Here is a 108,116-nt window from a genome sequence, read left to right on the forward strand (position 1 = left end):
AGCCTGCGGCAGCTCCTACAGCTTGGGATTCAGGCTTGTGGGGTTTTGCGGAAGCCGACGGCCAGGCGGTTCCAGCTGTTGATGGTGCTGATGGCCACGGTCAGGTCGACCATTTCCTTGGGCGTGAATTGCGCGGCGACGACGTCGTAATCTTCGTCCGGGGCGTGAGTCAGGCTCAACTGGGTCAGCGACTCAGTCCACAACAGCGCGGCACGTTCGCGGTCGCTGAAGAACGGCGCTTCACGCCAGGCCGTCACGGCGAACAGGCGGCGCGGGGTTTCGCCGCCCTTGATCGCGTCAGCGGTGTGCATGTCGATGCAGAACGCGCAGCCGTTGATTTGCGAAGCGCGCAGTTTGACCAGTTCGATCAGGGTCTTTTCCAGCGGCAGTTTGGAGACTGCGGTTTCCAGCGCGATCATGGCTTTCAAGGCGTCAGGCGAAGCGGTGTAGAAATCGGTACGAGGTTTCATGCTGGCTTTCCGGGGCGAGTGAATGTGTGCCTACGGTAGTCCTGGGGGGCGGTTCGGCAAATAGCCAATATTCCAGAAGATCAGGAGGCCACTTGCTCACACCGTTGACCGCTCGTCAGCCAACCGGCACCAAGCCTTCGGCGTGCCAGACCAATATCAGGTAAATCCCCTTTTTGGAGACGTACCATGATGACGCGCAAACTCACCTCGTTACTGCTTGCCGGCCTGCTGGCTACGGCCTCGGCTGCCAGCTTCGCCGCCAATGACGGCGCTGATGCGACCGGCACTAAATCCGGCGCCACCAGCGGCTCGACCATGCCACCGGACAACACCCCGGGCGCGCCATCAGGCGGTAACAGCTCCGGCGGTGCAGGTTCCGGCACCGGCACCAATGGCGGCGCCAGTGGTTCAGGTTCAGGGGCTGGCGGCGGCACTGGTTCGGCCGGCGGCGGAACGGGCGGTGCAGGCGGTGGCACTGGCGGCTGAACGAACAAGAGCCACCCGTGGTAAACGCAAGATCCCCTGTAGGAGTGAGCCTGCTCGCGATGGCGTCAGCACATTCAACGTTTCATTGAATGACACTGCGCTATCGCGAGCAGGCTTGCTCCTACAGGAGTTGTGTTGGATGGGGGGTTAGCGGTCGGAGCGCATCAGCTCGGCGATGCCGCCATCCAGCGACAGCACCGCCGCGCGGTTACGCCCGGCATTCTTCGCCTGATACAACGCCGCATCCGCACGTTGGATAAACACTTCCAGACTGTCGTTGCCATTCGGAATAAACGAATAACAGCCAAGGCTCACCGTTAGATAGCCGGTCGGCGAACCGCTATGAGTGATGTGTTTGTCGATCACGCTGCGACGAATCTGCCCGGCAATCGCCAGCGCGCCGTTGATGTCGGTGTCCGGCAAGAGCACCGCAAATTCTTCACCACCATAACGCACCGCCAGATCAGCCTTGCGCTGGCAGCACGTCTTGACCACCTGCGCCACCTGCGTCAGGCAGTGATCGCCGGCGACATGCCCGTAGGCATCGTTGTAGCGCTTGAAGAAATCAATATCGAGCATGATCAGGCTGACCGGGCTGACCTGCCGCGCGCCACGGGCAAATTCGATCTCCAGCGAGCGTTCAAACAAACGCCGATTGGCCAGCCCGGTGAGGCTGTCATGCGTCGCAATCTGCTCCAGCGTCAATTGCGCCTTGCGCAGGTTCTTCTCGATCCGCTCACCGTCACGCACCTGATGAATGAACACCCAGCCAAACAGGCCGACACCGAGAATCAGCAGCGCAACGATCACGCTCGATTGAACCGCCCGCTCGTACCACCCCTTGAGAATCGTGTCTCGCGAGGTCGCGGCGGCCACCACCAGCGGATACGCAGCCAGCTGTCGATAGCCATACAAGCGCGTGACGCCATCGACCACCGAATTGATCATCGCGGTGCCGGCGGGCGCGTCGGGCAGCAACTTGCGATAAATCCTGCCTTGGGCCAACGAGCTGCCGACCAGGCCTTCATCGAACGGCCGACGCGCCAGCAGCGTGCCGTCGGTCAAGCCGAGGAACATGATGCCGTTGTTATCGAGGCTGAAACTTTCGAAGAAGCGGTCGAAATACGACATCTTGATCCCGGCCATCAGTACGCCCTGAAAGTTGCCCGCGCGGTCGTTGATGCGTTTGGAGATCGGGATGATCCACTCGCCGTTTTCGCGGCTGCGAATCGCCGGGCCGATGTGCGCCACGGTCGATACGTTCTGCTGATGGAATTTGAAGTACTCGCGATCGGCCACGCCGTTGCCATGGGGCAAGTCCGGGTAGGAGGTGATCACCCACTGGCCCTTGTTGTCGAACAGGAACATGCCGTGCAATTGCTCAAGTTGCTGCACACGCCGGGCGAAGGTTTTCTGCAATCGGGTCTTCTGTGCCGCGCCGTAACCATCGTCCTCGACCCAATCGACCAGGCTGGTCAACACCAGATCCGCCGCCAGGAACGTGTCCTCGGCCTGCTGCGCCATGGCCCGGGTCAGGTTGGCCGAGGCCATTTGCGCCACCGCCAAGTCCTGGCGCCGTGACTGCTCCAGTTGCAGATACAACAACCCGAACAGGCACAGACACACCGCCACGGTAAACAACACAGCCGCTTTGCGCAGCGGCAGCCGTTTAAGGGAGCCTCCGGGGGCCTGGTGCGGATCGTGAATGGGGATTGGCAAACGCATGTCCTGAGCAGGTACGACAAGGGCAAAGGCCCGAAACCCTTATGTTTTGTGAGCGTAGCCCACCAAGATGCACCGGGCAAACGCCAGCCGCCCGCGCCGTTGTATCGGCGCGCAGTGAATTAGGATGATTGTTTGACGAAAATATTTTCCAGCGCCGTATCAGCAGTCATAAACCGTATGAACGCAGACGCGAAGAAAAGCAGGCTTGTGGAGGAACATCTGCCCCGGCAACATTCTTGAAGAACGCAGGAAACCCTCCGAATCAAAAAGGCCGTCCTCTGCATGAAGTCACTGCTGTTGTTTGCCGCCATCGCGCTGTCGGGGGCGATGTTCGTGGGTTACTACGAAAAGATGGAAGACGCTGATCCCGAGAAGGTGTTCTTCATCAAAAAGCACCCGACCTTGCAGATAAAGTTCGTCAATATCTTCGCCAACGAAGCGGACGATAAAAAGCTCACCCGGCTCAGTGACGTGGAAAGACAGTACGTTATTGATTACTGCAACTATCGGCTGGGCATTTCGACCGAACTCAAGACTCAGCAAGATCTGGAACAATGCAAGCAACGCTAGCGTCATCAGGGCTGAAAACCCTGTGGCGAGGGAGCTTGCTCCCTCGCCACAGGTTCAATCCTCAGTCTTCAGCCGATCGACTATGGATCATCAGCGCGACGGCGGCACACGGATGTCACCTGCCCGGCACTGGGTTTTCACGCCCTTGCCGCACGCGCCCAATTGCAGGTCCTTGCCCATGCACACGCGCACTTCCGACAACTCGGGGCCGCTGCAGATCACCGCGATGCCATCTGCAGGAATCCCCGGGTTGGCTTTGCGGAACAGGTCGGCGATCTCCTGCGCTTCGAAGTAATACGAGCTGTTCAACGGTTGTAGCTCATCAGGGATTTTCACCGCTGCGACCGCTTTGTCCGCCTCATCCAGATAGCCCATCACGCCGAGGCCGCTGCACGTGCCGTGCTTGGACCATTCGTGATCGAGCAGTTTTTTGGTCGGGAACAGCGTCAGGCCCTTCGCGGTTTCCGCCGCCGACAGCGTGGTCAGCGGTGGGCATGATTCCGGCCAGCCGCCCTTGGCGTATTGCGGCCACAAGCCATGCAGCACGAAGCCGTAACCCTTGCCGGTGCACTGCGAATCGTCCTTGTGGGTCAAACAGAAGGTCGGCGACCAGGACAGCGCCAGCAGGTAGTAATCGAACACCCCCGCCACCGCTTCCGCCTGCACCTGGCTGGATTGCGACTGACGCGCCGAACTCAAGCCGATGCTACCGGCCGTCAGCGCAATCACTGCCAAAATTGTAAACAGCTTTTTCATCTACCCGCTCCTTGGGACGCCTGCGTCCGTGGTTTTCCATCCTGGCCGGACTGGCCAGCGTTGATTTCGACACGCTTGTGTTGCAAGCGCATGACGCAAGGCAACGCCGTACGTCGTTGAAGGGTCTACGATTAACAGGCAGACATCAAACCAAGGGATCCGAAATGAGTAAAGCAGACGAACTCGCCGCCAAACTCAAACAAACCCGGCACATCCACGCGGATGCGGCGCTGGAGATCGATTGCTGGCCGGCGCAGGTCTACGACCTGTATCACCGCATCGAGGCGTGGCTGCAACCGGTGACTGAAGTCGGCCTGAAGATTCGGCGCAATCCGACCCACGTTTGCGAAACCTCGCCCGATGGCGAAAGCCATGATTACGCCATCGACCAACTGGTGATTGAAGCCAATCACCAAAGCCTGACATTTGATCCCATTGCCCGGTTTACCGAGGACGGCGCTGGACGTGTGCAAATCAGCCCGTCAGCCACAGACACCTACTTGCTGCGCACCGTGGATGAACACGGCGAAAGCCACTGGTGGATGCAGTCGATTGAAACCGGGCAACAACTGGATGCGATCGCACTGACCGAGAACAACCTGTTGCTCGCTGTGCAGGAAGGTCTCGGGCTGTAAGCGCAATTACTGCCGTCGTGAGGAGCAAAAATCAACGATCACCGGCGATAGCAGTTCGATCAACTGCGGATCGGCATGCTGGGCGGTAAACAGGCGAAATTGCGCATCCGGCAGCGTCGGTAAACCGTGTTCTGCACCGAGTGCTGTCAAGCCTTGGCCAAGCTGACTCAACGGCATCGGTGCCACGGCAAAGCCGGACAATGCCGCCGCGCGCAATCCGCCAGTGCTTGAGCACAGCATGGCGGTACGCTGGGCGATACCGGCCTGGGCCAACCGGGTCAGCGCGGCTTCGCGATACGGACACGGCTCTGGAAACAGCGCCAACGGCAACGGTGTCGGCAGTTGCGTGAGCGGTTGTGCTGCCCACGCCCACACCAACGGCTCTTGCCAGAGCAAGCGTCCCGACTCGCCGGTTTCACATTGCGAGCCAATGACCATTTCCAGATCGCCCAGGCTCATCTGGTTGAGCAGTGTCCCAGGAATGTTCACCTGCACATCGATCTCCATGCCGGGGTGCTGCGCCACGCAATCCTGCAACGCCCGCAACAATCGCGCTTCGATAAAATCCTCGGAAACGCCAATCCGCACCTTGGCCTGCAACGGCACGCGCGTGAGTTGCGCCCAGGCATCGCGGTTCAGCGCCAGAATCGTCCGCGCGTAGGCCATCAGACGCTCGCCATCCGGTGTCAGCTGTTGCGATCGCGTGGTGCGCTTGAGCAGCGGCTTGCCCACCTGATCCTCCAGCCGACGCAAATGCCCGCTGACTGCCGATTGCGTCAGATGCAATTTTTCGGCGGCACGGCTGAAACCGTCTTCGTCGACGACGGTGACAAAAGTCTTGAGTAGCACAGCGTCAAACATAGTGAGATACGTGATCAATGGCTGATTTATTTATGATTTATAGTTAGAAGCGCTCTATGTTGCAATGCCTCGCATTCATCCCGCACATGCCGAGGCTCACGTGACCACCCTCCTTCACATCGAATGCTCACCGCGCAAACAACGTTCCGCTTCGCTGGAAGTGGCCCACAGCTTTATCGAGCGCCATCAGCAACATCACCCGCAAACGCACATCGAAACGCTGGATCTGTGGAGCGTGCCACTACCGGAGTTTGGCGAAGAAGCCATGAGCGCCAAATACGCCGGCCTCGCCGGCATACCCCGCACGCCGACCCAGCAATCAGCCTGGGAGGAACTCGAAGCGCTCGCCGCCTGCCTGCACCGCGCCGACATTCTGGTGTTGTCGGTGCCGCTGTGGAATTACAGCATTCCGTACAAGCTCAAGCACTTCATCGACCTGGTGTCGCAGAAAGACATCCTCTTCAGCTTCGATCCCGAGCGGGGTCCGCAAGGTTTGCTGCAAGGCAAAACAGCCGTGGTCGCCTATGCGCGCGGCCTGGATTTTTCCGCGCAATCGACGACGCCGGCCGAACGTTTCGACTTTCAGAAACCTTACGTGGAAGCCTGGCTGGACTTTATCGGCATCACCGACATCCACGAAGTGATCGTCGAGAAGACCATTCTCGGCGACGACATGGACCGCGACTCGCGGCTTGTCGCCTCACAACAGGCGCGGGATCTGGCAGATCGCCTTGTGCGGGCTGGATGACACTGACGAAAGCCTTTCACTACACTGGGCGACCGTCCTTCCCGGAAGCCCGATCTCAATGACAACTCTAAAAAACACGATGATCTTCTGCGCGGCGCTGACATTGGCCACTGGCGCACACGCCGAGACAATCGCTTCGCACCTCGACAGCATCCAGCAACAAGGCCAACTGCGCGTCTGCACCACCGGCGACTACAAGCCCTACACCTTCAAACGCGACGACGGCGATTTCGAAGGCATCGACATCGCCATGGCGCGTTCACTGGCCGACAGCCTCGGCGTCAAGGTGCAATGGGTGCAAACCACCTGGAAAACCCTGATGCCGGACATGCAGGCGGGCAAATGCGACATCGGCATGGGTGGCATATCGGTGACCCTGGAACGGCAGAAAAAAGCCTACTTCAGCAACACCCTCGACACCGACGGCAAGATCCCGCTGGTGCGTTGCGCCGATCAGTCCAGGTACCAAACGGTCGAGCAGATCAACCAGCCAAACGTGCGCCTGGTCGAACCCGCCGGCGGCACCAACGAAGCCTTCGTCCACGCCTTCCTGCCCAAGGCGCAACTGGCCCTGCACGACAACGTGACGATCTTCCAGCAACTGCTCGACAACAAGGCCGACGTGATGATCACCGACGCCTCGGAAGCGCTGTATCAGCAGAAATTGAAACCGGGGTTGTGCGCGGTGAATCCGCATCAGTACATGCAGTATGGGGAGAAGGCTTACCTGCTGCCGCGCGATGACATTAGCTGGAAACTATACGTCGACCAGTGGCTGCACTTGAGCAAAGTCACTGGCAAGTATCAGCAAACCCTGGGCGAATGGATTGCCGTACCTGCCGCCCAATAACCCTGTGGCTCCCCACGAAACCTGTAGTGAGGGGATTCATCCCCGATGGACTGCGCAGCAGTCCCGACTTTTTGACATTAGAAGCGGGGGCCGCTGCGCGACCCATCGGGGATAAATCCCCTCACCACAAGTTACGCGTCGCTAATCAATCGTCATGCAACATCCCGGAACTGTACTGATTGAGGCTACTGCCAATACTGTTCCCGCCAAACTTCAACGTCGTCGCATTACTGCGCCCCTCTGGCGACTGACAATCCGCCGAAAAACAACTCGTGGTCGTCAACCCGCCCGTCCCCGAACATGCACTCAATACCAACACAGCAGCAGCAATCAACAGCACTTTGACGACATTGGCGCTCATGGCACGGCTCCCCTCGGGATGAAAAAGCAAGACAACACGACCTGATGCCAGCATCCTAGGCCCCCGCCACAAACGGCAACATGAAACTTCACCGATCGACAGCGCGGGTTCAGCTTCAAACGCTCGCGAGACAAGGACAGCCCCATGCAATACCTACCCCTCACCGACGCCAGCCCCACTGTCCAGGCCCACGTCCGTACCCTGCGCAATCAGCCGGACGTGCGCAAATACATGTACACCTCCCACGAAATCAGCGAACAGGAACATGCCCATTGGCTGCACTCTTTGCAGGGCAACCCACGTCAGCAAGTGTTTGTGGTGATCAAGGATGAGCAAGCGGTTGGTGTGGTTTCTTTGAACGCGATCAACGCTTTGCAGAAGACGGCGGACTGGGCGTTTTATCTGGATGTTGCGTTGCAGGGTAAGGGGCTGGGCAGTCTGGTCGAGTTCTGGATGCTCGATTACGCGTTCAATGTCGCCGGGCTGGAGAAGCTGAACTGCGAAGTGCTGGCGATGAACGCGGCGGTGGTGAAGATGCACCAGAAGTTCGGGTTCGAGATTGAGGGCGTTCGGCGGCAGAACGTTGTGAAGGATCGGGTGCGGGTTGATGTGGTTTTGTTGGGCATCACTAAAGAAGAATGGCAGAACAAGCGCCCTGCCCTGGCGCCTGTAATCGAAAGGTTAAATGCCGTTTGAAGCCGGGAGGCCTGCACTATTGAAACGTGAACTGAGTCCTGCCGAACTTTACGAACTCAGAGCAACCTTGTCCTGGATCTTTGTCCACACCGGCGTGGACTTCCCCTACATCGCCAGCAAAGTCGAGGGCTACGACCCGGAGCAGATCAAAGACATTTTGTACGCGGAAGTCGCCGTCATCTGCGCCGGGAATCTGGAATGCGTACTGCCACCAAACTGGACAGGTTTCGACCCTGACGCGTTGAACCAAGACATCGAGCAAATGTTGCTCGCAATCCAGAACAGCTGGATTCGGCGACAACTTCACAAGATGCACGCCGCCTGGCTGCGGTATAGCTATCGGGAAGTCTGGGACGACATTACCGCGCACTGCGAAGGCTGGCGTTAATACAGCCCTCCGTGGCAACGGGGCATCAGCGCAGCGACATACAACGCTTTGAAACGAGAGAGATGATTGCCTCCCTGCCCGCTCATTCCTTTCCCGGTTTGGGTATCGCAAAACGGCTACCGGTCTTGACCTCGCGCAACGCCAGGCTGGACTGAATGGAGGCAATCCCCACCTGACGCCTGAGCACCTGCTCGATAAAGTCGCTGTAGCTATCAAGATCCTCCGCCAACACCTGCAACACATAATCGGCATCGCCGGTGATCTTGTGACAGGCCACCACCTGCGGCAATTGCGCAATCACCGCCTCGAAAGCGTCCGGCGCGTGGTCGGCATGGGTGGAAAAACGAATGTGCACGAACGCCATGATATCCAGCCCGAGCATTCGCCGATCAAGGTTGGCCTGATAGCCCTTGATCACCCCCGCCTCCTCCATGCGCTTGCGCCGCCGCCAGCACGGCGTAAGGCTCAGCGACAGCCGCTCACTGAGTTCAGCGTTGGAAATACTGGCGTCCTCCTGCAACAACTCGAGAATCGCCAGGTCGGTCTCATCGAGGCTGATGCGTTTGGATATTTTTTTCTGCATGACGCCATTCCTGAGTAAAAACGCCCGATTAATCCACCAAACCACGAACACAAAGCAAAGAAAGCGCAGCCCAGCCGGAACAGAATATTTGCACTGGCTAACAATAACGGATGCGCAGAATGTTTACAGTTTTCAGTGATTCCCACCGTTTGCACCACGGCACCGAATTGAAAGACGGCGTGCTCAAACCGTCGTTCGAACAACCGAGTCGGGCCGACACCGTGCACAACCGCGTCAAACAGGTCGGCCTCGGGCAGATCGTCGAACCGCGCGCGTTTGACCGCTCGTGCTACGTCAACGCGCACAGCGAGCGCTACGTCAGTTTTCTCGAAAGCGCCTGGGGCGAATGGTGCGCCACCGGCCGCACTCACGACGCCTTGCCGCTGGTCTGGCCGGTGCGCGATCTGGCCGGCGAAGAGGTGCCAACGTTCATCGACGGCAAGCTCGGCTTCTATGCCATGGATGCCGGCTCGCCCATCACCGCGACGACCTGGCAAGCGGTGAAAACCAGCGCCGACATCGCCCTCACCGGCCTGGCCCTGCTCGATGAAGGCCACGACAGCGCCTTCGCACTGTGCCGACCGCCCGGGCATCACGCCGCACGCGAATACATGGGCGGTTATTGCTACCTCAACAACGCCGCCATTGCCGCACAACAAGCCATCACCCAAGGCGCCAAACGTGTCGCGGTGCTCGACGTCGACTTCCACCACGGCAACGGCACGCAGAACATTTTTTACCAGCGCAGCGACGTCATGTTCGTCTCGTTGCACGGCGAACCGGCGGTGTCCTATCCGTACTTCTCGGGCTACAGCCACGAAGTCGGCGCGGGTGTCGGCGAAGGTTACAACCTCAACTATCCCCTGCCGAAAAACACCACCTGGGAGAGTTACCGCAACGCCCTGCTCCACGCCTGCAAAAAACTCCAGCAGTTCGCGCCTGAAGTGCTGGTGATTTCCCTCGGTGTCGACACGTTCAAGGACGACCCCATCAGTCACTTCCTGCTGGAAAGCGATGACTTCATCGGCATTGGTGAACTGATCACCAGCGTCGGCTGCCCGACCCTGTTCGTCATGGAGGGCGGCTACATGGTCGATGAAATCGGCATCAATGCCGTCAACGTGCTGCACGGTTTCGAGAGCAAACGCAGCTGAGCCAGCCCGCGCTCTACAACCTTTCAATGACTGGATCGGAGAATAAGAACATGACGCTTTTTATTGATGTCGATGATGCTGCACGCCTGTTCACCCAAGTCGGTATCCGCCGCGCCATTCGCGAAATGGCCGGCTATATCAAAGCGGACTACGCGCGCTGGGCGCAGTTTGATAAATCGCCACGTACGGCCAATCACTCGGCAGAAGGCGTGATCGAGCTGATGCCCACCGACGACGGCCAGCAGTACTCATTCAAATACGTCAACGGCCACCCGAACAACGGCCAGCAGAATTTGCTCACGGTAATGGCTTTCGGTCTGCTGGCCGATGTGCAGAGTGGCTATCCGACGCTGCTCAGCGAACTGACCCTGACTACCGCCGTGCGCACCGCAGCCACCTCCGCCCTGGTCGCGCAATCGCTGGCTCGCCCCGGTGCGACCTCAATGGCCCTTATCGGCAACGGTGCGCAAAGTGAATTTCAGGCGCTGGCCTTTCATGAAATGTTGGGTATCAGCGAAATTCGTATCTTCGATATTGATCGCGACGCTTCCCTCAAGTTGAAGCACAACCTCGCGGCGTTCCCGGACATCGAAGTGATTCTGGCCAGCTCGGTGAAGGACGCGGTCAAAGGCGCGGACATCGTCACCACGGTCACCGCCGACAAAGCCTACGCAACGATTCTGACGCCGGAGATGATCGAGCCCGGCATGCACATCAATGCGGTCGGCGGTGACTGCCCGGGCAAAACCGAACTGCACGCCGACATCCTGCGCAACGCCCGGGTCATCGTCGAGTTCGAGCCGCAAACGCGCATTGAAGGCGACATTCAGCAACTGGAAGCCGATTCCCCGGTGATCGAGTTTTTCCGGATTGTGCTGGGCGAAGTGGCCGGACGCGAAAACGATGCGCAGGTGACAGTGTTCGATTCGGTGGGCTTTGCCCTGGAAGACTTTTCCTCACTGCGCTACCTCAACGACCTGGCTCACGCGCAGCAAATCGGCCAGCGCATCCACCTCGTGCCGACACCGGCCAACATCAAAAACCTCTTCCAACTGCTCGATCCGCAACCGGCCAAAACCTCGCGTCTGCGCACCGTCAGTTGATCGCAATCGCCGCCCCCACCACAGGGGGCGATTCACCTTGTGATTAGCCGCTGCACCTCTAACAAGAACGCTCGACACCTACTTTCTGCCAAAACTCAAAAACATAAAATCAAGAGGTTTTGCAATGAAATCGACCCCTTCCGGGCTGCCTGAACAGCCCGCGCTGCAGCGCACGCTCAGCAATCGTCACATCCAGTTAATGGCCATGGGCGGTGCCATCGGCACCGGCCTGTTTATGGGCTCCGGGAAGATCATCGCCCTCTCCGGGACGTCGATTATCCTCATCTACATGATCATCGGCCTGTTCGTGTTTTTCGTCATGCGCGCCATGGGCGAAATGCTCCTGTCCAACCTCAATTTCAAAACCTTCGCCGACTTCGCCGGTGCCTACCTCGGCCCGCGCGCGGCGTTTTTCCTCGGCTGGTCGTACTGGCTGAGCTGGAGCGTGGCGGTGATCGGCGACGCCGTCGTGGTCGGCGGATTCTTCCAGTACTGGTTCCCCGACGTCCCGGCGTGGATACCCGCCGTCGGCATGCTGGCAACCCTGTTCGCCCTCAACGTGCTGACCGTCAGGCTGTTCGGTGAAGTGGAATTCTGGTTCGCGATCATCAAGATCATTGCCGTCGTGACTCTGATCGGCGTCAGCACCGTGCTGATCGCCAGCTCCTTCGTCTCGCCCAGCGGCGTCACCGCGTCCCTGAGTCACCTGGTGGACAAACAGGCGGCGTTCCCCAACGGCTTGTTCGGCTTCTTCGCCGGATTTCAAATGGCGATCTTCTCCTTCGCCGGCACCGAGCTGATCGGCACCGCCGCCGCCGAAACCCGCTCGCCAGAGAAGACCCTGCCCAAAGCGATCAACTCGATTCCGCTGCGGATCATCCTGTTCTACGTCCTCGCGCTGACCTGCATTATCGCCGTGACCTCCTGGCAGCAGGTCTCCCCGGTCAAAAGCCCCTTCGTCGAACTGTTCCTCGTCGCCGGATTTCCCGCAGCGGCCGGCATCGTTAACTTCGTGGTCCTGACCTCAGCGGCCTCATCGGCCAACAGCGGCGTGTTCTCCTCGAGCCGCATGCTGTTCGGGCTGGCCAACCAAGACAACGCGCCCGGCCTATTCCGCCGACTGTCGAGCAACAGCGTGCCGCTGCTGAGCCTGGCGTTCACCACACTGTTGATGCTGGTCGGCGTGCTGGTGCTATTCATCGTGCCGGAAGTCATGACCGCGTTCACCATCGTCTCCACCGTGTCGGCGATTCTGGTGATCTTCACCTGGTCGACCATCCTTGCGTCTTACATCGCCTACCGGAAAAAGCGCCCGGATCTGCATGCGAAGTCGGCTTACAAGATGCCGGGCGGTGTGCCGATGGCGTGGTTTTCGTTGGCGTTTTTGGGGTTTGTGCTGGGGTTGCTGGCGTTGCGGCCTGACACGCGGATTGCGTTGATGGTGATGCCGGGGTGGTTTGTTTGGTTGGCGATTGCTTATCAGTTGACGCGGTTGAGGAAGCCTAAATCTGCGGTTGAGTCGGCGAGTCAGTTTGGCTAGATCTGCAAGCGAAAGCCGTCACTTTTGGGTGACGGCTTTTGAGTCTTTTAACGAGCCTGATCAGAGGGAGGAGTCAGCTCCAACACCCGATTTCGCCCGCCCTCGGCCAACAGATAAGTCCCTCGGCCACTGGCGACGATCGACTGCGGCGCTTTGAGAAAGGACAGTATGGTTCGCTGAACCCCGTCATTGCCGATCAGCAGCAGGCGCGCACGATGGGTCGAATCTTCCGAGATCCAGAGCCCGCGCTGATCGCACATCAGGAAAGTCGGCTGATTCAGATTGGCGAAAACGATGGGATCGCTGCCGTCCTCGCTCAAATGGCGCACCACGCCTTTGTCTTTTTCCGTGTAGAGCATGCGACTGTCTGTGCAGCGGATGATCGACTCGGCCTCATCAAGCCCGTCACGCAGAACGACCAGGGATTGGTCGCTCCACGTATAGCGAAACAAACGCCCATTGGCATGACGATCTTCAATCGCATAGAGGTGATCGCCTTCGTTCCACAGACCCTGAACGTTGGAGCCGTGAAACAACTCGGTGACCTTACCCTGCAGTAGGAAATTAACGGCAGCAGCGCCCTCCTCCTGACTGAAGACCCAGCCACCCCGAGCTGAAATCATCCCGTCCGGTTTGGATAAACCGCTGACGACACTCTCGCGCTGACCGTCGCCGGCAATCCGCACAATACTGCCGCGGCCGTCGCGAAGCTCCTGACTGACCATCAGCCCGCCGCCGTCCATCACCACCAGAGCGGCTGCTTTCGGCACATCACCGTGGATAACGCGATAGCTCCATTGGCCGGCAGCCTGTACCGGGTAGAAACTTTGCCACGCGAAGAAAGCCAAGGTTGCCACAAGCAACAGTATTAAAAGCCACAGAACTAGACGCAGTGTTTTGGAGAATTGACCACGACTTGCCGGAATAGCGGTTACGTTCGACATTAGCCCTCGCTGGTACGTCATCCTGACGGTTGGTTTTCATCGCCCGAGTATAGGATTGTTTTTTTGGGGTGTGGCTCGATCAGGCTTGATACGCTCGCGCTCATTGAGACAGGGAGTCAAACATGGAAAATCCAGCCCTCACGCCCACCACCCGCACCAAGCGCGACTGGGCTTCAGCAACAGACAAAGAGCGCGCCGATGTCCATTGGTCGCTGTCTGACGCGTTTGTCGACAATGAGGTCAACTACGCATTCATCGCACGCCAAACCCAGGATTACGATCCGCAAGAGATCAGGCGAATCCTCTATGAAGAAGTCGCACCGGTGTGTCACACCAATCTTGAAACCGTCATTCCGATGATCTGGTCCGCGTTCAATCTGCAGCAATTGCAGGCTGACATAGCAGAAACATTGAAAGCCCGAGAAAGTAGCCGCTTCAGACGTCAGCTAGACAAACTGCTGATTCGCTGGCTGGAATTTCGATACAAATACATATGGCAAGAAATCTCCAGGCACTACCCAAAATAACCAGCCCCACCGAGGCGGCAGCTCCACCTTATTGGCAAATCGAAATCACTGAGTTTTTCGTATGACTGTGCAAATGGATACTCCTTACGCTGTCGGTGCCTACCGCAGCAACAGCCATGAACCTCTGCCACCGCCAAAATGGACGGAAGATGCCAATCGTTCAGGGAGCTTTGATACCCATCTCGTCTTTGGTCATTACGCCAATTTGGAACCGGCGATGGAGATTACGATCCAGCTGCAAGGCGAAGAACAATCGATTTACCAGCGGCAGCAGAAGCAAGGAAAAAAGGAAGAGGTACATTGCGATGCCAGACACTGGCGCTTTCAAAATTCGAGCAAAATCCCTCACGTACTATTCGTCCTTAGAATAGTATGCATTTCTTTTATATGGGCACCCTGGTCTACCTGGATCTTCGGATCAATTAAACCAGAGCTCGGGTATGGCCCCCCTGACACAGGGCTTGCACTTCTAATTTCATTTTTTGCTGTCACCTTAATCCTAACTTCTTTAACTTTATATATGACAGGAAAAAAAATAGTTCATCATCTACAAATCGCAGGCTTAATTATCTGCGCCATTACTGTATTTTGGCTCAAGGGTTCGTTATGGGGCAATAGCAGTATGCAGATTGCTTTATGGGCGGGTGCTTTCCTTTATTTCATGGCGACCACAGGTTCAGATGCTCTACTCTGGCTCCATAGCAAAATAAGTACGTATGACGGCAGCGAGTTCAACCGCATAGACGGCATGCTTCGCTTCAAACGTCGCTTCCGCCGCCTCTTCGTTGCACCGTTCGAAGAGTTCGACCCAGTGCTGCAAATACTGCCCAGCGGTTATGGCTCCCATGACTATGCCATCTGGTTGCACCACCGCTATACCGACAACAAAATTTGTCTGGCGACCAAAGTCCACGCCTTGGGTCTCGACCAGGCGAATGCATTGGCTTTCTGGGATTGTCTGCAACGCTATATGGACGTCACACAACCGCTTCCTGATTTGCCAGTGCTGGAGCAAAGTCGCCACCTCGACCCGGTGACTGCCGCCTACGATGCCAAAACGAGCCGTAACCCGAGACGTTGGCGTGACCAGTCGGAAAAGGGCTGGCTGGCAACTGGTTTCAAGCAACTGACCCAACAGATCCAGCAATGCCCTTGGCAACAACAACCCTGCATCATTAAGGCTCGTATTGATCCGTCTCTTAGCATCGAAGCCTACTACCGCGCTCAAGAAGCTAAAGGCATCCAAGCAACACCTAAGGCCGATGATTTTGATGATTTGCATCGCGGTTAATTCAAGATTCAGTTTTTGTATGGAGAAATTTTAGAAGGTAACCCATAAGTGTAGGTGCGACTTTGATCAAGACTGCTGATTTCAGCTGACTTATGTGTGTAGTCTCTGAAATGCCGCGCCATAACATCGCTTACTGAACATTCACGCGGGGCAATGTGTTTTGGCAGCCGGAGTAACTGCTCACTCCTACAGTAGTTATGAGTATTTGCTCAAATACTGGTCGCCGCCCAGTTCCCTTACGTATTGCAACTGTCCCGACTCGTGACCGACTTGCGCCAGAAACGCAGCTTGGCGTTTCGGCGTGTTGATCTGCCGATGAACCATGGCGGCGTTTAGGGCAGATACAAAAACGCCCGCTTGGCGGCGGGCGTTCGGCATGATGCGTTGTAGCTGTTGTTCCGTGATCGACATAAACACTCCAGACATAAAAAAACCGCACTCAGGCGGCGATGGGATGCAGTTACTGCTTCTCGACGTTCACCACCTCGGAGGTGCGTATATCGGCGTAGAGAATTCCAGTCTCGATGACCGGAAACACTAGACACCCTTGGGATGTCCCAGTCCATTTCGAATAGCCGGCTCACCCCTTCGTGCCGCAGATCGTGAAAATGGAGATCCTCAATTCCTAGCATCGGGCACGCCCGAGTAAATGACGCCGACACCGACTTGGCGTTGTACGGAAAAATCTCCCTTTCAACCTTAGGCATGCTTTGCAAGATAGCCCAAGCCTCATCCGGCAGATGACACCACACGTCATTGCCGCTCTTCTACCCGGGATTCTTCATAACTCGCACAAGGACAGCCTGCTGAGACTCGTCGAGATCCTCCCAGCGGATCAGCGTGATCTCTTCCTGCCGGCGTGTCGAAAAGATCGCGAATGCAATCACCTTTGGCATGTCAATCTGAGCTTTGCGCCGCGTCTGCATCTCAAAAAAATGCTGCATCAGCTTATCCAGCTCCTTCAGCGTCGGCCGGCGATTGCGCTCCTTGCTCTTGCTCACCATGCCCAGCTTGCGCAGCACCTTGCGAGCGTCAGGCATGGCTAGCGGATCCACCTCGTAGCCCTACGCCGGTCGCGCCACGGATAGGACCGCGCCCAAGTGCGACAGATCATTGCCGACAGTCTGGGCCTGGCCGCCACCGCCCTCCTTGCCCAGCCGCCACTGCGCAAACTCCACCAACTTCTGGCTGGTCAGTGCCGAGTCATCAAGGTCACCTAGCCAAGTGTCCTTGATCGCGTTCAAAGTTGCGTTCTTGGTCTTGCCCAACGGCCGGATCTTCTCGTACTCGTCCAGGTACGGCTCGATCATCTTCCTGATCGTCACGCCCTTGCGGTTCGCGCGCTCGATTGCACCAGGCTCGGCCAGCTCCGTCTCGCGGCGTTTGATCCAGGCTTGAGCGACCTGCTTGCGGTCGAAGCTTTGGCTTTCCTGATAAACTGTGCGCCCGTCCCGATTGATCCGTATCTGCGCCGTATAGGCCGTCGAGTTGTCCTTGCGTTTGCGTGATGTGATCGTGCCCATTTCCAGTTGCTACATTGCCGAGCTCACTTGCTACATTGTAGCAATCGACTTCGAAAACGAGGAAAAATGGGTAAAAACCGCTGTATAAAAGATCAGTACCAATGAATTTCGAAAAACCTGAAGCGCCCGTAAACACTAGTCATGCCCGTTCCGAGCCGTCTCGCCGCTTCAGTGTGGCCCCGATGATGGATTGGACTTACTGAACGTCCTCCCCCCTAAAATAAAGGCCAAGATGAGGCTATAGAAACCTCTGTACCAATTATGTACCAGCAGCGCTTCTCCGACAGAAATTCACGCATAGCCTCCACCTCCCTGTAGCGAATTTTAAGCAACCACTTTCGGCTCCAATCCATGCATTGCTGATGCTGTCAAAATTGCCGCCTCCGCATCAGCGGCAGCCGCCCTTGGAAGTCCTCTTTCCGGCCAAATCGGACGTACGCTTTGCGAGCCTTGATTGCTCCCTACACATTCTTGTGAGAAGTTGAGGTGAAGCTAATACATCAAGGAAGATCATGGACATTCGATCAACGGAAACAGAAGACTGGATGCTATTGAGGCAAGTCCGACTGGCTGCGCTTTGGGACGCGCCGACGGCATTTGGTGTCAGTTATCAAACTGCCGCTGATTACACTGACGAGCAGTGGAAAGTGAGAGCATCATCAACTGGCACAGCATTTTGGCTGGCATTCGAGAAAGACAGGCCTGTCGGAATGATTGGTGCCGCAGTCAATAGCGCGCAGCGCTTTAACATGATCGGGATGTGGGTTGAACCTGCGGCACGGGGCTCTGGCGTGGCAATTCAACTGGTAGAGACCGTGAAAGTTCGCGCTACATCGGAGGGATTTGATCGCGTTTTTCTTGATGTTTCACCCGACAATGCAAGAGCGTCGAACCTCTATCTGAAGCAGGGCTTTGCCTTCATGGATGAATGGGAGCCGTTAGAAAGTCATCCGCATATTACGGTACAGACGATGCTCTGGATCAGAAGCTGATCCACGAGCTTTCTTTTAGCCGGATGCATTCGGGTTGTCTACAGCCCTTGAGGATAGGCAGAAATCGGCCAAAAGCAGACGCTCGCAAACGCCCATGTATTCCAAAAGCTGACGGCAATCCCAAGCAAATAACATCCGGATACGCCTACGTTCGAGGGAAATACTTAAAACATGAATGTGGGTATGACTGGAATGAACGACAGCCGAAAATTCCAGCGGCTGCTGATCAGGTCATCCGGATGAATCGCCGAGTACTGAATCTCCCCGGAAATCCTTACCGGCAACTTGCCGAAATTAAAGATTCGACCAGCGCCGATGCCGATGGGAAACGTGACTTTGTTGCCGCCCTCGGCCTTCCAGTTGACCGTGACATTGGGGGTCATGCCGATGCGCCACTGTTCTGGCCCCGGAATCGCCCGCTGAATGAAGTACTGCACATTGGTTAGGCTGACGTCTTTGCGCTTGCTATCACCCCCAACCGACCACCAGTGCTGCGGGAACACGCCAAGTGTCCAGTCCGGGCCGAGGTACGCGGCGACGAACGCCGGGCCCAGCGAGTATTTGCCCGTACCGAGCACATCTTCTTCGGCGGTCGGGAACATCGCGGTCGGGCCGAAACCCCAGACCATCTTGCCACCCCCAGCAAAGCGGATCGGTTCCTTGGGCGAGAACACGCCGACATAGGCAAGGTCGCCGAAACCGCTGGTGCGGTCGAACGGGTCCTGCACGACCGAAGTGAAGTCACCGCGATCGTGCAGAATCTCGTTAGGGCCCATGCCTATCAGGTTACCGGCCTTGCGGTTGACCGGGGCGCTGACGTAGCTGATCGGCAGACGGTTGATCAGGTTCCAGTCTTCGCCAAGGGAGATCGGAAAGGTCGGCATAAAACTGTATTTGCCGAGCATCCGTGTGCCGTTGCTGTGCGGACCTTTGAGGGCGGTGTAATCGTACTGGTTGAACAGCAGGACAAGTTTGCCAACCGGGTTGTCCATCAGTCTGGATATCTGTTCGGTGGAAGGTTCGCAGCCTGCCTTGACCACTTCTTTCAGGTCAATGTCGAAGTCCTGTTGTAACTGGTGGCATCTTTCCGGATCGACCTTAACACCTTCAACTGACGGGGAGCCCAGTTTCGGCAGAGGGCTGGCGGCACATGCTAAGCAGCTGAGCACGGCCCCAAAGAGTGTCAAACTTGATCGAATCCTTATCGATTGCATCGATTTGTACTCCACTTCACCAGGCGTACTGAAGGCGCAGGGTCCAAGTATTCACATCCGGGGAGCCGGTACGTTCCGACACGGTATCCGAGTAAGCGATCAATCCCCCAAACTGCGGCGATAACATGAAGCCGACGCTGGCGCCGAACAGGCCGTTTTCCTGTTTGTTGTCCTGCCAGTCACCATTGATTCTGGTTTCACCGCCACGGTTGTAGGTGGCGTCCAAAGAGGCCCACAGCGCACGGTTGATGGTGTAACTGTAATGGGTCTCGATGGCATACAGCGGCTTTTGCTCGAGCTTGCCATCGCCGTGGTAGTCGTTGTTGTCACCGTACATCGACACGTAGGTGTTGAATTCAAGCCAGGTCGGGCCAATGGGCGTACCGAAGGCGATTTCCGGTTTAAACGCCCAACGGTTGGAACCGATATTGATGATTCGGTCCTTGTCGTAATCCCCAGTAGGCGCGGTGATCCACAAGGCGCCGGTAAGGAAGGTCTCCGGAGTCCAGTTGGCAAACTCCTCCTTGGTCAGGGCCGGGCCACCGAACAGGTTGTGCACCAGCACGACCTGGGTATCAGCCATACCGCCGTTATGTTTGGTGCCGTCGAAGAACTGTGCATTATCGAACGATGCAGAAATATCGGCGTAGGGCTGCAGAATCTGGATCGCACTATTGCGCCCGTCGACGGCAAACGAGCGAGCATAACGGGCGATATACAGATCGGCATTGAGTGACAAGCCATCAATGGGCAACGAGGTATCGATCGGGGTGTTGGTGTCGATCCGGTTGTAATATCCGAACACCATGTTCAAATCAGTTGGCAGGTTTTGCCAGTCCCGCGCGTTGTCGGCGAAACCGAGCATGGGGGTCAGCCCCAAAGTGACTGCGCAGTAACTGCCTAGTCTTGAAAGTGAACCCATTGTCTAGCTCCGTATGAAGGCGACCCGGCACTTGATCCAGGATGTGCAGGCGGCAGCGCCGTAATGTTCATTCGACATTGGCAGTTTCTTGCTGTGGCTGTCAGCTGTGGCAACAGGCCTTAAACCGGCCATTCAGTTCGGGCAAGTAGTTGTTACTTGCCAAAAGTGACGTTGATACCCGCGAACAGTGTGAACTGCGGGAGGCCGTCGCCTTTTCGCTCCACAGTCCACTGCGGCTCAACGAAAGCATTGAGAATGTTACTCCCCGATTTCCACGCTTTGCCCAAGCCCAACCCCACTGGAATGTAATGGGTGTCGTTCTTCAAATCGAAGGTCCAGGTTCCCGTAGAGCGCAAATACCAGCCCTTTTCCAGGTTGTGGATGATGAAAGGCTGGAACGTGGCGGACTCTACGTGTGGGCGATCATGATCCCCGGCGAACGAACTCTGATATTGGACGAGCGCACCCAGCAAGCCGCGAGGCGAAGAGTCGATCGCAATGGCGGATAGGCCAGCCTGCCATTTGCCTGTACCCAATTCGTCCTGTTCGGCTGTTGGCGCAGTGATCTGGGGACCAATACCAAACTGCACTCCTTCAGTCTTGAGCAGGAAAATATCGAACACGTTAAGGTCGCCGATGCCGGTGCTGTAGCCGTTGTGCGGATCTGGCCGCGTGCTGACAGGTAGCGTGAATCGCAAGAGTTGTGGCACGCCTATGAAGTCATTCGCAGCCATAGGCAGTGCACCGCGCAGCAACGCATCATTAGTGTGGACGTTGGTATCGTAGAGCTTGGGCGTGTAGTAATCCTGAATATTTAGGCCAGGTGCCAAATTCAATGGGTTGTTACTTTTATTGGCTGTCTCCGCATTGTCCGCCTGTACGCTTGCGGCAAACGGAGCCAACGTTGATATCAATGTCGCTTGCGCAAGAAGACGCCTGATCATGATCTTTCCTTGGTAAACAAAAGTGATAACAATCAACTTTGCGCTGACGATTACAGGCCGGTGATTGATTTCAGTCCACTCAGACCACCGAGCTGCTCGCGTTACCCCTCGTTGATCACCAGGTAACGCGAGCATATTTCTATTGTTTGATCAGATCACTTGGCTTCCAGCTCTGGTCAAAAAACGCCTGCTTCGGCCCATACAGCCGCACGATCACCAGGAAACCTTTCTCCGGTACAGTCTTGATCCAGTTTTTGCCCTCGCCCGGCGATGTCGGGCCGAAGTAGATGTCGGTTGAGCCGTCACTGTTCTGCGCCGGTTTATCCATCTGATTGAGGGACGGGAACGGTTGGCCGTTGTCCAGACCTGACGCGGTGAGGTTGTCGTAGGCGGTGACCGACCAGAACAACGCCGCCGGTACGTTGGCCGGGAGGTTGAGCTTGTAGGTCTGGGCACCATCGAGGAACTTGCCCTCGGCGTCGCGGGTGGTGGCGGGATACTTGGCGCCGGCACCGACCATGTTCATGACCATTCCGGGGCTGTCGGAATAGGCCGAGGTGAAGAACGCCACGCGCTGCTCAAGATTGGTGAAGCTGCCGCTGGACTGGAACTCGGTGTTCTCTCCGGCGAAGGTGTTCACGTACTGGCGATCCTTGTAGTACAGACCGCCCGGCTCTTTGTACAGCAGGTGACTGGTCACCACCTTGCTCATCTTGAACGCGGTTCGCGCGGCGTCATCCAGCAGCTTGCGTCGTTCGGCATCCGGGGCGAAGGGTTTGCCCTTCTCGATGCCCAGAGTGTGCAGGAACCCGCGCATGTCCATGTCCGCCGGGTCGACGGCTTCGGCGTCGATGAAGCGCGAGAGCATGTCGAAGTAACGACCGTCCTCGGGGAACAGCATGTTGATCGGTGCGCCGGTGGCGTCGGGGAATTGCATCGGCAGGGCCGAATCCTTCTTGCCCAGCGGATAGATCTTCGTGCGCTCGACCTCGGCCACCGGCACGCTGAGGTCTTTCGGGTCCTTGAAGAAGGTGCGCCAGAACAGGAACACGTTGTTGGTGCGCGAACGGTAGACGAATCCCTCGGTCGGCTCCGGCCCTTTGTAATCAGGCGGGAGCAGCACATAGGTGCCGCCCTTGCCCTTGTCGGGGCCGGCAAGGCCGACGTCACCGCGCCAGGTCCTGCCGTCGATGGTCGGCCCGACAATCGGGCGCTGGAAGAAATCATCGAACATGCCTTGCACGCCGGGCGGTGCTTCGACCACCAACGGGCCGTACTTCGCCAGATCCAGATAGCTCATGGCGTAGACCAGATCGGAGTTCGGCGTGGTCACCAAAGTCTTGGCATTGATGCGCTTTTTCCAGGTCGGCAGGATGTTGTAGCCCGCGCCAAACTGCTTCTCCGACGCTTCCTTCATCGACCAGATGTTGATCGCCGGTAGGGCCCACAGATACGACTGCACAGCTCGCTGGAACACCAGTTCATCGATCAGGCTGCGTGCTGTCGCTTCAGTCGGGAAGCCCTTTTCAAAAGGTTGATTGGCAAGCTCTTCATAGCGCGACGCGGCATCGGCCAGGCCGCTTAGAGAAAGGCTTACGGCCAGGGCCGTGAGTGTGGTGCGCAAACGGTTCATGGGCTGTCCTTATGAACGCAGTTGGGAAATCGGTTCAGTTGACCTTGACCACCGCCGGTGGCGTCCACTGACCATTCATCGCGGCCGCTTCCGGCCAGTAGGCACGAACGTAGAGCGAGAAGTCAGCGCCCTTCGGCGCCGGAAGCCAGTTGCTTTCCTTGTCCGCGCCCGGCGAATCGCTCTGCACATAGAGCGTCAGCGAGCCGTCGGCATTGGTCTTGAGCGACTTGTTCTTGGTGCCGAGGGAATAACGGCCCAACGGGTTTTCGGCGAAGAAATGCTGCTGGTTGTACAGCGTCAGCGACCAGAAGCCCTTGACCGGCGGCAGCGCACCTTTAGGGAAGGTCACGCTGTAGCGCTGGGCGCCGTTGAGCCGCGTGCCGGACTCGTCCAGATCCTGATAGAAGTACTTGGTCTCAATCTGTTTGTTGACGAATATGTTCGAGCGGGCAACCGCCGTGCGCAGGAAGTAATCGGTGCCAAACGCCGCGCCGTTGCTGATGGTGCTCCAGTGATGCGGCAACTGCTGGCCGTAATTGCGGAACTGCAGCAGCGGTTTGACCACTTCGCTGTCAGCCTTTTGCGCTTCGTCGATCATGGCTTTTTTCAGCTCGGGATCGCGCTGGGCAATCTGCGCCAGCACCGATAACTGCGCATAGCGCGCCTCTTCGCCCGGCAATGGTTTGGCGTCCTTGAGAATCGCCGGCAACTCATCGAAGAACTTTTCCGGGAGCACCCAGCGGGTCTCCTCGTCACCCGACGCCTCGGCGGGGAATTTCGGCGACTGGCGCCAGTCACGATGTTTGAGTTTGCCGTCGTATTTGGACAGCGGGTACATGTCGATGCCCGACAGATAGTGCTGGATGGCCTTGCGGTCCTCGGGCGTATCGTCCTGGAACACACGGGGAATCACGAAACCGGTGTTGGTCTTTGCGCGAAATACCTGGGTGATGCCCTCGGGTACTTTGCCGTTCCAGTCCGGCCCCACCAGCAGATAGAAGCCCGGCTTGGTGCCGTACATCTTGCCCAGTTCGGCGAAGCTGTCGGAACGCAGGTCCACCAATTGGTACACCCAGAATCGGTCGCCGAAGTCCGGCACCTGAATCACCACCGGTTCGATATCCAGCGCAATGCTTCCCGCACCGTAGACCACGTCCTGATTCGGACAGGCCACCAGCCGCTCGCCGGGAGAAATGTAATCGGTGAGCATCGACAGATGATTGATCGGCGCTACGGGTACGATCCCGCCCATCAGGCCCGGCTCCGGCAGATCCTTGAATTTCTGCCGCCGGTTGAAAATATTGGCCATCGGCCAACCCCAGAAATACGCCTCCCGCGCCATCATCCGTACGTAGGTTTCGGTCACCTTCACATCGGCTTCGGGGCCAGGCACCTGCACCGCCGGCGAGGTCTGCGCCTGCACAGCCACCGCGCCGAGCAACACTGCAGTCGCGAGTAATCCACTGACGAATAAGGGAGTTTTGTTCATACGGAGGCTTCCTTGCTGGATGCTTTTTCTGGTAGCGAATCTTCTGACGATAAATTGAACATTAGAAAAACTAGCAGAGGAAACGAGATCGGCCAGAAAAGGTATGAAAAATTACGATTCTATTTCCATTTCTGATAACCACTTCTCAGCGCCCCCTCAAGTAATTAGGGGACGGCGATTCCGATCGCACCGGAACAAAATCACTTGGGAATTTGGCGGGGTAGAAGCCGAAGCAGGTGTTTTTCGACCAAACCTGAAGGCTGTGATTTGATCAGGCAGTAATGATGAAGGGCGTTGCACCGTTATCAGACGGTGCAACGTACAAGCGAACGTGCCAGGCGGAGCCATTCCGGCAGATCCTTAACTCGGTCGGCTGAGCAGTAACAACCGCGCCGCCAATGAAGCCATCACCGCAGCGAAGCAGTAGGCCCCGAGGCGTCTATCGATCAGGCCGTCACGGAGGCGACCATTCAGTCGTCCGGCGCACAGCCCAAGCAGGAAATGGAAGATCAAAGCCATTAATGCGAGCAGCAATCCTAAAAACATCAATTGCGTGGTTACGTGACTGCCACCTATGGTTACGAACTGCGGCAGAAAGACCATGAAGAACAGCAGCGCCTTTGGATTTAATAGGCTATTGAATGTCGCTTGGAGAAATATCTTCTCTTTTGATGCCAAGGTGGCGTGAGAACCAGTGTCTGTTGGGCGTGACTTCAATGCCTGCCATGCCAACCACATCAGATAACAAGCGCCTGCCCACCGCACCAAGTTAAACGCGGGAGCCCAACTCATTACCAACGCACCGAGGCCCGTGCTCACGGCAACAGTCATCAGTACATCGGCCAGAGTTATTCCCAGAGCAGCGGCGAGCCCGGCGCGCCAGCCGTGTGCTACTGCATGGCTGGTAACGATGGCCATATTAGGGCCGGGCACTATCAGCAACAGCGAGGCAGCACTGATGAACAGGTATAAGTTAGTGATGTCCGGCATAAGGCAATACTTCCTCCAAGGGGAGAAATAATGGTAACCGGCGCTACTTCAGCAGAAGCAGATACAGTAAGCATTGAATTTGCCACTACAGTCAGACGCAGAAATTACCAACGCTCGACCGAGCTGTGAGAGGAGGTGTCCATTAGTAACTGGCCGAGTGACTGCTTTTGGCCGAAAGCAGCCAGCCCTATGAGACTGCTTTCGGCAAAATGGGAGTAGATATCCCTGCGATGCAGGTACGTGACTATCCTTCCCAAACGCAATCATCCAAAGCAGGACTACTGCATGCCAAGCAATGATCAGAGCTTCTCGATTCACGATCTCATCATCGCACTGCTGCGAGAGAAAAAAATCCACGCTGGTTGGTGGGGATTGACTATGCACTTCAGCGGCGATGGTACGAGCGTTGCGCCGAAAGACTCGACCGGATCAAGGTTGCCTGGCTTAACCATAGCAGTGTCGGGCGTCACGTTGGTTCTTGCGAAAGATGGGGAGGAAGGCAGTGTCGACGCTTCGGTCGTTAATCCCCCGAAAGCTGCTAGAGCCAGAAAGGCTTCACCTTCGAAGGCTTTGCATTAATCGGTGAAATCTCAATGTCGATTAGGTCAAATTTAGGGCACATCGGAAGCCGCAATAGATCGCTAGGAACCGAACGATTGAGCGCAGATGCTCTTGTTTTATGGCTTGAACCGGCCTGTGGTGATCTTGGAAGGGGTTGGAATTTCTATCCAGACTTTGGATGTGGGCAGGTCCTAATGTCGTGGGGATGGTGTCGTCGCCTTCAACCACTTACCGCTTAAAGCTCAACACTGAATCCACCTAGCCCGACGCTGTCGGCAAAGCGCCCCACCGCGGTCAGGCTGGCCCAGGTGCGCAGCGACTCACGTCGTGAGCGCACCGGCACCCAGCGGGCGCCGCTGCCGCCCAGGCGAATCGACAGGCCCCAGTCGGGGCCGCCGGCGATCCTCGCCACCAAACACTCGCGCACCGCGTGTTGTTCGACCAGGGCGCGCAGCACCTCTTCGTGAATGCCTTCGCCGATCATTCGGACAGCTCCGCATGGCGTTTTTGCGCGGCAGACTCAATGACGGCATAGAGATTTTCGACGTCGATCGCGCCCAGCGCATGCACGGTTTCGATCCCCAGGACAAACCCCTCGGCGCGGCCGGCTTCACGCAGCAATTCGGCCAGACCGCTCGCGCCCTTGATGGCGGCCAGCAATTGAGACGCCTGGGCGCGAATCGCGGCCGGCAAGCTCAACGTGGAAAATGCATCGTTCATCCTCACTCCCATTTCCAGCCGTTGAGATAGGCCGGCGGCTCAAGCGGCAGCTCGTGCGCTTCGACATCGATGAGCAACCAGCCGCCCGCCGCCTTGTTGCGGCCATCGACGATCGGGCCTTGCAACAACAGACCTCCCGGCAACACCAGACGCAGGGCATTGGCGTGCTGAGGGCCGTGCAGATAATGGTCAAACTCCACGCGAAAGCGCTGGTGCCCCGCGCCGCGCAGACGCACGTTCAATTCCAGGGTGATCAGCTTGGTGGGTGGCTGATTCTGGTAAAGGGCCAGCACCTCGACGGTGGCCAACCCTTCATAAGCATAAGACATGCACGGTGTTCCTGTTCGAATCGGTCGCGGTAAATATCCGCCAGAATGTCAGGCCATGGTAGACCAGCCCCGGGGGGAGTGGTTTCCAAGCGGCGCAAAAAAGGCCCCCACACCGTGGCTTGGTGTGGGGGCCGATTGAACATAGGCTGGAATTATGGGTACACCTACGCATCCTCAATGTGCTGAGAAATTTGAATAAAACATTTGGTTGGGCTATGCGGCAGGGAAAGCAACTTTAGACAGACGCGGCCTAGATCAATGGCGACATTAGAACATTTTTAATAGATGGAAAATTTAGGGGGCGACGGTTTTCTATTGAGTCGCCGTATGTATCATCCTCCACTCCTTGTGCATAAAGGCTTATTATTAGGCTTTGCGTTTCGTCATCAAGCGAGCGCCACCAACTTGGAGACATATAAAAGTTCTCAATGAGAAGTATCATGAAAACCGCCAGACTATCTGCCGTCAACTTTTTCTCCAAAAACTGCGCCATTAATTTACTGCAGGTTTTGGAGTGCTCTGACAACCAAGACAAAACTATATATCCTTCACCCCCACTAGAAAAAGAATTGATAGCCATATAATCTGGAACTTGACTTGGAGAACTCGAAATTTTCTGAGCCTCATTCCCGTTAAAATCGAACGTCGGCCCGACTATAGCACTCCCCATAATTGGAGGAGGAGAATCAAGGGTAAATACAGCATAATTCAGACCGGAATAATCATTTGAAATTAACATGTCATCGAGTTTTGATTTTATGTACTTTAGATCGTTTGTGGTTAAATCGTTATTATTGCCAAGCCGGCCAGCCTCGACTTGGATCGCTATCTGGTGATGTAAGCTTTTTCCTCTGTCGAGGGTTTTCATCAACTCAAACACTTTTGAAGCATAGTTCTTACTGAAAAATTCCTTTGAAATTCCACGATATGTTACTAGAAAGCAATGTAGCGGTATAACTCTAAACGGTCCGCCCTCAATTGGCGCAAATAAATTTTTGTCATGAACGGAACAAAACCCGGAAAACACCGAAGCTTTGTTAATGCCAACTTCTTTAATTACTATTTTAGAGGCAGCACCACTCTTAGAATCCACGGATGTTTCTAGCACATGCCCATCTTTAGATATCGCTTTTAAGGATGAACTCTTTGAAACTGTATGTGCATTAATTATCTTATTGGAACATTCGTGCAGCAGAGATATCGGAACGCTGCACTTCTTCATACTTTTTTCGAAAGATTTGAGAGCTTGGATTACAGTATGGAACTCTACAGGAGGTTTACTTTCAATGTCTCGGTGGCAGTGTTTATACTTCTTTCCTGAATCGCACCAACATGGTTCATTTCTTCCAGGTGCTTTCATAAAACTCCTTGAACTAAGCTTGCAAACTCTGCTGGTAACTTGTGTCGCCCACATTTGGACGGAAGGTCGACCAAACTCTTATGACCGCCTTAGTCGCATAATCGCATCTGTAAGCGCTTTCGCGTTTGCGTCCAAGGTTTCCATAGCCGTGACCGCGTTAGCAGCGACATTCTCCACGCCATTCTCTGAAAGCCATTTGGTGACCTCTTCTATCGCCGCCCCCAAGGCATGCTGGTTCTGCAGAATCAAAGTCAGAGCATCAGCCGTGGCAATGTTGGAGTCAGAGTCATATGGCATGGAATTCATCCTTTGAGTTGGGTTCGCAAAGCTTAGCTCATGGCATCACCGGCGAAATTCAGCCACACATTCGGCAGGCGCCATTTCCGCACCAAAACAATGCACCAGTCCCATCTCAGTCCCATATGGCCTTTTTTCAGACGCCAAAAACCACAAACCCCCGACTTTCTCTAGGAAAATCAGGGGTTTGCGTTTACTGAATGTGGCGGTGAAGGAGAGATTCGAACTCCAACACTCCTGCGACCGTCAATCCTAATCGCAATAACTTGCTTTTGGAGATGCTCGAAATATTCTAGAACAGTCCTCCCAATGATTCCGGCTCCCAATTCATGATCACCAGTTCGCCGCTGACCTCAGCTTTGCTCTGGCGTTGATTGGTGTTGCTGTAGCGAATGTCTAGTGTCTCCAAATGGAATCCCTCGAACACGCGTCGGATATCGGGATGATCGTTGATGCTGACCATCACCTTGCCTTTGCAGCGGCGCATAAAGTCGGCCATCCGTTCGTAGTTCTCGAACGGAAAATCCACACCATATCCGGCTGTCTGCCAGTAAGGCGGGTCCATGTAATGGAAGGTATGGGGACGGTCGTAACGTTCAGCGCATTCAAGCCAGGGGAGATTTTCGACGTAGGTGCCGGACAGGCGCTGCCACGCGGCCGAGAGGTTTTCCTCGATGCGTAGCAGGTTGATGGCCGGTGCGGTGGTCGCAGTGCCGAACGACTGCCCGGAGACCTTGCCGGCAAACGCATGGTGCTGCAGGTAGAAGAATCGGGCGGCGCGCTGGATGTCGGTGAGAGTTTCAGAGCGGGTCATCTTCTGCCATTCGAACACCTGCCGCGAACTGAGTGCCCATTTGAACTGGCGCACGAACTCTTCGAGGTGGTTCTGCACGACGCGGTAAAGCGTGACCAGGTCGCCGTTGATGTCGTTCAGGACTTCGACCGGCGATGGCTGGGGCTTCATGAAGTAGAGCGCGGCACCGCCCGCAAAGACTTCAACGTAGCATTCGTGTGGCGGGAAAAGCGGAATGAGGCGATCGGCCAGGCGGCGTTTGCCGCCCATCCAAGGGATGATGGGTGTAGACATAAATAGCAAGACCTTTACTGTATGGATAAACAGGTGCTAGGCTCGCCGCGCTTTGTGCACGGAGCAAGAGCCTTGGCTGGACTTGCAGGGACAATCTGCAGGGACGGCGGTCTATCCGGATGTTGACGCATCGGGATCGACCGCTCTTTTTCACTTCGGTGTTGAGACTTCTTTGGCGTACGCCTGACAGGCCGCGAGGGCAATCAGCCCCCGGTCGCCGTCATCGGTAACGCCGATAATTCGTTTAGCATGCGCTGGGTCAAGTTCGGCTCTTGTGGGGCCATGAACCACGCCGCCGGTGGCGGTGGTGGCTGACAACGATCCGTTGCCGGCGCCGGTGGTGGCATCGAGTAGGACTGACAGGCGCAGATCAGCAGTGGCAAGGCGGTCGCGCAGGCGACCTTGATCACGTTGGGCATCACTCAAGGCTCGGTAATGGGTTTGTTCGCTGGTAGCCAGGCGCTGCTCGAGCGCGAGGCGTTTGTCCTGTTCGGCACGCTGCTGAGCGGCCGAGACCTGATTCAGTTGGTTGAGGGTTTCGGTGTGGAGTCGGGCCTGCTCTGCGAGCTGTTTGCCATAGCGCCAATCCTGGACTTGCCAAGTAATGGCCGCGGAACCACCGACCAAGACGACCAGCAGCACGCCTTTTGCCAGTAGCCGGTACGGCGCCGGGATCAGTTCGCCGAAACGCATAGCACCGCCCTCGCCCGCCCCCACAACTCCAGCCGATCCTGCAGGCCGTTGAGACCGCCATTGATCCTGCGGGTGATCGTGTTGAATTCGTTTTGATCTGCCAGCGCGTTCAGCCCGTTCACCGCCCAGAACCACGCGGCAGACTCGGCGGCCCATTGCGGCAGCTCAAGCAACTCAGGCGTGCGCAGCAATCGCTCGTCGCCGAACAACGCCAGGCTGCAGCGTAGATAATTGTCGTGGCCGGTGACCTGGATCAGACCGCGACCGCGATAGCGCTGGCCATCACCATCTGCTGCCGGCGTGTTGCCCAGTTTTGCAGCCAGGTTGCCGGTGTCGTATTTGCTCAGGTACTGGTTGCCGCCTAGCTCGCGGACGTACTGCAATTGGCCCGACTCGTGACCGACTTGCGCCAGAAACGCGGCTTGGCGTTTCGGCGTGTTGATCTGCCGATGCGCCATGGCTGCGTTTAGGGCAGATACAAAAACGCCCGCTTGGCGGCGGGCGTTCGGCATGATGGTTTGTAGCTGTTGCTCCGTGATCGACATAAACACTCCAGACACAAAAAAGCCGCTCGATGGCGGCGACAGGTTGGGTTACTGCTTCTCGACGTTCACCACCTTCAGCGGCGGCTTGGCGCCCTTCTTTTTCTTGCCCTTACTCTTACCTTCCTTGCCGGCATTGCATTCGACAGTGGTGGACCAGCCGGATTGGGTGAAGACCTGTTCCACCGAATCGGCGAGGTACTCGCCATCGAGTCCGACCTTGAAGCCCAGGGCGATGATGGGCCGCTCGGCGAAGATGTCCGTTCGCCCGGGCATCTCGAAACGCACGTCAGCGGTCGACCGGTTGAAAGCCGCCAGTCGGGCTTTAGCGGCCGCCTTGGCCGCGCTCTCGTTCGGGTAGATATGCCGATCGGTATGCACCGCCGGCAGGCCATCCGGCGAGTCGTCGTTATCGACGTTGACGACAGCAAGCTTGCCGGTCTTCTTGTCCTGATGCTTGGCCGAAACCGACTTATGTGAGTTGCGATCGCCGAGACTGAACTGCCAGCGGCTGAGGTCGCTTTTTGTCAGGGTGATCGCGCCGAAGGCCTTGCCGCTTGCGGTCTGCCCGGCTTGGCGCGGCATTACCAGCAACTTGCCATCGGCCACCTTGGCCGTGCAATCGTACTGTTTGGCCAGCCGGGTGATGAAATTAAAATCGGACTCGTTGAGCTGGTCGACGCGGGGCACCTTGGTCGACACCGGGCACACCGGTTGCCAGCCATTGCGCGCGGCAATGTCCGCAACGATCTTCGACAGCGGCACGTCCTCCCAGCTTCCGCTGCGGATGGTCTTGCCGCTGCCGCGCATGTCGCTGGCCTTGCCCTTGATCACGATGGAATCCGGCGGCCCGGACACCTCGACCGTGTCCACCATGTAACGGCCCATGCGCGCCAAGCCAGTTTCGGCATAGCCTAGATAGACCTCGATTGAGCTGCCGCGCCTTGGCAATTGCACCTGACCGTCGCGGTCATCAATGCGCAGCTCAAACTCGTCGGACTCCATCCCGGGTTTGTCCGAGGTGCGCAGCAACAGAAGCCGATCGTTGATCTTGGCCGTGACGTCGGCACCATCGGCGACGATTCGAAACATCGGGGTCATGAAATATTGCCCAAAAAAAAACCGCACAAGGCGGGACAGAAAACGATGAGCCGTTAGGCGTGACGCAGCAGCGCGCCGGCGGCGAGGTGGTCGACGGTCAATCCCAAAGGCTGACGCTTTCGGCGGTCGGGGTGGGCAGATCCGGCAACGTGATCAGCACCCCGACCCGGTAGGGTTGTGGCTCATCGGCCAGCCCCTGATTGGCATCAAGCACCGCCTCGGTGCTGCCGTTGAGGTGCCCGTAGTAGTTGTGGCAAATGACATCGAGCATGTCGCCGTCAGATGTCCTGCATGTCATCGCCATAACGCACAAACTCCAGAGTGAAGCCCTGTTTCCGAGGGATGCCGCCGTGCAACAGCGCGCTTTGTTCTTCGTTGATGTTCTTCAGGCACCACGTCCCGATCACCTCGCCATACCCCGTGGTCAGGGTCAGCGGCTGAAGCCTGGCGCCGATCGAGCGCAAGGTGTCGAGCTGCTTAAGCCCACCCTTGAAGCCCGGATAAATCGTGCCCTTGAGCGTCATTTTTTCCTCACCCATGCCCACGGCCTGCTGCGCCGGCCGGCGCGACAAACGCTCCTGCGAGGCCCAGCGGAATTCTGTCGAGCGGCTCAGCTCGTCGAATGCGGCTGTGTCCAGGTTGAAATAGTACGGCTGTAGTTTCGGGTCGCGCGGCTGGATGATCATCAAGTGCGGGAACGGCTTCACTGCCTCGGGCGCCGGCGTGGCGTCCACGGCAAAGGCGCTGGTCGGCACGATGTTGGCCAGCGCCGGGCTGACCTTGCCGGCGACGTTGTTGATCGCCGTCGCCGCCTTGCCCGCCTGTTCCTTCAGCGTGCCTAACCGCTCTTGCACCTCAGTGGCGGCGCGGGTCGCTCGACCGTACACCGCCACTACCTGACCGACCTTGGCTTGCGCGGCATCCACACTGCGCATCACCCGCTGAAGCTTGGCGCCGATCGCCGGCCCCACGAACGGAATGTTTTCCAGCTCGGACGCCGCGCCGGTCAGTTCGCTGATTGCGCCATTGACCGGCGTCAACATCCCTTCGGCGCTACGCCGGCCCGTCTCGGCCGCCTCGGTCAGATACTTGAGGCTTGATTGCATCTGTTCCATGTAAGCCATGAATGCCCCTTAGATATGCGGTTCGTCGTACAGCTTGGCGGCGTTCTGTTTCGCCGCGTCGGCCATCATTCGCTGCATGTGTGGCATCAGATCCTGAGCCATTTGCTGCGGGTCTTTGACATCACCCTGCACCGTGACCGGCATGTTCAGCGAGTATTGAAACTGCTGATCGACTTTCGCCGGTACCGGCTTTTCTGGCTCCTTGGCCTGGATCGCCAACGCCGCCGACTTCAGCGGCTCAGTGACCGCCATCGAGCGCGCAGCATCACCCAGCACCGGGCCTTGCGGCGGCACCTGCGCCATCATCAGCGGGGTCGTCGGCACCGGGGCTTTTTCCTCGGGCTTTTCGTCCTCGCCACCGAACAGCGCTTTGCCCAGGGAACCGCCCAGCGCGGCGCCGCCCTGGCTACCGAGGTAAGCCCCGATCAAGCCGCCGATCGCTGTGCCGATGACCGGCACCACCGAACCGATGGCCGCCCCTGCGGCCATGCCGGCCATGGTGCCCGCCATATTGCCGGCCGCCGCGCCGTAACCCTCGGCCTTTTCATCCTTGGTCTTGGCGTTCTCAAAGGTGTCGTAAGCCATGGAACTGGCTTCCATCAGCGAACCGCCTGGAATGAACTTGCCGACCTTGCCGACCTTGCCGGCCGCCTTCATGACCGTGCCCAGCTTGGACGCCGCCGCCCCGGGTACCGGCGGCACTGGCGGAATCGGCGGCCGTGGTACAGGCACCGGCGGACGGGGTACGGGCGGACGCGAACCGCCGGCACGACGGCGGGAGCGTCTCGACCCACGCGAACGTCGACGCGATTCACCCGGGCCGTCTGCACCACCCGCTCCGCCGGCGCCGCCCATGGCACTGGCGTTGACGACAAACACCTTTTTGACCTCGTCGCCGCCACCGCCTGACTCGCCGCCGTCGCCATCGTCGTCGCCACCTGAGGCCGCTTCCTTGGCAATTGAAACCACCTTGAGGCCGGTGCTGATCAGATCGAACTTGCCGGCCTTCTTGTCTTCACCCTCGCCGCCCTCGTCGTCGCCCTCGCCGTCGACGGGCACGCCCTTGTACGCGGCCACAGCCTTGAGGCCGGTTTCTACCAGCGACAGCGCCTTGCCGGCCTTGCCCTTGGGTTCGGCCTCCTTGTCGTCGCCGCCATCGCCGTCACCGTCCTTGGAGTTGGTCACAAAGACCTTCTGCACCTCGCCGGACTTGCCGCCGCCCAAGGATCCGCGCGCCAGATTGAACAGGCCTTTGCCGATCTTGAACGAACTGAACAAGCCTTTGAGCGCGATCAGGCCACCGCCGACGACGACGACACCCGTCACCACCCCGGGCGCGCTGTCAGACAGCGACGTGATGCCCTTGGTGACCTTGGTCAGCGAATCGGCCACCAGATCCGTGACCGGCCGTAACGCGTCCCCCACGCTGCGCATGGCATCGTCCATCGACTGCGCCACCTCGGCCCACTTCTGCGACGACGATTGACGCCGCTCGGCAAGGTTCTTGTCGAGGATCCCGGCCGCATCGCGCGAATCGTTCTTAAGCTGCGCATACAGCGCTTTGTTCTGCATGTAGGCCGACAGCGCGGCCTTAACCTGCATGTCCGCGAACAGGTCACCGGTTTTCAACGACTCTTCAAGCGAGGCCATCATGGCCTTGGCCTTGTCCGGGTCGGCCTCCTTGCTGATCTTCGACGTCGCTTCAGCCATCGCCGCCGCACGCTTAGGATCCGTCGCCTGAATGTACTTCTGAGCCAGCGCCATGCTCGTCTCAAGCGTCGACATACCGTTTTGCAAACCGGTCTGCATCGAACCCTTGTAGTCGATGCCGGCCTTTTGGTATGCCTTGACGGTGTCGGTTGAGCCGATTTTGCCCATCCAGTTTTTCAGGTTGTTGGCCGCCTCGTCCGAGCTGCCCGCCTGTTTCATCTGCACCTGCAGCATGGCACCCAGTTGCGTCACCGCGTCCATGCCGGTGATGCCATTGCTGGCCATGTTGGCCAGCAGTTCGGGAAACCACTTGGCCATGTCGGCCGCCTCAAAGCTGCCCGCCTGCCCTTGGTAGGCGATCGCTTCAAGCGCCTGCTGCATCTGTTTGGGGTCGGTGATCTTGGCGTTTTGCCCCAGGGCATTGATCATTTTCGCCGTGTCGACGCCGCTGGAACCCTGACCGACCACGAACTTGGCCGCGACCGGCGCGTACTCCAGCGCCTTGCTCAGATCCATACCGGCGCCGACCAACTGGTTGACCACGTCGGCCACGTCGTTGCGCGCCATGCCAGTATCGCGCGAGGTGTCGATAATCTTGCGCGACATCTCCTGCTCTTGCGGCTTGTTGGCAATGCCGGCCTTGATCGCGATGTCCCGCACGATCGCGCCAAAATCGGCGCTGACCTTTGTTGGCACCGCCAGGGCGCCGATCCCAACCACTGCCGCGCCGGCAGCGCCTTTCATGCCTTTAACGCCGGCATCAAGCTGCTGCTGTCCCCGGGCTTTCTGCTCGGCCTTGTTCGCCGTCCGACCCATCGACTGATAGGCCTTCTCCAGTCTGCCGACCTCAACACCCTGCTTTTTCAAGCTGTCGAGATTGGAGTTCAACCGGCCCAGCAGTTTCGACGCGCCGGCCGCACCGCTGTCATGCGCCTTTTTCCACTCATCGCGCAGGCGAATGGTGTCGCCGATCGCACGCTGCAAAACGCGCGCTTTCTTGCCTTCTTCCTCAAGGCGCTTGATACGCCCTGTTACGTCCTTGAACGCGGCGCCGACTGTCGAACTGACAGCCCCGCCAATGACCAGCCCGAGGGCGAGTTTGTTCGCCATGTCATGGCCCCCATATGCCCAGCCTTACCGGAAAGCGGCTCAGTCCGTGAGCCACCACACCATTTCCGCAAAGGGCATTGCCTGGATTTCGGCGGCAGAAAATCCAGTCTCCGCCGCCAGACGTTTTGCCGCCCCTTTGATCACGTTGGGGTTAAAGCCCGTCGTCGTTGTCCATGCGAAAATAGCCGGCCTGCAAGCGGCTGAAGTCCACCAGCTTGAGATTCTCCAGATCCGCCACCGGCGCACCGGACAACGCGGAGAACAGCACCAGCTCGCGCTGCTCGGCGTCACCGCCGGCCTCGCGGTTGGCTTCGCGCACGTCACGCACGGTCGGCGAACGCAAGGCGAGCTTGTCGACCAGCACGTCGTTGATCTTGCTCGGGCTCGAAAACGTCACCAACGCTTGATCAGTGGTGACCGACAGCCACGCCGGTTTCGACGTGGAGTAATCGGTATCAGGCGCCAGAGTCGAATAGGCCGTTTGCACACGGCGATAGTCCGTCAGTTTGAGCCCTTCCAGATCCTTGAGCCCTACCTCAGTCAGGCCGGCGAACAACATCAATTCGCGCTGTTCGTCGTTACCGTTCGATGCGTGATCAGCGGCACGCACCGCGCGCACCGATGGCGCACGCATGGTCAGCGTTTCGACGTTGACGCCGTTGGCCTCGCTCGGACGCGTGAGCGTCACCACAGCGCCGTCAGCGGTGATCGACAGCCAGGCAGGCAGTGGTTTATCAGTTGCGTGAGTCATATTGTTCTAGTCCCTTAGAGGCCGAGCGCGGCGCGTACTTCCGCCAGTTGATCTTTACCGTCGACGACTTGAATGCCGGCGACCATGTCGATTTCGTACATCAGGCGCCCGTCGATTTCGAGCTTGTAATAGGTGACCGCGACGGCGTGCTTGATCTCGGCCGCATCACCGGCCTTCCAGTCGCCCAGGTCGACCTCTTTGAGCAGGCCGCGCAAGGTGGCGACGACTGCCGTCACTGCACCCTTCTGGCCACGGAAGGCCCCCCGGAACGTGGCATTGAAGGCGGTGCCATCGGCGAGGCCGAAGTACTTCAGCGACTCACGGCGCACGCCCTTGGTGACGAAACTCGCCTCCATTTTTTCAAGACCCTGATTCATCTCGATCGAGCCGGCCATGCCACCGCCGCGATACTCGTCGGTCTTGGTGGTCAGCTTGGGCAGCGTCATGCTCGGCACGTCGCCGGAGAAGTTCACGCCGTCGACAAACAGGTTGGTGTTGCACAAAGTCTGAGGAATCATCTGCTAAGCCCCCTTAGGCTGCTTCAAGCACTTCGGTCATCCATTGATCGGTGACTTCGAAAAGGAAATTCGGGTTCTCTGCCGGCGGCACGTCGGTGAAGCGGATGCGCCAATACACCTTGCCTTGGGCGATCTGGCTGGCCGTGTTCAGCTCGGTGTCCGGGAACACTTCAAAGTTGATGATCGCGCCCTGGGCTTTCAGGTCGGCCATGAACGCGTTGAGGCCGTTGGTCACGTCACTGACGTAGGTCTTGGTGATCGAGCGATCGACCGCCCACTTGTGCCCGGCCTGCACCGCATCCATCAGGATGAACAGCGTGCGCACGCGGGTGACGAACGCCCATTTCGGATCGCTCGACAGCGTGCGGTTACCCCACAGGCGATAACCGTCGTCACGGATGATCGTGGCGATATTGGCGTTGTTGAGCAGGTTGGCCCGGCACGTCTCGTCGCCGTCCAGGTACTCGACCGCGCGGCCGGTGCCGGTGATGCCGGCGAACTCTTTGTTCGAAGGCGATGCCCAGAAACCGTACTCAGCATCCGTCCACGCAAACAGACCCGCCGCCCAGGCCGAGCCGGGTGCATCGATCGTCGCGCTGGTGACGGTGTCCCAGAACTGCACACCCGGGTCGACCATGTACAGGTTGCGGCTGCCGAAGTTCTCGGCGTAGGCCATGGCGGCCTCATCGGTGGTACCCGGGCCGTCGAGGATGGCGATCGCGCGCAGCTTCTGCGCCACGCTGTCGATCGCCGTAGCCACCGCTTGAGTCCTGGTATGACCCGGCGCGATCAACAACCGCGGCTGTGCGTTGTACATGCTTTTGCCGTCGATCAGCGCTTGCAGGCCGGTACGCTGGCCCGAGACCAGAACGCCGCCGATGATCGCCGAGGTTTGCAGCGCGGCGTCTTCCAGCTTGGGCACGCCGATGGCGACGATCACCGCCTTGGCTTTGACGTAGATCGCCTGACAGGCCTTGGTGATAGCCGAGTCAGCACCAAAGGCGGCGATCGCCTCGCGCTCAGTGGTGATCAACTTCAGCTCGCCGGCCTTGGCCGTACCGCCGCCGAGAATGCCCGGGGTGAAGGTGTCGCAAAGACCGATGATCGAAGACGACGGCAGCGAAATGGTGCGCGCGCCCGTCTTGATTTCGGTGGTCGTAACGCCGTGAAAGAAACTCATAAAGTCCAATCTCCAGAAACGAAAAAGCCCCGCATCCGCGAGGCTGTTGTGGGGTGTTCGTGTTACGCGTAACGGAAAAGAAAACGCCCCGTCAGTGCGGGGCGTTTATTGAAGCGGGCCGGTCATCCACAACGGGGCAATCGGACGATGGTCATCGAGCGGGAATTGCCCGCCTTCTGGCCAGTCGCGCAATTGCCGGCGGTACGCTTGCAGCTCGGCATACTGCTCAGCCGTGATCGAGGTCGGACCACCCTCCTCGATCTCGTCGCGATGCCGGGACACCAGCGGATCGGTTAGGGTCAATTGACGATCGCGCCAATCACGCGCAACAGCTGCCAGTTCGTCGGGGCCGGGTTGTTGCGGCTCTACCAGGACGGGATAGCCATCATCCCCCCATTCGATCACCTTGCCCGCTGACTGCCCCGCCAGCAGCTCGACGTGATAGCCCGCCGAAATTTCCACTACGTCCGTCGGCATGACGGTATGAATCGCGGCGTCATAGAACCCGCGCTCTGATCTCGAAGAAAACATTCGATCCCCTTTCAATATCCGATTCCAATAAAGCCGATGGATACAGGCAGCGCCGAAGCAAAAGCCCCTACCTGCGATTTGCTTCGCGCCCCAATCGAAACCATAGCGGGGGATTCACCATTTGAGCAGGTAACAGCGGCAAACAAACAGGCGTTGGGGAATGCAATGGGCCAGACCGACAGCGCGCCTTGTGATCCGAGCGTGGTGGTAAAGATCCATTGAATAATCAAACCGCTTGGCAGCTTCTGATAGCCATTGGCCAACTGCTGGGACGAAAACAGCGGCGAGTATTTCAGCGCCGCATCACCATCCTCAAGCACCCAGCCCGTGCCGTCATTCAACCGTCGGAGAACCGACATAGTCGAAGGCGCCACCGAAAGCGGGCCGTTGACGCTGGAAAGACTGGCCACCGACTGCCCCGTCTGTGCCCGAATAGTCAGCCCCACGGTGGTACTTGCCAACAAGGTAATCACAGCCCCCAGCGGCACAGTCGTAGCATCTGGCAGGGTAACCGTGGCCGATGTTCCACCAATGGCAACCAAACGACCGACATCCGCTGCCGTGAGCGTTGTGTTGCCGCTGTAGGCCACCGAATCGGCGTAGCTACCCTGGGCACGCTGAGCAAATTCGGTTGTAGCCAGCGCCTTGCCGTTATCGAATTTCGGCTGTGTCACGAAGTTGGGGCCGGTCATCGTCCCAGCGAAGCGCAGAGCCACCGTGCCGCCAACCAGTAGCCACTGATCTTGTAGCCTGATGAATTCGGCGGTATCACCAAGAGCCAACACCAGCGGCCCAGCTATACCGGTCGCGGTGGAGACCAGATCAGCACCCGAAGCCACGACTTTTAACCCACCCGCGCCGGCGCAGGCCAGCGTGATAGTGGCCGCATTCGCAACACCTGCAGTAGGTGGCAAGGTCGCCATGAGCTGGCCGGCGTCGGCGAAGCTGTGAAGCCCACCGACATGGGCAGCGGTCAGCACGAGACTCACCGTGTTCGTGGTGAAGCCGGAAAACTCAACGCCGCGCTGCTTCAGAAATTCGGTCGTCGCTACCGACTTGCTACTGTCGAAACGCGACGGGGTCGGGGCTGTCGGATTGCCGGCAAAACTCGGCGAAAACAAACGGGCAAGGCCGTCAGTAATGTCCTTGAACGTTAATGCGGTTGCACCTACGACAATCGGGCCATCTGTCACCAACTGCCAGATCGTGTCGGCCTGAGTCGCACCAACCTCTACAGCCACCGTCAGGTTTGGCGTCAACTTCACATTGTTGTCGGCATCCTTGGCCCGCACCCAAGCACCGTTAGCCACCACATAGGGGCCATTGTCCTTGGCGGCAGCCTGATTTTTCACCAGCACACGATCGCCTGCATTCAGCGAAACACCGTCCACCACCTGTAAACCGACCAGGGCAATATTGCCGGTAGTGGCCGCGCGTACCGACTGCTTAATGTCGAGCTTGCTCAGCTCTTCAAGAATGCGCGAATCGACGAATTCCCGAGTTGCCAGCACTACCGCTGGATCGATCTTCAGCGTGATTTGCGCGGTACTGGAAACAATCAGATTCATCCGCACCACCTGTGTGCGGCCCGATCCCTGCGAGAGGATCGGCTTAAAGCTTGGCGCACAATTGGCCACCGCCACTAGATCACCGTCGGCGTCGTACAGCCCGACCTCGCGGATCCAGTAACCGCCCTCATCGGCTGGTATAACCTGCTCGGCAATGATCACCGCCGGATTGACCGGATCAATCATCAGCTGATTTAGAGGCCGTCTCCGCCACTCGTTGATCAGTTTGGTTTGCTTGGGGCCGGGCTGAGGGTCGGCGCCGTTGGCGTCCCCCAGCCCCATTTGAGTGATGTTCCATGGAACGCCAAGCACGTTGGCATTCGCCAGCTTGGCCGCCCCCACATCAGTCAGGATCGCGAGAAATTTAGAGTTCGCATCAATCATGAATAAATATCCAGGGTGTCAATGGAGTGCTCGCGACCGGTCACGCCGTAACTACCGGTGACCTCAATGTCGCGCATTTCGGGTGGGTAAATGTCGATTACATCGCCGTCGTACAGCGTTACGCCGACATTCAAATCGCCTTGCGTTTCGAGGCTGATCGCCAAACCGGTCAAGTGTCGCGTGACGGGCTTGGCGTCATCAATCAGGCGCTCAAGCTCCTGATACATTTCCTCGGTGATGCCGGTATCCAGCACGCCAACTTTCAAGGCGAAGGTGCCTGGCACGCCCTCGGGCACAGCCTGGAACCACTCGACAATCTCGATCAGATAGCCCAGCGGTTCGACCACCCGGCGCAGCGCGCCGATCGTGCCCTTGTGCTTGTGGATGTAATACGAGGCCTTAATGGCCGCGCGCTTTGTTGCCTCGGGCCATCGGTAGTCCCAGCGATCGACCGACCACGCCCACGCCAGATGCGGCAGCAGGTGCGCCGGACAGGTATCGGCGTTGTACAGGTCACGCAGCGGGACAATCGTCTTCTCGAAAAAACCGGCCTCCATGGCCCGTTCCAGTTGCGTGCTGTTGATCGGCAGAAAGCTCTTCATGTCAACCCGCCATCGTCACGGTGTAGCCCACGCAGAACGCTGCCTGCTCTTTCGTCGGGGCCAGATCGACCCAGTCGGGCAACTCCACCCGGGAAACGCCGGCAACGTGCAATTGCGCGTCGATCGCGGAACGTGCGACCTCCACACCCAGGCGCTTGCGGGGATTGATCCATGCCGCTAGCCGGGCCTTGGCTTCCGCCAAACTGGCATCCATTTCGGGGCCGGCGCCGGTCATGTGCAGAATCGCGTCAATGCGGTAATCAATGATTTCCGCACTCTTGACCGTGACCCGATCACCAACCGGGCGCACGTCATCGTCGTTCAGCTCGACCCGCACCGTGGCCAGCAACTCAGGACTGGCCACGCCGCGCCCGTCACCCTCAGAACTCAGCACCGTTACCGTAACGTAACAAGGCGCAGGGCTTTCGGCCGACGCATCCGCCACCAGCCCCGAGGCATTTCGCGCGTGCAGGATGTAGCTGTTACGCGGGCCGGCCGTGGTCAGGCCTTCATAGGCCAACTGGATGCGCTCGCGAAACGGGTCATCCTCTTCCTTGACCTCGGGCACCGGCGGCACCGCTTGCAGATCCGCCGCCTGAATAACCAGGCGTTTCAAATTGACGTTAGCCCCTAGGTGATCGAGGTCGCCGCGAATGGCGTACGCCAGCAGCAGGGCCTTGCCCGCGTCGTTGACCCGGGCGCGGTTACCGACCTTGATATAGGCGCCCGTCTCCAGCACCTTAACCACCGGATCACTCTCCAGCACCGCCGTCCAGTTGTCGCCCATGTACCCGCGAAAGACGCCTAGCGTGTCTTGATAGGTGTCCTCGAAGTCGAGCGGCTCCAGCACGGTCGGCGCCGGTAACGCCGACAGATCCACGATATTCATACGGTCACCTCTAACGTGACGCTGTCGCCCAGGTACTGACCGGCGATTTCCAGATTGATTTGCCCGCCGATCACCGAAACGACGCTGACCCGATCCAGCTTCAAACGCGGCTCCCAGCGGCCCAGCGCGCGCGCGACTTCCGCCTGCACGGAGCTGATCCAGCCCTTGTTAACGGGCAAGTCGATAAACCGCCGTATCTTGCTGCCGTATTCCGGCCGGTGCCGCCGGCTACCCAGCGGCGTGCCCAGAATGTCGGGGATCGACTGGCGCAAGTGAGCGATGCCGGAAATGGGTTGGCCGGTGTGGCGATCCATTCCGATCATCTATGTCACTCCAACGGTTCAAGTTCGGGATGCGTCTTCAGGAAGCTGACAGCCTGCTCATCGGACGCCGACACCTCGACCTCGTGCTTGGCCACCGCCAGCGTGCGATCCGTTCCAGGGATGCACAGCGTGCGCGAGGTATAGACTTTGTCGCGAAACTTCAGCAGCAAATCAGCAGTTCGCGCTTGAGGGGTAACAGGCGGGCGAATCGTCGACGGTAATTGCTCCTCGACAGACTGGTCATTGATCTTGGCCATGGGTTTTCTCCAGGTACAAAAAAGCCCGCACGCGGCGGGCTGGATGAATGTTTGGGTTAGTGCTTGTGGTGGTTGTCGCTGTCGCCGACGGCCATGATGTTGCCGGCGCCGTCGATGTTGCCCGTTACGCGTAACGCGCCATCAATATTGACCGGACCCTTGATGTTCACGGTGCCCTCAAGATCGATCGTTCCCGACTTCACTGTCACCGCGTTATCCGTTACGACGACGTCCGTGCCGCCGACCTTGATCGTCACCGTGCCACTCGGCAGGGTGATGGTGTAGGACTTGGCCTGCCAGTCGTAGACCAGCGAGCCGCCATCATCGAACCGCCAGACCTCGACGTGATCGCGGTTGTCCGGCTGACTGCCGGCATTGCCGTACAGGCCAGGAATGAACGTACCTTGCGAGACGTCACCGCTGGCACTGATTAAGCTGCCCTGCTCGCCCATGCTCGGCGCGCGCCAGTGGCGAGCCTTGCCGGCGGCGATGCTGTGCCAACGCACCCAGGCGCTTGTCCACTCGCCATCCGACACCCGACACACCGGCGGGGAGGCGGCCAGATCCACCGCCACCACATAACAAGCCTTGACCACCCCTGCCAGCATGCGGTCATGTTGGGCCGTTGCGTAACTCACGGCTCTTGCTCCGCATCGACAACCACCTCAACGGCGTAGTCTTCCAACAGGAGTTCACCCGGATGATCATCTGGCCATGGCCATTGTTCGGTGCCGAGGTAAATCTGCTGGTTCCACTCCACCAGCCAGACCGTATAACCATCGAGCTGCGGCTGGGTCCAGTCCTGCACTGCCTGGACAAACTCGGCGGGTTCGACAGCCAAGCCCCACGTCTGGGCGCGCAGCAGCACGGCCAATTGAGTCACCAATTGCACGGCCTGTTGGTGATGGTTCGGCTTGATCGGGTCGACAATGATCCGAGCCTCGAACTTGCAGACCAGCGAGGTTTCGCCGGTGCCGATATCGGTACCCGGCTCAATCTCGGCCAGTTCCAGAAATACCGCCGGCAGCACCACGCGATCCGCGATGTTCGGCCAGGCAGTGACGGCCCGCACGCCCGGCAAGTGGGTACGCAGATGCTGTTCTACCGCCCGATAAAGCTGGTCCAGGCTGAACGGTTCGTCAGACATTGCCGATCCTCTTGAGGTACTTCTGCAGCTCAAAGTTGAGTTCTTGTTTGAGAATCGCCAACAGGATCTCATCTGCCTTTTTGACCCAGCTGTCGAAATGCGGCCGGGCTTGCTCCAGCGACACCTTGGCCTTGGCCAGCGGGAAACGACTGCCGTGTTCGGCGACCCAGCCAGAACTCGCCCCGCGACCGGGGGAGACCGTACTGTCGGGGTAGTCGTCCCCGTTGAAATGCTTGCTGGCTGTGCGGATCCAGATGTCGGGTTTATTGCCGTAGACCTTCTTGAGGAAAGCCCCTTGGTAACGCCGCCCCGCCACTGACACGCCGCTACCGGTTTGCCGCGCCCGGCCGATCCGGCTGGACTCGATGGCGTTCAAACCGAACCACAGTTTGCCGCTCGCGGCACCGCCGGAAACCGGATAACTGCGCAAGCGCTGACGCACCGCTGCTACGGCAATGCGCTCTGACCGGCTCACAGCCCGGGCAATGTGCGTGCGCAACCTTCCCAACGTCTTGTTGATCGCACGCCGGTGCGCCGCTGCCGCTGCCTTGGGGACCAACGCCGCGAAGTCCTGAAACGCCTGAAAGTCTGTGGCCGAAGACTGGATGGAAATCATCCCGCCGGCGGCCGAGGGTTTGAAATAGCTGCCGACGCTCATGGGCGCAACCTCAGAATCAAGGCGACCAGACCGTCGCCGCTCGGTTCGAGCTGGATCAGGTCGTAGTCGCCGCCGCCATCCAAGGCCGGCAACTCGACGCTGACCAGCATGCCCTGTTCCAGACCTTGCGAATCACTGACGCGGATCTCGAACCGAGGCTCGCGCAGCCCGGTGTTGAGCTTGCCGAACTTGGGTTGCAGCCAGGGCGCGGCAAACATGCCGAACACTGGCTCTTCGCGACCCTCGATCCGTGCGGTATCACCCAGCGTCTCGAACACCACCGCGTCTACCTCGGCGACCAGGTCGCGAAAGCCCATGGTCAGAGTTCCAGCAGGACCTGGGCACGCGGTCGAGTGCACAGGTGCAGTGGGTTGGACTGGGCTTCACCGGCCATGCCTTTGTTGAAGGGCAGCGGTTCAATCATGCTGTAGTACGGAATGCCCTGAGTGTTGACCGTTTCCATATAGTCGGCAGGTGCAAACACGGAGATATACAAGTCCGGCACACCTTCGGGAACCAGCAGCGCTTTGTCGTCATGGACAAAGGAAACGCCGGCAACCTTGCCACGGTAGCGCTCCCAGATGATACCGCCGAACTCGAAGCTTTCCCGGGCGTCGCCACGCAGCGCTGCCGCTTGCTGACTGTTGAGGTAGGTCTCTTTGACCGACTTGTGAACAATCAGCTTGTTCCAGAAGTTCTTCCCGCAGAAAGCGCGCGAACCGGTACTGGTCACGCTGCCCAGCGCATCTTCCTGCATGTCCAGCGCCTCACCGCACTTGACCCGCAGCTCGGTACCGGCTTCAGTCAGCCCCATGGACATCTTCTGACGCTGCACACCGAAGCGCTCATACAAGTCCAGCAGCACCGTCTTACCATCAGCGTCGAGGATCTGGCCGTTGAGTGCGCCCATGCGCTGGAACTCATGCGTCGCATCCAACTGGCGACGCGCCTTTGCCAGACGTGCATTGACCACGTCCTGCACCGCCTGCAGCTCGGTGCGAGTACCGAAGGCGCGGATGCCTTGGATCTCATCCGCCTTGATCGTGAAACGCTCCGGCAGGTGCACGGTGTTGAACGGGATCAGGTTGCGCTTGCTCGCAGCAACCACCAGGCCAGAACCACCGCGCTCACCGGCCGGCACCAGTGCCAGGGTGTCACCGTCCTTTTCAATCTGCACGGTCAGCGTGGTAATGCCTTCCTCGCGGAACAGGCCCAAGGCGCTGATGCGGCCCGGCAGGTAAGGTTGATCATTGAGTGCAGCGGTCAGCGAGGTAACGGTGAATGCTTCGTCATCAAAAATGGCGATATCGGCCATGGGTACTCTCCAGAAACGAAAAATCCCGCACGCGGCGGGATGCATAAAAAAGAAGGATCGACTTAGCGGACGATCACGAAATGAGTGGCCAGCGCTTTCTCGGCAGCCAGATCCAGCCCGGTCAAATGCGCTTCGCTGACCTCGGCCAACCGCACCACGGCGCGACCGCGACGCACCACATCAGACTCGCCAAGCGGGCCGTAGAGAATGGCGACAGCGTTTTCGGTGCCGTCCTCAGCAGTCGGCTCGTAGGGTGCGAATTCGCCGGAGGCGGTCACCAACCCGAGGATTTGTCCGGGCCACAACTCTGGACCGGCAGCGACGTTGATCGCTTCACGCGAAATATTGCCGGCGCCTTCGGACAGCAGGAATTCACCTGCGTGGATCGGTTCCTGTTTGATGGTCATGCTCGTGCTCCTTTCGCGCTTTGCGCGGTTCCAGTTTGGGCCGCTTGGCGAGCAGCCCAAATCGAGTTGGGATCAGGTTGTTTGGCCAGCACCTTGGGCGCCAGATCGTCCGCCAGCGGCAGACTGTTGTCGATTTCGAAACCCTTACCACTGGTGACAATTTTGTCGAACAGACGCGCCCGCACCGCCGGCGCATCCAGACCTGCCGCGACATACTCGGCGCTGAATTCAGGCAGCCGCGCGGCCACGCAGAGGTCGTTAATCGCCTTGGCGCGTGCCAGGCCAGCGAGAACGATCTCTTCGCTTTCAAGCTGGGTGGACTTGAGCAGAGGCTCGATCAGGTTGCTGATGCCCGCCGCCGTGCAGCGCTGGGTGATCATCAGTGCCAACTTGGCCGAGTCGACTACAGGCGGTACCAGCGGAGGTTCTACAGGTTCGAGTTCGGGATCCAACTGAGGTGGCTCGTCGAGCTGCGCCACCAGCTCAGCCGGAGCGTGCTGGAACCGTTGCAAGACCGCGCCTTGACCAAGGCAGGCTTTGACCTTGATGCCGTCGCCGACTTCGTCTGCAAGACCAAGCGCCACTGCTTCGTTGGCAGTCAGCCAGGTTTCGGCATCAACCATTCGCCGCAGCTCGGCCTCATTGATGTCGGGCGCCTTGGCCTTATAGGCCGCGATGATCGCCTCCAAGGTTTGATCCAATACGTCAGCGACCCGGCGGAAGTCCTCGGCGCCCCCGCCTGCATAGGTGTATGGGTTGTGAATCATCAACATGGCGTTCGCCGCGATGACTACGCGGTGGGCACCGCTCACAGCCACACTGGCGGCACTCGCCGCCAGTGCATCGATCCGGCCGGTGCAGCGCTCGCCCAGACGCGACAGCGCGTTGTGCATGGCCAGTCCGTCGAACAGGTCACCGCCGATACTGTTGAACGCGGCGACCACCGGCGACACACCATCATCCATGGCGCGCAGATCCTGAACGAACTGATTGGCAGTGATGCCCCACGCGCCGATCTCGCCATAGACAAAGACTTCGATCACTCGCTCGGTGGACTCGCCGCTGGCATGAACGGCGTACCAGGTCTTGTCCTTGACCTCGACGCGTTTGCCGGCGCGGTTGTAAATACGCGGTTTCGCGCTCTTGCTCATGGTTGCTCCTTGTCGTCGGTGTCTTCGACGGCATCCAGGGTGTTGTAGTTGAGGCCCAGCTCTGTGGCCCGCTTCAGATCGGCGGCGTTTTCCAAATCGACCGTTTCGGCGTCGTAGCCGGTACGCAGGACCATCTCGCTGCGCGACGAAAAACCGGCTCTCACCTCCATCGCTCTTGCTTGCACGTCCTGAACCGGCTGGATATAGGCCCAGCCTTGCGGTACCCAGCGAGTGCGAAGGTACTTGCGGCGCTTCTGTGTGTAATCGTCCAGCACCAGAACACCCGACAGCACCGCCATGTCCATCCACGCGGCCCGCACCGGGCGGCAAAGTTGATGGACATACACGCTGAATTGCAGTTGTTCCAGGCGGCGCCGAAACTCGTTGAGCACCACCCGTAATGCTCGGTCGTTGATTCCGCGCATGTCGCCGGTGAGGATCTCGTAAGGCGTACCGCTACCCGCCGCTGCAGCCATCAACTGCTGACGCATGAAGTCCGGATAGTTATTGCCCGCGTCCGGCGGTTTGGAAAATTCCACCTCTTCGCCCGGACCGAGTTCTTGCATGGTGCCGGGTTCGAGCGCAACCATGGGCGTGAAGCCGTCGCGGTCCAGATCCAATAACGCACCGGTGACCGGATCGCGTGGAGCCGGACCTGAGTCAGGCGACGGGCGCTTGATGAAACCGGCGAACAGGTTGGCAACCTCCTGACGGAACAGCACCGCGTCGTCGTAGTTGTCCAGACTGCGCAGCCGTTTCAGAACCGGCGACAATCGCGGCACACCGCGCAACTGGCCAGGTTCGACCGGTTCGAAGATGTGCAGCACCTGCGCGGCCGGGACGCGCACTAGCTGGTTGTAGCCGGCGTTCAACGAGGCCGCATCACGCGGGTGCGACAGGTACATCCAATACGCTACCCGCTTGCCGCCGGGCGTGAACTCGATGCCGGCGCGGATGACGTTGCCGTTCTTGGTGCTCTCGAATTTGTCGTGCGGCACGAACTCCGGCGCCAGAATCTGCAACTGCAGCGGAACCGCCAAGCCTTCATCCAGACTGCGAGGACGCAAGCGAACAAAGCATTCACCCGATGTTTCCACCGTGCGCGCCACCAGCGCCTGCTGGCCATAAAAGTCGGTGCGGTCATCCGCATCCGACTCATCGACCCAATCGCCCCACAGCTCCTGCAGCAGTTTGCGCAGGGCATCATCATCGGTCGCTGGCCGAGGGGTGATGCCGGTGCCGATTAGGTTGCTGACCCGCTTGTCGATGACGTTGAAGGCATACGGATCATTGCGAACCGCCGCCCGGGAGCGCGACCGCAAATTGCGCAGTGCCGGGGTGTTGATGCTGTTGATCCCGTTGTCCGGAGCATCCCAGCCAGCAGATCGTCGGCCCTCTCCGGCGCCTTCGTAACTGGCCTTGATGTTTGACGGCAACACGAATCCGTTACGGGTCAGCGTCGGATAGCGAGCCATTAGACCCCCTTCCCTGCGTGATACAGCCGCACCACGCGCGAACGTGGCCCAGCGGCGCTGGCCAACGACGAACGAATCTCTTCGCGAGCCTTGAGCAGCTCATCGACCGTACGGTATTCCACGGTACGGTCGGTGTAGCGCACAGTTTTCTCACCGCGAGCAATGGCCGCCTCAACCGCGTCGAGGTGCTTTTTAGTAAAGGACATATCAGCGTCTCTTCAGATAGCCGCTGGCAGAGCTGCGGCGTTGAGGGGATGCCGCAGCTGGTCGCGGTGTCGCGACCAGTGCCGCAGTTTGCGGAGCAGGTTTTGCAGTCGGTTCAACCGAAGTCGGTTGTGCTGAACTGACCACACGTTCGCCCGGAGCGGGCTTGATGCCTATGGTGTCATCAAACAATCCAGCCTGAGCCAGTGACTGGTGTACACGCTCCCAATCCTGTTCCTGGTAACGATTGATGCCCAAGTAATGAGCCATGGCCAAGCAGTACACCATCAGGTCGAGCGCTTCATTGCGCTCCGCCTTGCCCTTGACCCACTCGATGCGCTTGTGACCGCGCACATAGCGGGCGACCTTACGTTCGGCCACGCACTGGGCGAAGAACTCGTCCGGCAGGTCGTTGGCAAAGTGCAGCGATCCCGGCCCGTCCGGGAACGGATAACGGTTGTAGATCCAGTCTTTGGCGGTGTCGGTACCGACGAACCACAGCTCGGCGCCGTTGCGTTCGGTCTGGCCTTTCCAAGTCACGTCGACCATGGACGGGCGCTGAGCGATCACCGGTCTGCCTGGCTTGCTCGCTCCCTTGATGGCGAAGACGTTGCGCCAGCGACGGACGCGGCAGAACTGGTAAACCTCGTCGGTGTGGTGACCGCCGGAGTCGACGCCGGTGGCGAGAATCCCCAAGCCGACACCGCAGGGATGCCGATATCGCGTCTTGAGTTTCTCGTCCAACACGGCCCAGGTGCGCTCGTCAGCAGGGTCGCCCCAGATGATCTGGTGATCCACAACCCAGCGTTCCATGCCGACACCGAAGCCCATCACCATCAGCTCCAAGCGGTTGGCCTGAACGTCGACAGCGCCGGTCAGCATCAGCACGCCCAGCGGCATCGCGCCAAGGGTGTAGGTTTCGAGACGCGCCCTGGCGATCAGCACTTCCGCCTTGGTTTGCTCGAGCGCGCTGTCCCAAACCTTGGCCAGACGGGTGTTGTAGAACACCTGCATCAAGCTGGTATCACCTTGCGACTGCGCTTTTTTTGCATCCTCAAACTCGACGGCGAGCGACGCCCAATCCATCCAGCCGGTCGGCGAATATAAGGCACTGAGGTGAAACCCCACGGTCTTGCCATCGCCACGACCATGCGCGCGCCACTCACCTCGGGCGAGCATGTCGCTTTTGTGGTGCTCCTCGATCAGCACGTCGCACTCCGAGGCGGCGCACTCATAATGCACGGTGGCGTAATCCGCGCTGTAGTGCAGCCGCTCCCACTCCAGCACCTGCATATGACCGCAGGTGGGGCATGGCACATAGTAGTGACGCTGGTCGCTGGACTCGAACAGATCGGCGATCCGCGAGGCGCCCTTGATCGTCGGCGAGCTGGAAAAATAGATCTTGGCGTTGCGGCCGAAGTTGGTCGCTCGCGTTTCGGCCAGCCGGATGGGATCACCCTCCTGTCCCACATCGTTTTCCCAGCGGTCAACTTCATCGCCGTAGATGTAACGTGCCGACAGCTCGGACAGGTTGGCCGCAGAACCGGCGGTGGTCACGTACAGCGAACCACCTTCGAATTCCTTGGTGTCCATCGTATTGCGCGCATCCCGCGAGCGACTGGTTGCCACGCGTTCGCGCAGCACCGGGGTGGCCTTGATGGTCTTGCTGATCCGCCCCGAAACCCGTTTGGACAATCCAAGGCTGGGCAGCAACGCCAGGATGTTCGACGGCGCCATGTGAATTAGGCCGCCCATCCAGTTCAGGGCGATCTGGGTTTTCATCAACTGCGAGGCCACCATGGTGACCACGCGTCTGCACGGGTGAGCCGGCGACAGGCAACGCATCGGCTCGCGAGCATAAGGTGTCCGCGAAGTGCGGTACTGGCCTGGCTCCGGCGCGCCGGTGTCTCGCGGGATTCGCATGTACTCGTCGGCCCATTCATCGATCCAGAGATCGGGGTCAGGACGCAGTCCACGAAAGTAGTTCTCACGGTACACCTTTGCACCGTCAGAAAATTCCGTGTGCATGGGTTCAATCCGCTGTCAGGGCGTGTTCAAGATCCGCTGAAGAGAGGCGCTCGGCTTCTTCCAGCGTCCGACGGATTGTTGCCGTCAGGTGTTTTTCGATTTGCCAAGGATCCGTCATCGCCGCTAGGTCATAGGACAGCTGAGGCAGCGGGCCGAACAACTGGTCACGCAGTAAGCGGCCGGCGTCGTAGGCACCGGTTTCTACGGCTTCCTTGGACACCAACGAACCTTGCGCTTTGCCCAACTCGATCTCTGCCAGCTTGGCCATGTTGTGCTCGCGCAGCGCGCGGGACTTCTGGTAGTCAGGGTGTTTGCCGTCGACTGGCATCAGTTGCGGCGGCGCAGCCATGGAAGTCGGCTCGGTCAGAGGAGACAGTTGGCTGTAAACGTCACGCTGGATCCGGTCTTGCTGGTGACGCTCGGCTACGACGGCCTTGCTGGGATCGCTGGTTTTATCGAGCAGCGCCTCGGTGGCCTCAAGGTCGATCTTGCCGTTCTCGGTAAGCACCAACCGATCCTGACTGGCCAATTTTGAAACATAGGATTTGGCCCAACCGCGCCGGGCCGCAAACTCCGTTTTGCTGATGATTGTCATGCTTAATTCTCCAGTTCACCCCGCGAGTTCACCTGTTCACCCCCAGTTCACCTCAGTTCACTAAGCTGGTGAACCGCCCGCTAACACAATCCCGCGGGTTTCCGACCCCGTACCCTCCGAATAACCTCAGGGTCCCCGACGGTTTCAGGCTGGGCCGCCGCCATTCGGCGGGACTTCGCACACACCAAGCCGCTTGGCAGCCCAGCGTTCGTACAAGCCGATGGCTACATCCGCACCCGCCATTGCCGTCAGGCAACCCAAGGCGCCCGCCGTCCAGAGCGACATGCCCGCCGCGATCATCAGCATCATCGCCGAGACCCCGCAGACAATGCAGGCACCAGACCGAAGCGCGAGCCGCCGCAACAGTGCCCAGCCTCGCGCCCCATCCTTGTCTGCCCGCCACATCTCCCCCGACACACCGCCGACCAGCGCCAGGACAATCACTAACCAGATCGGCATCTCTGCCAGTGCTTGCTGCTCGTTCGTCATCGCCTACCCCATAAACGAAAAAACCCGGCGCAATGGCCGGGTTTAGTGGTGTGGTGCCTGCCGCTCTCTGCGGTCGCACCTATCGAAGATGACTACTTTTTACAGGTCGATTCCGGTGGCAGCAACCCTGTTTTAATGCCACCCGGTGAATAAGTGGGGGACGCAGGGTGAACGCCTAGCGAATGTCGGCGAATACACCACTACGGCATTCAGTTGTTTCGGCGGTGTCCCATATGTCCAACTGTTCAGAGTCGAAGTAGGACACCTGAGAGCGCCTAAATTCGGGGCCTCGCCCCACTGTCCTACTTATCTTTCTACTTTCTCGTGTAAAGGAAGAAATTTAAAGAACACGCGTTCGCGCGATACGCGCGCATTGCTGCCCGCTGCGCTTACACGGGCGGGAGGCACCTCTAGGTCGGACAGTGGGACAGACCAACAACGACAAGGCCCGCACCTGTCCCTCTGCATCAGAGCGCAGCGGGACAAAACGGGCCAGTGGGACAACAACAGCCGAGGCAGTGCCTGGGGTCACGCTGCTATCCCCATCATCATGCCGAGGATTTGCAGATGCGCGTCATGCAAGCGCTGGTAGTAAGTGTCACGGCCACAGCCGCAGTGGGCATAACGCAAGCGCATATCCACATCGAGCGTGCAGTAATGCTCGCGCACCACCGTCACCAGCTCGGGCGCAAGGTGCTTGTTGACGATCAGCTCGAGATCCAACGAACTCTCGAGCGGTGCTCGGAAAGCACGTCGCCCACGGATCAATTGCCCATGGGTCTCCATCATCATGGCGACCATGTTCCCACCAGCGAGACCTCCACTCGAAAGGTCTGAATGCAACTCCTGAGCCCACGACCGAAGCAGCGAGTCGATCTCCTTAATCATCGAAACAAGGCTCCTCGAACGCTTCCCGCTGCAACGCCGACGCACCGCCCCACCCTGCCGGCTTCTTATATGCCCAAGGCCGCTGCCCGCTCTTAGTCAATGCAGGCAACCGCACACGTCGCCAACCCAGCCGATGCATGATCGCCCCGACCCGCATCTGCTCCGGCTTACCCCAATGCCCAAAGTCCAACTTCAAGGCGCTGGTCAAAACATCACTGCCGGTGGTGGTCTCACCGATCTGCGACTCTTCCAACCAGGTCAGAATCGGCCCTTCCCACTCATCGACTACAAAACGTTCGTCCTGCTCTTCGCCAAACATTGCCGCCTCATCCAGCGTCACCCACCAGAGATCGCCCGCGTCGTAACAGAACACCGCCTCAGCCCAAAGCTGATCGCGCATCGAGCGCAACAACTCAAGATCCACCTTGGTACACGCCACCGGCCAATAGCGCCGGTTGCCCGTGGCATCCTTCAGATACTCGTCTTGGTTGGTCGTACCCACGAAAACACACTGGCGTGGCACGTCCATCGTTCTGCGGCCGTAGCTCTCGCGGTAAGTGTCGGTGGACGCCGAAAAGAACTGCTTGGCCTTCGTACTCTCAGCCTTGTTGAAGCTATCCAGCTCCCCCAGCTCGACGATCCACTTGCCTCGGATCGCCTGAAAGCCGTCCTTGTCACCAAGCGCAAACGGCGTGTCCATAAACCACTCGCCGCCGAGAATACTCATCGCCGTCGACTTACCGGCGCCCTGCGCGCCTTCCAGAATCATCACCGAGTCAGCCTTGCAACCCGGCTTCATTACCCGCGCCACGGCCGACAACAGCCAACGCTTGCCGACCTTCGAAGAATAGTCAGTGGCCTTAACGCCCATGACCTCTGTCAACCAGCTTTCAAGACGCGACACACGATCCCACTCGAGCTTGCGCAGGTACTGCCGCACTGGATGAAACGCATGGTCATGCGCAACGACGCTCACCGCCTCGATCACATGCGAGGCTTTGACCCGCAAGTTGTACTGCTGCGCGAGCCACTTCATCACCCGCACGTCATCGATGTCCGCCCAATCGCCCGTGCCGCCGCCGTACGGTGCAGCGCGAAGCTTCACGATCTTCGAACTGAAAGCGCTGTAGCTGACGACACCTGCCCAACGCTCATCATTGGCCAGAATCAACTCAACGTTCTGCATGTGCGCAATCAACGCACCGCTTTCACTGCGGGCCAGCATATCCTTCCAGCCACCAGCGGCCGGAGGCTTGACCACCGCCAACACCTGACGGCGCACCGCCTCCAAACCTTCCGCGACATGCAGATCATTGAAGTCGGTCCACTTGTCTTCCCGCTCGCCGGAAAAGATCGGCGCGACCACCTGGCCACCGACAATCAGCGCCGCGTTGTTCGCTTTCTCTTCACCAGGGTTCCAGGCATCACCATTCGGCTTCGTGGTCTTCCAGTCATCGTCTCGGCAGATGATCAGCGGGCAACCGGCGAAACGCTCGCGCATGGCCTTGCAAACTACCAACAAATTGCCCGCATCAAACGCTACGGCCACAGTCAGTGACGTGGCCATATGCAAACTTGCGCCGGTAGCGTAACCCTCACACACCAGCACCGGCTCACCCGGATCCGGATGAGGACCGATTAGGTGAAAGGCGCCCTCCTTCGACATACCGTAAGGCCAATAGGACTTGTCCCGGCCGGTGTCCTCTTGCTTGGCCGGGAACACCACCTGCAGGCCGACAATCTCGTCCCGCACATTGCTCATCGGCACCAGAAACGCACCAGTACGCGGTGCATAACGAACGCCGATACCCACAATCTGCTTACGATCCAGATAATCGCTACGGCCCTTCTCCGGCATGCGCTTGAACATACCCGCCGCCCGCTTCGCCGCACGACGTGCCGCGTTGGCCGAGATCTCAGCCGCCCGGCGCTTGGCCTCTTCCTGCCGAGCGCGCATGACCTCACGCTCTTCGGGCGACGTCCGCCCGGCCTTGACCTTGATCTTCTGAGACTCACCGGAACGCCAATCACCGAACGCACCGAAAATCAGCGTGTCGCCCTTCTCCGTGCGCTGTTCGTGAACGACATACCAGCCGTTCTTTTCCTTGCCCTTATCCTGCGAAGTCTTACACCGCGTCAGCTTGCCGAATACCAGCGGCTGCGCAGGCTCAAGGCCGTAATCTGCGAATTGCCCCAACACCTCATCTAGCATGGCGAGCACCCTGTAGTTCAGCGATGGCGAGACATTCCACACACCGCGTACAGCCGGGCTGCGCCAAACGGCGAGCTTCCGGAATCGGCACATCGCAGGTTTCGCAAAACAGAAACGAATGCGCCGTTAAGGCAGGCTTTGCGGCGAGGAGACGTGCAGCCAGCGCTTGATCTATGCGCTCCTGCACCAGGTCATTAGCGAAGTCAGCGATATCAGCCACGATCAGCACCCCGCGTCGTCTCATTGACGTAGGTGGCGCGGTTGAACATCCCAAGCAGCCCCTGAATCCCCCGAAATACTTGCAGGCGGATCGCGGCCAGCTCCTCATCAGAAACCACCCCATCACCAATGCTTTTCGCCCAAGTGTCCGCGAGATTCGCCACCTGCCGGAAGTACTCGGCAATTCCAGTGGTCAACGTCTCCGGCATGTCATTCGTGTACGCCTCGGCCAGCTCCTGCCAAATCGTGTCACCGACCAACGCATGCACCGCATCCAGAATGCGGCGATCCTTGGTCAGCTCCAGAATCTCGCCGAACTCTTGAATGTTCACCGTGTGGCTGGGGTGGGTTGGGGAAAGCTTGTGCTGCAGTGTGGTCGCATTCCGGCCGGTGGTGGCGGCGATGGCAGCGGCGCCGCCGGGGTAGTCCCGAGCGGCATGGTACAGCGCGAGATCGAGCGGCAGAACTTCCCGCTGCGCCCGCTCGACAGAATTCAGAGCGATACGGCTCATGGCATTAATCCTTGTAAGTTGCCAGTGCCGCGCGACATGCAGTGGTGTTACATTTGCCGCGCGGCTTGAAAGGGCCCAAACGCCGGCTAGATCTTCAGGATCGACACCGGCAACGTGCCGAGGCGAGCAATCCGTTGCTCACCTCTGGCGCAACAGCTGCCCAATCTGTGGTGGAAAAGGCAGCAACACCAAGGCTTCCGAGCCTTGGAAAGCGCGATAAAGAGAGGTGGATAGCATGTGGTGTGCCCGCCTATCTTTATCGCGACCCGACAGCGCTGTGGTGGTGCGTGTCGGGAGGAACTGGGCGGCCTTAGGGTCGCCTTTTTTCTTGCTACGCGGCGGCTTTTTGAGGAGCCGAACTGTTCAACAGCCAAGCGGCTTGGAAAGCATTACCTTTCTGCTTCGCCGAAGCGGCCAACAGCTCAGCGTATTCGGTTTCACCGGTGTAATCCGTTCGAGGCAGGCACCCAGCCTGACGCCATTTGTTCAATGCCTGGTAGCTTCTACTGCATACCTTCGCAGCGGCCCCGATGCCGCCTACGGCTTCAAACGCGAACGCAATAGCGCTCGGAAAATCTGCGGGGTCCAACATGACAACCTCCACTTATCAACTTGCGGTTGATGTTATAGATCAACTGACTATTGCGCAACCTTCATGAGACTCTCAACTCATGGTTGATAAAAATGCTCTCCGCGCAGCTTTCAGCGAGCGCTTACACGAAGCCTTAAACGATGCCGGCGTCCGCAGCCGGGGTCGTGGTGTGGACATCCATCGTCAGTTGAAAAGCTTGGGGGTGGATAAAACCACGCAGGCCATCAGCAAATGGCTAAACGGCGAAGCAATGGCAGAAGCAGACAGCATGGCTGCGCTTTGCTCATGGTTGAATGTGCGTCGGGAATGGCTTGAGTATGGCGTGCTGCCAAAAGAGCAGACTGGCGAAAGCAATGTGCGCCAACTAGTTGCTGGTGATGGGAGCAACGTCAGAAAAATCAACAAGCGCTTCGGAAAAGTTCCTTTGATTTCATGGGTACAGGCCGGTGCCTGGTGCGAAGCGATTTCAAATTTCGAGGCTCATGACGCCGACTCTTGGTTATCGTGTCCTGTTCCAATTAGCAACCATGGATATGCATTAAAGGTCCTCGGCGATTCCATGACCAATCCTGGGCCGGGCCGCAGCTATCCTACGGGTTGCATTATTTTTGTTGATCCTGAAGCGGAGACTAAGACAGGTGACCGTGTGATTGCCAGAGTTCCGCGTACCAATGAGGCAACATTCAAGATTCTAGTCGAGGATGCTGGACGTCAGTTTCTCAGACCCATAAATCCGCAATACCCAATCATTGATATTACGGAAGAGACGCACATTTGCGGAAAAGTCGTGGGATCATTTATTCCGGAGTAAATCTAATAATCCCCATCTACGTTCGAATCCGGGTCTGCTAGCGGATGAGTCTCAGAGTCAAAAAAGTACAAATCCTTATCCGGCAACTCACGGCTTATTCGCGCCTTGAAAGTGATTATATCAATCTCGCTCATGCCCGGCCAAACGCTGACAGCGATCCTTTCGATATTGCTTCTTTTTAGCGCATCAATAATATGCTGATCATAATCTCTATGCAAAGAATGCCCCAAAACAACTAGGTTACCCTCAAGACAGCACAACTCCTCATAACAAAATCGAAGATAATCATTCCGCCTGATCCGTATATATTTTGAGGAAGAACTCCCCTCAGAAATCATTAGAGGAATTTGCTCTGGATGATCCAAATCAAATAAATCAGACAACCGCTCAAAACCCGCACCAACCAACTTCTTAGTCGTACCATCAGGCTTCTCAACCAAATGAACTGCACCATGAAGATAATAGATCACGGTTTTATCGGATCTAACATGAACATCACTCAAATCAAAACTATTATCTCCACCCCAGAAAAAATCCCTAAAATCACGAGAATCTCTCATGATCGCCCAGTACGGTATCAAGTCATAATTCGTCGTAAAAATATCGCGATACTCAGATAGAGTAGCATTCAATCTATTGAGCCCTCGAAAGTCAGGTGGCACATGAGCAAAATTTACAGCCGCCGATAGAGAGTTCTTAGTATTAGAATACAGACCCTCAATCTGCTCAACTTGAGGAGAGCCTAGCTGGTGATCTACGAGATGAGAGTGATACAAAACCCTAAGAACATCCTCAAAGTTAGAGGATCTCAAATGTTCGAAAAGCGCTAACGTTTCTCTAACCAAATGCGGCCGAAGCCCAACCCTTTGGGCCACACTAAACAAACTTGGATAGTTAAACTCCGACCAAATATTGATACTAAATCCGTTACCCAACAAAAGCCCATTCCATTCATCGCCAGCAATTTCCCCCCAATCCAGCAGGGCTGAATCAACACCGAGCCGTCTCATAATCGCATCCCTTCATAAAACCGAATGTTAAAGCTGTGCCTTCCCAGATGACTGCTGCTTTTGAAGAGGCTCCGCTCTACGATAAAGCGCCATCAATATTTTTAGTTGTATCAATTCATTACCATCAGTAATTTGACCAAGGGCTTTAACTTGCTCTGGCTTAAGATTAAAATCTGCCGCGAGCGCCTTCACAGAGTTCCTGATAAATAGCACATCTTCACGAGCGAGCTTCGATTCAGCAGCTTGGACTTCCAACCTCGCTAATTTTCTTTGATGATAGCCACGCATGACCATATCGTAGGTTCTATTCACTGCTAGTACAGAACCACAAAACGCGGCTACTATAGTTGCAATATCAGTCGCGACACCAATCATCCCCGTTAGTTCGATAACGCCAGGGGACGCATATTGAATACGACGTATTTGAAGCCTATCTTCTTCCGGAGTTAAGCTATAAGCACTTCTAAAGAAGTTTACTACACTATATCCTCCCCTCCATTGAAAACCAGAATACCCAAACTCCTCATCCCGCTCACCATCTATGACACTTTGCAACACATAAAATAAACTATAAATCTGTACATACTCTTTGGTATATACCGAAAAATCCTGCAATTCCCACTTTTTATCTAACTTTATTTCGATTTGACCTATTTGCATACGATTCCCTGCGATTGGATAGGATCATCGGGATTTACAGCCATCCAATGGCCATCATAGAACTGGAATCTTTCCAAGCACAACCAAAGGCTCCCCACGAGTCGCTCATCAGTTCCAAGAACATCAACTGAACATCGTTGACAAAAATCAACCATTGGTTGATATTCATCTCACTCTTCCACCACAGAGCGAGGCAACACCATGCACACCACGGCAACCCTGCACGTCCACCCGGCCGCTGCCGACCCTATTCGAATCTTCGAGATCCGCCGTCTAGCCCGCGAGTGCGGCTGTTCGTTTGTCACCTCCAAACCGAAGCAGAAAGCTCGCACCGCTCATGCGCCATTTGATCCGAATGGCGGGGGGCACGCAGCATGATCAAGTACAAAATCGACAACCGCACCCTGCAGTTGCTCAACGCCCAGGTCAATCTGAGCGAGACTTTCAACCACGTCCTCCGGACAGCGCCCAAGCGCGAATGCCTGGGGTTCCGCCTTAAGGTTGAACGCGGTACAGCGCAAAGCGTTTTCGTCGTCGAGATGGGCAGCGAACGCCATACCCTGACGCTCCCGAACGAAAAGAAGATGCACCTCAAGCTGGCCGACTTCATTGAGGAGATAGCCAACGGCCCGCTCGATCCGAGGAACACCAGCGATCTGCAGCACCGCACGCACGCCAGCCGCGAATATGGGCGCTTCGAAGTCGAGGACAAGCAGCGGGTGTTCGAACTGGTGCGCACCGGCGGGATGCTCAACCTCGACATGGGCTTCGACACCCCTCTGCAAGTGGCACTGCATCGCACCCAAACCCGCTCTGGCGCCACCGTCATCCTGAGCATCGGCAACAAAAGCCCGCACACCCGCTGCTTCACCGCGTGCGGTACTGATGTCGAGATTTACGGCCAGGTAACCCAGTCCATCAACCACATCGCTGCAGCGGCAACCCCTGCCGCGCACTCTGCGTGAGAGGGATGCCATGGAACGTACACTCGCTCAAGCCGCAACCCACCTCGGCCTAACCCGGCCCAAACTCATTGGTCGCATGCGCGAAAAAGGTCTGCTCAACGAACGAAACCTCCCGGCCTACCCCAACCGTGATCGCGACTACCTGCGGATCAAGGACGGCCAGTGGTACCACGACCAGCTTGGCATGCAGTACAGCCAATCGACCCGGGTAAAACAACCCGGCATCCGCTGGCTGGCTGAGCAACTGGACATTGACCTGCCCGCCATCCCGGCAGACACCCGTGACGTGGCCTAGGGAATACGCCCGCCAGATCGTCGCCATGCGGACACGAGAGGAGCGCAACGCCGCGCTCCTTGAAGTGCCCAAACATCTGCGCGAGCTGACCAAACGCCACTGCCTGAACGCCTGGAACCACCCGGCAAGGACACAACGCAAGGAGGCCCATCAAAGCCATGAGTAACACAGCACAAAACCCGCTCCGCCTGCACCCGGCACCCGAATCAGCAACCGTCGAATTGCTCTATCGCATCTTCGGCGATGTCCTGATCCCGCTAGACAAAGTGCGCGAGCAGTACTTCCGCAACCTCAACGAGCAATCGTTCGTGGCCGAGATCAGCAGCGGCCGCATCCAGCTTCCCATCACCACCCTGGACACCAGCCGCAAGGCGCCGAAGTACGCCCACATCCGACACGTCGCCTCGCTGATCGACATCCGCGCCTACAAGGCCGACGAAGACATGCAGCGACAAAAGGACGATCCAACCGAGTAACACCCACAAACCGAACGGCTGCCACCACCAGCCAATGACATCACCAGGAGCACACCACATGACCGCAATTCAAATCTGCGCGTTGATCGGCCTCATCATCGGCGCTGCCCTCCTCTACTGGACCGGCTACCGGGGCGGTCTGATCGACGGCCGCATCGAAGGAATCGACGAAGGCAAAGCCATCAAGCAATCCGACAACTCAGAAGCCATCCGTAGCTTGGAGCACTCACTGATTCAAACCCGCGCTGACCTCCTACAACTTTACGGTCACTACGAGCGCGCACTGGCGGCCTCAAAACTGGGCAAGCAAGAGCATGAAATCCTACTAGCCATCGCTGAAAAGCTCCGGATCGCTGCCGAGACCTTCAGCGCCTTCCGCACCGGCAAAAAACTCGAACGCGAAACCATCGCTTTGCACGACCAGGCGCTCGCCATCGCCGCGTTGCTGGAACCTGCAAACCAGGAAGACGCAGCATGAGCGAGATCCGCACCCACTCCGGCACCCACCGTAATCCGGCTTACGCTCCACCAGCGCCTGAGGAACCAAATCGCTTTCGAACCTCGGAGGAAAGCGGCACGCAGAAGCTTCAGCACAACACCCAATCCATGACCGCTTTGCTCCGCGAGGAACCCAGCGTCGACCCAATTGAAACAAACAGTCTCTGCTGCGTAGCGGCAGGCATTATCGCCCCTATCAGCGCCACTACCGAGGTACTTATACCCCACGAAAAGCTGCGCGAGGCGCCGTCACATGAGGCAACGCTAATCGCTCAAGATCGCCCGCTCGCGCAGCTTGTGGTGGGGTATGGGCAAGTTCTAGACACGACGGCAAGTCAAGCAGAGCCCCCACAGTCGCCAGCGACTGTCTACCTGTGCCAGCACCTAAAACTTGGGACATGCCTTAGCGCTGAAACCAAGGAAGTGCAAAATGGCTAAAGAGCTATCTAACCTTTCCAAACTGTCGCGTACAGCTGGAATGGTCTACGTGGCGTGCCCTATTTGCGGATGCACTTTTGCACGCCATACAAGCCATGTGGCTCGGGTTGCAAATCCTACCTGTAGTGTCGCTTGTGCGGCTAAGGCGAGAGAGGTTCGTGTTTTCAAACCCTGCATAATCTGCGGTAAAGAAATGGAGCAGACGCCATCTGAAGCCGCAAGAGTCGTGACTTGCAGCAAGCGTTGTTCATTCGTGAAAAAGACTCGGGGCAAAGGCCATCCAGCGAAAGAACACGGCTCAGCTATTTACTTAGCAACCGTCAAAAAACTGTACGCCATTGGGCGCTGTGAAAACTGCACTACTAACATTGGGCCTTGGGCTGTGAGAGGGCTTGAATTTGATTACTCGCAGCCAGAGGTACGCCTAATTTCTGCCGGCTCGCTGTGGTGCAGATCTTGCCATTTAAAACTGGTAGCGCCGCTGGGTTCAATCGCCCGGGAAGGGAAGCGAAAACAATCCGGACTAACTACCAGAAATAACAACATTATCAATGAGCGCATTCCTAGTTCAGAGCACAAAAAAGTGGTGGCCGCATGAATACAGCTTTCATCCTTATGGCTCAATACAACGGCCGGGCCATCATCCCCCTGGAACAGGTGTGTAAGGACTACTTCACACACCTAACCAGTGATATGTTCCAGCGCAAGGTTCTGGCCGGCCAGATCAAGATTCCGATCACTCGCCTCGAATCGAGCCAGAAAAGCGCGAAGGGCATCCACATCACCGACCTTGCGGCCTACCTTGACCTGCAAAGGGAAGCCGCAGTAAAGGAATGCAATCAGCTCAACGGGCTCCGCCGAGCCAGTTAACTCACTGCTTACCCCAGGCGCCCAGCTTCACGGGCGCCTGAATGATCCTCTCTAACCACGGCCATTCGGCATAGTGGTCACCTCGCCCGCGCAGATGGGTGTATCTACGCAATGAATTCCAATCCCGATGCCCAGAAACACTGGCCACTCGTGGGATATCCCAGTCCATTTCAAATAACCGGCTCACTCCGTCGTGCCGCAGATCGTGGAAGTGCAGATCTTCAATCATCAGAAACTTGCACGCCTTTGCCCAGGCAGTGGCGATCGATGACGAGTTATAGGGGAAAATCTCTGCACGCTCCTTTGGCATGCTTTTCAGAATGCGCCAAGCTTCATCCGGGAGGTGACACCAAACATCGTTGCCAATCTTCTGGCCCGGGTTCTTCATGTCCCGCACCATCACCCGCTGACGCTCTTCATCGACGTCCTCCCAAAGCATTCGGCCGATCTCGTCTTGCCTACGCGTGGAGAACAATGCGAAGCCGGTAACTTTGAGCATGTTGATCGAACTAGGGCGACGCAGCTGAATACCCACAAAATGCTCCAGCACCTTATCCAGCTCGTCCTTGGTCGGCCGCCGATCCCGCTCGCGGCTTTTCATGTTGTAACCCAACTTTCTCAACACCTTTCGAGCGTCTGCCATCGCGTGGATATCGACCTCATACCCCCAAGCAGGCCGTGCAATCGATAGGACAGCCCCAAGGTGCGCCAGATCATTGCCGGCCGTCTGCGGCTGGACACCGCCGCCCTCTTTGCTCATACGCCAGAGTGCAAAATCCACCAATCGCTGACTGTTGATGGCGGAATCAACGGTCTGGCCAAACTCCGTCGCCGCGATAGCATTTAGAGTGGCTTCCTTGGTTTTACCCAGCGGCCGAACTTTCTCCATTTCATCCAGGTACTGCTTGATCATGTCCTGTACGGTGACGCCCTTGCGGTTCGCCCGCTCAATCGCACCAGGCTGATCTAGCTCTGCCTCACGTCGCCGCACCCACGCTTGTGCCGCCTGTTTCCGGGCGAAGGTCTGGCTCTCTTGGTAGACTTGCGCTCCATCGCGAAACAGGCGTATCTGTGCCGTGTAACTGACTGAGCCATCGGTGCGTTTTCGTGCTCTGATCGTTGCCATAGTCGACTGGTACAACTCCGAAAGTGATTGGTACATTGTACCAGCGCCATCGAAAAAACGCCTGAAAACGCCTAAAAACACGCTATAAATACGTTGAGCCAAATGGTACCAAACACCCACTCCAGCCCAGTAAACTCAAGCCCTGCGCTATCTCGGCGGTTTTCCGTTGCGCCTATGATGGATTGGACGGACCGCCATTGCCGTTTCTTCCTACGCCTCCTGTCGAAGAACGCCCTGCTCTACACCGAAATGGTCACCACCGGCGCGCTCCTCAACGGCGATCACGAACGTTTCCTTCGTCACAACGAAGCCGAGCACCCGATCGCGTTGCAGTTGGGCGGTAGCGTTCCATTGGATCTAGCCGCCTGCGCGCGCATGGCCCAGGAACACGGCTACGACGAGGTCAACCTGAACGTCGGCTGCCCAAGCGATCGGGTGCAAAACAACATGATCGGCGCGTGCCTGATGGGTCATCCGCAACTGGTGGCGGACTGCGTGAAGGCAATGCGCGACGCGGTGTCGATTCCTGTCACGGTAAAACACCGCATCGGCATCAACGGTCGGGACAGTTACGCCGAGCTATGCGATTTCGTCGGCACAGTCCGCGATGCCGGGTGCACCAGTTTTACCGTGCATGCGCGGATTGCGATTCTGGAGGGGTTGTCGCCGAAGGAGAATCGTGACATTCCGCCGTTGCGCTATGACGTGGCGGCGCAGCTGAAGGCGGATTTTCCGGAGTTGGAGATTGTGCTGAACGGCGGGATCAAGACGATGGAGGCTTGCCATGAGCACTTGCAGACTTTCGACGGGGTGATGTTGGGGCGTGAGGCTTATCACAATCCGTATTTGCTGGCGGAGGTGGATCAGCAGTTGTTCGGCAGTTCGGCGCCGGTGATCAGTCGGGCTGAGGCGCTGGCGCAGTTGCGTCCTTATATAGCCGAGCATTTGCAGGCCGGTGGCGCGATGCATCACATCACGCGGCATGTGCTGGGCCTGGGCACGGGGTTCCCGGGGGCGCGGAAATTCCGTCAGTTGTTGTCGGTGGATATTCACAAGGCCAAGGATCCGCTGGCGTTGCTGGATCAGGCGGCTGAGTTACTTGAAGGTCGTTGATTGATGGTTTGAGTGTGCGGGCGACGCATGAGCGTTGCCCGGCGTTTTGATGTACTGACAGGATGTCTTTTGTTTATGCCCGCGTTTAGTTTTTCCGGTTTCAAGCGTTACGCCTTTCTTGCCTTGTTCAGCTTCACTTCCGACGTTTATGCGCACTGCGATGGCTTTTGCATGGGCCGTACCGAGACGCCGTGGGAGGTGACGCAGTTTTCCGGGCTGTCGATCATGGTGCTGTTGCTGACGCCCTTCTCTGCCACCAACAACACCACGGAAAGCTTTAAACGCGTTTACTCCGCCGAGGAGCAGGAAGACGCGCGGCTTTATCTGGCCAGCGACGGCATGCTGCAGGCCGCGTATTTCACGTCAGCCTTGCAGCGCTATCGCCAGGAGTCGCCGGATTCGGCGTTAAATGATCTCGCCGTTGCGGCGTTGATCAGCGCTCAGTGATCAGGCGGCCGCCGCTGCTGTCCAGTTGACCCAACCAAACACCCACGTCGCCAGAATCAGCAAGCCGAACGCGATCCGATACCAGGCGAACGCGGCGTAGCTGTGGTTGGCAATAAACTTGAGCAAACCGCGCACGGCAATCATCGCGAAGATGAACGCCGTAACGAAGCCGAGGGCGAAGACTGGCAGGTCGTTGGGCTGGAACAGGTCGCGGTATTTGTAGCCGGAATACACGGCAGCGCCGACCATGGTTGGCATGGCGAGAAAGAACGAGAACTCGGTGGCGGCCTTGCGTGACAGGCCGAAAAGCAAACCGCCGATGATGGTCGAACCGGAGCGCGAGGTGCCAGGAATCATCGCCAGGCATTGTACGAAACCGATCTTCAGCGCGTCAGACCAGCGCATGTCGTCGACGTGATCGACGCTGATCACATGATTGCGCTGTTCGGCCCACAGCATGATGATGCCGCCAACCACCAAGGCAACGGCGACGGTGATCGGGTTAAACAGGTATTCGTGGATGGTGTCCGCGAACAACACGCCCAACACCACGGCGGGCAGAAAGGCGATCAGCAAGTTGAGGGTGAAGCGCTGCGCATTGCGCTCGGTGGGCAGGCCTTTGACGATGTTGATGATCTTCGGGCGGAACTCCCAGACGACGGCAAGAATGGCACCCAGTTGAATAATGATGTTGAACGCCATGGCGCGTTCGCCGCCGAATTCGAGCAAGTCGGCGACGATGATCTGGTGGCCAGTACTGGAGATCGGCAAGAACTCAGTCAGGCCTTCTACTGCGCCTAATATCAACACCTGGAAAAGGGTCCAGAAATCCATTAATCCTCCGTCAGAGCGCTCTGGGTGAGCGACCGGCTAATAACACTCAGGGGTTGAGTATCTGAAGTTACACAATTGGTTTAGTTGGAGATCAAAAGATCGCAGCCTTCGCCAGCTCCTACAGAGGAACGTATTGCAAATGTAGGAGCTGCCGCAGGCTGCGATCTTTTGATCTTGAAGAATAGTTCTTATGAATTGCCACACTCAAGCCATGTTAGTAATCGTCGGCCGACGAACTAAACGGAAAATATTTAGGCTTCAGATAGAAAAAAACTTGCCCCGCCGACAAAGTGTGATCAATATCACATTATTCAGAGATGGCCATACAATGGCAAAAGGACATAGACAAAGCCATCGCAATAGACTCAAAATAGTGGCACCATTGCATATCGCCACCATCTAAGCACTAGTTCACCACCCCGAGAAAATCAACTAAAAGCTTGAAAAGCTTATTTATTGTTAGAAAACTCGGGAGACACGTCTAAAATCCGCGTAAATGTTACCAATTGTCAGTCACAGATGAGAACCGGTGCTTTAACATCCCGATGTCAGCACTAATTCGAGTCAATGCATGATGCTCTCAGGGAACTTAGCGCCTAGAAGCCCGCGCCCCACAAATGCCGAACCCGGAGTTCTCACTCTGGGTCGCACCCGTGGCGTGGCTGAACATTTTAGAGCACTGGTAGCCCAGCATGTGCGCACCGATATGGTACTAGAGGTCAACGATTACCTTAGTTCATATCAGCAAAATGAATATTGCAGTTCATACCGTGCCATCTTCCTCGTCATCGATAGCCCGCAGGCTCTTGAGGAAAACCTCGCGTTGGTGGAAAACCTGCGAGCCGATAATTTGAAACCGATCATTTGCGCGGTCATCATCGGTCGCGGCGCCGTCAACAAGATCAAATACTATCTGGCCGGCGCGGATGTTTGTATCAAGCTCAATACCCTTTCCGATGATGGCGCTGACTTGCTGGCCGAATTCTTCAGCAGTGAAGAATGGCAGCGCGAGATCGATCTCACGCTCGACCCGACACGCATCTGTTTGATGGACAACGGCCAGAAACTCGACATCTCGTTTGCCGAGATGAAGATCCTGGAAGCGTTTGCGCACACCCGTAATCACATTCTGAGCCATGATGAAATCGCTGGCATCATGGGCCTCAATACCCATTTCTACGACCCTCGCGCGCTGGAGAAATCGATCAGCCGCTTGCGTGGAAAAATCAAGGACATGTATGGTACAAACGCGATTCAGAGCATTCGCGGCTATGGCTATCGCCTGCTGCGGGGTCTGATATCGACTGCCTGACTCAAGGGCAGCCACCCTTTTGCATACGAACGAAGGATCGTCTGATGCAACCATATAGCTCTCGTTGTACTTCAAGCCTGTCTATAAAAAAGCGATTGAATGAGCGCGACACCATAACAATAAACTTAACAACATAGCAGCAGATCGAGTGGAACTTATCGAGGGCCATTTTCGGGCCCAGACCCTGCCTGTCGATTACTTCCAAGGAAGTCATTGCTCGCCTGCCGATTTACCTTTTAGCCAATTTTGGTACGCAGTTAAGGAGAGAGACATGGAAACTAGTACAACCCTCCCCAGAAAATATTTTGTCGTCGTGACTCACAGTACAACTTCTCAACGCGAACTGGAGAGCATCTTGTCCAGTGAGCGTTTCAATTCGTTTGGCACGTCCCAGGCGCAGATGTTTGTTGAAGGCGTTGCTTCGCCGTCTTCAGCGCCAATGGTGATGGAGTTCACCTATCCAAGCGTCAGTCGAAAGAACGTCGCGCGCAGTATCGAACATGATACTCAGCGAATATTGGCCACGCTTGAATCCGAATGGCTGGCCGCACAATCAGCCAACCCTTTCCAGAGCATTCCGGTCAGCACCAGCGATAGCAGCAACAGGCCACCCGTTGTTGAAGGTGATATGCCTTGCAGCGAGACGTGGCACCTCGACAATGTTCAAGGCGCATTGGTTAAAGACGACGTCGAGATCAGTCTTACCGGCCTGGAAACAGCATTGGTCAGGAAAATGCTCAATCATGAAGAGCGGGTTGTCAGCCGCGATGAACTGATCCTGAGCATCGGTCGAGAGCCGGAACAATATCGCGGCCTGGAAATGTGCCTGAGTCGCCTGCAGGACAAATTCAAGAGCGCCAGTAAGGGTGAGCGGCTGTTTCGTGCCGTGCGCAATCGCGGTTATTGCCTGATCCAGGAAATCGTCGCGTAACCCCGGTCGATACCTGCGAACACCACAAACAGAAAAAGTGCGATTACAAAAACAACAAGAGCACTCTGTTTGGTTACACCCTCCCTGATCAGATTCAAACTCCCTGCCTCGACCCTTTCAACAGTAACAAAATCAACATCATTTATTCACCCCCTGCTCTACGACCTTTTCTAACACTGTTCTATTTAATTATTAGAAAGTTGGCATTGTGCCATCTTGTTAGAACTCGTCAGACACCATTTCAGGCAATAACTTAGTCTATTGACTGACGACAGTTCGACCTCTCGATGTTGTTACCTCCGGACACTTACAACAACAAAAACAATCCGTCTGCCTGACAACTCGGCTTTCAACTGTTGAAACCTGAATGGACGTCTTTTGGGGATATCGTATGGAACTTTCTCTTAGTATCAATCGAAGCACGGGCCTCAAGGGACTGACCTTTTGGGGCCAATGGGCGCTGGCACAGGGCTTTGTTGTAACGCTGCTGTTCATCCTCGCGGAACAGCACACCGGGACCGTCGCGTTCTACTACCGTATGTGCGCAACACTGGCAGTATTGGCCTCGGTGCCGGCTTATACGTTTAGCGGTGTTTATCGCAAACGCGATAACTATCTGACCGGTCTCGGTCGACTGTTCATGGGTTGGTCGATGACCATGGCGGCGCTGGCGTGTATTGCGTTTGTCTGCCAGGCCGATGAGCTGTTTTCGCGGCAGGTGATTCTCAGTTGGGCGGTGTACGGCTTCCTCGGTCAGGCGCTGCTGTATGCGCCGCTGCATGCGTTTTCGAAGTTCTATCAGCGTTCGCGTAAAAGTGAGCACAAGACCCTGATTGTGGGGACAGGCGAGCTGGCGCTGGGCTTGGCGAAGAAGCTCAGTCAACTGGAGAATCTGCCACTGGTCGGTTTGGTCAGCAATGGCGATGTGTCTTCGCTGGACGCCGATGCACCGCGTGTTATTGGTGCTCAGGAACAGTTGCTGGAACTGATCGAGGCCCATGATATCCGCCGCTTGTACATCACCCTGCCGCTGTGCGAAGCAGCGAAGATCGAAGCGATGTACGTCGATTTGCTGGGTGCCAACGTCGATGTGGTCTGGGTGCCTGACCTGAACAGTTTGACGCTGCTCAATCACTCGGTGAAAGTCGTGGACGGCCTGCCGGCGATCTACTTGAACGAGAGCCCGCTGACCAGTCGCCCGACGGCGGCTTTGAGCAAAAGCCTGGTGGAGAAAACCGTGGCCTTGCTGGCGATCATCGCGTTGAGCCCGATCCTGTTGATCATCGCTCTGGCGGTGAAGCTCAACTCGCCGGGTCCGGTGCTGTTCAAGCAGGATCGCCATGGCTGGAACGGCAAGGTGATCAAGGTCTGGAAATTCCGCTCGATGAGCATGCACGACGACCGCGATGTGAAGCAGGCGAGCCGCAACGACTCGCGCATTACTGCCGTTGGACGCTTCATTCGCCGCACATCGCTGGACGAATTGCCGCAACTGTTCAACGTGCTGCAAGGGCATATGGCCCTCGTGGGACCGCGTCCGCACGCGGTCGCGCACAACCATTTCTACTCGGGAAAAATCCTTGCCTACATGGCGCGTCACCGGATTAAACCGGGGATCACCGGGCTGGCGCAGATCAGCGGTTGCCGCGGTGAAACCGACACAATCGACAAGATGCAAAAGCGTGTGGAGATTGACCTGCAGTACATCAACAGCTGGTCGTTGTGGCTGGATCTGAAGATCCTAGTGAAGACGCCGTTTACGTTGTTGTCGAAGGACATTTACTGAGGCTCAACACTGCACACCGCATGGGGACGAAAGTCCCCTTTTTTGTGCCTGGGATTTGGGCTCGACGCACAAACCGGTGGGAGCTGGCTTGCCAGCGATGGCGGTGGGTCAGGCGACATTGATGCTGGATGCGCCGGCCTCATCGCTGGCAAGCCAGCTCCCACAGGGATTTGGGCGTGGTGTTGATTCTGGCTTCACCGCATAACCACTGTAGGAGTGAGCCTGCTCGCGATGGCGGTGGGTCAGGCAACAGGGATGTCGACTGCTCGGACGCTATCGCGAGCAGGCTCACTCCTACAAGGGATTTGGGGTGGGTTCGGGATTTGTGGTGTGACAAATAGCCAATGTGGGATTGAGCCTGCTCGCGATGGCAGTGGGTCAGGCAAAAGGGATGTCGACTGCTCGGACGCTATCGCGAGCAGGCTCACTCCTACAGGGGGTTTGGGGTGGGTTCGGGATTTGTGGTGTGACAAATAACCAATGTGGGAGCTGGCTTGCCAGCGATGGCGGTGGGTCAGGCGACATTGATGTTGGATGTGCCGGTGCCTTCGCGAGCAAGCTTTGCTCCTGCAGGTTTGGGTGATGGTGGTTACTCGGTGATCTTGTCGAAATTACGGTAGAACATGTCCCCTTCCCGGCTGTCGGTCATCGAGTGCAGCTGGAAGCTGCGGCTGAGTCGCGCGCCGCCGTCACGGGTCAGCGGTGCCCAGACCAGGTTGGCGCGGCGCATGGTCGACATGCTCATCATTTCGTCGAACGGAATCGACAGGTAGAGACCCTTGTCGAAACTACCCTCGCCATACTCGGCGCTGCTCGCCGTAGTGATCGTTGCCCACGCGCCAAAGCGCACACCGTTGAAAAACTCTCGCGAGATATCCAGCGTGCCGCCCCAATCCCCAGCCAGATACCGGCCCACGCTGACAGCCGCCAATGTGTCGAACGGCAGGTCCGTATACCCGGTGATATGCCCGGTCACCACCGAGTAATCGCGCAGCGCAAACCCTTGATCGAAATCACGCTGACGCACCCAGTTGATGTCCGCGCCCACCGACCAGCGTTCACCGGTCGGACGGAACAACACCTCCCCGCCCACACCGGCAAACATCGATTCCAGATACCCGCCATACACCATGCCATACAAGTCTTTATCCAACTGCTCGGCGTGGCTCACCTGAAACAACGGCATGGTCGTATTGGACGTGGTCAGGTACTGACGCAGATCCGTGCGCACACGCGGCAAACCGCTCGGCGCGTCGTAGCTGAATTTGTCGAAGTTGTTCACCAGGTTGGCACTGAGCAAACCGTTCCACCAGGTGTTGCGATTGAAACGGTACTCGGCATCGGCATCGGCAGTGAACTGATAGAGCAAACCATCCGGGCCGCCAACGTTCTGCTTGAAGCCCAGCCCCACGCCATAACTGAAATGCTGCGGCGCTTCGGTGTAGAGGGTTTTCTCGTTGTGCGGCATCGCCGGGTTGATCTCGGTGGTGCGGTGCAGCGACTGCAACGGCTCCTCGTTATTGATCACTTCACGGAAGGTCTGACGCGGCACGCTGGTTTCTTCCAGAGGCAAGTCGTAGCGCTTATTGACCACGGTGAACCAGTCGATGTCATCGCTGACACTGTTGTCGAGAATTCGGCTCGCGCGGCCGACCGCCTTGGGCGAATGGAAGTAACGCTGCTGTTCGCCATAGACGATCAGTTCGGAATCACGCTGAGTAATGCGCTCGACTTTGTAGCCGGCATTCTGCTGCAAGCGCTGCGACACGTTGGCCCAATCGACCTGCGCCATCGAGGTGGTCGGCATCTTCGCCGGCAGCGGTTCGGGTGTCGGGTCGTAGGTCTTGGCCGGGGCCTTGCGGGTGGCGAAATTGGTGTGGAAGGTAATGCCGAACATCGCCGTATTTCCACGCTCCCACGCAGCGCTGACGTCGACCGAATCCGCCACTTTGAACACCGCACCGAGGTTGATCGGCGAGTCCTGTTTGATGATGTTGTCCTTCGGCTCGTGCTTGTAATCGTTGCCTTCGTATTCGAGTTTCAGGCTGAGACGATCCCAAGGCGTCTGGTAACTCACGCCGCCGAAGAACGAAGGCCGGCCACGAAAGTACGAACCCGAGTTGACGTCACCGGTGCCTTCGAGCGCGGGCCGGGTATCGAAGCGATCACTGACATAGCCCAACGGGTTGTCGATGTCGCCGCGATTACCCAGATAACCCCAGGCGATCCCGGCACTGAAGTCGAGATTGTCGTAGCGCTTGTTGGCGACGAAAAACTCACTGGAGAACAAACCGGTACCACCGATATCTCGGAAGCCCAGCGCCACGTCGGGCAGCCAGTGGCTTTCCTGCCACAGCCGGACTTTGACGTCGACCGCCTTATCCTTATAGCTTTGACTACCGCTCAGGGCCTCCGAGCCGTAAGGCCGGTTGGTGATCGCGGTGTAGCGAAACGAGCCTTCGAGCCAGTCCAGCGGCTGCAACGACACGCTGTAGCGACTGTACGGTTCGGTGCGGTTGGCATTGACACTCAACTCGCCGGCCGGGGCCATGCGCGCCGTTGGCGTCTGCAACAGCCCGGTGCCACCGAAGTCATTCTGGGTAATGCGCGGTTCGGCGTGAACCAGTCCACAAGGCAATAACAACACAGCTGCAAAACGTAACTTCAACGAACCACCTCGGCCAGCTGCGTGGCAATAAATTCGGCCAACTGCTGATTCAGTTCAGGTAGAGGCGGATCAAGATCATCATTTTTCACCGGCACCAGAATCTTGCTGCCGGCCACGGGAAAGTGCCCGCTCTCGCGATTCCAGTGGGCAATGCCGACACGCTGCGAGGCGCCGTTGGGCTGGATCAGCCACAGGTAATCGGCCTCGGCATCGCTCAGGATCGAACAGCCTTGCAGGTAGTCGCGGGCCTCTTGTAACGGCTGATACGGCAAGTGGCACGGCTCGGCGACGGCACCGAGAACTTGCACCTCATCAACCCGCGTCGGGTAGATCAGACGATCGCCATCGTCGAGACGAATGTTGCGCGCGAAACCCACTTCCAGCGCCACCGGATCAAGGTCGGCAACCTGCCGTCCGGTGACCGGCATCTGCCGCACTTCTGCGGCAAGACGCTGCGCCAACGCCGCACGACTCGGCCGGTCGAACAGCATCGCCATGCGCTGCAACACGTCGAGATCAAACAGCACGCCGACCTTGAGTCGCGTCTGCTCCTCGATCAGCGACTGGCGCAACAGAGCGCCCGCCAGCCAGTAACCTTCGGCATTCGGTACTGCTTCGCTGATCACATCGAGCAAGCGCCCGCCGGGTGGCAAGGTGACCGGCCCGGGATTGGCGACATCGCCCGACACGGTGACGGCCGCCTGGCTGACACTCGCGACCAGCATCAGGCCCGCCGATAACATTTTCAGGCGCATCACGGCAGGTGCCTGCGATCTGGGGTCAGTTGCACAACCTTGACGCGCAACTGCGAGGTCAGCTGCTGCTCGCTCTGCAAAATGAAACCGTCACGCGGGTCGACCCAGTAACGATTGGTCGCGCTCAGGCCAATGGCCGGGGCGTCAATCTGCTCATCGACACGCAGCACGGTGTATTCCTTGTCGAGAATCTGCAGGGTCTGTTCCGAGCGGCGAGAGAAGCGGCTGTTGACGATCACCCCGACTTCCTGGCCCTTGTAGAGGTCGATCCAGCGTCGCGTGGTGAAGCCGTCCGCGACGTGCTGCAGACCCTGTTTGAACGGCGAGTCATCGGCCAGGCGCGTGCCGTCGAGATCGCCCTCCAGGCCCAGGCCGATACTGCGTACAGCCAGACCATTGCGCAGCAACAGCACTTGTTTGCCGGACGCGACCCAGAACTGCAGGTCTTCGCGCTCACGCACCAGCGCCAGCACCCCGGAGCCGGACGGCGTGGTCAGTTTCAGTTGCGGGTAATTGACTCCGGCCACTTCGGCTGCACTTACGTCCACTTCATCCGGGCCGACGACTGCGGCCTTGAGGTTGTTCAAGGACGCGCTCATCAACGGGTTGCAACCACACAGCAACGAGGCCGCCATCAGGCACAGGCCAACTTTCAGAATGTTCAAAGTCGGCGACCTTATTTGCTGTTGTTACTGTATTCGCTCCAGTTCTTCGCAGCGGAAGCACCCGTGCCGACAATCGATGCCGACGGCACCAATTGACTGATCAGGCGGTTCCAGCGAGTCACGTTGGCAGGCCCGACATACACCACGTCCTGCGGGCGGACTTCAAAGTGCGAGGCCAGCGCCATGGCGGTCGGCGATTCGGCTTCCAGCTGATAAATCTTGGCCGGCTCGACATCAAGGTTTTCCACGCCACGAATGACGTACACCGCGTTGCCGTTGGAGGTGGTCTGGCTCAAGCCACCGACCGAACCGAGGACATCGGTGAGGTTCATGGTCGCGGTCTTGAAGCTCAGCGCGCGCGGCTGGTTGACCTCGCCCATCACGTAGATGCGCTTGTTGTCGTTGTACGGCAGATAGAGTTGGTCGCCACCCTTGAGGTAGACGCCCTGCAACTCGGAATCCTGTTGATTGAGCGAATCAAGATTCAGCGGATAAGTGCGCCCGTTGCGCGTCAGCAACAGCCCGGACAAATCGGCGTTGTTGGTATCGATACCAGCCGAACCGAGCGCTTCGACCACGCTCAGCGGATTGGTGGAAATCGCTTGCGGGCCGGCCTTGGCCACGGCGCCGGTGACCACCACTTTCTGGCTGGCGAAACGCAACACGGCGACGTCCACTTGTGGCTCGGCGATGAACGCCGACAGTCGCTGTTCGATGTCCGAACGCAGTTGCTGGATCGTCCGGCCGGCGGCCTGGACTTCCTTGATGAACGGGTAGTACAGCGTGCCATCGGAACGCACCAGTCGGCCGTTGGCATCGATCTGTTGTTGCGCGCCCGATGGCGCGGTCAGCTCGGGGTGATCCCACACCGTGATGTACAGGACATCGTTGTTGCCGATGCGGTACTCGGCAGGTGTCACCAACAGCTCCGCCGGCAACGACTCACGCTTTTGTGTGGCGCGGTTCATGGCGATCAGCTTGGGGGTGATCGGGATCAGTTCGACCCGGCTGCTTTCACTGGCGCCCTGGCGCGTGATGCTGCCGGTGCTGAGGTATTGACCGGGGGAAAACATGCAACCTTGCAAAGCGAGACTTGCCAACATTAAAAGATAAACACTACGAGTCATAATGGCACTACGCTATTCAAGGGCGAATCCAAAAACAAAGTCACCCGACTTGCGTCGGGCGACCCTGTACTGCACTAACAGAACTTCCTGTTAGTTATGCGTGCCGGTTGTACCGGTGGTACCCGTTGTACCGGTGGTACCGCCGTTGGCACTGCCACCGCTGTTAGACGCCGCGACTGCACTGGCGACCATTGCAGTACTGGCTGCCGGCGCTTGAGAAGCCGCCACATTGCCACCTACATTGGTCACCGCAGTAAGCGGTGCTTCAGCGGCGGCAGCCCAGTTGCTCAACATCGTCAACAGGGCAACTGCCATCACTTTTTTCATAACAACTCCTTTCTAACATTCGATCTGTTAAAAAACCGATCTGTGTTAGCGGTGGTAGCGTTCAAGTCCGCAAAAAGCGCGAACATGATCCGTTGTTCTTTCACAGTCTTACCCAACTGATAAAAGTCGAACGGCAGGTTTATATCTACGGACTTGCAAAAGGCATTGCCAGTGTAATTTCCCGACGTTATCTAACAACCTGACTGAAAATAACATTGGACTAAATGGCCATCATCGCAAGTAACCATTGGGATGGCTGGATTGCCAGCGCCAGGTGTCGGTGACCATATCCTGCAAACTGCGCGTGGCCTTCCAGCCCAGCTCTTTGGCAGCCTTGGAGGCATCGGCCCAGCTCTCGGCGATATCACCGGAGCGGCGCGGCATCATGCGATACGGCACCGGTTGGCCACACGCCTGCTCGAAGGCGTGCAGCACTTGCAACACGCTGTAGCCATCGCCGGTGCCGAGGTTCCAGGTGTGAATGCCGGTGCGTCCGGCGATCGACTGCAAGGCCTTCAAATGGCCGTCCGCCAGATCGACCACGTGGATGTAATCGCGCACACCGGTGCCATCGACCGTGGGGTAGTCGTTGCCGAAGATCGACAGCTCTTGCAGGCTGCCCACGGCCACCTGGCTGATGTAAGGCACCAGATTGTTGGGGATACCGTTGGGGTCTTCGCCCATGTGGCCGCTGTCGTGGGCGCCGATCGGGTTGAAATAACGCAACAAGGCGATGCTCCAGCGCGGCTCGGCCTGACTCAGATCGCGCAAGACGTTTTCTACAATCAGCTTGGACTGGCCGTAAGGGTTGGTCGGCGTACCCGTGGGGAAATCCTCGCGGATCGGCATTTGCTCAGGCTCGCCATAGACGGTGGCCGATGAACTGAATACCAGGCGAAACACCCCCGCCGCCGCCATCGCCTGGCACAGCGTGATGCTGCCGCTGACGTTGGTCTCGTAGTACTCAAGCGGCTTGCGCACGCTTTCGCCCACCGCCTTCAGGCCGGCAAAATGCAGCACCGCCTCGATGCTGTGCTCGCGAAAAATCCGGTCGAGCAGTGCCCGGTCGCAGACATCGCCGCGGATCATCCAGGCACTCTTGCCGCAGATGGTTTCAACGGCATGCAATGCCGCTTCGCTGCTGTTGCAAAGATTATCCAGTACGACAACTTCATAACCTGCTTCAAGCAGTGCAAGTGTGGTGTGCGAGCCGATATAGCCGGCGCCACCCGTTACCAGAATCTTCATGGCGAGGTCCGTCTTTGGATGAGTGACAAATAGCGTGTCAAGCCTCAATTGCTGAAGGTGTGTTGCACTCCACACAAACAAGGCGACAACAACAGAAAACAAATTCAGTTCAATGACTGGCGAAAAATATTTTTGCAAGTCACACTGTATTCGCCGCTACTTATTAGCACCGCTAGTGCACTCATCACTATCAACAGATACCGACTAAAAATAACTAATAACACACTTGCCGACATCTCATAACATTGTCAGGTTTAACCACCACTGTTCATTGCCATTAACAACCTGAGTCAGGTATTAAAGCAGTCGTTCAATACCCATTGAAACTTGCACGCACTTAATGAGTGCGCGCATTCGTTGCCTGTGTTCCATGACTGTCCAGGATACTTTTATGATTCGTAAATGTTTGTTCCCCGCTGCCGGCTATGGCACGCGTTTCTTGCCGGCGACCAAAGCCATGCCCAAAGAAATGTTGCCGATCGTCAACAAGCCGTTGATCGAATACGCCGTTGAAGAAGCGCGGGACGCCGGCCTGCAACACATGGCCATCGTCACTGGCCGCGGCAAGCGCGCGCTGGAAGACCATTTCGACATCAGCTACGAACTCGAACACCAGATCCGAGGCACCGAGAAAGAGAAATTCCTCGCCGGCACCCGCGAGCTGATCGACACCTGCACCTTCTCCTACACCCGCCAGGTGGAAATGAAGGGCCTGGGCCACGCGATTCTCAGCGGCCGCCCGTTGATCGGCGATGAGCCGTTTGCCGTGGTGCTGGCCGATGACCTGTGCCTGAACCTGGAAGGTGACGGCGTCCTGACGCAGATGATCCAGCTGTACAAGAAATTCCGCTGCTCGATCGTCGCCATCCAGGAAGTCCCGGCCGACCAGACTCACAAGTACGGCGTCATCGCTGGCGAGCTGATCTCTGACGGCATCTACCGGGTCAACAACATGGTGGAAAAACCGGCCCCACAAGATGCGCCATCGAACCTGGCGATCATCGGTCGCTACATCCTCACGCCGGACATTTTCGACCTGATCGCCGACACCCAACCGGGCAAGGGCGGCGAAATCCAGATCACCGACGCGCTGATGAAACAGGCGCAGAACGGTTGCGTGCTGGCTTACAAGTTCAAAGGCATGCGCTTCGATTGCGGAGACGCCGAGGGTTACTTGCAGGCGACCAACTTCTGCTACGAAAACGTCTATCTCAAGGGCCGCTGAGACGGCTCCGCTCCTTACTCCACGAGGCCACCATGAACATTGCACAACATTCCGTAGAGATTGAACGCGAGGTGGGCAACCTCGGGGTGATCAATTGGTTGTCGCGCCACCAGCCGTTGCCCAGCGCCAACGAATCCTGGTTGGGCACGATTTTGCTGGTGGAGCGCATCGGTGTGTTTCCCGCATCGGGAGATATCCGCCGGCCGATGCGCGACCCCTACCCCCTGCTCGCGCATTTGAAGGCAATTTACGCAGAGCAAGCCCTGGAAATCGATGACGGCGATGGGCTGAAAGTGATCTTCAGCGACTGGCGTTTTCGCGTGCGCATCTGCTGCAACGACCCGGCGATCATCATCAACGTGGAAACCCGTTGCGATACACGCTTGATGCCGCAAAAGCTCACGGAACTGCTCGATCAGATCGACACGTTCACCGACGCCTGAACTGTCCCCTGTAGGAGCTGCCGAAGGCTGCAATCTTTTGATCCTGTTTTTAAAAGACAAGATCAAAAGATCGCAGCCTTCGGCAGCTCCTACAGAGGCTAGTTATTGCAGCGTATGTGGGTGCCGGTGATCCAGGCGTAGAAGTAATCGGCAATGACCTTGCCGCCCGTGGCCGGCACGGGATGAATCTTGTCCGGGCCGATCATTGCAGCGGCATACCGCTTCACATCGGGACCGAAGGCGCATTGCAGATTGGTGTACCCCAGACGCTGCTCACGCGCCCAAGGCGCCAGCACCTGCGCATACGCCGACATCGGGTAAGCGCTGGAGCGCGTGGTGTCCTGACGCATGATCAGGTTGATGCTCGCCTGCGGTTGAATCTCGCGCAGCATGCCCACCAACCCCTGAACATTCTGCAAGTACTGCGCAGGTTTCACGCCGAAACCCTGATCGTTGCCACCGAGCATGATCAGGTACACATCGGCGGGGATCTTCGACACGGCGGCTTTCCACTGAGTCTGCCACTGCGGATCCTTGTGATAAAAGTCTGCCGAGGCCGCACCGGAGGCTGCCAGTTTCGACACGCGTACACCGTTCTGATCGTTGCTCATCCATAGGCCGAACAACGTGGGCGCGCCCTTCACCACTTCCAGTTTGAACGACCAGTCTTTCGCAGCGGAGAGCCCCGTGAGCGCTACCTCCTGAACGCCTGAACCTTCAATTTTAAGGGGCTGCCAGTCTTGTGCGGGTGACCAGCGATAGCGGATTTCGCTGGGTTCGCCATTGCCCAGGTAAAGCAATTTCGCCTGGGTAACCGCTGTATCGATGCGCGGCGAAGGACTGGCATCCACCTGCAACCAAGCGCCGGGACGGCCTGTCACCGTGCGACTGTCCGGGCTCGCCTGCCCCAGATCGGAAACTTTCCAGCCACCGGCAAAATACTTCTCACTGCTGCGGGTGTATTTGAAATGCGTACCGCCCAGCGCTGCGCCGTGATTGAACCCGACATAACCGGGCCCGGCAAAACCGACCTCCCCGGCCACGCGCTGCACCAGTTTGTTCAGATAGAAATCCTGCCCGGCGCTGTAGCTGTCGCCAATCACCGAGACCGACAACACCTTACCCGCCTTACCTTCACGCCACTGCGCAAAACGCTCACGCGCATCGCCCACCTCAACTACCGACGCTGCAACGGGTTGCGCGTCATCCACTGCCAACATGCAAAATCTCCTTCAGCCCGTAAGGGCCACTTCGCGAGCAGGCTCGCTCCCACAGGTATTGTGGTCATCCGCTAAATTCATTCACACCTGATAAACCTGTGGGAGCTGGCCTGCCAGCGATGGGGTCCGGTCAGACACAGATGCATTGCCTGACAAAACGCCATCGCTGGCAAGCCAGCTCCCACAGGGATTGTTTGACTACAGAGATGATTGGGTCTGCACCACCGGTACGATAGGCACCACCGGTTTCTTCTTCGCCGCGCGTTCGCCAAGGAACAGCACCGAGGTGAAATTGAACCGGCTGAAAATCATCGACAACACCACCGGTCCCAACAACCCGAAGCTCAACCCGCCCAACACCAGCAGGCTCTCATCCTTCACCCCCAAACGTCCCAGCACAAAGCGCGAGGTCGCCGCGAACAGCACGTGGAACAGGAAAATCGCATAGGAATACCCGCCCAGCCAAGTCAGCGCTTTCGAGCGCATATCACTCGACAGCAATGCGATGCACGACACACAGCCCACGGTCAGCCCAATCAGACTACGACGATCAACAATCAACTCGCGATCAATCGCCGCCACGTACAGCAACGTCAACGAGATCAGCACAAAAACCAACGGCCCGATCACCTTGAACGTCTGCTTCAACCGGTCGACGTTTTCCTGGCCAATCATTCCCGCGACAAAAAACGGCAGCAGGTAAATCGCGCCATTGATCCCGAACGCATCGAACTTGAACGGCGGCAGCAGAAACAACAGCGCCGCAAACACGAACAAGCCATACAAGCGCGTCGCCGAACGCAGCATCCCGCGCCACTCCAGCAGCCCGACGAACATGAAAATGATGAACACCGCCTGCAGGAACCAGAAGTGGTTGATCGGCACCCAGAACGATAACAACGCGTCGATCACGCCGACGTCCTTGTTGACCCCCGGCCCCACCGCCTGCAGCACCGAAAACGGCACACCGACGCAAAACAGCGGCACGATCAAGCGTCGTACCTTGCCGCTGAAGAACGCGGAAAAGTCATTGCCGCGAATTTTGTAGATCGAATAGATGTACCCGGAGATGAAGGTGAACAGCGGCATGCGCACGTACACCATCGAATCGGCAATCACCCGGAACGGCGAACCGATGTCGATCTTCAACCCGCCGCCCAACGGCCCGATGACGTGATAGAGCACCAGCAGCAGGCACGCCAGGCCGCGCAGGGTTTCGATCTCCAGGGACTTTTTCTTGCTCGACATAAAGCACCTGCCTCAATTCAGAATTCTTGATTCAACCTGCACCGGTTTGTTCGCCCGCAGCATCAAACCGAGGCCGACGAACAACACCGGCACCACCATCGAAAAGTGCCGGGCGAAAGAGCCGAAGTCCGGTTCGAACAGTCCCTGCACCAGCAGAAACGCCATCGGGATCGCGATCAGTTCCTTGGGTTTGGTCTGGATCGGCGCGCCTTTGTAATCGGTCGAGGTAATGACCTTGAACAGCAGCAACGCGGTCATGATCATCAACGACACGAAGATCACCTGGCCCGGGCCGGACAACAGAATCAGCTCCACCGGGAACGACAGCCGGAAGAAAATGATCATCGAGTCCAGCGCCTGCGAGACGAAGTCGCTGCCGCTGAGCCACGACACGATCAACGATTTCGAGCCCTCCTCGCCCGCCGTACGCAGTTCGTTGTTACTGGCGCGAATCGACGACACCGGGAAGCCCAGCGCCAGCTGGATCGCCGTGGCCACCGCCAGATAGAACAGGAACAGCATGAGGAAAAAGGTCGTGCGCGAGACGTACTTCTTCATCACGCAGACGCCCACCCACGACAGCGAAAACAGAATCCAGTACGGCCGGATCAGCACGCCGTAGATCACTGCCGATAAGAAGAACCCGCCGCGATATTTGCGCGTCAGCGAGCTGAGCAAAATGCTCAGCACCGCGACCGACACGATGATTTCCTTGGTCAGGTTTTCCAAAAAGAACGAGCGCACGATCCCCCACAGACACAGCGTGCCGAAGATCGCCAACGGCATGCGCCGAAACACCACCACCGGAATCGCCGTGAGGAAAAAATTGCAGAACATGCCGTAGGCCCAGGCATTGGTCAGGTTGATCCCGGTGGGCCGCAGCAGGAACGCCGAACACTCGTAAGAGGAGCGATCAGGCGAGAACGGGTTCCAGAAGTTGCAGTTGTCGGCCCGCGCGTAAGACGACCACAACGTCATCGCATCCGGGCCTGGATCGCGGGGGATCAACAGCGGCATGGCCACCGACAGAAACAGCCCGGTGAAGAGGATCAGGAACGACAGCGAAGAGTCGAGTTTCTTGCCGCGAAACTCGATGCGCGGCAATTTCAGGCCCATGACAACGCAGCCTTTTTCGCTGTCGTCACACGGGTCAACAAAGCAATCACACTGAGCTGCACAACGATTGCGAAGACGTTGCCCCACGCCGCGCCGTAGATCGAATAGTGCTTGATCAACACATAGCTGACCGGCACCGACACCAACAGACAGATCGCCGCACTGGCGAGCGAAACCCGGCTGTTTTTCGAGGCAATCAGGCCGCCCCAGACGATGTCGCCGATCGCCCGCAGAGCGAAGGAAAGGATCAGCACGCCAAGGATCGCATTGTCCGGACGCGGCACGCTGGTGGCGACGTAATCGAGCACCACGTTGAAGAACAGATAGATCGCCACTGCCACGGCTGCCGACACCACCAGCGAGCGCATGACCCACTTGTTGACGAACAACTGCTTGACCGTGAATGACTGTTGATCCGCCTGGAAACGCTTGGCCAGCACCGGAATGCCGACCACGGCTACTACCGCGTACGACAACGCTTGCAAGGTATTGGCCGCCGACCACGCGTAGACGTATTTACCGAGGCTGGCGTAGGGTTCCAGGTCGATGATCAGAAACCGTTCGGCATATTGACTCAGCGCGATCAGCCCGGTGCCGAGATAAAACGGCAAACCGGCCTTCCACACCGTGCCGGCGGCCAGTGTGCCCGTCGTCCGCCCCTTATGCACCCTCACCACGATCAGGTAACCGGCGACGATCACCAGCACATTGGCAATCACCCAGAGCCAAAGCACGCTGGCCACACCGGAAATCCAGCCGAGCATCATCCCGCCCACGGCCAACAGCGCCCAGAGACCGGTCTTGATGAAAAACAACACGGCGCCGGCTGTAGCTTTCTGTGCCGAAAACACAAACGAATTGATTTCGAACGACAGGTGTTCGGTGAGCAATACCAGCGTCACGCAAAGCACCACCGCCGCTGTCGCCTCGACCTGCTGGAACAGCGAGTAGATCAACACCGTCACCAGCGACAACGCCAGCCCCACGGACACATACAACAGCAGCACCTTATCGACAACCTTTCGCGAACTGCCGCCGACACTGATCAGCCGATTGATTTCAGAGCTGAAGCCCACGCTGTAGAACTTTGAGGCAATGAACGAAGCCGCCATCACCACGCCGTAAAAACCCAGGGCGTCGTAGCCCAGATAGCGGGTGATCGCCAACACCAGCAAAAACTTCGCGCCCAAGGCTCCGCCGCGAAGCAACAGCCTGAATATCATCGAACGATACCTTTGATGATGTCGTCCATGGCCACGGTTTTCGCTTCGATTTCACGGCAGGTATCGGTCAGGCGCTTGCCGAAATTCGACAGCGCATTCGGCGCGTAGACCGTGTCGATAATGGTGTCGACATTGATGTCGCCGCCATTGATCACCCAGTCCTCGACGCCCATGTCCTGATAGGCGCCAAAGCCTTTGCGCTCGTAGCTGATGTGGTACGCCGGCACGCCCGAAAGCAGCGATTCGATGGCGCCGTGCAAGCGCACGGAAATCACCAGGTCCGGTTGATACTTGGCGATCGTGGCTTTCAACGACAGCAAGTCTTCGGTAATGCCCAGTTCGCGATAGAACGCACCGTCATCATTGCCACGCACCGCGCTTTGCACGGCGCACACTACTTGGCTTTTTTCCTTCAGGCGCTGCAGCAGCAACTTCAAGTTGGCGACGTAGGCGACTTTCTTGTCTTTGCTCCACTCCGGTGGCTTGCGCAGCACCACGCAGACCGTGGCTGGCGATGCCGCGCAGCGAGTGAACTTAGGCTGCTGAAGGATTTTGCTCGCCAGCGACTGCACGGCCAGGTCTGGCGCGCGGTAGACATTTTCATGAGCGTCGAAGATCGCCGAAGAACGGTTGTCGCGCACGAACACCGCGTCGGCGCTGGCGTAATGCTCGACGATCTTGCTGCTCTCGCCGTGGAATGGCCCGATGCTTTGCGGCAGGTATACCGACGGCACCTTGCTGAGGATCGCGGTTTCCAGTTGCTTGGCGTGGCCGAGCTTGAGTTTGATGTGCTCGAAAGCGCTTTTCGAACGCATGTAGCCGCCACCGACGCCAACAATAAGATCGGTTTTCTTCAACAGATCCGCCAGCCCGGCATAGGACTGGTTAAGAAACACTGCCTGCTTGACCCGGCCCAAGCCCTTGGCCGCCATCACCGGGGCGTCGAAGCGCGGGTGCGGCAAGTAGCTGAAAGAATCCGGATCGGAGGCGACCACGCTGATCGCGGTGTCGTCACCAAAGTTGCGCTGCACCAGGGCAATGGCCAGATCGACGAGCAAGCCGTCACCGGAGTTGGACGCACTGTAGCCATGCAAAATCGTTACGTTCATAAGCTGAGTTCTACTTAATAAGTGGGAGCGCAATACACGTCATAGGTCTGGCGGATCATCAACGCGGCGCTGAAGCGCTCGCGGACGATGCTGCGCCCTTCGGAGCCGAGGTCGAGCAACCGCGGCTTCTGGATTTGCGCCAGCACATCGGCCAGCGCCTGGTGATCACCGGACGGGAAGACATAGCCCGAGACGCCGTGCGTAACCAGTTCCGGCAGCGAGGTGCAATTGCTCGCGATCACCGGCAGCCCCATGGCCATGCCTTCCAGCGGCACCATGGCGAAACCTTCCCAGCGACTCGGCACAATCAGCGCATCGGCTTTCTGGTACAACGCCTGCACTTCGCTCGGCGTGACCCATGGCAGGTATTCGACCGAATCCATCGGCGGGCACTCGACCGAATCCTCGTTGACCGCGCTGCCGACCACCGTCAGTTTCAGGTCATTGCGCTGCACCTTGGCGAAGGCCTTGAGCAGCACGTCGAAGCCTTTCTGGTAATCGAGACGGCCGACAAACAGCAGATGAATCGGCTCGGGGCTCGCGGCTTTCGGCGCGTCATCCTTGTGATGAATGCCGTTGTAGATCAGCTTCATCCGTTTGCGCTCGATGCCAAACCGCGCGGCTTTGTCGAGTTCGTACTGGCTGACGCAAATGATCACGTCGGTGACTTTCTGCAGCACTCGCTCGATCCACGCATAGACTTTCTGCTTGGTCGGCGAGCTTTCCATCAGGAACGAAAACGCGTGCGGACAGTAGACGATTTTCGGCTTGCGCCACGGTCGCAACAGCACACACACGCAACGGCCGATCACTCCGGAAAAGGTGCTGTGCAAATGCACCACATCGGGTTTCTCCTTGAACAGCACTTGCCCCAGACGCCAGGCGAAACGCAGCAACGACGACACATTGCGCCCGGTGCGCGGGAACGTGCGGATCTGTTGCGCTTGAATGCCGTGTAGTTCTTTTGCCTGATCTTCCGGCACCAGATACACCAGCTCGTAGTTCGCCGCATCGCCTTCGGGGGAATCCGAGATCGTGCGGATCACGGTCGCGACGCCACCTTTGATCGTCTCTGCCACGTGCAGTATTTTTTTCACAAATCACCCACTTCAAACAGGAAAAAACAGTCGCTGACAGTCAGGATTTGTCGGACGCGTATTCGTAGCTGTAGCCGTAGCCACCGTTGCCGTAGTAGCTCGCGGCACGCTTCTCGACGCCGTTGAACACCGCGCCTTTCAATTCGATGCCGTTCTGCGCGAAGCGGCGGATGGTCAGTTCGATCTCCTTGGCCGGGTTCACCCCGAAGCGCGTGACGATCAGGCTGATGCCCGCTTCACGGCCGACAATCGCTGCGTCGGTCACCGCCAGCAGCGGCGGCGTATCGATGATCACCAGGTCGTAGCGTTCGCTCAGCTCGGCGAGCAAGTCGCGGAAGTTGGCGTGCATCAACAGCTCGGAAGGATTGGGCGGCACCTGCCCGCGACTGATGAAGTGCAGGTTGTCGACTTCGACTTTGTTGATCGCCTGGTCGATGCTGCAGCGCTTGACCAGCAGGTCGGACAAACCGTTGGTGATCGGCGTGTTGAGGGTTTTGTGCAGATGCCCTTTACGCATGTCGGCGTCGATCAGCACCACGCGCTGGCCGCTCAGCGCCATGACCGCCGCGAGGTTGGACGAAACAAAAGTCTTGCCGACCTGCGGGCTCGGCCCGGAAATCATGATGCGGTTGTTGGTCGAATCGAGCCCGGCGAAATGCAGGCAGGTGCGCAGGCTGCGGATCGATTCGATCGACAGATCGGTCGGGTTGCGCAGCGCCAGCAGGTAAGCCGGCTTATCCACGCCGTCGCGGGCACGCCCCTTTTTGTTGTCCTCTTCCTGCTGCAACGCGCTGTAAGGAATCGACGCGTACACCGGCAAACCGAGTTGCTCGATGGCCTCCGGGCCTTCCAGGCCTCGGCTCAGGGATTTGCGCAGCAGCACCAGAGCCACGCCGACAAAGGCACCGAAGAATGTCGCGATCAGCACGATCAGGGCTTTTTTCGGTTTGACCGGGCTGGTCAGGTCGACGTCCGCGGTGTCGATCAGGCGCACGTTGCCGACCGCACCGGCGCGGATGATGTCCAGCTCTTGGGATTTGTTCAGCAGTTGCGTGTAGATCTGCGAAGCGACTTCGACATCGCGGGTCAGGTTAAGCAACTCTTGCTGCGTGGCTGGTAAGTCACCGACCTTGCCTTCGAGCGACTTCTGCTGCTGCACCAGTTCACCGAGTTGGCTCATCAATGCACGATAGGCCGGGTGCTGTTTGGTGAACTTGCGATCCATCTCCGCCTGCTGCATTTTCAGCTCGGAGATCCGCGTTTCCAGCGCCACCGACTGACCGAGCACCGATTGCGTTTCCAGCGAGATATTCACGGTCTTGCCGTGGGTCTGGTAGGTATTGAGCGCGTCGCTGGCCTTGGCCAGATCACGCTTGACCTGCGGCAATTGGCTTTGCAGGAAGGCCAGGCTCTGCGCGGCTTCGGCCGAAGTGCGGCGCACGTTCTGATCGACGTACAGCGACGCGATCTTGTTGAGAATCTTCACCGCTTCTGCGGCGTCGCTGCTGGCGAGCGCCAGCTTGATAATCCCCGATTCCTTGCCCTGCTCGGAAATATCCAGCGCGTCCTGATAGCCCTGAATGGTCACGATCCGTGGGTTGCGCACCACTTCGAAACGCGTGCCGGGGTTGGCCAACAACTGGCTGATTTGCCCTTCTACGCCGTCCTGCGCGAACGCTTCACCGGCGACGCCGTCGGCCAGCAAATTGTCGTTGTCATCAAACAACTGAAAGCGGTGTTGCTCGCCAGCGACCAAGGTGAGTTTCTTGCCGAGCAGTTCTTTGGGCAGATTGAGCCGGGCGAACTCCAGACGCTCACCGCCCCAGGCATAGCTGCTCAGGCCGAAACGCGGCGCGGCGACGCTGGTGTCGGTTTCACCGCGATAACGCCGGGCGAGAAAGCCACCGATGACCGGGAAGGTGTTGGGCGTAACGTCGATGTCCAGGCGCAGGTCGTCGACGGTTTTACCGATGACGGCGCGGGATTTGATGATGCCGATTTCGGTCACCGACGGCGACTGCCCGCCGAGCATGCTGTTGAGGTCGGAAAAACCGAGCATGTCGTTCTTTTTCGGCTCCACCTGCACCAGCGCGTTTGCCAGATACACCGGCGTTGCCAAAACCGCATAGGCCACGCCGGTGACCATGAAGGCGCCGGTCAGGGCGCCGATCAACCACTTCTGGTCAATCAGACTGCCGAAGATGCCGAGCAGATCAATACTGTCTTGATCATTGTCGCGGGTGCCGATTACTGACGGTAACTGCATAAGTCTGTTCTTACCATTCACTGTTCTGAAGAATATTGATCAATGCCCGAGGCGCTGCGCCCATGAACTAACAGCATCTTCAATCAATGCATGAGCATGAATAAAAGCGGCCTTGCCTTGACGATACGGGTCTTGTATTTCGCGCTCGCTCTGCCACTTGCCGAGCAGAAACACTTTGCCTCGCGCATGAGAGGCGATCTTCAGTACTTGATTTACATGCTGTTTTTCCATGACCAGAATCAGGTCTGAGTCATTGACGATGTCCGATGTCAGTTGCCGTGCCTTGAAGGCTTTGGCACAGTGCCCATGGTCTTCGAGCACCTGCCGGGCCGAAGGCTCGACACCCTCACCCACCCGTGCGGCAAGGCCTGCGGAGGTCACCGTGATCGCCGAGGAGCCCAGCGCGTTGCGTAGCAACAGTTCGGCCGTAGGACTTCGGCAAATATTGCCCACGCACACAACGAGGATCTTTCTGAACAAGGTTTTACTTTCCTGTGTAATGTCAAACGGCCAACATCCCGAGGGCATTTGAATGAACCCTCAAGATCTTCCTGCACTCAGAAATAGATTCGCCCTGTTAGTACTGGAGCATTAAGTACCACAGCGTTTAAAAGCGCCCCAACCACAATTAGCGGACTAAAAATAACTGTGATTTTCAGATCTTTGTTTTCCGACAAAAAATAACATTCGTGCACTAAGTGCCATCACCTCACTCGAAAATTGAGCAACGAGATCATTCTTCGTAGTTGTCACTTCTCTTCGGGAGAGCAGACATGAAAATCAAACATCTCAAAAAAATCGGCGCGCTGGCGCTGATGATCGCGGGCGCTACCACTCAGGTTCATGCGAGCGAAACGTTTCCCAACCTTCCGGCCAAGAACATCGGCGTTCAGGTGAAGATTCAAAACTTCTCTGCCGCCGACGCCGCGCAAATCAAATCGGCAGGTTTTGGTTTTGTACGCTTCGGCGTGTGGAGCGACAGCCTGACGGCCAAGGCTTATCAGAAACAGGTCAGTGATGCGTTTGCGGCGGCTGGATCGGCCGGTCTGCCGGTGCTGTTGACCGTGCGCGCGATCAAGCCGTTGACGGCCTCAGCGGACAACACCGCTGAGCTGGCGGGCGCTGGCGAGGCATTTGCCAAAGCCGTAACAGGACTGGAAACCTCCTACGGTTCGCAATTGGTGGCGATTGAACTGTGGAACGAACCGGATCTTGAGACCTACTGGCCGACACGAAATTTCGACACGACCTTCGTGCCGTTCATGAGCGCCGTGTGCAAGTCGTTGCAAGGCAAACCGCCAGCAACACCGGTGGTCGGTTACGGTTTCGCCCGGCCCCCGACCGCAGGCTCGGCCTCAACCGTGGCGCTAAACCGCATCGTCAGTGAATACCCGAAATGCCTGAGCGCCGTGTCCTATCATCCCTACGGCATGACCGCCACGCAGATCAGCAACGCGCAGGCGTTTATCCAGCAAAACTTTCATTTACCGGGCGTGATCAGTGAATGGGGGATCTCGGCGCTACCTTCCAACGGCGGAGCCGAAGGACAGGCGAGCAAGATCAACGCGTTCATCGGCGACGTTAAAAAACTCAAGATCCCGCTGACCTCCATCTATGAATGGAAGAACAGCGACTCCGGCAGTAACGAGCGAGAGAAAAACTTTGGCTTGCTGACCTCGGACGGTCAGCCGAAACCGGCGCGAATGTCGATCGAAGCCTTGTTGAAGGCCGAGTAGGCCTGTGCAGCCGACCTGTTCACAGGTCGGTTGCTTTGAACCTGTTGGCTGTTTTGGCATCGTATTCATCGATAGCGCGCCCCACCTTTCAAACAATCGTCCTCAGGTTGTTGCCACAGGGGCCATCGATACACATATGTACCCTTGAGTGGCTGTCAGCGCTCGGGTAATGTCATCAGACCCATAGGACAGAGCACGCCCATGACTTCCAAGCTGGAACAACTCAAACAGTTCACCACCGTTGTTGCCGATACTGGCGACTTCGAAGCGATCGCCCGGGTCAAGCCGGTCGACGCCACCACCAACCCTTCCCTGCTGCTCAAGGCGGCGGCCATTCCGGCGTACGCCGAGCTGCTGAATGCCTGCGTCAGCGACTGCAAGGGCGATGTCGGCCTGGCCAGCGACCGTTTTGGCGTCGCCGTCGGCCAGGAAATCCTCAAGGTGATCCCGGGCCGCATCTCCACCGAAGTGGATGCGCGCCTGTCGTTTGATAAAGATGCCGTGCTCAAACGCGCGCATCGCCTGATCGAGCTGTACGACAAGGCCGGCATTGGCCGCGACCGCGTACTGATCAAGATCGCCTCGACCTGGGAAGGCATCCGCGCCGCCGAAGTGCTGGAGAAGGAAGGCATCCAGACTAACCTGACCCTGCTGTTCTCCTTCGCCCAGGCCGCTGCCTGCGCCGACGCCGGCGTATTCCTGATTTCGCCGTTCGTGGGCCGCATCTACGACTGGTACAAAAAGGCCAACGGCAACGACTACACCGGCGCCGATGATCCGGGCGTACAGTCGGTGACACGCATCTACAACTACTACAAGGCCAATGACTACAAGACCGTGGTCATGGGCGCCAGCTTCCGTAACCTCAACCAGATCGAGCAACTGGCCGGCTGCGACCGCCTGACCATCAGCCCGGACCTGATCGACAAGTTGGCAGCGGACACCGGCAAACTGGAGCGCAAACTGGCCCCAGGTCACGCCGGTGAAGCCCGTCAGAGCCTCAATGAAGCGCAATTCCGCTGGTTGTCCAACGAAGACGCGATGGCCACCGAGAAACTGGCCGAGGGCATCCGTCAGTTTGCTCGCGACCAGGAGAAGCTTGAGGCGCTGTTGCAGGCCAAGCTGTGATTTGAGTTATTGAAATGCAAAAAGGGCGAACCCGCACGGGTTCGCCCTTTTTCATTTTGCCTGCACTGATAAATGTATCGACCGACTCGACGCTATCGCGGGCAAGCCCGCTCCCACAGGGTATGTGGAGAACCTGAGTTTCAGATTTCACGCGATCATTGTGGGAGCGGGCTTGCCCGCGATGAGGCCGGCCGGGACAACACCTCATGAGATCAGTGTCTTTCGAGGGCATTGACCAGGTCATGGAACGCTTCACGATTGGAATCGTTCAGGCCCATGAGGATCTTGTGCGCTTCAAGCACCTTGATCCGCACCACTTCTTCCGACTGGTCCTGATCCGGCAGGTCGTCCAGGCACTCCGGGCACGGCACCGGGTGGTTGACGATGTTGAACACCTGCTCGAACCCCATCGATTGCAACAGACGGGTGATGTCTTCGTGGGTGGTGACGACAGTCGGCAGCAGGCCGACCTTCTGCCGCGACAGGATCGACAGCTTGGCCAACAGGCCCAACGTCGTGCTGTCGATGCTGCGGGTTTCGGTCAAATCGATCACGATCGCGTTGAAATTCAGCGCGGTGAAGATTTTCTCAATAGTCGCATCCAACGCCGAACACAGGGTCAGGCGAACTTCACCGACGAACTTCAGGACGAAGGTGCCGTCCTGCTCGGCGAACTGGATTCTACCGGTACTCATTAAAGATTCCTGCTCAACACCAACAGGGCGATATCATCCGGCATCTCCCCTAGCGTGGCCAATCCGAACACTTGCCGCAGACCATCCAGGCTGCCGCCCGCCGACTTCACCCGTTGAGGCAAAGCGGCTTCTTTTTCTTTGAGCGTAGGTTCTGGCAAAAGATCCAGAATGCCATCGGACATCAGCGTCAGGCTGAACGTCGGCGGCAGCTCAAGCACGTGGTCTTCGTAGGTGGCTTCATTGAAGAGGCCCACCGGCAGACCGCGTCCTTCCAGATAACGAACACTGTCAGGCGTGTACAACACAGGCAACGGCAGATGGCCGCCGATGCTATAGGTCAACAAACCGGTCTCCTCGTCGATGACTCCACCGACCATTGTGACGTGTTTACCCAGCTTACAACTGATCAGCCCCCGGTTGATATGACCAAGGACTTCCGAAGGCTTGAATTCCGGCAAGGTGCCGTTGCGCTTGGATTCGAACAGCAAGCGCGTGGTCATGAACTTCAGCAGCACCGTGACGAAGGCTGAAGAGGCGCCATGACCGGATACATCTGCCAGGTAGAACGCAACCCGGCGCTCGTCGACCCGGAAATAGTCGACAAAATCACCCGACAGGTACAACGACGGGATGATCTGGTGGGCAAACTTGAACTCGTCGATGCTCCACGGGCTTTCCGGCAGCATGTTCATCTGCACCTGGCGACCGGCGTTCTGGTCTTCCTGGAGCAGGTTCAGGCTGGCCTCAAGCTCGCGGTTGGCCTTTTCCAGCTTCTCGCGGTAGCGCTGGTTTTCCAGCAGCAGGCGCGCACGATCCAGGGCCCGGCGCACGGAGTGCTCGAGCACGGCCAGATCTTCGAGGGGCTTGATCAGGTAATCCGCCGCGCCGAGGCGCAGGGCCTCGACCGCGTCGTTCATCACGCCGGCACCCGAAACCACGATCACCGGCGTTTGCGGTGACAGCTCGGTGACCTGACGGATGAGTTCGAGACCGCCCATCTGCGGCATGCGCAGATCGCAGATGACCAAGTCGGGCTGTTCTTGCTCGAATACCTGAAGACCCTGTTGGCCGTTGCTGGCCTGCAGGACGCTGAAACCACTGTCTTCCAAATAGGCCGCGAGGCTCGCGCGCACTACTTCGTCATCATCGATTATCAGCAGCGTGGCACTGGTTTTTGGCATGTGGGCAAACGGCGCCAGAATTAGGTTGGCGTAGTTGGCGAGGCATTTGGCCCTGCGCAGACTACTGGATTCGCTTTCTAGCCTCTCTGCTGCACCGCTTTCGAGCATTGGCCGTGAACGCGGTTGCACCAGAGGTGCCCTTCTAAGGCGCAGACGGTACTCCCATCCGCGGGGTGTTTCAAGCTTGCGCCGATGGTCGCTTGACGACTTTACTTGTCAAATCACCGAGAGTTATAAGAACAGCTCAAACCGTAACCCAATGGAAGGACGACGCCATGAGTCAAACCGGTCGGGACTACAGCGAAAAGCGCGATTTCATCCGCATGCGGGTCGATGCCGATGTCGTGTTGATTCATCAAGGGGATGAGGTTTCAGCGGTGTGCATCGATCTCTCCAGCAGCGGCATGCAGGTCGAAGCGCCACGCCAGTTCGCGGTCGGTGATCGCTTGAGTGTGCGGATCGACTCCGATCACGCGGCGCTCAGCGGGCTTGAAGCCGAGACCGAAGTGGTCTGGGTCCGGTCACAGGATGGCGGCGGCCAGAAGCTCGGCCTGACCATCCTGGAGATGAAATAGCTGCACACAAAAAAGGCGACCCTGAGGTCGCCTTCCTTTTACCGGTCGAGATTAAAAATCGTCTTCGACCTGGCCATCCTTCACTTTGAACTCGCGGTTCTGCAAGTAAGCGTTGCGGATGAAGGTGTATTTGTCGCCGCTGATCAGCTTCTCGCTCGACAGCAGGCTGGCGCGGGTGTCGACGATGTTCAGGCCGAAGATCGAGTTACGCACCGGCACATCGTTGATGTAGCGGTACATACCGGTGTAGCTGTCGACATACTTGGAAGGCGCGTCACGCAGGGTGCTTGGCCCCATCAGTGGCAGCATCACGTATGGACCGCTGCCGACGCCCCAGTAGCCGAGGGTCTGGCCAAAGTCTTCGTCGCTGCGGTTCAGGCCCATTTGGGTGCCGACGTCGAAGAAGCCGAGCAGGCCGAACGTGGTGTTGAAGATCAGGCGTGCAGTGTCGACGCCAGCCGCAGCCGGTTTGGCCTGCAGAATGTTGTTGGCCAGGTTGGTGACATCACCGACGTTGCGGAACATGTTGTGGATGCCGTCTTCGAGGAACTGCGGCGTCACGAACTCATAGCCCTGCGCCAGCGGTTTCAGGGCGTAGGTGTCGACGAAGTCGTTGAACTGGAAGATCGGACGGTTGACGCTTTCCCAAGGGTCTTCTTCCGTTGCGGCCTGAGTGGCGAACGGAGCCAGCAACAAGCCGGCACATACACTTAGCTGAGCGAGCGAATTGCTCCAGCGCATAGAAAAACTCCTTGGATTTGTACTGTCGCAGGCGACGGGGCCCACGGTTCAAGGGCGACAGTATAAGCGCAAACGGCGTTTTGGGCAGTCCACCTGAATTTCGTCTGTAGGACGTTTCCCGCAGGCCTGTCATCCAACTGTCACTGACCGTCCCTAGCCTTGACGCTATTTCAGGGACGTTTCCATGTCACAGGCCGAATCCTTGCCCCTCGCCGTGCCCAGCCTGACTGCCGTGTTGTTCGGACTCAGCGGTTGCCTGGTGGATTTCGGCGCCCGTACACGACAGCTCACCAGCATCTTGCCTGAACACGCCGAAGCCACTCCCGGCGCATTGGAGAGTCTGCACAGCCTGCAACGCCAGCGAATTCCGTGTGCCTGGATGGATGAATTGCCTTCGGCCCTCGCCCTGCCGCTATCGGCTGCCTTGCCGACGTGGGTGAAGCCATCGCAACATTCCGCAACAAACAATCCATGGCCTGCTCCCAACGCTTGCTGGCAAGCATTGATGGGGTTGAATGTCGATCGTCTGGACGGCTGCGTGCTGGTCAGCGGCGAGCCGCGATTGCTCCAGGCCGGCCTGAATGCCGGGCTGTGGACCATCGGCCTGGCGTCCTGCGGTTCGCTGTGCGGCCTGGCGCCGAGTGAATGGCACGCCCTGGCGCAAAAACAACGCGAGCAATTGCGCGGCAAAGCCACCGTGCAACTGTTCGGGCTCGGCGTGCACTCGGTGATCGATCATCTTGGCGAGCTCGACACCTGCCTGGCAGACATCAGCCTGCGCCGGTTCAAAGGCGAAAAGCCCTGATCGGGATCATGCAGGTTTGACGCGAGTGGATTAATCTAAAGGTCAGCCATAGACCTTTGGCGCGCGGCTGCGGTCAATGCCAGTGCCTCTCGATAAAAGGAAAACACCATGCCCGCCCAAGAACTGCAGAAACAGCTCGATACCCTGCGCGAGCAGCTGGAGCAGAATCCACCGCTTTCGGAAGCTGAACGCGAAGACCTGCATGCGCTGATGGCGCAGATCGAATCGGAAATAAAACTGGAAACCGCCACGCAAGATGCGAGCATCGCCGACGGCGTGAACCTGGCGGTTGATCGCTTTGAACTCGAACACCCGGCGATTGCCGGCACCCTGCGCAATATCGTCAACGCGCTGGGCAGCATGGGGATCTGATTCCCAAAATCAAAAGATCGCAGCCTGCGGCAGCTCCTACAGATGTTCAATGTAGGAGCTGCCGCAGGCTGCGATCTTTTGATCTTACTGACGCACCAACCGATGGTTCGGCAGCTGCACGTTGTCGGTGCTGCGATACGGGTTGATGTCCAGACCACCGCGACGCACGTAGCGTGCAAACACCGTGAGCTTCTCAGGTTTCAGCAGCCGCTGCAGATCAAGGAAAATCCGCTCCACACACTGCTCATGGAAGTCCGAATGCTGGCGGAAGCTGACGATGTATTCCAGCAAGCTCGCATGATCCAGCGCTGAACCACGATACTCCACCACCACCGTGCCCCAGTCCGGCTGACTGGTCACCGGGCAGTTTGATTTGAGCAGATGGCTGTGTACCGTCTCTTCGACAGTTCGCGAGTCATCGCAACGCAGCAGTTCCGGGCGCGGATGCTCATAGTTGCTGACGCTGATATCCAGATCATCGATGCACACGCCCGGCAAAGCCACAACGCCTTCCGCCTCAACATCCTTCAGGCTACGCACGCGCACACCAACCGGTTTGCCGGCAGCGGCTGACAGGTCCTTGACCAGCGTTGCTTCCAGCGTCGCAACGTCGGCAAACGGCGTCTGGTTCAACGAGTTCAAATACAGCTTGAACGACTTCGACTCGATGATGTTCGGCGAATCCGCCGGGATGCTGAATTCGCCGATCGCCACCACCGGTTTGCCGGACGGCAACAGCCACGACAACTCGAAGCAGTTCCAGAAATCCACGCCTTTATACGGCAGGGTTTCGGCGGTCAGGCCCAGCTCGGCCCATTTCGCGGTGCGCGGAATCGGGAACAGCAGGGACGGCGTGTACGTGGCGATGTATTCGCTGGATTTGCCCAGCGGCGAGTGTTCGGCTGCGGGATGCATGGCGGAAACCTGACTGAAGAATCAGCGGATTCTACCAGCCTTTGCGCGTGCCTTTGAGTGCTTACTGACTGACAGTCAATTTGCCGACCATGCCCGCCTGGTAATGGCCGGGAATATTGCAGGCGAATTCCAGGCTCGTTGCCTTGCTGAAGGTCCAGGTCAGTTCGGCAGTCTTGCCCGGCTCGACTAGCACGCTGTTCGGATCATCATGCTTCATGCCATGGCCCATCGCTGCGTGATCCATGCCGGCCATGTCGTGGGACATTTCTTTCATGCCGGTAGGCGTGAGCATGCCGCTTTGCTGCATCTGCAACATTTCCTGCTGATGCTTGGCATGCATCGCCGCGTCACCGAGGTTGAATTCGTGCAGTAACTGGCCTTTATTCACCAGCACAAAGCGAACGGTCTCACCGGCCTTGACCTCAATTGCCTTGGGATCGAACGACATGTCATTCAGCACCACTTCAACACTGCGCGTGGCTTGGGCTGCGGGCGCCGGCTGGCCGAAATCATAGGTATGGGCTGGCGCGGCCCACACTGGCGAACTCAGCGCCAACAAACACAAGGCCAGGGATTGGCGTAAAAACATGGTCGTTCTCCAACAAGATAAGGTTCAGCCTGTGGGAAACTCTAGCGGGCCTGAGCTGGCATCTACCTGACCGGCAGATTACAACTTTGTCAGGTTGGCGTTTGTCGCGTTCCCGCAAGGTATAACGCTTTCATTTCTGCACCCCGAATCCACTGAGTCGCCCATGAAACTGCTGATCGTCGAAGACCAAGCGAAAACCGGCCAATACTTGCACCAGGGTCTGACCGAGGCCGGGTTCAACACCGAATGGGTGGCCGATGGCGACAGCGGTCAACAACTGGCACTGAGCGGTGATTATGCGCTGCTGATCCTCGACGTGATGCTGCCCGGGCGCAACGGTTGGCAGATTCTGCAAACAGTGCGCAGTGCCGGGCTGGATACGCCGGTACTTTTTCTGACGGCCAAAGACGCCGTGGAAGACAGGGTTCATGGCCTTGAGCTGGGTGCCGACGATTATCTGGTGAAACCTTTCGCCTTCTCTGAACTGCTGGCGCGAGTGCGCAGCCTGTTGCGTCGCGGCAGCGCCACACCGCAGGAAACCAGTCTGCAACTGGCGGATCTGCGCCTGGACCTGATCCGCCGTCGGGTCGAACGCAGTGGCCAGCGCATCGACCTGACCGCCAAGGAATTCGCCTTGCTGGAGATGCTTTTGCGTCGCCAGGGCGAAGTGCTGCCGAAATCGCTGATCGCTTCGCAGGTCTGGGACATGAATTTCGACAGCGACACCAATGTCATCGAAGTGGCGATCCGCCGCTTGCGCCTGAAGATCGACGACGAATTCCCCAACAAACTGATCCACACCGTGCGCGGCATGGGTTACGTGCTTGAAGAGCGTTGTGCCTGATGCGCCGCTTGTCCCTGAGTTCACGTCTGGCGTTATTGTTTGCCGCTTGCACCGCCGTGGTTTCGCTGTTCGCCGGCGTGTTGTTCAACCGCGCCAGCGAGGCGCACTTCATCGAGCTCGACCAGCAACAACTGGATGCCAAACTGATCGGCCTGCGCCGCGCCCTGCAAAATGTGCGGCCCGCGGAAAGTGCCGCGCGGCTGGCCGATGAGCTCAGCCGTCAGGCCGACTTGTCGCTGAGGATCACCGGCGGTGACGGCCAACGCTGGTATGACAGCTCGACGCTGATCCCCAAGGATTTACCGCCACCACCCGGTCTGTCGACAATCAGCAGCGCCGGCACCGATTATCGGGTGCTCAACGCCCCGCTCTACCCGGACAAAACTGATTCGCCGCAACTGACCCTGTTGCTCGACATCACCCATCACCAGCACTTTCTGCAGCGCATGCAGCACTTGATCTGGCTGACCGTCGGTCTCTCGGCACTGGCTACGGCGCTGCTCGGCGCATGGGCTGCCCGCAGTGGTTTGCAGCCATTGCGGCGCATGAGCGCGGTGGCTCGCGGGATTTCCGCACACTCGCTCAACGCCCGACTGCCAGAAGCGCAAATTCCTCCCGAGCTTGCGGAAATGGCCCACAGCTTCAACGCCATGCTCGCCCGCCTCGACGACTCGTTTCAGCGGCTCTCGGCGTTCTCGGCCGACATCGCCCATGAGCTGCGCACACCGCTGTCGAACCTGCTGACCCACACGCAAGTCACCCTCACCCGCCCACGGCCGATCGAGGATTACCGCGAAGCGCTGCACAGCAATCTCGAAGAGCTGCAATGGATGGCGCAACTGGTCAATGACATGCTGTATCTGGCCAAGGCTGACCACGGTTTGCTGATGCCCAAACGCGACGCGCTGGAACTGGCGGATGAGGCAGATGTGTTGCTGGAGTTTTTCGCACCGCTGGCGGAGGACGCCGGGGTCAGTCTGACGCGCGAAGGTCATGCGCGGATCGACGGTGACCGCAGTATGTTGCGGCGAGCCTTGTCGAACTTACTGGATAACGCGTTGCGGTTTACCCCGGCTGACGGCGGAGTGAATGTGCGGATCGTTGATCAATCGAGCGCTGTGCGGGTTTCAGTAGAGAACAGTGGCGAAGGGATTTCAGCTGAGTTGTTGCCAAGGCTGTTTGACCGGTTTTATCGAGCCGATCCGGCGCGGCAGGAAGGCAGCAGTGAGCATGCGGGGTTGGGGCTGGCGATTACGCAGTCGATCGTCCGCGCGCATGGGGGGCAGATTCATTGCGAATCCGAGGCGGGTTGGACGCGGCTTGTGATTGAGTTGCCTCGAACCTGATCATTCCCACGCTCTGCGTGGGAATGCAGCCCGGGACGCTCCGCGTCCCTTCCAAAGCCGAACGCGGAGCGTTCGTTGAGGCATTCCCACGCAGAGCGTGGGAACGAGCATGGAGTGGCTTACGAATATCTCAGGGCGTGAGCCGGCTCGATCTTCGCCGCTCGCCACGCCGGATACACCGTCGCCAGAAAGCTCAGAATGAAACCCGCCGAGCAGATCAACAGCACATCCCCCGCCTGCAATTCCGACGGCAGATTGCTGACGAAATACACGTCTGAACTGAAGATGTGCTGGCCGCTGACTCGCTCGATCCAGCCGACGATCTGACTGACATTCAGCGCGGCAATCACACCCAGCACGCCGCCAATAATAGTGCCGACAATGCCGATTACTGTGCCCTGCACCATGAAGATCGCCATGATCTGCCGTGGCGTGGCGCCGATGGTACGCAGGATCGCGATGTCCGCGCCCTTGTCGTTCACCACCATGATCAACGTCGCGATGATGTTGAACGCCGCCACCGCGACGATCATCAGCAACAGCAGGCCGATCATGGTTTTTTCCATTTTCATCGCGCTGAACAGACTGCCCTGAGTGTGCGTCCAGTCGTCAGCCTTGAACTCGGCGCCCAGACTGGCGGCGATGTCCGCGGAGACTTTCGGCGCGGCGTACAGGTCTTTCACCGCCAGACGCACGCTCTGCACCTGATTCGGTTCCCAGTGCTGCATGGTCGCGGCATCAGCCACGTGGATCAGGCCCATCGAGCCGTCCAGTTCAGCGCCAACCTTGAACACACCCACCACGTTCAGCCGCTGCATACGCGGGGTGATGCCACCCGGTGCAGTGCTGACTTCCGGGACGATCAGGGTGATCTTGTCGCCGACATTGAGGCGGAAACGTCGTGCAGTGATTTCACCAATCACCACACCGAACTCACCCGGTTTCAAGGCATCAAGACGGCCCTGCACAATGTGCTGGGCAACGATCGATACCTTGCCTTCCTGGGCCGGATCGACACCGCTGATCTGAATCGGCTGCATCAAACCCTTGTAGGAAAGCATGCCTTCCATTTCGGTGAACGGCACAGCGGCAGTCACTTCAGGATTTTTCATCGCAGCGGCGGCGACGGGCTGCCAGTCATCGATCGGCTTGACGCCAACGATGGTCGCGTGCGGCACCATGCCGAGGATGCGCGAGCTCATTTCGCGCTGGAAGCCGTTCATCACCGACAACACCACGATCATTGCCAGCACGCCGAGGGCGAGGCCGATCATCGAGGTCATCGAAATGAACGAAACAAAGCGATTGCGGCGCTTGGCGCGGGTATAGCGCGTGCCGATAAAGATCGATAACGGTCTGAACATTCGCTGGGGCACCGTATAAAAATAAAAGACCCGACGCCGTTTCCGGCGTCGGGTTTCAGCCAATCAGATAGGCGTGAGGCGACCTTCTTGCAGGTGCAGTACGCGATCCATCTGGCGGGCCAGGTTCATGTCGTGAGTCACCACCAGAAACGCGGTGCGCATCGAGGTGCTGAGTTCCAGCATCAAATCCTGAATGCCCTGGGCGGTGTGGGAGTCGAGGTTGCCGGTCGGCTCGTCGAGCATCACCAGGCCTGGCTTGTTCACCAGAGCTCGAGCGATGGCGACACGCTGACGCTCACCACCGGACAATTCGGACGGTTTGTGCTCCAGACGATGGCCGAGGCCGACGCGTTCCAGCAAAGCGGTCGCGCGCTGACGGGCTTCCGGGATCGGCGTCTTGCCGATCAGCAGCGGCATGCAGACGTTTTCCAGCGCGGTGAATTCCGGCAGCAAGTGGTGGAACTGGTAAACGAAACCAAGTGCACGGTTGCGCAGCAGGCCGCGCTTCTTCTCGCTCAGCGCCGACAGTTCTTCACCGTCGAGCCAGACGCTGCCCTTGGTCGGCGTGTCCAGACCACCGAGCAGGTTGAGCAAAGTACTTTTGCCCGAACCTGAGGTGCCGACAATCGCCACACGCTCGCCCGGGTGCAACTCCAGTTGCAGACCGGCCAGCACTTCGACCGACTCCGGGCCTTCCTCGTAGGATTTGCCCAGGTTGCGGCAGCTCAAGATTGCTTGTTCACTCATGCCCGACTCACTCATAACGTAGCGCCTCCGCCGGCTGGGTGCGCGCGGCACGCCAGGCGGGATACAGGGTGGCGAGGAAACTCAGAACCAACGCCGCGGCGCAGACCATGACGACATCCTGGCTCTGCACCTGCGACGGAAGATAATCAATGAAATACACGTCAGCATTAAGGAATTTATGGCCGATCAGGCCTTCCAGTGCCGAGATCGCGGCGCTGACGTTAAGCGCAGCGAAAATACCGACCACCGCGCCAATCGCCGTGCCGACCACGCCGATCACCGTGCCTTGCACCATGAACGTGCGCATGATCGTGCCCGGCGTCGCGCCCAAGGTGCGCAGAATGGCGATATCACCCTTCTTGTCATTCACCACCATCACCAACGTGGAAATAATGTTGAACGCGGCAACGGCGACGATCAGCAGCAACAGCAGGCCGATCATGGCTTTTTCCATGCGGATCGCTTGATACAGATTGCCGTGGGTACGGGTCCAGTCGCGGGCGTAGTAATGGTCTTCGCCAAGCTGCTGAGCGATGTTCCATGCCACACGCGGCGCCTGGAACAGGTCGTCGAACTTCAGGCGGATGCCCTGTACCTGATCCGGTTTCCAGCGGTGCATCTTCGCCAGATCCTGCAGGTTAGTGACGCCCAGATAGCCGTCCAACTCACCGGCGCCGACATGGAAAATGCCGACCACGGTAAAGCGTTTCATGCGCGGGAACATCCCGGCCGGGGTCACGCTGACCTCCGGCGCGACGAAGGTGACTTTGTCACCGATGCCCACGCCCAGCTTGGTCGCGGCCTTGTCGCCAATGACGATGCCAAAACTGCCCGGCGTCAAATCGTCGAGTTTGCCCTGCTTCATGAAGTTGTCGATGATCGACACGTTGCGCTCGAGCGCAGGGTCGATGGCATTGAGCAACACCTTGGACACCTGGCCGTTATTGGTCAGCAGACCCTGCATCTGGGTGAACGGCGCAACGGCCGTCACCTGCGGGTTCTGCTTGACCTTGGTGGCCAGGCTTTGCCAATCGTTGATCGGCTCGGTGGATTCAATGGTCGCGTGGGGCACCATGCCCAGCACGCGGGTGCGCATCTCATGATCGAAGCCATTCATCACCGACAGCACGACGATCATCACGACCACGCCAAGGGCGAGCCCGATCATCGAAGTCAGGGAAATGAATGACACAAAATGATTGCGACGCTTTGCACGGGTATAACGCGTGCCGATAAATACGAAGAGAGGTCTGAACATGTCGGGGCTTGTTCGGAGGGAAAAGGAACGTCCTTGTGGCGGGGGTCGATAACCAGCTTTACACTCAGACCACCGCCGCTACCATGGGTTCGCCATGTCGACATTAGATGAAGAAGATCGCCGCGAATACTACCGTATCGAGGACACGATCGCACTGGAAATTCGGCCCCTGTCCGCTCCCGAAGCCGCAGGCCAGGAAGTGTTGCAGGATGCTTCCCCACTGTTCAACCTGCTCAGCGAACTGCACCTGAGCGAATTCGAGTCGCAGCACTTGTTGCGGCAGATCAGCGAGCGCGACCGGGCCATCGCCGCGTTCCTCAAATCGCAGAACAAACGCATCGACCTGCTCAGCCAGGTGGTCGCCCTGACCGTGCTCGGCCACATTGGCGAGCCGCAACCCGTGATCATTTCCGAAGGCGGGATCGACTTCCAGCACCCGACGCCGATTGCCGCCGGCGCCCACCTGTCGGTGAAACTGGTGCTGATGCCGCAAGCGCTCGGCCTGCTGCTGCGCGCCCGTGTCACCCATTGCGACCGCAAGGGCGACGGTTATGACGTCGGCACCGAGTTCGAACACTTGACCGACGCCCAGCGCCAGTTGCTCGCCCGCTATATCTTGCAGAAGCAGGCCCAGGAACGACGACTGGCCCGCGAACAGAACGAATCAGGCATTTAATTTAAGGAAGAACCGTGACCCTCATCTACGGCCACCGCGGCGCCAAGGGCGAAGCACCGGAAAACACCCTGAGCAGTTTTCAGGAATGTCTCAAGCACGGCGTGCGCCGTTGCGAACTCGATCTGCACCTGTCCAAGGACGGCGAGTTGATGGTCATCCACGACCCGACCCTCAAACGCACCACGGATCGGCGCGGCAAAGTCGTCGAGCACACCGCCGCCGAGCTGGTGACCTACGATGCGCGCAAGGGTGGCCCGGGCTGGATCAAGCCGTGCCCGATTCCGACGCTGGAAGAGTTGTTCGAGCAATGCGATTTCGAGCACTGGCAATTGGAAGTCAAGAGCGCTTCACGCACCCGCGCCGCAACCACGGTGCTGGCGATTCGTGAAATGGCCCAACGCCACGGCCTGCTCGACAAGGTGACAATCACCTCGAGCTCGCGGGAAGTTTTGAAAGCAGCGCTGGATCTGGTGCCGGACGTGTCGCGCGGACTGGTCGCCGAATACGCCTGGCTCGACCCGTTGAAGGTCGCGGCCAGTTACGGCTGCGAGATTCTTGCGCTGAACTGGACGCTGTGTACGCCGGAACGCCTGCAGAAGGCGCAGCGTCAGGGGCTGCATGTGTCGGTATGGACCGTCAACGAGCCTGCGCTGATGCGCAGACTCGCCGACTTCGGCGTTGACAGCCTGATTACAGACTTTCCCGGTTTGGCCACTGCCACGCTCGAGAATTGCTGAAATCGGTCTCCCCGGCCGGCTCAGGCCACCGGCCGGAGCCCGTCAAAAAAGCCGGTTGAGGCCGTCGTACGCCGCTACCCGATAGGCTTCGGCCATGGTCGGGTAGTTGAACGTGGTGTTGACGAAGTACTTCAGGGTGTTCAGTTCGCCCGGCTGGTTCATGATCGCCTGACCGATGTGGACGATCTCCGACGCCTGATAACCGAAGCAGTGAACGCCCAGCACTTCCAGGGTTTCACGGTGGAACAGGATCTTCAGCATGCCTTGCGGCTCGCCGGCGATCTGTGCACGCGCCATGCTCTTGAAGAACGCCTTGCCGACTTCGTACGGCACTTTGGCCTGGGTCAGTTCCTGCTCGTTCTTGCCGATCGAGCTGATCTCCGGAATGGTGTAGATGCCGGTCGGCACGTCATTCACAAAGCGCCAGCTACCGTTATCAACGATGCTGCCAGCGGCCGAACGGCCCTGGTCATGGGCGGCACTGGCCAGGCTCGGCCAGCCGATCACGTCACCGGCACCGTAGATGTTCGGCACGCAGGTGCGGTAAGCCTCGTCGACTTCGATCTGGCCGCGGCTGTTGACCTTGACGCCGATGTTTTCCAGGCCCAACTGGTCGGTGTTACCGGTACGGCCGTTGCACCAGAGCAAGGCGTCGGCCTTGATCTTCTTGCCCGACTTCAGGTGCAGAATCACGCCGTTGTCCACGCCTTCTACGCGGTCGTAGTCTTCGTTGTGGCGCACGGTGATGTTGTTGTTGCTGAAGTGGTAGCTCAACGCCTGGGAGATTTCCGAGTCGAGGAAGCTCAGCAACTGACCACGGTTGTCGACCAGCTCAACCAGTACACCCAGACCGCTGAAAATCGACGCGTATTCGCAACCGATCACGCCGGCGCCGTAAACGATCAGTTTGCGCGGGGTGTGGCCGAGGCTGAGGATGGTGTCGCTATCGTAGATACGCGGGTGGTGGAAATCGATGTCCGCCGGGCGATAAGGACGCGAGCCGGTGGCAATGATGATGTGCTTGGCCACCAGTTTTTCGACCACGCCGTTGGCGCAGACCACTTCGATGGTTTGCTCGTCAGCGAAGCTGCCGGTACCGAAGAACACGTCGACACGGTTACGGGCGTAGTAGCCGGTACGCGAAGCGACTTGTTTGGAAATGACTTTCTCGGCGCTTTTCAACACGTCCGGGAAGGAGAACCAGCGTGGCTCGCCGATCGCCCGGAACATAGGATTGGTGTTGAACTGCATGATCTGCCGCACCGAGTGACGCAGTGCCTTGGACGGGATGGTACCGAGGTGGGTGCAGTTGCCGCCGACCTGGCGACGGCTGTCGACCATCGCGACCTTGCGCCCTGCTTTGGCGGCGTTCATTGCCGCGCCTTCTCCCGCCGGGCCGGAACCCAGCACCACCACGTCGTAGTTGTAGACAGCCATGCGTACTCCTCAGAACAGGCCGCGGTGCCAGCAGCACCGGCGGCTAAATCACGCCGAACGGCGGCGCGAAGGAACAATTGGGGGTCAATCAAGAACCCGGACACAGTCTATAGAAGCGTCAACGCCGCGCACATTAACCCTTGGTCGCGTCGTAGGCTACTTTTGCCTGCACTACAACGCCAGCTTTCGTATTGTTCTCAGTCAGTTTTTTCGCCACTGAGGCGCTCGAAAGCCTTGTTGGTGCGGACGATAAAACCTGTATCGGCACGAATCACAAAGAATGCACCAACGTCATGTTTTTCGGCATAGTCCCACGCCCTTTCGGGGCCGAGAATAAGCAACAGCGTCGATAGTCCATCAGCCATCAACGCTGAAGGATGAATCACCGTGACTGACGCCAGGTCATGTAGGACGGGCGCACCGGTACGCGCATCGAAGGTGTGGGAATAACGCCGACCGTCCTGCAGGAAATAGTTGCGGTAGTCGCCGGAGGTCGAGACGCCATAGCCATCGACATTGATGATGCGCTCGGCGATTTGTTGATCGTCGCGGGGTTGTTCCAAGGCAATGCGCCAAGCTGAGCCGTCGAGTTTTTTGCCTTTGGCCTTTAATTCGCCCGTGGCTTCAGCCAGGTAATCGTGAACGCCCAGCGCGTCGAGCCTGGCGGCGATGGTGTCGACGGCATAACCGGCGGCGATGCTGTTGAAGTCGACTTCGACAGCGGCGTCTTTACACAGTTGATCGCCATTGATGCGCAGATGCTGATGGCCAACCCGCGGCATCACCTTTGCCAGTACGGCGGCATCAGGGACTTTCTCTTCACGACCTTGCGGACCGAAACCCCAGAGATTCATCAGCGGCTCGACAGTGAGGTCGTAGGAACCTTCGCTTTGCACTGACAGTTGTTCGCCGACGCGGATCAATTCGAGTACCGATGCGGGCATCTTCTGACAGCTATTGGCGGGCAAAGCGTTGAAGCGTTCGATGTCCGAATCGTTGCGGTAGGTGGACAGCTGCCGATCGACTTCGCCGAGGATGCCCTCCACTTCACTGCGAACCTGCGTTGATTCAGGCATGCCAGCGTGGCGCACGTACTTGATCGAATACGTGCTGCCCATGGTTGGCCCGCCAAAGCTTTCCATGGAATCGCCATTGCCGCAGCCAGCCAATATGCCAGCCAGCATCACAAGCCCAAGCAACCGTCCAGTGAACAATTATTCATCTCTCCGTAAAACCACGGCGGCCATTATGAATTAAAGGATCTGCAACATCTTTATACAAAATCCAATAGTGAGTACCTGAACATGTCCTCCACCACGGGCAAAGGCAAAGCGATCTTCCGCGTTGTCAGCGGCAACTTCCTCGAAATGTTCGACTTCATGGTCTACGGCTTCTACGCCACGGCCATCGCCAAAACCTTCTTCCCCACCGACAGCGCCTTCGCTTCGCTGATGCTTTCGCTGGCGACCTTTGGTGCCGGTTTCCTGATGCGACCGCTGGGGGCGATCTTCCTCGGCGCCTACATCGACCGTCACGGTCGTCGCCAGGGTTTGATCATAACGCTGGCGTTGATGGCGGCCGGCACTGTACTGATTGCCTGCGTGCCGGGGTACGCCACGCTTGGGGTCGCTGCGCCACTATTAGTGCTGTTCGGCCGTTTGCTGCAAGGTTTCTCGGCGGGCGTGGAGCTGGGCGGCGTGTCGGTGTATCTGGCAGAAATCGCCACGCCGGGCCGCAAGGGCTTCTTTGTCAGTTGGCAGTCCGCCAGCCAGCAAGCGGCGGTGGTATTCGCCGGTTTGCTCGGTGTCGGCCTCAACCACTGGCTGAGCCCCGAGCAAATGGGTGACTGGGGCTGGCGCGTGCCATTCCTGATCGGCTGCATGATTGTGCCGGTGATTTTCGTCATTCGTCGTTCGCTGGAAGAAACCCCGGAATTCCAGGCGCGGAAACATCGCCCTACCTTGCGGGAAATTGTCCGCTCGATCGGTCAGAACTTTGGCATCGTCATCGCTGGCATGGCGCTGGTGGTGATGACTACGGTTTCCTTCTATCTGATCACCGCGTACACCCCGACCTTCGGTAAGGCCGAACTGCACTTGTCGGATTTCGATGCGTTGCTGGTGACGGTGTGTATCGGCCTGTCGAACTTCTTCTGGTTGCCGGTGATGGGCTCGGTCTCTGACAAGATCGGGCGCAAACCCCTACTGCTGGCGGCGACGATTCTGGCGATTCTTACCGCTTACCCTGCCCTGTCGTGGCTGGTGGCGAATCCGAGCTTCAGCCATTTGCTGATCGTCGAGTTGTGGCTGTCGTTCCTTTACGGCTCGTACAACGGCGCGATGGTGGTGGCGCTGACCGAGATCATGCCGGTGGAAGTGCGCACAACGGGGTTCTCTTTGGCCTACAGCCTGGCGACGGCGACGTTCGGCGGGTTTACGCCGGCGGCGTGTACGTACCTGATTCATGTGCTGGATAACAAGGCTGCGCCGGGGATCTGGCTCAGTGGCGCGGCGGTGTTGGGGTTGATTGCAACGTTGGTACTGTTTCGTGGCAACAAGCATGAACTGCGCACGGCGCAAGCAGCCATCCCTGGTGGCGCCCGATAGGACGCTATCGCTGGCAAGCCAGCTCCCACAGGGTTTCGGGTGTTAACGCAATTGTGCAATTCACCAAGAAACCTGTGGGAGCTGGCTTGCCAGCGATGAGGGCATAAAGCAAAGATCGCAGCCTTCGGCAG

The 108,116-nt window shown here is 58.1% G+C and carries 119 protein-coding genes and 2 pseudogenes; 39 read left to right on the top strand and 82 right to left on the bottom strand.

The window, feature by feature from the left end; genetic code table 11:
* Positions 1-29 precede the first annotated feature (29 nt).
* Positions 30-470: a carboxymuconolactone decarboxylase family protein gene (locus PMI37_RS27465; RefSeq protein ID WP_008087552.1), complete on the bottom strand. Its 441-nt coding sequence runs from the start codon at positions 468-470 to the stop codon at positions 30-32.
* Between the two features lie 186 nt (positions 471-656).
* Between PMI37_RS27465 and PMI37_RS27470 the strand changes: the two genes are divergently transcribed.
* On the top strand, positions 657-956 hold the full coding sequence (locus PMI37_RS27470; RefSeq protein WP_008087554.1) for a hypothetical protein: 300 nt from the start codon (positions 657-659) through the stop codon (positions 954-956).
* Between the two features lie 147 nt (positions 957-1,103).
* Here the strand turns inward: PMI37_RS27470 and PMI37_RS27475 are convergent, their stop codons facing one another.
* A complete protein-coding gene (locus PMI37_RS27475; protein WP_008087555.1) occupies positions 1,104-2,675 on the bottom strand; it encodes a sensor domain-containing diguanylate cyclase in 1,572 nt (523 codons plus the stop codon).
* 288 nt (positions 2,676-2,963) lie between these two features.
* Between PMI37_RS27475 and PMI37_RS27480 the strand changes: the two genes are divergently transcribed.
* Positions 2,964-3,251 (top strand): hypothetical protein, encoded by a 288-nt coding sequence (locus PMI37_RS27480; protein WP_008087556.1) that lies wholly within the window; start codon positions 2,964-2,966, stop codon positions 3,249-3,251.
* A gap of 90 nt (positions 3,252-3,341) precedes the next feature.
* On the opposite strand, the gene PMI37_RS27485 is transcribed toward PMI37_RS27480, so the two are convergent.
* Positions 3,342-4,007, bottom strand: coding sequence for a ribonuclease T2 (locus PMI37_RS27485; protein WP_008087558.1), 666 nt, complete (start codon positions 4,005-4,007; stop codon positions 3,342-3,344).
* Between the two features lie 164 nt (positions 4,008-4,171).
* Here PMI37_RS27485 and PMI37_RS27490 point away from each other — a divergent pair, with 164 nt between their 5' ends.
* Entirely contained in the window at positions 4,172-4,642 is a 471-nt protein-coding gene (locus PMI37_RS27490) for a hypothetical protein (RefSeq protein WP_008087559.1), read from the top strand.
* Between the two features lie 6 nt (positions 4,643-4,648).
* On the opposite strand, the gene PMI37_RS27495 is transcribed toward PMI37_RS27490, so the two are convergent.
* Positions 4,649-5,503: a LysR family transcriptional regulator gene (locus PMI37_RS27495; protein WP_008087561.1), complete on the bottom strand. Its 855-nt coding sequence runs from the start codon at positions 5,501-5,503 to the stop codon at positions 4,649-4,651.
* A 100-nt stretch (positions 5,504-5,603) separates the two neighbouring features.
* Here PMI37_RS27495 and PMI37_RS27500 point away from each other — a divergent pair, with 100 nt between their 5' ends.
* Complete coding sequence (locus PMI37_RS27500; RefSeq protein WP_008087563.1) at positions 5,604-6,251, top strand: FMN-dependent NADH-azoreductase; 648 nt, start codon at positions 5,604-5,606, stop codon at positions 6,249-6,251.
* Between the two features lie 58 nt (positions 6,252-6,309).
* Positions 6,310-7,101 (top strand): transporter substrate-binding domain-containing protein, encoded by a 792-nt coding sequence (locus tag PMI37_RS27505; RefSeq protein WP_008087564.1) that lies wholly within the window; start codon positions 6,310-6,312, stop codon positions 7,099-7,101.
* Positions 7,102-7,246: 145 nt separating this feature from the next.
* Here the strand turns inward: PMI37_RS27505 and PMI37_RS31595 are convergent, their stop codons facing one another.
* A complete protein-coding gene (locus tag PMI37_RS31595) occupies positions 7,247-7,462 on the bottom strand; it encodes a hypothetical protein (RefSeq protein ID WP_008087566.1) in 216 nt (71 codons plus the stop codon).
* A gap of 144 nt (positions 7,463-7,606) precedes the next feature.
* Here PMI37_RS31595 and pseH point away from each other — a divergent pair, with 144 nt between their 5' ends.
* A complete protein-coding gene (pseH, locus tag PMI37_RS27510) occupies positions 7,607-8,158 on the top strand; it encodes a UDP-4-amino-4,6-dideoxy-N-acetyl-beta-L-altrosamine N-acetyltransferase (RefSeq protein WP_008087569.1) in 552 nt (183 codons plus the stop codon).
* Positions 8,159-8,177: 19 nt separating this feature from the next.
* Complete coding sequence (locus tag PMI37_RS27515; RefSeq protein WP_008087571.1) at positions 8,178-8,546, top strand: DUF7079 family protein; 369 nt, start codon at positions 8,178-8,180, stop codon at positions 8,544-8,546.
* 82 nt (positions 8,547-8,628) lie between these two features.
* On the opposite strand, the gene PMI37_RS27520 is transcribed toward PMI37_RS27515, so the two are convergent.
* Positions 8,629-9,129, bottom strand: coding sequence for an Lrp/AsnC family transcriptional regulator (locus tag PMI37_RS27520; protein ID WP_008087575.1), 501 nt, complete (start codon positions 9,127-9,129; stop codon positions 8,629-8,631).
* Between the two features lie 119 nt (positions 9,130-9,248).
* Between PMI37_RS27520 and PMI37_RS27525 the strand changes: the two genes are divergently transcribed.
* From PMI37_RS27525 to PMI37_RS27535, 3 genes are all read left to right on the top strand, one after another.
* Positions 9,249-10,283: a histone deacetylase family protein gene (locus tag PMI37_RS27525; RefSeq protein ID WP_008087576.1), complete on the top strand. Its 1,035-nt coding sequence runs from the start codon at positions 9,249-9,251 to the stop codon at positions 10,281-10,283.
* A 50-nt stretch (positions 10,284-10,333) separates the two neighbouring features.
* Positions 10,334-11,386 (top strand): ornithine cyclodeaminase, encoded by a 1,053-nt coding sequence (locus tag PMI37_RS27530; RefSeq protein ID WP_008087578.1) that lies wholly within the window; start codon positions 10,334-10,336, stop codon positions 11,384-11,386.
* 124 nt (positions 11,387-11,510) lie between these two features.
* A complete protein-coding gene (locus PMI37_RS27535) occupies positions 11,511-12,926 on the top strand; it encodes an amino acid permease (RefSeq protein WP_008087580.1) in 1,416 nt (471 codons plus the stop codon).
* 47 nt (positions 12,927-12,973) lie between these two features.
* On the opposite strand, the gene PMI37_RS27540 is transcribed toward PMI37_RS27535, so the two are convergent.
* Positions 12,974-13,870 (bottom strand): hypothetical protein, encoded by an 897-nt coding sequence (locus PMI37_RS27540; RefSeq protein WP_008087581.1) that lies wholly within the window; start codon positions 13,868-13,870, stop codon positions 12,974-12,976.
* 122 nt (positions 13,871-13,992) lie between these two features.
* Between PMI37_RS27540 and PMI37_RS27545 the strand changes: the two genes are divergently transcribed.
* Both PMI37_RS27545 and PMI37_RS31945 read left to right on the top strand, forming a co-directional pair.
* A complete protein-coding gene (locus PMI37_RS27545; protein WP_008087584.1) occupies positions 13,993-14,397 on the top strand; it encodes a DUF7079 family protein in 405 nt (134 codons plus the stop codon).
* A 661-nt stretch (positions 14,398-15,058) separates the two neighbouring features.
* Positions 15,059-15,688: a hypothetical protein gene (locus PMI37_RS31945; RefSeq protein ID WP_081500551.1), complete on the top strand. Its 630-nt coding sequence runs from the start codon at positions 15,059-15,061 to the stop codon at positions 15,686-15,688.
* Between the two features lie 201 nt (positions 15,689-15,889).
* Here the strand turns inward: PMI37_RS31945 and PMI37_RS27560 are convergent.
* Together PMI37_RS27560 and PMI37_RS27565 are read right to left on the bottom strand one after the other, a co-directional pair.
* A pseudogene (locus PMI37_RS27560) lies at positions 15,890-16,099 on the bottom strand (glycoside hydrolase family 19 protein); the annotation flags it as partial.
* Positions 16,021-17,211: pseudogene (locus tag PMI37_RS27565) on the bottom strand (tyrosine-type recombinase/integrase). The pseudogenes PMI37_RS27560 and PMI37_RS27565, both read right to left, overlap by 79 nt.
* Positions 17,212-17,723: 512 nt before the next feature.
* Between PMI37_RS27565 and PMI37_RS27570 the strand changes: the two are divergent.
* The gene (locus PMI37_RS27570; RefSeq protein ID WP_008087595.1) at positions 17,724-18,203 is read left to right on the top strand and encodes a GNAT family N-acetyltransferase; all 480 of its coding nucleotides are present in this window, start codon (positions 17,724-17,726) and stop codon (positions 18,201-18,203) included.
* 164 nt (positions 18,204-18,367) lie between these two features.
* On the opposite strand, the gene PMI37_RS27575 is transcribed toward PMI37_RS27570, so the two are convergent.
* From PMI37_RS27575 to PMI37_RS27600, 6 genes are all read right to left on the bottom strand, one after another.
* A complete protein-coding gene (locus PMI37_RS27575; protein WP_008087597.1) occupies positions 18,368-19,417 on the bottom strand; it encodes a hypothetical protein in 1,050 nt (349 codons plus the stop codon).
* Between the two features lie 16 nt (positions 19,418-19,433).
* Positions 19,434-20,339, bottom strand: coding sequence for a transporter (locus tag PMI37_RS27580; RefSeq protein ID WP_008087599.1), 906 nt, complete (start codon positions 20,337-20,339; stop codon positions 19,434-19,436).
* 152 nt (positions 20,340-20,491) lie between these two features.
* Positions 20,492-21,283 carry a hypothetical protein gene (locus tag PMI37_RS27585; RefSeq protein ID WP_008087602.1) on the bottom strand — a complete coding sequence of 264 codons (792 nt, stop codon included), beginning with the start codon at positions 21,281-21,283 and terminating at the stop codon, positions 20,492-20,494.
* A 139-nt stretch (positions 21,284-21,422) separates the two neighbouring features.
* Complete coding sequence (locus PMI37_RS27590; RefSeq protein ID WP_008087603.1) at positions 21,423-22,916, bottom strand: DUF1254 domain-containing protein; 1,494 nt, start codon at positions 22,914-22,916, stop codon at positions 21,423-21,425.
* Between the two features lie 34 nt (positions 22,917-22,950).
* Positions 22,951-24,405 (bottom strand): DUF1254 domain-containing protein, encoded by a 1,455-nt coding sequence (locus PMI37_RS27595; protein WP_008087605.1) that lies wholly within the window; start codon positions 24,403-24,405, stop codon positions 22,951-22,953.
* A 360-nt stretch (positions 24,406-24,765) separates the two neighbouring features.
* Positions 24,766-25,395 (bottom strand): LysE family translocator, encoded by a 630-nt coding sequence (locus PMI37_RS27600; protein WP_008087608.1) that lies wholly within the window; start codon positions 25,393-25,395, stop codon positions 24,766-24,768.
* A gap of 285 nt (positions 25,396-25,680) precedes the next feature.
* On the opposite strand from PMI37_RS27600, the gene PMI37_RS27605 reads away from it, so the two are divergent.
* Positions 25,681-25,974, top strand: coding sequence for a hypothetical protein (locus PMI37_RS27605; protein ID WP_008087609.1), 294 nt, complete (start codon positions 25,681-25,683; stop codon positions 25,972-25,974).
* Between the two features lie 217 nt (positions 25,975-26,191).
* Here the strand turns inward: PMI37_RS27605 and PMI37_RS27610 are convergent, their stop codons facing one another.
* The 38 genes from PMI37_RS27610 to PMI37_RS27795 all read right to left on the bottom strand — a co-directional run bounded on the left by PMI37_RS27610 (position 26,192) and on the right by PMI37_RS27795 (position 56,924).
* A complete protein-coding gene (locus PMI37_RS27610; protein ID WP_008087611.1) occupies positions 26,192-26,440 on the bottom strand; it encodes a hypothetical protein in 249 nt (82 codons plus the stop codon).
* On the bottom strand, positions 26,437-26,676 hold the full coding sequence (locus tag PMI37_RS27615; RefSeq protein ID WP_008087613.1) for a hypothetical protein: 240 nt from the start codon (positions 26,674-26,676) through the stop codon (positions 26,437-26,439). Before PMI37_RS27615 ends, PMI37_RS27610 begins: the two co-directional genes overlap by 4 nt.
* A 2-nt stretch (positions 26,677-26,678) precedes the next feature.
* Positions 26,679-27,005 carry a hypothetical protein gene (locus tag PMI37_RS27620; protein WP_008087615.1) on the bottom strand — a complete coding sequence of 109 codons (327 nt, stop codon included), beginning with the start codon at positions 27,003-27,005 and terminating at the stop codon, positions 26,679-26,681.
* A 250-nt stretch (positions 27,006-27,255) separates the two neighbouring features.
* Positions 27,256-28,365 carry an SEC-C domain-containing protein gene (locus tag PMI37_RS31605; protein WP_008087617.1) on the bottom strand — a complete coding sequence of 370 codons (1,110 nt, stop codon included), beginning with the start codon at positions 28,363-28,365 and terminating at the stop codon, positions 27,256-27,258.
* 78 nt (positions 28,366-28,443) lie between these two features.
* Positions 28,444-28,662, bottom strand: a complete 219-nt coding sequence (locus PMI37_RS27630) for a hypothetical protein (protein WP_008087619.1) — start codon at positions 28,660-28,662, stop codon at positions 28,444-28,446.
* A 292-nt stretch (positions 28,663-28,954) separates the two neighbouring features.
* A complete protein-coding gene (locus PMI37_RS27635; protein WP_008087620.1) occupies positions 28,955-29,749 on the bottom strand; it encodes a DNA adenine methylase in 795 nt (264 codons plus the stop codon).
* 150 nt (positions 29,750-29,899) lie between these two features.
* Positions 29,900-30,442, bottom strand: coding sequence for a lysis system i-spanin subunit Rz (locus PMI37_RS27640; RefSeq protein ID WP_008087621.1), 543 nt, complete (start codon positions 30,440-30,442; stop codon positions 29,900-29,902).
* On the bottom strand, positions 30,424-30,987 hold the full coding sequence (locus PMI37_RS27645; protein ID WP_008087622.1) for a glycoside hydrolase family 19 protein: 564 nt from the start codon (positions 30,985-30,987) through the stop codon (positions 30,424-30,426). Before PMI37_RS27645 ends, PMI37_RS27640 begins: the two co-directional genes overlap by 19 nt.
* Positions 30,988-31,035: 48 nt before the next feature.
* The gene (locus PMI37_RS27650; protein ID WP_008087624.1) at positions 31,036-32,085 is read right to left on the bottom strand and encodes a phage late control D family protein; all 1,050 of its coding nucleotides are present in this window, start codon (positions 32,083-32,085) and stop codon (positions 31,036-31,038) included.
* A 97-nt stretch (positions 32,086-32,182) separates the two neighbouring features.
* Positions 32,183-32,389 carry a tail protein X gene (locus tag PMI37_RS27655; protein ID WP_008087627.1) on the bottom strand — a complete coding sequence of 69 codons (207 nt, stop codon included), beginning with the start codon at positions 32,387-32,389 and terminating at the stop codon, positions 32,183-32,185.
* Positions 32,364-33,209, bottom strand: coding sequence for a phage tail protein (locus PMI37_RS27660; protein ID WP_008087629.1), 846 nt, complete (start codon positions 33,207-33,209; stop codon positions 32,364-32,366). Before PMI37_RS27660 ends, PMI37_RS27655 begins: the two co-directional genes overlap by 26 nt.
* A gap of 9 nt (positions 33,210-33,218) precedes the next feature.
* Complete coding sequence (locus PMI37_RS27665) at positions 33,219-36,029, bottom strand: phage tail tape measure protein (protein WP_008087635.1); 2,811 nt, start codon at positions 36,027-36,029, stop codon at positions 33,219-33,221.
* A gap of 151 nt (positions 36,030-36,180) precedes the next feature.
* Positions 36,181-36,780, bottom strand: a complete 600-nt coding sequence (locus PMI37_RS32415; protein WP_008087636.1) for a phage tail assembly protein — start codon at positions 36,778-36,780, stop codon at positions 36,181-36,183.
* Between the two features lie 14 nt (positions 36,781-36,794).
* A complete protein-coding gene (locus PMI37_RS27680) occupies positions 36,795-37,298 on the bottom strand; it encodes a phage major tail tube protein (RefSeq protein ID WP_008087637.1) in 504 nt (167 codons plus the stop codon).
* Between the two features lie 13 nt (positions 37,299-37,311).
* Entirely contained in the window at positions 37,312-38,478 is a 1,167-nt protein-coding gene (locus tag PMI37_RS27685; protein WP_008087638.1) for a phage tail sheath subtilisin-like domain-containing protein, read from the bottom strand.
* 105 nt (positions 38,479-38,583) lie between these two features.
* The gene (locus tag PMI37_RS27690) at positions 38,584-39,009 is read right to left on the bottom strand and encodes a tail fiber assembly protein (RefSeq protein ID WP_008087639.1); all 426 of its coding nucleotides are present in this window, start codon (positions 39,007-39,009) and stop codon (positions 38,584-38,586) included.
* 11 nt (positions 39,010-39,020) lie between these two features.
* On the bottom strand, positions 39,021-40,961 hold the full coding sequence (locus PMI37_RS31610) for a phage tail protein (protein WP_008087640.1): 1,941 nt from the start codon (positions 40,959-40,961) through the stop codon (positions 39,021-39,023).
* A complete protein-coding gene (locus PMI37_RS27700; protein ID WP_008087641.1) occupies positions 40,958-41,563 on the bottom strand; it encodes a phage tail protein I in 606 nt (201 codons plus the stop codon). Before PMI37_RS27700 ends, PMI37_RS31610 begins: the two co-directional genes overlap by 4 nt.
* Before the next feature lies 1 nt (position 41,564).
* Positions 41,565-42,452, bottom strand: a complete 888-nt coding sequence (locus PMI37_RS27705) for a baseplate assembly protein (protein ID WP_008087642.1) — start codon at positions 42,450-42,452, stop codon at positions 41,565-41,567.
* Positions 42,449-42,775 carry a GPW/gp25 family protein gene (locus PMI37_RS27710; RefSeq protein ID WP_008087643.1) on the bottom strand — a complete coding sequence of 109 codons (327 nt, stop codon included), beginning with the start codon at positions 42,773-42,775 and terminating at the stop codon, positions 42,449-42,451. Before PMI37_RS27710 ends, PMI37_RS27705 begins: the two co-directional genes overlap by 4 nt.
* 5 nt (positions 42,776-42,780) lie before the next feature.
* A complete protein-coding gene (locus PMI37_RS27715; RefSeq protein WP_008087644.1) occupies positions 42,781-43,032 on the bottom strand; it encodes a hypothetical protein in 252 nt (83 codons plus the stop codon).
* A 56-nt stretch (positions 43,033-43,088) separates the two neighbouring features.
* The gene (locus PMI37_RS27720; RefSeq protein WP_008087645.1) at positions 43,089-43,670 is read right to left on the bottom strand and encodes a phage baseplate assembly protein V; all 582 of its coding nucleotides are present in this window, start codon (positions 43,668-43,670) and stop codon (positions 43,089-43,091) included.
* A complete protein-coding gene (locus PMI37_RS27725) occupies positions 43,667-44,179 on the bottom strand; it encodes a hypothetical protein (protein WP_008087646.1) in 513 nt (170 codons plus the stop codon). The genes PMI37_RS27720 and PMI37_RS27725 overlap by 4 nt, the downstream gene beginning before the upstream one ends.
* Positions 44,172-44,837, bottom strand: coding sequence for a hypothetical protein (locus tag PMI37_RS27730; RefSeq protein WP_008087647.1), 666 nt, complete (start codon positions 44,835-44,837; stop codon positions 44,172-44,174). The genes PMI37_RS27725 and PMI37_RS27730 overlap by 8 nt, the downstream gene beginning before the upstream one ends.
* A complete protein-coding gene (locus PMI37_RS27735) occupies positions 44,834-45,154 on the bottom strand; it encodes a head-tail joining protein (protein WP_008087648.1) in 321 nt (106 codons plus the stop codon). The genes PMI37_RS27730 and PMI37_RS27735 overlap by 4 nt, the downstream gene beginning before the upstream one ends.
* Positions 45,155-45,156: 2 nt before the next feature.
* On the bottom strand, positions 45,157-46,152 hold the full coding sequence (locus tag PMI37_RS27740; RefSeq protein ID WP_008087649.1) for a major capsid protein: 996 nt from the start codon (positions 46,150-46,152) through the stop codon (positions 45,157-45,159).
* Between the two features lie 62 nt (positions 46,153-46,214).
* Positions 46,215-46,559 carry a head decoration protein gene (locus tag PMI37_RS27745; RefSeq protein WP_008087650.1) on the bottom strand — a complete coding sequence of 115 codons (345 nt, stop codon included), beginning with the start codon at positions 46,557-46,559 and terminating at the stop codon, positions 46,215-46,217.
* The gene (locus PMI37_RS27750; RefSeq protein ID WP_008087651.1) at positions 46,556-47,710 is read right to left on the bottom strand and encodes a head maturation protease, ClpP-related; all 1,155 of its coding nucleotides are present in this window, start codon (positions 47,708-47,710) and stop codon (positions 46,556-46,558) included. Before PMI37_RS27750 ends, PMI37_RS27745 begins: the two co-directional genes overlap by 4 nt.
* The gene (locus PMI37_RS27755) at positions 47,707-49,185 is read right to left on the bottom strand and encodes a phage portal protein (protein ID WP_008087652.1); all 1,479 of its coding nucleotides are present in this window, start codon (positions 49,183-49,185) and stop codon (positions 47,707-47,709) included. The genes PMI37_RS27750 and PMI37_RS27755 overlap by 4 nt, the downstream gene beginning before the upstream one ends.
* A complete protein-coding gene (locus PMI37_RS27760; protein WP_008087653.1) occupies positions 49,185-49,391 on the bottom strand; it encodes a phage head-tail joining protein in 207 nt (68 codons plus the stop codon). The genes PMI37_RS27755 and PMI37_RS27760 overlap by 1 nt, the downstream gene beginning before the upstream one ends.
* 1 nt (position 49,392) lies before the next feature.
* A complete protein-coding gene (locus tag PMI37_RS27765) occupies positions 49,393-51,417 on the bottom strand; it encodes a phage terminase large subunit family protein (protein ID WP_008087654.1) in 2,025 nt (674 codons plus the stop codon).
* A 4-nt stretch (positions 51,418-51,421) separates the two neighbouring features.
* Positions 51,422-52,012, bottom strand: coding sequence for a hypothetical protein (locus tag PMI37_RS27770; protein ID WP_008087655.1), 591 nt, complete (start codon positions 52,010-52,012; stop codon positions 51,422-51,424).
* Positions 52,013-52,156: 144 nt separating this feature from the next.
* A complete protein-coding gene (locus PMI37_RS27775) occupies positions 52,157-52,501 on the bottom strand; it encodes a phage holin family protein (protein WP_008087656.1) in 345 nt (114 codons plus the stop codon).
* Positions 52,502-53,029: 528 nt separating this feature from the next.
* Positions 53,030-53,389 (bottom strand): PA0613 family protein, encoded by a 360-nt coding sequence (locus tag PMI37_RS27780; protein WP_008087657.1) that lies wholly within the window; start codon positions 53,387-53,389, stop codon positions 53,030-53,032.
* A complete protein-coding gene (locus PMI37_RS27785) occupies positions 53,382-55,601 on the bottom strand; it encodes a VapE domain-containing protein (RefSeq protein ID WP_008087658.1) in 2,220 nt (739 codons plus the stop codon). Before PMI37_RS27785 ends, PMI37_RS27780 begins: the two co-directional genes overlap by 8 nt.
* Complete coding sequence (locus PMI37_RS31615) at positions 55,591-55,821, bottom strand: TraR/DksA family transcriptional regulator (protein WP_081500552.1); 231 nt, start codon at positions 55,819-55,821, stop codon at positions 55,591-55,593. Before PMI37_RS31615 ends, PMI37_RS27785 begins: the two co-directional genes overlap by 11 nt.
* Complete coding sequence (locus PMI37_RS27790; protein ID WP_008087659.1) at positions 55,814-56,332, bottom strand: phage regulatory CII family protein; 519 nt, start codon at positions 56,330-56,332, stop codon at positions 55,814-55,816. Before PMI37_RS27790 ends, PMI37_RS31615 begins: the two co-directional genes overlap by 8 nt.
* A gap of 331 nt (positions 56,333-56,663) precedes the next feature.
* On the bottom strand, positions 56,664-56,924 hold the full coding sequence (locus PMI37_RS27795) for a hypothetical protein (protein ID WP_008087660.1): 261 nt from the start codon (positions 56,922-56,924) through the stop codon (positions 56,664-56,666).
* A gap of 79 nt (positions 56,925-57,003) precedes the next feature.
* Here PMI37_RS27795 and PMI37_RS27800 point away from each other — a divergent pair, with 79 nt between their 5' ends.
* Positions 57,004-57,735, top strand: a complete 732-nt coding sequence (locus PMI37_RS27800) for a LexA family protein (protein ID WP_008087661.1) — start codon at positions 57,004-57,006, stop codon at positions 57,733-57,735.
* Between the two features lie 2 nt (positions 57,736-57,737).
* On the opposite strand, the gene PMI37_RS27805 is transcribed toward PMI37_RS27800, so the two are convergent.
* From PMI37_RS27805 to PMI37_RS32395, 3 genes are read right to left on the bottom strand one after another with little or no spacing between them, the layout of a single operon-like run.
* Entirely contained in the window at positions 57,738-58,745 is a 1,008-nt protein-coding gene (locus tag PMI37_RS27805) for a DUF4917 family protein (protein ID WP_008087662.1), read from the bottom strand.
* Between the two features lie 27 nt (positions 58,746-58,772).
* Entirely contained in the window at positions 58,773-59,405 is a 633-nt protein-coding gene (locus PMI37_RS27810; protein WP_008087663.1) for a hypothetical protein, read from the bottom strand.
* A 34-nt stretch (positions 59,406-59,439) separates the two neighbouring features.
* Entirely contained in the window at positions 59,440-59,574 is a 135-nt protein-coding gene (locus tag PMI37_RS32395) for a hypothetical protein (protein ID WP_274517679.1), read from the bottom strand.
* Between the two features lie 205 nt (positions 59,575-59,779).
* Here PMI37_RS32395 and PMI37_RS27815 point away from each other — a divergent pair, with 205 nt between their 5' ends.
* The 7 genes from PMI37_RS27815 to PMI37_RS27840 all read left to right on the top strand — a co-directional run bounded on the left by PMI37_RS27815 (position 59,780) and on the right by PMI37_RS27840 (position 62,947).
* Positions 59,780-60,370, top strand: coding sequence for a hypothetical protein (locus tag PMI37_RS27815; RefSeq protein WP_008087665.1), 591 nt, complete (start codon positions 59,780-59,782; stop codon positions 60,368-60,370).
* 10 nt (positions 60,371-60,380) lie between these two features.
* Positions 60,381-60,665: a phage antirepressor KilAC domain-containing protein gene (locus PMI37_RS27820; RefSeq protein ID WP_008087666.1), complete on the top strand. Its 285-nt coding sequence runs from the start codon at positions 60,381-60,383 to the stop codon at positions 60,663-60,665.
* Between the two features lie 158 nt (positions 60,666-60,823).
* Positions 60,824-61,141, top strand: a complete 318-nt coding sequence (locus PMI37_RS27825) for a pyocin activator PrtN family protein (protein WP_008087667.1) — start codon at positions 60,824-60,826, stop codon at positions 61,139-61,141.
* Between the two features lie 58 nt (positions 61,142-61,199).
* Positions 61,200-61,619 (top strand): hypothetical protein, encoded by a 420-nt coding sequence (locus tag PMI37_RS27830; RefSeq protein WP_008087668.1) that lies wholly within the window; start codon positions 61,200-61,202, stop codon positions 61,617-61,619.
* Positions 61,616-62,077, top strand: a complete 462-nt coding sequence (locus PMI37_RS32100) for a hypothetical protein (protein WP_008087669.1) — start codon at positions 61,616-61,618, stop codon at positions 62,075-62,077. The genes PMI37_RS27830 and PMI37_RS32100 overlap by 4 nt, the downstream gene beginning before the upstream one ends.
* Positions 62,070-62,675, top strand: coding sequence for a hypothetical protein (locus tag PMI37_RS31950; RefSeq protein ID WP_008087670.1), 606 nt, complete (start codon positions 62,070-62,072; stop codon positions 62,673-62,675). Before PMI37_RS32100 ends, PMI37_RS31950 begins: the two co-directional genes overlap by 8 nt.
* Positions 62,672-62,947: a pyocin activator PrtN family protein gene (locus PMI37_RS27840; protein ID WP_008087671.1), complete on the top strand. Its 276-nt coding sequence runs from the start codon at positions 62,672-62,674 to the stop codon at positions 62,945-62,947. Before PMI37_RS31950 ends, PMI37_RS27840 begins: the two co-directional genes overlap by 4 nt.
* A 1-nt stretch (position 62,948) precedes the next feature.
* Here the strand turns inward: PMI37_RS27840 and PMI37_RS27845 are convergent, their stop codons facing one another.
* Positions 62,949-64,073, bottom strand: a complete 1,125-nt coding sequence (locus PMI37_RS27845; protein ID WP_045123329.1) for a site-specific integrase — start codon at positions 64,071-64,073, stop codon at positions 62,949-62,951.
* Between the two features lie 102 nt (positions 64,074-64,175).
* Here PMI37_RS27845 and dusA point away from each other — a divergent pair, with 102 nt between their 5' ends.
* The gene (dusA, locus tag PMI37_RS27850) at positions 64,176-65,186 is read left to right on the top strand and encodes a tRNA dihydrouridine(20/20a) synthase DusA (protein WP_081500550.1); all 1,011 of its coding nucleotides are present in this window, start codon (positions 64,176-64,178) and stop codon (positions 65,184-65,186) included.
* Positions 65,187-65,261: 75 nt separating this feature from the next.
* Complete coding sequence (locus PMI37_RS27855; RefSeq protein WP_008087674.1) at positions 65,262-65,633, top strand: DUF2388 domain-containing protein; 372 nt, start codon at positions 65,262-65,264, stop codon at positions 65,631-65,633.
* Here PMI37_RS27855 and PMI37_RS27860 read toward each other — a convergent pair whose 3' ends face one another.
* Positions 65,634-66,467, bottom strand: coding sequence for an undecaprenyl-diphosphate phosphatase (locus tag PMI37_RS27860; RefSeq protein ID WP_008087676.1), 834 nt, complete (start codon positions 66,465-66,467; stop codon positions 65,634-65,636).
* Positions 66,468-67,038: 571 nt separating this feature from the next.
* Here PMI37_RS27860 and PMI37_RS27865 point away from each other — a divergent pair.
* From PMI37_RS27865 to PMI37_RS27880, 3 genes are all read left to right on the top strand, one after another.
* A complete protein-coding gene (locus tag PMI37_RS27865; RefSeq protein WP_008087678.1) occupies positions 67,039-67,779 on the top strand; it encodes a winged helix-turn-helix domain-containing protein in 741 nt (246 codons plus the stop codon).
* Positions 67,780-68,050: 271 nt separating this feature from the next.
* Complete coding sequence (locus PMI37_RS27875; protein WP_008087680.1) at positions 68,051-68,710, top strand: winged helix-turn-helix domain-containing protein; 660 nt, start codon at positions 68,051-68,053, stop codon at positions 68,708-68,710.
* Between the two features lie 391 nt (positions 68,711-69,101).
* Positions 69,102-70,496, top strand: coding sequence for an undecaprenyl-phosphate glucose phosphotransferase (locus tag PMI37_RS27880; protein ID WP_008087682.1), 1,395 nt, complete (start codon positions 69,102-69,104; stop codon positions 70,494-70,496).
* Between the two features lie 589 nt (positions 70,497-71,085).
* Here the strand turns inward: PMI37_RS27880 and PMI37_RS27885 are convergent.
* From PMI37_RS27885 to galE, 6 genes are all read right to left on the bottom strand, one after another.
* Positions 71,086-73,164: a YjbH domain-containing protein gene (locus PMI37_RS27885; RefSeq protein ID WP_008087685.1), complete on the bottom strand. Its 2,079-nt coding sequence runs from the start codon at positions 73,162-73,164 to the stop codon at positions 71,086-71,088.
* A complete protein-coding gene (locus PMI37_RS27890) occupies positions 73,161-73,919 on the bottom strand; it encodes a capsule biosynthesis GfcC family protein (protein ID WP_008087687.1) in 759 nt (252 codons plus the stop codon). The genes PMI37_RS27885 and PMI37_RS27890 overlap by 4 nt, the downstream gene beginning before the upstream one ends.
* Positions 73,919-74,584 (bottom strand): YjbF family lipoprotein, encoded by a 666-nt coding sequence (locus PMI37_RS27895; RefSeq protein ID WP_008087688.1) that lies wholly within the window; start codon positions 74,582-74,584, stop codon positions 73,919-73,921. Before PMI37_RS27895 ends, PMI37_RS27890 begins: the two co-directional genes overlap by 1 nt.
* An 11-nt stretch (positions 74,585-74,595) precedes the next feature.
* Positions 74,596-75,657, bottom strand: coding sequence for a polysaccharide biosynthesis/export family protein (locus PMI37_RS27900; RefSeq protein WP_052635322.1), 1,062 nt, complete (start codon positions 75,655-75,657; stop codon positions 74,596-74,598).
* Between the two features lie 144 nt (positions 75,658-75,801).
* Positions 75,802-76,038 carry a hypothetical protein gene (locus PMI37_RS27905; RefSeq protein ID WP_007910552.1) on the bottom strand — a complete coding sequence of 79 codons (237 nt, stop codon included), beginning with the start codon at positions 76,036-76,038 and terminating at the stop codon, positions 75,802-75,804.
* Positions 76,039-76,269: 231 nt separating this feature from the next.
* Entirely contained in the window at positions 76,270-77,286 is a 1,017-nt protein-coding gene (gene galE, locus PMI37_RS27910) for a UDP-glucose 4-epimerase GalE (RefSeq protein ID WP_008087692.1), read from the bottom strand.
* 391 nt (positions 77,287-77,677) lie between these two features.
* On the opposite strand from galE, the gene galU reads away from it, so the two are divergent.
* Together galU and PMI37_RS27920 are read left to right on the top strand one after the other, a co-directional pair.
* Complete coding sequence (gene galU / locus PMI37_RS27915; RefSeq protein ID WP_008087693.1) at positions 77,678-78,511, top strand: UTP--glucose-1-phosphate uridylyltransferase GalU; 834 nt, start codon at positions 77,678-77,680, stop codon at positions 78,509-78,511.
* Positions 78,512-78,543: 32 nt separating this feature from the next.
* Entirely contained in the window at positions 78,544-78,954 is a 411-nt protein-coding gene (locus PMI37_RS27920) for a hypothetical protein (protein WP_008087695.1), read from the top strand.
* A gap of 98 nt (positions 78,955-79,052) precedes the next feature.
* Here PMI37_RS27920 and PMI37_RS27925 read toward each other — a convergent pair whose 3' ends face one another.
* From PMI37_RS27925 to PMI37_RS27960, 8 genes are all read right to left on the bottom strand, one after another.
* Complete coding sequence (locus PMI37_RS27925) at positions 79,053-80,174, bottom strand: SGNH/GDSL hydrolase family protein (RefSeq protein WP_008087697.1); 1,122 nt, start codon at positions 80,172-80,174, stop codon at positions 79,053-79,055.
* A gap of 198 nt (positions 80,175-80,372) precedes the next feature.
* Positions 80,373-81,422 (bottom strand): acyltransferase family protein, encoded by a 1,050-nt coding sequence (locus PMI37_RS27930; RefSeq protein WP_008087699.1) that lies wholly within the window; start codon positions 81,420-81,422, stop codon positions 80,373-80,375.
* A gap of 12 nt (positions 81,423-81,434) precedes the next feature.
* Positions 81,435-82,538, bottom strand: coding sequence for a hypothetical protein (locus PMI37_RS27935; RefSeq protein ID WP_008087701.1), 1,104 nt, complete (start codon positions 82,536-82,538; stop codon positions 81,435-81,437).
* Complete coding sequence (locus tag PMI37_RS27940; RefSeq protein WP_008087703.1) at positions 82,529-83,761, bottom strand: hypothetical protein; 1,233 nt, start codon at positions 83,759-83,761, stop codon at positions 82,529-82,531. Before PMI37_RS27940 ends, PMI37_RS27935 begins: the two co-directional genes overlap by 10 nt.
* On the bottom strand, positions 83,758-84,870 hold the full coding sequence (locus PMI37_RS27945) for a polysaccharide pyruvyl transferase family protein (protein WP_008087704.1): 1,113 nt from the start codon (positions 84,868-84,870) through the stop codon (positions 83,758-83,760). The genes PMI37_RS27940 and PMI37_RS27945 overlap by 4 nt, the downstream gene beginning before the upstream one ends.
* 14 nt (positions 84,871-84,884) lie before the next feature.
* Positions 84,885-85,967: a glycosyltransferase family 4 protein gene (locus PMI37_RS27950; RefSeq protein WP_008087706.1), complete on the bottom strand. Its 1,083-nt coding sequence runs from the start codon at positions 85,965-85,967 to the stop codon at positions 84,885-84,887.
* A 40-nt stretch (positions 85,968-86,007) separates the two neighbouring features.
* Positions 86,008-88,233 carry a polysaccharide biosynthesis tyrosine autokinase gene (locus PMI37_RS27955; protein WP_008087707.1) on the bottom strand — a complete coding sequence of 742 codons (2,226 nt, stop codon included), beginning with the start codon at positions 88,231-88,233 and terminating at the stop codon, positions 86,008-86,010.
* A gap of 39 nt (positions 88,234-88,272) precedes the next feature.
* Entirely contained in the window at positions 88,273-88,713 is a 441-nt protein-coding gene (locus PMI37_RS27960; RefSeq protein ID WP_045123330.1) for a low molecular weight protein-tyrosine-phosphatase, read from the bottom strand.
* Between the two features lie 293 nt (positions 88,714-89,006).
* Between PMI37_RS27960 and PMI37_RS27965 the strand changes: the two genes are divergently transcribed.
* On the top strand, positions 89,007-89,969 hold the full coding sequence (locus tag PMI37_RS27965) for a cellulase family glycosylhydrolase (RefSeq protein WP_008087710.1): 963 nt from the start codon (positions 89,007-89,009) through the stop codon (positions 89,967-89,969).
* A 201-nt stretch (positions 89,970-90,170) separates the two neighbouring features.
* Positions 90,171-91,097, top strand: a complete 927-nt coding sequence (gene tal / locus PMI37_RS27970) for a transaldolase (RefSeq protein WP_008087712.1) — start codon at positions 90,171-90,173, stop codon at positions 91,095-91,097.
* Positions 91,098-91,309: 212 nt separating this feature from the next.
* Here tal and rssC read toward each other — a convergent pair whose 3' ends face one another.
* Both rssC and rssB read right to left on the bottom strand, forming a co-directional pair.
* A complete protein-coding gene (gene rssC, locus PMI37_RS27975; protein WP_003226553.1) occupies positions 91,310-91,792 on the bottom strand; it encodes an anti-sigma factor antagonist RssC in 483 nt (160 codons plus the stop codon).
* Positions 91,792-92,973 (bottom strand): two-component system response regulator RssB, encoded by a 1,182-nt coding sequence (rssB, locus tag PMI37_RS27980; RefSeq protein WP_045123320.1) that lies wholly within the window; start codon positions 92,971-92,973, stop codon positions 91,792-91,794. Before rssB ends, rssC begins: the two co-directional genes overlap by 1 nt.
* A 275-nt stretch (positions 92,974-93,248) precedes the next feature.
* Between rssB and PMI37_RS27985 the strand changes: the two genes are divergently transcribed.
* Complete coding sequence (locus PMI37_RS27985; RefSeq protein ID WP_008087716.1) at positions 93,249-93,548, top strand: PilZ domain-containing protein; 300 nt, start codon at positions 93,249-93,251, stop codon at positions 93,546-93,548.
* Between the two features lie 51 nt (positions 93,549-93,599).
* Here the strand turns inward: PMI37_RS27985 and PMI37_RS27990 are convergent, their stop codons facing one another.
* Positions 93,600-94,289 (bottom strand): MlaA family lipoprotein, encoded by a 690-nt coding sequence (locus PMI37_RS27990; protein ID WP_008087717.1) that lies wholly within the window; start codon positions 94,287-94,289, stop codon positions 93,600-93,602.
* A 184-nt stretch (positions 94,290-94,473) separates the two neighbouring features.
* Between PMI37_RS27990 and PMI37_RS27995 the strand changes: the two genes are divergently transcribed.
* Positions 94,474-95,094, top strand: a complete 621-nt coding sequence (locus PMI37_RS27995; RefSeq protein ID WP_008087719.1) for a hypothetical protein — start codon at positions 94,474-94,476, stop codon at positions 95,092-95,094.
* 108 nt (positions 95,095-95,202) lie between these two features.
* On the top strand, positions 95,203-95,466 hold the full coding sequence (locus PMI37_RS28000) for a DUF4404 family protein (RefSeq protein WP_008087721.1): 264 nt from the start codon (positions 95,203-95,205) through the stop codon (positions 95,464-95,466).
* 84 nt (positions 95,467-95,550) lie between these two features.
* Here PMI37_RS28000 and queF read toward each other — a convergent pair whose 3' ends face one another.
* Together queF and copI are read right to left on the bottom strand one after the other, a co-directional pair.
* Entirely contained in the window at positions 95,551-96,381 is an 831-nt protein-coding gene (queF, locus tag PMI37_RS28005) for an NADPH-dependent 7-cyano-7-deazaguanine reductase QueF (protein ID WP_008087722.1), read from the bottom strand.
* A gap of 61 nt (positions 96,382-96,442) precedes the next feature.
* A complete protein-coding gene (gene copI / locus PMI37_RS28010) occupies positions 96,443-96,970 on the bottom strand; it encodes a copper-resistant cuproprotein CopI (protein ID WP_008087724.1) in 528 nt (175 codons plus the stop codon).
* 163 nt (positions 96,971-97,133) lie between these two features.
* On the opposite strand from copI, the gene PMI37_RS28015 reads away from it, so the two are divergent.
* Complete coding sequence (locus tag PMI37_RS28015; protein WP_008087726.1) at positions 97,134-97,814, top strand: heavy metal response regulator transcription factor; 681 nt, start codon at positions 97,134-97,136, stop codon at positions 97,812-97,814.
* A complete protein-coding gene (locus PMI37_RS28020; protein ID WP_008087728.1) occupies positions 97,814-99,160 on the top strand; it encodes a heavy metal sensor histidine kinase in 1,347 nt (448 codons plus the stop codon). The genes PMI37_RS28015 and PMI37_RS28020 overlap by 1 nt, the downstream gene beginning before the upstream one ends.
* 119 nt (positions 99,161-99,279) lie before the next feature.
* Here the strand turns inward: PMI37_RS28020 and PMI37_RS28025 are convergent, their stop codons facing one another.
* From PMI37_RS28025 to PMI37_RS28035, 3 genes are all read right to left on the bottom strand, one after another.
* Positions 99,280-100,524 (bottom strand): lipoprotein-releasing ABC transporter permease subunit, encoded by a 1,245-nt coding sequence (locus tag PMI37_RS28025; RefSeq protein WP_008087730.1) that lies wholly within the window; start codon positions 100,522-100,524, stop codon positions 99,280-99,282.
* Positions 100,525-100,587: 63 nt separating this feature from the next.
* Positions 100,588-101,286 carry a lipoprotein-releasing ABC transporter ATP-binding protein LolD gene (lolD, locus tag PMI37_RS28030; protein WP_008087731.1) on the bottom strand — a complete coding sequence of 233 codons (699 nt, stop codon included), beginning with the start codon at positions 101,284-101,286 and terminating at the stop codon, positions 100,588-100,590.
* The gene (locus tag PMI37_RS28035) at positions 101,279-102,529 is read right to left on the bottom strand and encodes a lipoprotein-releasing ABC transporter permease subunit (protein ID WP_008087733.1); all 1,251 of its coding nucleotides are present in this window, start codon (positions 102,527-102,529) and stop codon (positions 101,279-101,281) included. Before PMI37_RS28035 ends, lolD begins: the two co-directional genes overlap by 8 nt.
* 94 nt (positions 102,530-102,623) lie before the next feature.
* Here PMI37_RS28035 and PMI37_RS28040 point away from each other — a divergent pair, with 94 nt between their 5' ends.
* Positions 102,624-103,205, top strand: a complete 582-nt coding sequence (locus PMI37_RS28040; protein WP_008087736.1) for a PilZ domain-containing protein — start codon at positions 102,624-102,626, stop codon at positions 103,203-103,205.
* Positions 103,206-103,219: 14 nt separating this feature from the next.
* Positions 103,220-103,942 carry a glycerophosphodiester phosphodiesterase gene (locus PMI37_RS28045; protein ID WP_008087738.1) on the top strand — a complete coding sequence of 241 codons (723 nt, stop codon included), beginning with the start codon at positions 103,220-103,222 and terminating at the stop codon, positions 103,940-103,942.
* A 42-nt stretch (positions 103,943-103,984) separates the two neighbouring features.
* Here PMI37_RS28045 and sthA read toward each other — a convergent pair whose 3' ends face one another.
* Together sthA and PMI37_RS28055 are read right to left on the bottom strand one after the other, a co-directional pair.
* Positions 103,985-105,379 (bottom strand): Si-specific NAD(P)(+) transhydrogenase, encoded by a 1,395-nt coding sequence (sthA, locus tag PMI37_RS28050; protein ID WP_007984277.1) that lies wholly within the window; start codon positions 105,377-105,379, stop codon positions 103,985-103,987.
* Between the two features lie 197 nt (positions 105,380-105,576).
* Positions 105,577-106,563: an FAD:protein FMN transferase gene (locus PMI37_RS28055; protein ID WP_177323344.1), complete on the bottom strand. Its 987-nt coding sequence runs from the start codon at positions 106,561-106,563 to the stop codon at positions 105,577-105,579.
* 120 nt (positions 106,564-106,683) lie between these two features.
* Between PMI37_RS28055 and PMI37_RS28060 the strand changes: the two genes are divergently transcribed.
* Entirely contained in the window at positions 106,684-107,985 is a 1,302-nt protein-coding gene (locus PMI37_RS28060) for an MFS transporter (protein WP_008087743.1), read from the top strand.
* Positions 107,986-108,116: the final 131 nt, after the last annotated feature.

Source organism: Pseudomonas sp. GM80 (genome assembly GCF_000282515.1).
Classification (GTDB): Bacteria; Pseudomonadota; Gammaproteobacteria; order Pseudomonadales; family Pseudomonadaceae; genus Aquipseudomonas.

Bases quoted from the DNA above. Each gene is read 5' to 3' on its own strand.
- PMI37_RS27730 (WP_008087647.1), bottom strand. From the start codon at position 44,837: ATGAGCGTCGGCAGCTATTTCAAACCCTCGGCCGCCGGCGGGATGATT.
- PMI37_RS28035 (WP_008087733.1), bottom strand. From the start codon at position 102,529: ATGTTCAGACCTCTCTTCGTATTTATCGGCACGCGTTATACCCGTGCA.
- PMI37_RS27800 (WP_008087661.1), top strand. From the start codon at position 57,004: ATGGTTGATAAAAATGCTCTCCGCGCAGCTTTCAGCGAGCGCTTACAC.
- PMI37_RS27755 (WP_008087652.1), bottom strand. From the start codon at position 49,185: ATGGCTCGCTATCCGACGCTGACCCGTAACGGATTCGTGTTGCCGTCA.
- PMI37_RS27610 (WP_008087611.1), bottom strand. From the start codon at position 26,440: ATGATCGGCGAAGGCATTCACGAAGAGGTGCTGCGCGCCCTGGTCGAA.
- PMI37_RS27780 (WP_008087657.1), bottom strand. From the start codon at position 53,389: ATGATTAAGGAGATCGACTCGCTGCTTCGGTCGTGGGCTCAGGAGTTG.
- PMI37_RS27620 (WP_008087615.1), bottom strand. From the start codon at position 27,005: ATGTCTTATGCTTATGAAGGGTTGGCCACCGTCGAGGTGCTGGCCCTT.
- PMI37_RS27540 (WP_008087581.1), bottom strand. From the start codon at position 13,870: ATGTCGAACGTAACCGCTATTCCGGCAAGTCGTGGTCAATTCTCCAAA.
- PMI37_RS27940 (WP_008087703.1), bottom strand. From the start codon at position 83,761: ATGATATTCAGGCTGTTGCTTCGCGGCGGAGCCTTGGGCGCGAAGTTT.
- PMI37_RS27690 (WP_008087639.1), bottom strand. From the start codon at position 39,009: ATGTTTTCTTCGAGATCAGAGCGCGGGTTCTATGACGCCGCGATTCAT.
- PMI37_RS27775 (WP_008087656.1), bottom strand. From the start codon at position 52,501: ATGACGAACGAGCAGCAAGCACTGGCAGAGATGCCGATCTGGTTAGTG.
- rssB (WP_045123320.1), bottom strand. From the start codon at position 92,973: ATGCCAAAAACCAGTGCCACGCTGCTGATAATCGATGATGACGAAGTA.
- PMI37_RS27600 (WP_008087608.1), bottom strand. From the start codon at position 25,395: ATGCCGGACATCACTAACTTATACCTGTTCATCAGTGCTGCCTCGCTG.
- PMI37_RS27715 (WP_008087644.1), bottom strand. From the start codon at position 43,032: ATGGCCAAGATCAATGACCAGTCTGTCGAGGAGCAATTACCGTCGACG.
- PMI37_RS27815 (WP_008087665.1), top strand. From the start codon at position 59,780: ATGATCAAGTACAAAATCGACAACCGCACCCTGCAGTTGCTCAACGCC.
- PMI37_RS27785 (WP_008087658.1), bottom strand. From the start codon at position 55,601: ATGCTAGATGAGGTGTTGGGGCAATTCGCAGATTACGGCCTTGAGCCT.
- PMI37_RS27770 (WP_008087655.1), bottom strand. From the start codon at position 52,012: ATGACAATCATCAGCAAAACGGAGTTTGCGGCCCGGCGCGGTTGGGCC.
- PMI37_RS27725 (WP_008087646.1), bottom strand. From the start codon at position 44,179: ATGTCTGACGAACCGTTCAGCCTGGACCAGCTTTATCGGGCGGTAGAA.
- rssC (WP_003226553.1), bottom strand. From the start codon at position 91,792: ATGAGTACCGGTAGAATCCAGTTCGCCGAGCAGGACGGCACCTTCGTC.
- PMI37_RS27930 (WP_008087699.1), bottom strand. From the start codon at position 81,422: ATGTCGAGCAAGAAAAAGTCCCTGGAGATCGAAACCCTGCGCGGCCTG.
- PMI37_RS31595 (WP_008087566.1), bottom strand. From the start codon at position 7,462: ATGAGCGCCAATGTCGTCAAAGTGCTGTTGATTGCTGCTGCTGTGTTG.
- PMI37_RS27900 (WP_052635322.1), bottom strand. From the start codon at position 75,657: ATGTTTTCCCCCGGTCAATACCTCAGCACCGGCAGCATCACGCGCCAG.
- PMI37_RS27520 (WP_008087575.1), bottom strand. From the start codon at position 9,129: ATGCAGAAAAAAATATCCAAACGCATCAGCCTCGATGAGACCGACCTG.
- pseH (WP_008087569.1), top strand. From the start codon at position 7,607: ATGCAATACCTACCCCTCACCGACGCCAGCCCCACTGTCCAGGCCCAC.
- PMI37_RS27745 (WP_008087650.1), bottom strand. From the start codon at position 46,559: ATGACCATCAAACAGGAACCGATCCACGCAGGTGAATTCCTGCTGTCC.
- PMI37_RS27880 (WP_008087682.1), top strand. From the start codon at position 69,102: ATGGAACTTTCTCTTAGTATCAATCGAAGCACGGGCCTCAAGGGACTG.
- PMI37_RS28055 (WP_177323344.1), bottom strand. From the start codon at position 106,563: ATGCTGGCTGGCATATTGGCTGGCTGCGGCAATGGCGATTCCATGGAA.
- PMI37_RS27685 (WP_008087638.1), bottom strand. From the start codon at position 38,478: ATGAGTTTCTTTCACGGCGTTACGACCACCGAAATCAAGACGGGCGCG.
- PMI37_RS31605 (WP_008087617.1), bottom strand. From the start codon at position 28,365: ATGAAAGCACCTGGAAGAAATGAACCATGTTGGTGCGATTCAGGAAAG.
- tal (WP_008087712.1), top strand. From the start codon at position 90,171: ATGACTTCCAAGCTGGAACAACTCAAACAGTTCACCACCGTTGTTGCC.
- PMI37_RS27805 (WP_008087662.1), bottom strand. From the start codon at position 58,745: ATGAGACGGCTCGGTGTTGATTCAGCCCTGCTGGATTGGGGGGAAATT.
- PMI37_RS27660 (WP_008087629.1), bottom strand. From the start codon at position 33,209: ATGGCTTACATGGAACAGATGCAATCAAGCCTCAAGTATCTGACCGAG.
- PMI37_RS27795 (WP_008087660.1), bottom strand. From the start codon at position 56,924: ATGTTGGACCCCGCAGATTTTCCGAGCGCTATTGCGTTCGCGTTTGAA.
- PMI37_RS27905 (WP_007910552.1), bottom strand. From the start codon at position 76,038: ATGAAAAAAGTGATGGCAGTTGCCCTGTTGACGATGTTGAGCAACTGG.
- PMI37_RS27650 (WP_008087624.1), bottom strand. From the start codon at position 32,085: ATGACCCCGATGTTTCGAATCGTCGCCGATGGTGCCGACGTCACGGCC.
- PMI37_RS28020 (WP_008087728.1), top strand. From the start codon at position 97,814: ATGCGCCGCTTGTCCCTGAGTTCACGTCTGGCGTTATTGTTTGCCGCT.
- PMI37_RS27640 (WP_008087621.1), bottom strand. From the start codon at position 30,442: ATGCGTTTCGGCGAACTGATCCCGGCGCCGTACCGGCTACTGGCAAAA.
- PMI37_RS27955 (WP_008087707.1), bottom strand. From the start codon at position 88,233: ATGCAGTTACCGTCAGTAATCGGCACCCGCGACAATGATCAAGACAGT.
- PMI37_RS27470 (WP_008087554.1), top strand. From the start codon at position 657: ATGATGACGCGCAAACTCACCTCGTTACTGCTTGCCGGCCTGCTGGCT.
- PMI37_RS31945 (WP_081500551.1), top strand. From the start codon at position 15,059: ATGGCGACCACAGGTTCAGATGCTCTACTCTGGCTCCATAGCAAAATA.
- PMI37_RS27585 (WP_008087602.1), bottom strand. From the start codon at position 21,283: ATGATCAGGCGTCTTCTTGCGCAAGCGACATTGATATCAACGTTGGCT.
- PMI37_RS27635 (WP_008087620.1), bottom strand. From the start codon at position 29,749: ATGTCTACACCCATCATCCCTTGGATGGGCGGCAAACGCCGCCTGGCC.
- PMI37_RS27710 (WP_008087643.1), bottom strand. From the start codon at position 42,775: ATGATCGGAATGGATCGCCACACCGGCCAACCCATTTCCGGCATCGCT.
- PMI37_RS28025 (WP_008087730.1), bottom strand. From the start codon at position 100,524: ATGTTCAGACCGTTATCGATCTTTATCGGCACGCGCTATACCCGCGCC.
- PMI37_RS27920 (WP_008087695.1), top strand. From the start codon at position 78,544: ATGAACATTGCACAACATTCCGTAGAGATTGAACGCGAGGTGGGCAAC.
- queF (WP_008087722.1), bottom strand. From the start codon at position 96,381: ATGCATCCCGCAGCCGAACACTCGCCGCTGGGCAAATCCAGCGAATAC.
- PMI37_RS27655 (WP_008087627.1), bottom strand. From the start codon at position 32,389: ATGGCGATGACATGCAGGACATCTGACGGCGACATGCTCGATGTCATT.
- PMI37_RS27575 (WP_008087597.1), bottom strand. From the start codon at position 19,417: ATGCAATCGATAAGGATTCGATCAAGTTTGACACTCTTTGGGGCCGTG.
- PMI37_RS27830 (WP_008087668.1), top strand. From the start codon at position 61,200: ATGACCGCAATTCAAATCTGCGCGTTGATCGGCCTCATCATCGGCGCT.
- PMI37_RS27480 (WP_008087556.1), top strand. From the start codon at position 2,964: ATGAAGTCACTGCTGTTGTTTGCCGCCATCGCGCTGTCGGGGGCGATG.
- PMI37_RS27840 (WP_008087671.1), top strand. From the start codon at position 62,672: ATGAATACAGCTTTCATCCTTATGGCTCAATACAACGGCCGGGCCATC.
- PMI37_RS27595 (WP_008087605.1), bottom strand. From the start codon at position 24,405: ATGAACAAAACTCCCTTATTCGTCAGTGGATTACTCGCGACTGCAGTG.
- dusA (WP_081500550.1), top strand. From the start codon at position 64,176: ATGGTACCAAACACCCACTCCAGCCCAGTAAACTCAAGCCCTGCGCTA.
- PMI37_RS27855 (WP_008087674.1), top strand. From the start codon at position 65,262: ATGCCCGCGTTTAGTTTTTCCGGTTTCAAGCGTTACGCCTTTCTTGCC.
- PMI37_RS32415 (WP_008087636.1), bottom strand. From the start codon at position 36,780: ATGACTCACGCAACTGATAAACCACTGCCTGCCTGGCTGTCGATCACC.
- PMI37_RS28000 (WP_008087721.1), top strand. From the start codon at position 95,203: ATGCCCGCCCAAGAACTGCAGAAACAGCTCGATACCCTGCGCGAGCAG.
- PMI37_RS27820 (WP_008087666.1), top strand. From the start codon at position 60,381: ATGGAACGTACACTCGCTCAAGCCGCAACCCACCTCGGCCTAACCCGG.
- PMI37_RS27485 (WP_008087558.1), bottom strand. From the start codon at position 4,007: ATGAAAAAGCTGTTTACAATTTTGGCAGTGATTGCGCTGACGGCCGGT.
- PMI37_RS27735 (WP_008087648.1), bottom strand. From the start codon at position 45,154: ATGGGCTTTCGCGACCTGGTCGCCGAGGTAGACGCGGTGGTGTTCGAG.
- PMI37_RS27790 (WP_008087659.1), bottom strand. From the start codon at position 56,332: ATGAGCCGTATCGCTCTGAATTCTGTCGAGCGGGCGCAGCGGGAAGTT.
- PMI37_RS27525 (WP_008087576.1), top strand. From the start codon at position 9,249: ATGTTTACAGTTTTCAGTGATTCCCACCGTTTGCACCACGGCACCGAA.
- PMI37_RS32100 (WP_008087669.1), top strand. From the start codon at position 61,616: ATGAGCGAGATCCGCACCCACTCCGGCACCCACCGTAATCCGGCTTAC.
- lolD (WP_008087731.1), bottom strand. From the start codon at position 101,286: ATGAGTGAGTCGGGCATGAGTGAACAAGCAATCTTGAGCTGCCGCAAC.
- PMI37_RS27995 (WP_008087719.1), top strand. From the start codon at position 94,474: ATGTCACAGGCCGAATCCTTGCCCCTCGCCGTGCCCAGCCTGACTGCC.
- PMI37_RS27765 (WP_008087654.1), bottom strand. From the start codon at position 51,417: ATGCACACGGAATTTTCTGACGGTGCAAAGGTGTACCGTGAGAACTAC.
- PMI37_RS27740 (WP_008087649.1), bottom strand. From the start codon at position 46,152: ATGGCCGATATCGCCATTTTTGATGACGAAGCATTCACCGTTACCTCG.
- PMI37_RS27965 (WP_008087710.1), top strand. From the start codon at position 89,007: ATGAAAATCAAACATCTCAAAAAAATCGGCGCGCTGGCGCTGATGATC.
- galE (WP_008087692.1), bottom strand. From the start codon at position 77,286: ATGAAGATTCTGGTAACGGGTGGCGCCGGCTATATCGGCTCGCACACC.
- PMI37_RS27570 (WP_008087595.1), top strand. From the start codon at position 17,724: ATGGACATTCGATCAACGGAAACAGAAGACTGGATGCTATTGAGGCAA.
- PMI37_RS27890 (WP_008087687.1), bottom strand. From the start codon at position 73,919: ATGCGCCTGAAAATGTTATCGGCGGGCCTGATGCTGGTCGCGAGTGTC.
- PMI37_RS27825 (WP_008087667.1), top strand. From the start codon at position 60,824: ATGAGTAACACAGCACAAAACCCGCTCCGCCTGCACCCGGCACCCGAA.
- PMI37_RS27945 (WP_008087704.1), bottom strand. From the start codon at position 84,870: ATGAACGTAACGATTTTGCATGGCTACAGTGCGTCCAACTCCGGTGAC.
- PMI37_RS32395 (WP_274517679.1), bottom strand. From the start codon at position 59,574: ATGAATATCAACCAATGGTTGATTTTTGTCAACGATGTTCAGTTGATG.
- PMI37_RS27545 (WP_008087584.1), top strand. From the start codon at position 13,993: ATGGAAAATCCAGCCCTCACGCCCACCACCCGCACCAAGCGCGACTGG.
- PMI37_RS27810 (WP_008087663.1), bottom strand. From the start codon at position 59,405: ATGCAAATAGGTCAAATCGAAATAAAGTTAGATAAAAAGTGGGAATTG.
- PMI37_RS27490 (WP_008087559.1), top strand. From the start codon at position 4,172: ATGAGTAAAGCAGACGAACTCGCCGCCAAACTCAAACAAACCCGGCAC.
- PMI37_RS27750 (WP_008087651.1), bottom strand. From the start codon at position 47,710: ATGAGCAAGAGCGCGAAACCGCGTATTTACAACCGCGCCGGCAAACGC.
- PMI37_RS27705 (WP_008087642.1), bottom strand. From the start codon at position 42,452: ATGAATATCGTGGATCTGTCGGCGTTACCGGCGCCGACCGTGCTGGAG.
- PMI37_RS27645 (WP_008087622.1), bottom strand. From the start codon at position 30,987: ATGTCGATCACGGAGCAACAGCTACAAACCATCATGCCGAACGCCCGC.
- PMI37_RS27580 (WP_008087599.1), bottom strand. From the start codon at position 20,339: ATGGGTTCACTTTCAAGACTAGGCAGTTACTGCGCAGTCACTTTGGGG.
- PMI37_RS27530 (WP_008087578.1), top strand. From the start codon at position 10,334: ATGACGCTTTTTATTGATGTCGATGATGCTGCACGCCTGTTCACCCAA.
- copI (WP_008087724.1), bottom strand. From the start codon at position 96,970: ATGTTTTTACGCCAATCCCTGGCCTTGTGTTTGTTGGCGCTGAGTTCG.
- PMI37_RS28040 (WP_008087736.1), top strand. From the start codon at position 102,624: ATGTCGACATTAGATGAAGAAGATCGCCGCGAATACTACCGTATCGAG.
- PMI37_RS27665 (WP_008087635.1), bottom strand. From the start codon at position 36,029: ATGGCGAACAAACTCGCCCTCGGGCTGGTCATTGGCGGGGCTGTCAGT.
- sthA (WP_007984277.1), bottom strand. From the start codon at position 105,379: ATGGCTGTCTACAACTACGACGTGGTGGTGCTGGGTTCCGGCCCGGCG.
- PMI37_RS27495 (WP_008087561.1), bottom strand. From the start codon at position 5,503: ATGTTTGACGCTGTGCTACTCAAGACTTTTGTCACCGTCGTCGACGAA.
- PMI37_RS27535 (WP_008087580.1), top strand. From the start codon at position 11,511: ATGAAATCGACCCCTTCCGGGCTGCCTGAACAGCCCGCGCTGCAGCGC.
- PMI37_RS27985 (WP_008087716.1), top strand. From the start codon at position 93,249: ATGAGTCAAACCGGTCGGGACTACAGCGAAAAGCGCGATTTCATCCGC.
- PMI37_RS27605 (WP_008087609.1), top strand. From the start codon at position 25,681: ATGCCAAGCAATGATCAGAGCTTCTCGATTCACGATCTCATCATCGCA.
- PMI37_RS27875 (WP_008087680.1), top strand. From the start codon at position 68,051: ATGGAAACTAGTACAACCCTCCCCAGAAAATATTTTGTCGTCGTGACT.
- PMI37_RS27700 (WP_008087641.1), bottom strand. From the start codon at position 41,563: ATGAAGAGCTTTCTGCCGATCAACAGCACGCAACTGGAACGGGCCATG.
- PMI37_RS27680 (WP_008087637.1), bottom strand. From the start codon at position 37,298: ATGATTCCTCAGACTTTGTGCAACACCAACCTGTTTGTCGACGGCGTG.
- PMI37_RS27990 (WP_008087717.1), bottom strand. From the start codon at position 94,289: ATGCGCTGGAGCAATTCGCTCGCTCAGCTAAGTGTATGTGCCGGCTTG.
- PMI37_RS27615 (WP_008087613.1), bottom strand. From the start codon at position 26,676: ATGAACGATGCATTTTCCACGTTGAGCTTGCCGGCCGCGATTCGCGCC.
- PMI37_RS27860 (WP_008087676.1), bottom strand. From the start codon at position 66,467: ATGGATTTCTGGACCCTTTTCCAGGTGTTGATATTAGGCGCAGTAGAA.
- PMI37_RS27630 (WP_008087619.1), bottom strand. From the start codon at position 28,662: ATGCCATATGACTCTGACTCCAACATTGCCACGGCTGATGCTCTGACT.
- PMI37_RS27505 (WP_008087564.1), top strand. From the start codon at position 6,310: ATGACAACTCTAAAAAACACGATGATCTTCTGCGCGGCGCTGACATTG.
- PMI37_RS31950 (WP_008087670.1), top strand. From the start codon at position 62,070: ATGGCTAAAGAGCTATCTAACCTTTCCAAACTGTCGCGTACAGCTGGA.
- PMI37_RS27845 (WP_045123329.1), bottom strand. From the start codon at position 64,073: ATGGCAACGATCAGAGCACGAAAACGCACCGATGGCTCAGTCAGTTAC.
- PMI37_RS27935 (WP_008087701.1), bottom strand. From the start codon at position 82,538: ATGGGCCTGAAATTGCCGCGCATCGAGTTTCGCGGCAAGAAACTCGAC.
- PMI37_RS31610 (WP_008087640.1), bottom strand. From the start codon at position 40,961: ATGATTGATGCGAACTCTAAATTTCTCGCGATCCTGACTGATGTGGGG.
- PMI37_RS28015 (WP_008087726.1), top strand. From the start codon at position 97,134: ATGAAACTGCTGATCGTCGAAGACCAAGCGAAAACCGGCCAATACTTG.
- galU (WP_008087693.1), top strand. From the start codon at position 77,678: ATGATTCGTAAATGTTTGTTCCCCGCTGCCGGCTATGGCACGCGTTTC.
- PMI37_RS28060 (WP_008087743.1), top strand. From the start codon at position 106,684: ATGTCCTCCACCACGGGCAAAGGCAAAGCGATCTTCCGCGTTGTCAGC.
- PMI37_RS27465 (WP_008087552.1), bottom strand. From the start codon at position 470: ATGAAACCTCGTACCGATTTCTACACCGCTTCGCCTGACGCCTTGAAA.
- PMI37_RS27925 (WP_008087697.1), bottom strand. From the start codon at position 80,174: ATGTTGGCAGTGGATGACGCGCAACCCGTTGCAGCGTCGGTAGTTGAG.
- PMI37_RS27590 (WP_008087603.1), bottom strand. From the start codon at position 22,916: ATGAACCGTTTGCGCACCACACTCACGGCCCTGGCCGTAAGCCTTTCT.
- PMI37_RS27760 (WP_008087653.1), bottom strand. From the start codon at position 49,391: ATGTCCTTTACTAAAAAGCACCTCGACGCGGTTGAGGCGGCCATTGCT.
- PMI37_RS27865 (WP_008087678.1), top strand. From the start codon at position 67,039: ATGATGCTCTCAGGGAACTTAGCGCCTAGAAGCCCGCGCCCCACAAAT.